The organism is Belliella kenyensis, assembly GCF_022549675.1.
Classification (GTDB): domain Bacteria; phylum Bacteroidota; class Bacteroidia; order Cytophagales; family Cyclobacteriaceae; genus Belliella; species Belliella kenyensis.
The window spans coordinates 1-115,343 of the sequence record NZ_JAKZGR010000012.1 but is presented as its reverse complement, the minus strand read 5'-3'; the positions used below and the strand labels follow the sequence as shown (position 1 = coordinate 115,343).

The 115,343-nt window shown below is 37.7% G+C and carries 99 protein-coding genes and 1 pseudogene; 69 read left to right on the top strand and 31 right to left on the bottom strand.

Annotation, left to right across the window (positions count from 1 at the left end; genetic code table 11):
- Nucleotides 1-27: 27 nt before the first annotated feature.
- Nucleotides 28-1,089 carry a Fic family protein gene (locus MM214_RS13530; RefSeq protein WP_241296166.1) on the bottom strand — a complete coding sequence of 354 codons (1,062 nt, stop codon included), beginning with the start codon at nucleotides 1,087-1,089 and terminating at the stop codon, nucleotides 28-30.
- 176 nt (nucleotides 1,090-1,265) lie between these two features.
- Between MM214_RS13530 and MM214_RS13525 the strand changes: the two genes are divergently transcribed.
- Entirely contained in the window at nucleotides 1,266-1,388 is a 123-nt protein-coding gene (locus MM214_RS13525; RefSeq protein ID WP_290295108.1) for a helix-turn-helix domain-containing protein, read from the top strand.
- Between the two features lie 133 nt (nucleotides 1,389-1,521).
- On the opposite strand, the gene MM214_RS13520 is transcribed toward MM214_RS13525, so the two are convergent.
- Nucleotides 1,522-1,824 (bottom strand): DUF3784 domain-containing protein, encoded by a 303-nt coding sequence (locus MM214_RS13520; protein ID WP_241296165.1) that lies wholly within the window; start codon nucleotides 1,822-1,824, stop codon nucleotides 1,522-1,524.
- A gap of 113 nt (nucleotides 1,825-1,937) precedes the next feature.
- On the opposite strand from MM214_RS13520, the gene MM214_RS13515 reads away from it, so the two are divergent.
- From MM214_RS13515 to MM214_RS13495, 5 genes are all read left to right on the top strand, one after another.
- Nucleotides 1,938-2,099 (top strand): hypothetical protein, encoded by a 162-nt coding sequence (locus MM214_RS13515; RefSeq protein ID WP_241296164.1) that lies wholly within the window; start codon nucleotides 1,938-1,940, stop codon nucleotides 2,097-2,099.
- 480 nt (nucleotides 2,100-2,579) lie between these two features.
- The gene (locus MM214_RS13510; RefSeq protein ID WP_241296163.1) at nucleotides 2,580-3,404 is read left to right on the top strand and encodes an alpha/beta hydrolase; all 825 of its coding nucleotides are present in this window, start codon (nucleotides 2,580-2,582) and stop codon (nucleotides 3,402-3,404) included.
- Nucleotides 3,405-3,550: 146 nt separating this feature from the next.
- Complete coding sequence (locus tag MM214_RS13505) at nucleotides 3,551-4,807, top strand: AAA family ATPase (protein WP_241296162.1); 1,257 nt, start codon at nucleotides 3,551-3,553, stop codon at nucleotides 4,805-4,807.
- Nucleotides 4,800-5,354: an RloB family protein gene (locus MM214_RS13500; RefSeq protein WP_241296161.1), complete on the top strand. Its 555-nt coding sequence runs from the start codon at nucleotides 4,800-4,802 to the stop codon at nucleotides 5,352-5,354. Before MM214_RS13505 ends, MM214_RS13500 begins: the two co-directional genes overlap by 8 nt.
- 230 nt (nucleotides 5,355-5,584) lie before the next feature.
- Entirely contained in the window at nucleotides 5,585-6,673 is a 1,089-nt protein-coding gene (locus MM214_RS13495) for an AAA family ATPase (protein ID WP_241296160.1), read from the top strand.
- A gap of 41 nt (nucleotides 6,674-6,714) precedes the next feature.
- Here MM214_RS13495 and MM214_RS13490 read toward each other — a convergent pair whose 3' ends face one another.
- The gene (locus MM214_RS13490; protein ID WP_241296159.1) at nucleotides 6,715-7,614 is read right to left on the bottom strand and encodes a helix-turn-helix transcriptional regulator; all 900 of its coding nucleotides are present in this window, start codon (nucleotides 7,612-7,614) and stop codon (nucleotides 6,715-6,717) included.
- Between the two features lie 90 nt (nucleotides 7,615-7,704).
- Here MM214_RS13490 and MM214_RS13485 point away from each other — a divergent pair, with 90 nt between their 5' ends.
- The 17 genes from MM214_RS13485 to MM214_RS13405 all read left to right on the top strand — a co-directional run bounded on the left by MM214_RS13485 (nucleotide 7,705) and on the right by MM214_RS13405 (nucleotide 29,758).
- On the top strand, nucleotides 7,705-8,340 hold the full coding sequence (locus tag MM214_RS13485) for a hypothetical protein (protein ID WP_241296158.1): 636 nt from the start codon (nucleotides 7,705-7,707) through the stop codon (nucleotides 8,338-8,340).
- A 36-nt stretch (nucleotides 8,341-8,376) separates the two neighbouring features.
- Nucleotides 8,377-9,402: a restriction endonuclease gene (locus MM214_RS13480; RefSeq protein ID WP_241296157.1), complete on the top strand. Its 1,026-nt coding sequence runs from the start codon at nucleotides 8,377-8,379 to the stop codon at nucleotides 9,400-9,402.
- Nucleotides 9,403-9,680: 278 nt separating this feature from the next.
- Complete coding sequence (locus MM214_RS13475) at nucleotides 9,681-10,886, top strand: PDDEXK-like family protein (protein WP_241296156.1); 1,206 nt, start codon at nucleotides 9,681-9,683, stop codon at nucleotides 10,884-10,886.
- A gap of 312 nt (nucleotides 10,887-11,198) precedes the next feature.
- A complete protein-coding gene (locus MM214_RS13470; RefSeq protein WP_241296155.1) occupies nucleotides 11,199-12,293 on the top strand; it encodes a hypothetical protein in 1,095 nt (364 codons plus the stop codon).
- A 126-nt stretch (nucleotides 12,294-12,419) separates the two neighbouring features.
- Complete coding sequence (locus MM214_RS13465) at nucleotides 12,420-13,331, top strand: metallophosphoesterase (RefSeq protein ID WP_241296154.1); 912 nt, start codon at nucleotides 12,420-12,422, stop codon at nucleotides 13,329-13,331.
- 29 nt (nucleotides 13,332-13,360) lie between these two features.
- Nucleotides 13,361-14,191, top strand: a complete 831-nt coding sequence (locus MM214_RS13460; RefSeq protein WP_241296153.1) for a GIY-YIG nuclease family protein — start codon at nucleotides 13,361-13,363, stop codon at nucleotides 14,189-14,191.
- An 18-nt stretch (nucleotides 14,192-14,209) separates the two neighbouring features.
- Nucleotides 14,210-15,301, top strand: coding sequence for an ADP-ribosylglycohydrolase family protein (locus MM214_RS13455; RefSeq protein WP_241296152.1), 1,092 nt, complete (start codon nucleotides 14,210-14,212; stop codon nucleotides 15,299-15,301).
- 253 nt (nucleotides 15,302-15,554) lie between these two features.
- Nucleotides 15,555-16,190, top strand: coding sequence for an RNA polymerase sigma factor (locus MM214_RS13450; protein ID WP_241296151.1), 636 nt, complete (start codon nucleotides 15,555-15,557; stop codon nucleotides 16,188-16,190).
- A 203-nt stretch (nucleotides 16,191-16,393) separates the two neighbouring features.
- Entirely contained in the window at nucleotides 16,394-17,494 is a 1,101-nt protein-coding gene (locus MM214_RS13445) for a FecR family protein (protein WP_241296150.1), read from the top strand.
- Nucleotides 17,495-17,593: 99 nt separating this feature from the next.
- Nucleotides 17,594-20,995, top strand: coding sequence for a TonB-dependent receptor (locus MM214_RS13440; RefSeq protein WP_241296149.1), 3,402 nt, complete (start codon nucleotides 17,594-17,596; stop codon nucleotides 20,993-20,995).
- A gap of 12 nt (nucleotides 20,996-21,007) precedes the next feature.
- The gene (locus MM214_RS13435) at nucleotides 21,008-22,414 is read left to right on the top strand and encodes a RagB/SusD family nutrient uptake outer membrane protein (RefSeq protein WP_241296148.1); all 1,407 of its coding nucleotides are present in this window, start codon (nucleotides 21,008-21,010) and stop codon (nucleotides 22,412-22,414) included.
- A 19-nt stretch (nucleotides 22,415-22,433) separates the two neighbouring features.
- A complete protein-coding gene (locus MM214_RS13430) occupies nucleotides 22,434-22,901 on the top strand; it encodes a DUF4843 domain-containing protein (protein ID WP_241296147.1) in 468 nt (155 codons plus the stop codon).
- Nucleotides 22,902-23,056: 155 nt separating this feature from the next.
- Nucleotides 23,057-24,121: a serine hydrolase domain-containing protein gene (locus MM214_RS13425; protein ID WP_241296146.1), complete on the top strand. Its 1,065-nt coding sequence runs from the start codon at nucleotides 23,057-23,059 to the stop codon at nucleotides 24,119-24,121.
- A gap of 4 nt (nucleotides 24,122-24,125) precedes the next feature.
- On the top strand, nucleotides 24,126-25,673 hold the full coding sequence (locus MM214_RS13420) for a glutamate racemase (RefSeq protein WP_241296145.1): 1,548 nt from the start codon (nucleotides 24,126-24,128) through the stop codon (nucleotides 25,671-25,673).
- Nucleotides 25,670-27,235: an N-acyl-D-amino-acid deacylase family protein gene (locus MM214_RS13415; protein WP_241296144.1), complete on the top strand. Its 1,566-nt coding sequence runs from the start codon at nucleotides 25,670-25,672 to the stop codon at nucleotides 27,233-27,235. Before MM214_RS13420 ends, MM214_RS13415 begins: the two co-directional genes overlap by 4 nt.
- 93 nt (nucleotides 27,236-27,328) lie before the next feature.
- Nucleotides 27,329-29,050 (top strand): gamma-glutamyltransferase, encoded by a 1,722-nt coding sequence (gene ggt / locus MM214_RS13410; protein WP_241296143.1) that lies wholly within the window; start codon nucleotides 27,329-27,331, stop codon nucleotides 29,048-29,050.
- Nucleotides 29,051-29,287: 237 nt separating this feature from the next.
- Complete coding sequence (locus MM214_RS13405; RefSeq protein ID WP_241296142.1) at nucleotides 29,288-29,758, top strand: hypothetical protein; 471 nt, start codon at nucleotides 29,288-29,290, stop codon at nucleotides 29,756-29,758.
- Between the two features lie 140 nt (nucleotides 29,759-29,898).
- On the opposite strand, the gene MM214_RS13400 is transcribed toward MM214_RS13405, so the two are convergent.
- The 4 genes from MM214_RS13400 to MM214_RS13385 are packed head-to-tail and all read right to left on the bottom strand — an operon-like array spanning nucleotide 29,899 to nucleotide 33,906.
- Nucleotides 29,899-30,837, bottom strand: coding sequence for a rhomboid family protein (locus tag MM214_RS13400; RefSeq protein WP_241296141.1), 939 nt, complete (start codon nucleotides 30,835-30,837; stop codon nucleotides 29,899-29,901).
- A 12-nt stretch (nucleotides 30,838-30,849) separates the two neighbouring features.
- Nucleotides 30,850-31,641, bottom strand: a complete 792-nt coding sequence (locus MM214_RS13395; RefSeq protein WP_241296140.1) for a rhomboid family intramembrane serine protease — start codon at nucleotides 31,639-31,641, stop codon at nucleotides 30,850-30,852.
- A 1-nt stretch (nucleotide 31,642) separates the two neighbouring features.
- Nucleotides 31,643-33,535 carry a DNA mismatch repair endonuclease MutL gene (gene mutL / locus MM214_RS13390; protein WP_241296139.1) on the bottom strand — a complete coding sequence of 631 codons (1,893 nt, stop codon included), beginning with the start codon at nucleotides 33,533-33,535 and terminating at the stop codon, nucleotides 31,643-31,645.
- A complete protein-coding gene (locus tag MM214_RS13385) occupies nucleotides 33,532-33,906 on the bottom strand; it encodes a hypothetical protein (RefSeq protein ID WP_317208485.1) in 375 nt (124 codons plus the stop codon). Before MM214_RS13385 ends, mutL begins: the two co-directional genes overlap by 4 nt.
- Before the next feature lie 191 nt (nucleotides 33,907-34,097).
- Between MM214_RS13385 and MM214_RS13380 the strand changes: the two genes are divergently transcribed.
- The 4 genes from MM214_RS13380 (at nucleotide 34,098) to MM214_RS13365 (ending at nucleotide 40,013) form a co-directional block, all read left to right on the top strand.
- Complete coding sequence (locus tag MM214_RS13380; RefSeq protein ID WP_241296137.1) at nucleotides 34,098-37,160, top strand: glycoside hydrolase family 3 N-terminal domain-containing protein; 3,063 nt, start codon at nucleotides 34,098-34,100, stop codon at nucleotides 37,158-37,160.
- Nucleotides 37,161-37,232: 72 nt separating this feature from the next.
- A complete protein-coding gene (gene bshA, locus MM214_RS13375) occupies nucleotides 37,233-38,378 on the top strand; it encodes an N-acetyl-alpha-D-glucosaminyl L-malate synthase BshA (RefSeq protein WP_241296136.1) in 1,146 nt (381 codons plus the stop codon).
- A 133-nt stretch (nucleotides 38,379-38,511) separates the two neighbouring features.
- Nucleotides 38,512-39,153, top strand: coding sequence for a sterol desaturase family protein (locus MM214_RS13370; RefSeq protein WP_241296135.1), 642 nt, complete (start codon nucleotides 38,512-38,514; stop codon nucleotides 39,151-39,153).
- Nucleotides 39,154-39,197: 44 nt separating this feature from the next.
- A complete protein-coding gene (locus MM214_RS13365) occupies nucleotides 39,198-40,013 on the top strand; it encodes an NAD(P)-binding domain-containing protein (protein ID WP_241296134.1) in 816 nt (271 codons plus the stop codon).
- A 93-nt stretch (nucleotides 40,014-40,106) separates the two neighbouring features.
- Here MM214_RS13365 and MM214_RS13360 read toward each other — a convergent pair whose 3' ends face one another.
- Nucleotides 40,107-41,267: a PQQ-dependent sugar dehydrogenase gene (locus tag MM214_RS13360; RefSeq protein WP_262916638.1), complete on the bottom strand. Its 1,161-nt coding sequence runs from the start codon at nucleotides 41,265-41,267 to the stop codon at nucleotides 40,107-40,109.
- 626 nt (nucleotides 41,268-41,893) lie between these two features.
- On the opposite strand from MM214_RS13360, the gene MM214_RS13355 reads away from it, so the two are divergent.
- Nucleotides 41,894-43,018 carry a sugar phosphate isomerase/epimerase family protein gene (locus MM214_RS13355; protein WP_241296133.1) on the top strand — a complete coding sequence of 375 codons (1,125 nt, stop codon included), beginning with the start codon at nucleotides 41,894-41,896 and terminating at the stop codon, nucleotides 43,016-43,018.
- Between the two features lie 283 nt (nucleotides 43,019-43,301).
- Here the strand turns inward: MM214_RS13355 and MM214_RS13350 are convergent, their stop codons facing one another.
- Nucleotides 43,302-45,416: a M56 family metallopeptidase gene (locus MM214_RS13350; RefSeq protein ID WP_241296132.1), complete on the bottom strand. Its 2,115-nt coding sequence runs from the start codon at nucleotides 45,414-45,416 to the stop codon at nucleotides 43,302-43,304.
- Nucleotides 45,413-45,790, bottom strand: a complete 378-nt coding sequence (locus tag MM214_RS13345; RefSeq protein ID WP_241296131.1) for a BlaI/MecI/CopY family transcriptional regulator — start codon at nucleotides 45,788-45,790, stop codon at nucleotides 45,413-45,415. The genes MM214_RS13350 and MM214_RS13345 overlap by 4 nt, the downstream gene beginning before the upstream one ends.
- A gap of 308 nt (nucleotides 45,791-46,098) precedes the next feature.
- Here MM214_RS13345 and MM214_RS13340 point away from each other — a divergent pair, with 308 nt between their 5' ends.
- From MM214_RS13340 to MM214_RS13330, 3 genes are read left to right on the top strand one after another with little or no spacing between them, the layout of a single operon-like run.
- Nucleotides 46,099-47,202, top strand: coding sequence for an alkene reductase (locus tag MM214_RS13340; protein ID WP_241296130.1), 1,104 nt, complete (start codon nucleotides 46,099-46,101; stop codon nucleotides 47,200-47,202).
- Between the two features lie 34 nt (nucleotides 47,203-47,236).
- Complete coding sequence (locus MM214_RS13335) at nucleotides 47,237-48,001, top strand: NRDE family protein (protein ID WP_241296129.1); 765 nt, start codon at nucleotides 47,237-47,239, stop codon at nucleotides 47,999-48,001.
- A 60-nt stretch (nucleotides 48,002-48,061) separates the two neighbouring features.
- On the top strand, nucleotides 48,062-49,042 hold the full coding sequence (locus tag MM214_RS13330) for a YpdA family putative bacillithiol disulfide reductase (protein ID WP_241296128.1): 981 nt from the start codon (nucleotides 48,062-48,064) through the stop codon (nucleotides 49,040-49,042).
- Here the strand turns inward: MM214_RS13330 and MM214_RS13325 are convergent.
- The 3 genes from MM214_RS13325 to MM214_RS13315 all read right to left on the bottom strand — a co-directional run bounded on the left by MM214_RS13325 (nucleotide 49,039) and on the right by MM214_RS13315 (nucleotide 53,358).
- Nucleotides 49,039-50,325: an APC family permease gene (locus MM214_RS13325; RefSeq protein WP_241296127.1), complete on the bottom strand. Its 1,287-nt coding sequence runs from the start codon at nucleotides 50,323-50,325 to the stop codon at nucleotides 49,039-49,041. The genes MM214_RS13330 and MM214_RS13325 overlap by 4 nt on opposite strands.
- 299 nt (nucleotides 50,326-50,624) lie before the next feature.
- Nucleotides 50,625-51,683: an NAD(P)H-dependent glycerol-3-phosphate dehydrogenase gene (locus MM214_RS13320; RefSeq protein ID WP_241296126.1), complete on the bottom strand. Its 1,059-nt coding sequence runs from the start codon at nucleotides 51,681-51,683 to the stop codon at nucleotides 50,625-50,627.
- Nucleotides 51,661-53,358 carry a 1-acyl-sn-glycerol-3-phosphate acyltransferase gene (locus MM214_RS13315; protein WP_241296125.1) on the bottom strand — a complete coding sequence of 566 codons (1,698 nt, stop codon included), beginning with the start codon at nucleotides 53,356-53,358 and terminating at the stop codon, nucleotides 51,661-51,663. Before MM214_RS13315 ends, MM214_RS13320 begins: the two co-directional genes overlap by 23 nt.
- 388 nt (nucleotides 53,359-53,746) lie before the next feature.
- Between MM214_RS13315 and MM214_RS13310 the strand changes: the two genes are divergently transcribed.
- From MM214_RS13310 to MM214_RS13280, 7 genes are all read left to right on the top strand, one after another.
- Nucleotides 53,747-54,721 (top strand): polyprenyl synthetase family protein, encoded by a 975-nt coding sequence (locus tag MM214_RS13310; protein WP_241296124.1) that lies wholly within the window; start codon nucleotides 53,747-53,749, stop codon nucleotides 54,719-54,721.
- Nucleotides 54,722-54,848: 127 nt separating this feature from the next.
- Nucleotides 54,849-55,448 carry a hypothetical protein gene (locus tag MM214_RS13305; RefSeq protein ID WP_241296123.1) on the top strand — a complete coding sequence of 200 codons (600 nt, stop codon included), beginning with the start codon at nucleotides 54,849-54,851 and terminating at the stop codon, nucleotides 55,446-55,448.
- Nucleotide 55,449: 1 nt separating this feature from the next.
- Nucleotides 55,450-55,743, top strand: coding sequence for a winged helix-turn-helix domain-containing protein (locus MM214_RS13300; RefSeq protein ID WP_241296122.1), 294 nt, complete (start codon nucleotides 55,450-55,452; stop codon nucleotides 55,741-55,743).
- Nucleotides 55,744-55,786: 43 nt separating this feature from the next.
- Nucleotides 55,787-56,110, top strand: a complete 324-nt coding sequence (locus MM214_RS13295) for a hypothetical protein (protein WP_241296121.1) — start codon at nucleotides 55,787-55,789, stop codon at nucleotides 56,108-56,110.
- 152 nt (nucleotides 56,111-56,262) lie between these two features.
- Entirely contained in the window at nucleotides 56,263-56,841 is a 579-nt protein-coding gene (locus MM214_RS13290; protein ID WP_241296120.1) for a DoxX family protein, read from the top strand.
- Between the two features lie 184 nt (nucleotides 56,842-57,025).
- Nucleotides 57,026-57,226 (top strand): hypothetical protein, encoded by a 201-nt coding sequence (locus MM214_RS13285; RefSeq protein ID WP_241296119.1) that lies wholly within the window; start codon nucleotides 57,026-57,028, stop codon nucleotides 57,224-57,226.
- Nucleotides 57,227-57,228: 2 nt separating this feature from the next.
- Nucleotides 57,229-58,137 carry an SDH family Clp fold serine proteinase gene (locus MM214_RS13280; protein ID WP_241296118.1) on the top strand — a complete coding sequence of 303 codons (909 nt, stop codon included), beginning with the start codon at nucleotides 57,229-57,231 and terminating at the stop codon, nucleotides 58,135-58,137.
- Nucleotides 58,138-58,554: 417 nt separating this feature from the next.
- Here the strand turns inward: MM214_RS13280 and MM214_RS13275 are convergent, their stop codons facing one another.
- The 3 genes from MM214_RS13275 to aroQ are packed head-to-tail and all read right to left on the bottom strand — an operon-like array spanning nucleotide 58,555 to nucleotide 60,634.
- Nucleotides 58,555-59,142 carry a MarC family protein gene (locus tag MM214_RS13275; RefSeq protein WP_241296117.1) on the bottom strand — a complete coding sequence of 196 codons (588 nt, stop codon included), beginning with the start codon at nucleotides 59,140-59,142 and terminating at the stop codon, nucleotides 58,555-58,557.
- Between the two features lie 5 nt (nucleotides 59,143-59,147).
- A complete protein-coding gene (locus MM214_RS13270) occupies nucleotides 59,148-60,203 on the bottom strand; it encodes an aminotransferase class V-fold PLP-dependent enzyme (protein ID WP_241296223.1) in 1,056 nt (351 codons plus the stop codon).
- 11 nt (nucleotides 60,204-60,214) lie between these two features.
- A complete protein-coding gene (gene aroQ / locus MM214_RS13265) occupies nucleotides 60,215-60,634 on the bottom strand; it encodes a type II 3-dehydroquinate dehydratase (protein ID WP_241296222.1) in 420 nt (139 codons plus the stop codon).
- A gap of 502 nt (nucleotides 60,635-61,136) precedes the next feature.
- Between aroQ and xerD the strand changes: the two genes are divergently transcribed.
- A complete protein-coding gene (xerD, locus tag MM214_RS13260) occupies nucleotides 61,137-62,039 on the top strand; it encodes a site-specific tyrosine recombinase XerD (protein WP_241296221.1) in 903 nt (300 codons plus the stop codon).
- A gap of 9 nt (nucleotides 62,040-62,048) precedes the next feature.
- Here the strand turns inward: xerD and MM214_RS13255 are convergent, their stop codons facing one another.
- Entirely contained in the window at nucleotides 62,049-62,729 is a 681-nt protein-coding gene (locus tag MM214_RS13255; protein ID WP_241296116.1) for a hypothetical protein, read from the bottom strand.
- Nucleotides 62,730-62,944: 215 nt separating this feature from the next.
- Between MM214_RS13255 and MM214_RS13250 the strand changes: the two genes are divergently transcribed.
- From MM214_RS13250 to MM214_RS13200, 11 genes are all read left to right on the top strand, one after another.
- Nucleotides 62,945-63,988: a quinone-dependent dihydroorotate dehydrogenase gene (locus MM214_RS13250; RefSeq protein ID WP_241296115.1), complete on the top strand. Its 1,044-nt coding sequence runs from the start codon at nucleotides 62,945-62,947 to the stop codon at nucleotides 63,986-63,988.
- A 62-nt stretch (nucleotides 63,989-64,050) separates the two neighbouring features.
- Complete coding sequence (locus MM214_RS13245) at nucleotides 64,051-66,585, top strand: FtsK/SpoIIIE family DNA translocase (protein ID WP_241296114.1); 2,535 nt, start codon at nucleotides 64,051-64,053, stop codon at nucleotides 66,583-66,585.
- Nucleotides 66,586-66,621: 36 nt separating this feature from the next.
- Entirely contained in the window at nucleotides 66,622-67,278 is a 657-nt protein-coding gene (locus tag MM214_RS13240) for a LolA family protein (RefSeq protein WP_241296113.1), read from the top strand.
- Nucleotides 67,279-67,372: 94 nt separating this feature from the next.
- A complete protein-coding gene (gene pyrF, locus MM214_RS13235) occupies nucleotides 67,373-68,191 on the top strand; it encodes an orotidine-5'-phosphate decarboxylase (RefSeq protein ID WP_241296112.1) in 819 nt (272 codons plus the stop codon).
- Between the two features lie 182 nt (nucleotides 68,192-68,373).
- Nucleotides 68,374-69,669 (top strand): DUF2851 family protein, encoded by a 1,296-nt coding sequence (locus MM214_RS13230; protein WP_241296111.1) that lies wholly within the window; start codon nucleotides 68,374-68,376, stop codon nucleotides 69,667-69,669.
- A gap of 55 nt (nucleotides 69,670-69,724) precedes the next feature.
- Nucleotides 69,725-70,363 carry an acetyltransferase gene (locus MM214_RS13225; protein ID WP_241296110.1) on the top strand — a complete coding sequence of 213 codons (639 nt, stop codon included), beginning with the start codon at nucleotides 69,725-69,727 and terminating at the stop codon, nucleotides 70,361-70,363.
- Nucleotides 70,364-70,425: 62 nt separating this feature from the next.
- Nucleotides 70,426-71,394: an oxygen-dependent tRNA uridine(34) hydroxylase TrhO gene (gene trhO, locus MM214_RS13220; RefSeq protein ID WP_241296109.1), complete on the top strand. Its 969-nt coding sequence runs from the start codon at nucleotides 70,426-70,428 to the stop codon at nucleotides 71,392-71,394.
- Nucleotides 71,395-71,401: 7 nt separating this feature from the next.
- Complete coding sequence (locus tag MM214_RS13215; protein WP_241296108.1) at nucleotides 71,402-72,271, top strand: nucleoside phosphorylase; 870 nt, start codon at nucleotides 71,402-71,404, stop codon at nucleotides 72,269-72,271.
- Nucleotides 72,272-72,623: 352 nt separating this feature from the next.
- Complete coding sequence (locus tag MM214_RS13210) at nucleotides 72,624-75,056, top strand: TonB-dependent receptor domain-containing protein (RefSeq protein ID WP_241296107.1); 2,433 nt, start codon at nucleotides 72,624-72,626, stop codon at nucleotides 75,054-75,056.
- A 52-nt stretch (nucleotides 75,057-75,108) separates the two neighbouring features.
- Nucleotides 75,109-75,582, top strand: a complete 474-nt coding sequence (gene rnhA / locus MM214_RS13205; RefSeq protein WP_241296106.1) for a ribonuclease HI — start codon at nucleotides 75,109-75,111, stop codon at nucleotides 75,580-75,582.
- Nucleotides 75,583-75,590: 8 nt separating this feature from the next.
- Entirely contained in the window at nucleotides 75,591-76,304 is a 714-nt protein-coding gene (locus MM214_RS13200) for a tRNA1(Val) (adenine(37)-N6)-methyltransferase (protein ID WP_241296105.1), read from the top strand.
- On the opposite strand, the gene MM214_RS13195 is transcribed toward MM214_RS13200, so the two are convergent.
- Nucleotides 76,294-77,628: a saccharopine dehydrogenase C-terminal domain-containing protein gene (locus tag MM214_RS13195; RefSeq protein WP_241296104.1), complete on the bottom strand. Its 1,335-nt coding sequence runs from the start codon at nucleotides 77,626-77,628 to the stop codon at nucleotides 76,294-76,296. The two genes, MM214_RS13200 and MM214_RS13195, sit on opposite strands and share 11 nt — an antisense overlap.
- A gap of 142 nt (nucleotides 77,629-77,770) precedes the next feature.
- Here MM214_RS13195 and MM214_RS13190 point away from each other — a divergent pair, with 142 nt between their 5' ends.
- The gene (locus MM214_RS13190; RefSeq protein WP_241296103.1) at nucleotides 77,771-78,253 is read left to right on the top strand and encodes a cytidine deaminase; all 483 of its coding nucleotides are present in this window, start codon (nucleotides 77,771-77,773) and stop codon (nucleotides 78,251-78,253) included.
- 382 nt (nucleotides 78,254-78,635) lie between these two features.
- Nucleotides 78,636-79,073: a UPF0158 family protein gene (locus tag MM214_RS13185; RefSeq protein WP_241296102.1), complete on the top strand. Its 438-nt coding sequence runs from the start codon at nucleotides 78,636-78,638 to the stop codon at nucleotides 79,071-79,073.
- Nucleotides 79,074-79,198: 125 nt separating this feature from the next.
- Here MM214_RS13185 and lipA read toward each other — a convergent pair whose 3' ends face one another.
- Nucleotides 79,199-80,077 carry a lipoyl synthase gene (lipA, locus tag MM214_RS13180; RefSeq protein ID WP_241296101.1) on the bottom strand — a complete coding sequence of 293 codons (879 nt, stop codon included), beginning with the start codon at nucleotides 80,075-80,077 and terminating at the stop codon, nucleotides 79,199-79,201.
- A gap of 70 nt (nucleotides 80,078-80,147) precedes the next feature.
- Nucleotides 80,148-80,879 carry a hypothetical protein gene (locus MM214_RS13175; RefSeq protein WP_241296100.1) on the bottom strand — a complete coding sequence of 244 codons (732 nt, stop codon included), beginning with the start codon at nucleotides 80,877-80,879 and terminating at the stop codon, nucleotides 80,148-80,150.
- A 67-nt stretch (nucleotides 80,880-80,946) separates the two neighbouring features.
- On the opposite strand from MM214_RS13175, the gene MM214_RS13170 reads away from it, so the two are divergent.
- The 5 genes from MM214_RS13170 to sdaAA all read left to right on the top strand — a co-directional run bounded on the left by MM214_RS13170 (nucleotide 80,947) and on the right by sdaAA (nucleotide 85,392).
- Entirely contained in the window at nucleotides 80,947-81,351 is a 405-nt protein-coding gene (locus MM214_RS13170; RefSeq protein ID WP_241296099.1) for an OsmC family protein, read from the top strand.
- 84 nt (nucleotides 81,352-81,435) lie between these two features.
- Nucleotides 81,436-81,984 carry an RNA polymerase sigma factor gene (locus MM214_RS13165; protein ID WP_241296098.1) on the top strand — a complete coding sequence of 183 codons (549 nt, stop codon included), beginning with the start codon at nucleotides 81,436-81,438 and terminating at the stop codon, nucleotides 81,982-81,984.
- Nucleotides 81,965-83,368 carry an outer membrane beta-barrel protein gene (locus tag MM214_RS13160; RefSeq protein ID WP_241296097.1) on the top strand — a complete coding sequence of 468 codons (1,404 nt, stop codon included), beginning with the start codon at nucleotides 81,965-81,967 and terminating at the stop codon, nucleotides 83,366-83,368. Before MM214_RS13165 ends, MM214_RS13160 begins: the two co-directional genes overlap by 20 nt.
- Before the next feature lie 8 nt (nucleotides 83,369-83,376).
- On the top strand, nucleotides 83,377-84,327 hold the full coding sequence (locus MM214_RS13155; protein WP_241296096.1) for an FKBP-type peptidyl-prolyl cis-trans isomerase: 951 nt from the start codon (nucleotides 83,377-83,379) through the stop codon (nucleotides 84,325-84,327).
- Between the two features lie 156 nt (nucleotides 84,328-84,483).
- The gene (gene sdaAA / locus MM214_RS13150; RefSeq protein WP_241296095.1) at nucleotides 84,484-85,392 is read left to right on the top strand and encodes an L-serine ammonia-lyase, iron-sulfur-dependent, subunit alpha; all 909 of its coding nucleotides are present in this window, start codon (nucleotides 84,484-84,486) and stop codon (nucleotides 85,390-85,392) included.
- Here sdaAA and MM214_RS13145 read toward each other — a convergent pair.
- The 4 genes from MM214_RS13145 to MM214_RS13130 form a co-directional block, all read right to left on the bottom strand.
- Nucleotides 85,381-85,839, bottom strand: a complete 459-nt coding sequence (locus MM214_RS13145; protein ID WP_241296094.1) for a hypothetical protein — start codon at nucleotides 85,837-85,839, stop codon at nucleotides 85,381-85,383. The genes sdaAA and MM214_RS13145 overlap by 12 nt on opposite strands.
- The gene (locus tag MM214_RS13140) at nucleotides 85,836-86,756 is read right to left on the bottom strand and encodes a calcium/sodium antiporter (protein ID WP_241296093.1); all 921 of its coding nucleotides are present in this window, start codon (nucleotides 86,754-86,756) and stop codon (nucleotides 85,836-85,838) included. Before MM214_RS13140 ends, MM214_RS13145 begins: the two co-directional genes overlap by 4 nt.
- Nucleotides 86,757-86,759: 3 nt before the next feature.
- Entirely contained in the window at nucleotides 86,760-87,407 is a 648-nt protein-coding gene (gene upp, locus MM214_RS13135) for a uracil phosphoribosyltransferase (protein WP_241296092.1), read from the bottom strand.
- Between the two features lie 68 nt (nucleotides 87,408-87,475).
- On the bottom strand, nucleotides 87,476-88,774 hold the full coding sequence (locus MM214_RS13130; protein ID WP_241296091.1) for an OmpA family protein: 1,299 nt from the start codon (nucleotides 88,772-88,774) through the stop codon (nucleotides 87,476-87,478).
- A 167-nt stretch (nucleotides 88,775-88,941) separates the two neighbouring features.
- On the opposite strand from MM214_RS13130, the gene MM214_RS13125 reads away from it, so the two are divergent.
- From MM214_RS13125 to MM214_RS13085, 9 genes are all read left to right on the top strand, one after another.
- Nucleotides 88,942-89,850: a M20/M25/M40 family metallo-hydrolase gene (locus MM214_RS13125; protein ID WP_241296090.1), complete on the top strand. Its 909-nt coding sequence runs from the start codon at nucleotides 88,942-88,944 to the stop codon at nucleotides 89,848-89,850.
- An 88-nt stretch (nucleotides 89,851-89,938) separates the two neighbouring features.
- Nucleotides 89,939-90,466, top strand: coding sequence for a hypoxanthine phosphoribosyltransferase (gene hpt / locus MM214_RS13120; RefSeq protein WP_241296089.1), 528 nt, complete (start codon nucleotides 89,939-89,941; stop codon nucleotides 90,464-90,466).
- 67 nt (nucleotides 90,467-90,533) lie between these two features.
- On the top strand, nucleotides 90,534-91,106 hold the full coding sequence (locus MM214_RS13115; RefSeq protein WP_241296088.1) for an adenylate kinase: 573 nt from the start codon (nucleotides 90,534-90,536) through the stop codon (nucleotides 91,104-91,106).
- 124 nt (nucleotides 91,107-91,230) lie between these two features.
- Nucleotides 91,231-92,223: a GTPase ObgE gene (obgE, locus tag MM214_RS13110; RefSeq protein WP_241296087.1), complete on the top strand. Its 993-nt coding sequence runs from the start codon at nucleotides 91,231-91,233 to the stop codon at nucleotides 92,221-92,223.
- A 106-nt stretch (nucleotides 92,224-92,329) separates the two neighbouring features.
- Nucleotides 92,330-92,881 carry a nucleotide exchange factor GrpE gene (locus MM214_RS13105; protein ID WP_241296086.1) on the top strand — a complete coding sequence of 184 codons (552 nt, stop codon included), beginning with the start codon at nucleotides 92,330-92,332 and terminating at the stop codon, nucleotides 92,879-92,881.
- Nucleotides 92,882-92,886: 5 nt separating this feature from the next.
- Entirely contained in the window at nucleotides 92,887-93,996 is a 1,110-nt protein-coding gene (gene dnaJ / locus MM214_RS13100) for a molecular chaperone DnaJ (RefSeq protein WP_241296085.1), read from the top strand.
- Nucleotides 93,997-94,157: 161 nt separating this feature from the next.
- Nucleotides 94,158-95,045, top strand: coding sequence for a hypothetical protein (locus MM214_RS13095; RefSeq protein WP_241296084.1), 888 nt, complete (start codon nucleotides 94,158-94,160; stop codon nucleotides 95,043-95,045).
- Between the two features lie 31 nt (nucleotides 95,046-95,076).
- Nucleotides 95,077-95,976, top strand: a complete 900-nt coding sequence (locus tag MM214_RS13090) for an ABC transporter ATP-binding protein (protein WP_241296083.1) — start codon at nucleotides 95,077-95,079, stop codon at nucleotides 95,974-95,976.
- Entirely contained in the window at nucleotides 95,969-97,276 is a 1,308-nt protein-coding gene (locus tag MM214_RS13085) for an ABC transporter permease (RefSeq protein WP_241296082.1), read from the top strand. The genes MM214_RS13090 and MM214_RS13085 overlap by 8 nt, the downstream gene beginning before the upstream one ends.
- Nucleotides 97,277-97,375: 99 nt before the next feature.
- Here MM214_RS13085 and MM214_RS13080 read toward each other — a convergent pair whose 3' ends face one another.
- Nucleotides 97,376-97,846: a Dps family protein gene (locus MM214_RS13080; RefSeq protein WP_241296081.1), complete on the bottom strand. Its 471-nt coding sequence runs from the start codon at nucleotides 97,844-97,846 to the stop codon at nucleotides 97,376-97,378.
- A gap of 147 nt (nucleotides 97,847-97,993) precedes the next feature.
- On the opposite strand from MM214_RS13080, the gene MM214_RS13075 reads away from it, so the two are divergent.
- Nucleotides 97,994-99,226 carry a sensor histidine kinase gene (locus tag MM214_RS13075; protein WP_241296080.1) on the top strand — a complete coding sequence of 411 codons (1,233 nt, stop codon included), beginning with the start codon at nucleotides 97,994-97,996 and terminating at the stop codon, nucleotides 99,224-99,226.
- A gap of 290 nt (nucleotides 99,227-99,516) precedes the next feature.
- Here MM214_RS13075 and MM214_RS13070 read toward each other — a convergent pair whose 3' ends face one another.
- The 6 genes from MM214_RS13070 to MM214_RS13045 form a co-directional block, all read right to left on the bottom strand.
- Complete coding sequence (locus tag MM214_RS13070; protein WP_241296079.1) at nucleotides 99,517-102,159, bottom strand: DUF5686 and carboxypeptidase regulatory-like domain-containing protein; 2,643 nt, start codon at nucleotides 102,157-102,159, stop codon at nucleotides 99,517-99,519.
- A 755-nt stretch (nucleotides 102,160-102,914) separates the two neighbouring features.
- A complete protein-coding gene (locus MM214_RS13065; RefSeq protein WP_241296078.1) occupies nucleotides 102,915-104,816 on the bottom strand; it encodes a SusD/RagB family nutrient-binding outer membrane lipoprotein in 1,902 nt (633 codons plus the stop codon).
- Nucleotides 104,817-104,835: 19 nt separating this feature from the next.
- A complete protein-coding gene (locus MM214_RS13060) occupies nucleotides 104,836-107,958 on the bottom strand; it encodes a SusC/RagA family TonB-linked outer membrane protein (RefSeq protein ID WP_241296077.1) in 3,123 nt (1,040 codons plus the stop codon).
- Between the two features lie 511 nt (nucleotides 107,959-108,469).
- Nucleotides 108,470-109,279: a response regulator transcription factor gene (locus MM214_RS13055; protein WP_241296076.1), complete on the bottom strand. Its 810-nt coding sequence runs from the start codon at nucleotides 109,277-109,279 to the stop codon at nucleotides 108,470-108,472.
- Complete coding sequence (locus tag MM214_RS13050) at nucleotides 109,263-111,137, bottom strand: tetratricopeptide repeat-containing sensor histidine kinase (protein ID WP_241296075.1); 1,875 nt, start codon at nucleotides 111,135-111,137, stop codon at nucleotides 109,263-109,265. Before MM214_RS13050 ends, MM214_RS13055 begins: the two co-directional genes overlap by 17 nt.
- Nucleotides 111,138-111,660: 523 nt before the next feature.
- On the bottom strand, nucleotides 111,661-112,329 hold the full coding sequence (locus MM214_RS13045) for a LuxR C-terminal-related transcriptional regulator (RefSeq protein ID WP_241296074.1): 669 nt from the start codon (nucleotides 112,327-112,329) through the stop codon (nucleotides 111,661-111,663).
- 541 nt (nucleotides 112,330-112,870) lie between these two features.
- Between MM214_RS13045 and MM214_RS13040 the strand changes: the two genes are divergently transcribed.
- Both MM214_RS13040 and MM214_RS13035 read left to right on the top strand, forming a co-directional pair.
- Nucleotides 112,871-114,445 (top strand): T9SS type B sorting domain-containing protein, encoded by a 1,575-nt coding sequence (locus MM214_RS13040; RefSeq protein ID WP_241296073.1) that lies wholly within the window; start codon nucleotides 112,871-112,873, stop codon nucleotides 114,443-114,445.
- Between the two features lie 82 nt (nucleotides 114,446-114,527).
- Nucleotides 114,528-115,343 (top strand): annotated as a pseudogene (locus MM214_RS13035) (hypothetical protein); the annotation flags it as partial.

Genomic DNA, 115,343 nt, shown 5'->3' with positions numbered 1-115,343 from the left:
TGCCTAAACCATTATGTCTATATTCATTTAGGGCGTCAATGCCTTGGTCAGATATGGGTTAATGTAATAATTGGGTTTGCTTACTTTTTTGATCAAGACACCATCTTTGGCTAATTGATTGAGATATCCCGCAGCGGTAGGACGGCTAATGCGAAGGGTCTCTTGTAAATATTCTATTTTGGTGTAAGGATGATGGAAAAGGTGGTTTAGCAAATCCTGACTGTAAAATTTATAATTTTCTCGGAGGACATTTTTCAATAGCATCATAGCTCTTTTTATTTCTTCCACTTTGTGCATGGTGCTTAGGGCAGTTTGCTCCACCCCTTGAATCATGTATAAAAGCCAATCCTCCCATTCCCCTGTTTTTCTTACTTCTTGCAAGTGCATGTAGTATTCGCTCTTATTTTGTATAATAAAATGGCTCAGGTACAGTATGGGCAAGTCAAGTAAACCTTGGAGAACCAAGTAGAGGATATTGATGATTCTTCCTGTGCGGCCATTGCCATCATAAAATGGATGTATGCTTTCGAACTGAAAGTGAATAACTGCCATTTTGATAATTGGGTCTACTTCACACATCTCAGGATCGTTGATGAACAGCTCCAAGTTCTGCATTAACGTTACAATCTCATCATATTCCTGCGGTGGTGTGTAAACCACTTCTCCCGTCTGCTGATTTTTGAGTGCTGTTCCTGGTAGTTTTCGAAAACCTGCATTGTTCCCTTCCAATACAGTTTGTATTTCTATGATGTGATTGGATGTAAGAATGCCATGTTTGGTGACAATGTCAAAACCCCTTTTGAGAGCAGATATATAGTTTTTCACTTCTTTGGCTTGTGGAGACACATCGTAATCAGGTCCAAGTGAAGATCGGTAGAGTTCATCATGTGTAGTAACTATATTTTCCACCTCAGAACTATCTTTAGCCTCTTGTATGGATAATGAATTGATCAATATATCCTGCCTAGGAATACTTCGAGCTACGCCCTTGAGCTCTGCCAGTGCACGATGTGCCTGGTTGAGGGCTTTGAGTACTTGTTTGGTTTCAAGTTCTTTGCTGTAAGGAAGTGATGTAGGTTGCCAGGTCATGGGTATTGTAAAGATTTTTTATTTTTCTTTATCTTGTGAAACACTAATGTAAAGAAAATTGAAATTCTTTTACATTGTATTGGTTAAATATTAAGATTTTCTCTATTATTTTATTTTAGCACGCCCTTTAGTATATGAATCGTATGATATTTTGATCCGATTAAAAGAATCAATCGATTGCCGAAGTAGCATACCGAAGTGGCTTTCAAAACTTGTCGTATTTCAATAGGGTTTTTAAAAGGATACAAGGAGAATCTCCTAAGGAGTATAGGATGAGGAGATTGGAAAGTATTAGATGATGATGTGATATAGGCTATTGATGATAAAATATATAGAAGCTAAAATAGGGCTTCCGTTTTTTTTAAGCTTTTCAGAAGGTACTTATGGGTAACTGAGAAAAAATGATTTTAGATTATTTGCTGACAAAGTGTATTACCTACGATTTGCTATTAAATTACCAGCAATGATTAATACTATAACACCAAGCAAAGTTACGGATAGAAGAACCGAAGAGGTCAAGCTGGGTATTTCAAGCCAGATGGATGCTGGATAAGAAAAGATGCATAAAATACCCATCAGAATGAATGTGACAGATGCAAAATGCGGTAATCCATTTTGAGTAGCATACTCTTGATCTTTTTGAGGCATGCTGTTATACCCAGCAAGAATATTAGGATATACTCTAGCCACAAAACCAATAATTAAGTAAAGAACTCCTGAAAACAATACCCCCATAATATTTCTATTTTATTTGTCAAATCAACTTTAAATTCAGCTTTTATTTATTTGATCCTATGAAATCCGAATGACTGATTATTTAGGTTAAATATTGTTATAATTCAGGATAAATGCAAAAAAACAAGGAAGGTTTGCCAGAATATAATAGTGATCAAAAATTTTCTTTTTCTAAGATTAGGCTTGCTGAAAAAGTCAAAGGTATGCCAGTCCTACCTATCAGTAGACAAGTTCAAAGTGGACGAATGAAAGATGTATGCTTATACTTCGAATGAGCCCAATGAAGATGAAGGTATTCCTGAGACTAGCCTAAAAATTTCGAGCTTTGAAATATTCAGGAGCATGCAAATCAAGCTAGATCATTGAATAGGCTTGCTCCTGCTGAAAAAGATAATACTCATAAATGGGGTATTCATCAAAATTCAAGATTTTATTCTCCAGTTGGCGTTTTTCAGTATTCACTATGATATTTGTTTTTATTAAATAATGAAATTACTCATTAGTACAATTTATTTCATTCTTGATCAATATTACCCTTTAGTCAGTGTTTTTTTATCAAATTTAAATGGGTAGTTTTAGAGTGGGGAGAGATAAGATTCCATAATCTTTTGCTCAATGAATTCGATTTTGAATTAATGTTGCGAAATTATAGCGTTCACACGATGTAATTGAAGAACTAAATGTAAACTAGAACCCTTACATCAGTCAGCATATTGATTGATGTTGGTAGTATTTACTCAAATTAATCATCCTTTATGAAAAGATCAATCTGTGCCTTATTATTCACATTCGTCTTTTTTTGCATTGATTCAATTTACGCAATTAATCCAGTAAGGGAGTATATAAGAACACCAGCTACAGAGAATTGGAATTACCAGCAACTCGATATTCAAACATCAGATGGTTTTTGTCTAAAATCATGGATTTATAAGGCAAATCCAGAAACTGACAAGAACACTGTGATGATTTTGGCTTATCCAGATGCTGGCAATATGTCTTACTTTGTATATCATTCTATAATTCTGGCAAATGCTGGCTATACAGTAGTCACATTTGATTACAGAGGATTTGGGGAAAGTCAAGATTTCGAGATCCGAAAGGAATTACTTTATTATAGCGAGTTTGCTTTAGACCTAGAAGCCGTTGTAGGCACTGTCTCAAAGAGATTTACAGATAAAAAGCTTGGGATCTTGGGGATGTCGATGGGAACGATAGTATCAGTAATGGCCTTTCCCCATATAAAGAATCAAGTCGATTTTATAATTGGAGATGGTTTCGTTACCGATCCAGAGGAGATAGTGGACTATTACAAAGCTCAAGGTAAAGAAATTTTGCTTCCTAAAGGTAACCAGACTTTTCGATCAGCCTTAAAATCTATTGATTGTCCCATTTTGATTTTGGCAGCAAAGGATGATGCAATTACTACCTATTCGTCAGCTATGAAGATGAAGGAGAAGCTTGGTGAAAACTGTCAAGTCGTTTTATATGAAGGAGGTCACCTAACTGGATTTCAGGTGGATTATGAAAGCAAGGGTTTTGGTGGGTGGTTTTTGGTTCAGGTAGAAGAGTTTTTGGGCTAAATTCGAGAGAATTTTATTCTTCATTCGTTTGTGAAGAAATTGTGTCAATTTATTTAAATCATAATTAACCTAAAACCGAAACAAATAACCGTTTGTATCATTTTAAAGTTTATATTTGTAAGATATTTACATGATAAGCTAATAAAATGGTTTTAGAAATCCGATTGAGTAATTTTTTCTCCATCAAAGATGAAGTTTGTCTAGATTTCAGAGCAGCGAACATTAAATCTGCCAATGCTAGAGCGTTAGTGGATAATGTGTTTCGCCAAGATAAAACTGATGTTCTCAAAACGATGGTTTTGTATGGAGCCAATGCCTCTGGAAAAAGCAATGTCATCAAGGCCATTCGATTTTGCAATACCTTGGTATTTCGATCACATACGCATAATGAAAATACCATCTTCAATTTCAAACCATTCAAATTTGATGGGTATGCCAATAAGCCAAGCAAATACTTTATAAGGTTCTTATCCAAGGGAATTGAGTATGAGTATGCTTTCAGTCTTACCAATACGCAGATCATTGAGGAAAGCTTACATTTTTATCCAAAAGGAAGGATCAAAGAAGTTTTTACCCGAGATGAAAGAAGAGGTAAAGAAAAAAGTGATATTTATACTTTTGGTGATGTAATCAAGAGGCCAATGGATGTGGCTGAAAACACCTCCAATAAAACCCTATATATCAGTAGAGCAAGCCAAATGGATAGAGAGATTCCTAAAGAGATCTTCAATTACTTCCACAATACATTTATTCTACAATACCTAGGCTTTGGTATGTCGGCTATTGAAAGATTGAGTAAGGAAAATAAAGAGCTTTTGATCGATGCTTTGAAAATTGCCGATAGTGATATTGTAGACGTGAAGATTAGATCTCTGAAACAACCTGGTAAAAATTTCAATGCTAATCTGGATACGCTTACGGTTACTGTAGAAGAGGTGGTACAGGAGCGTCTTCAAATCACCACATTTCACAAAAGGGATCCGCATAAAGGGTTTGACTTCTTGACTGAGGAATCCCAAGGTACAATAAAGTTGTTTTTTATCATGCTTACGATCATGGATATAGTGAAAAACAATAAGATACTTTTGATAGATGAAATTGAAGAGAGTCTTCATCCTAAGATCATTGAGTATATTTTCAATTTCTTTAGGGCGAGTAAAAGCGCTCAATTGCTTTGTACTACGCACAATACAAAGTTCCTAGACTTGAAGAAAATGCGTAAAGATCAGATATACTTCGTCAATAAAAAGGAGGATGCTTCAACAGAAGTATATTCATTGTATGATTACAGTGATTTTAGAGATACAATGGACTTGGAGAAAGCATACCTTCAAGGAAGGTTTGATGCTGTACCTATCGTTAGTGACTCATTGGAAACGTTAAAGGGGATTTTTAATGAGTAAACGGAACAAACCAAGAGGTAAAAAGATCAACCCCACTTATTGGGTGTTTTGCGAGGGTAAAACTGAGGAGGCTTACATTTCCTTTCTTAAATCAAAATATCGATTACCGATTGAAATTGTTTCTAAAGTTGCTGGATCAAGTGTAAGTTCCAATTTCATAAAGAAAACTAAACAAGGCAAGCCAACTGATCCTAAGGATAAGGATTTTTTATTCTATGATGGTGATATTTCAGAGATTATTGATCAATTAAAGAAAATTGACAGTGCCAAAATGATCATCTCTAATCCTTCAATTGAGCTTTGGTTTTTATATCATTACAAAAATCAGAAGGCTTTTATCACAGTGGATGATTGTATGAGAGATCTCAGTAATCGAAATAAAAACCGGTACAAAAAAGGACTTATTGATAAAAAGCTGACCGAAAAATTAGACTCAGAATGCAAGAGAGCTTGCGAAAGAGCCAAAGAGTCCATACTTTTTGATAATCCTTCATCGAATGTATTCTCATTCATTGAAGAGTTAGAGAATGCCAAGAAGGGGAAGTAGCTGCCTTATGTCCAAGTGCTTTTTGACTCAAAAAAAATAAATTATCTATTCCGTTTTATTGTAAACCTAAAAGGGGGTTGTCTTGATTCGCACAAATCGGACGTTTTTTTACCAAATCAATTTTTTATCTACGCCATGTTTTGGCAGAGGTGGTATTGATCTTTGGAGAATTGATCAAGCGGACGCTTTAATTGCGTTTATCAAATTTTAAATCATCAATTTTCCTCAATATGAATAGCCAAAATTCAAGAATCTCGCCACCAAATTTGTCACTCAATTCCTCTAGAACCAGTATTTCAGATGTTTACAATGATTATAGCACCAAAAATCCCTTATATTTTTTGGCACATTTTGGATATCTACCACACTTATTAGTACTCAATAGTATCAATTGCAGTAAGGCTAATGATTGGATTTTAAAAAACAGTCAAAAAAGTATTCAAGAGCATTACTTGATTAGAAGCATAAAGAATCAAGATAGAAAAGCAAACATTGAGTTAGGGGTCTATTTTTTGGAACAGGATATCATGATATGTCTTGAGGATTCTGGACGCATTTGTAGAATTTTCTATAAATACTCAGATGAAAGGCTTGTTGAAAATTATCGTAAGCAAATGCTACGCTATAAGATGAAAAATGTAGAAAAGTCCAAAATTTCAATTCTTATGCATGATGGTTGTGACTTTTACCTTCAGAAAAGGCCAATCAATAAGCCAAAATTGGATATCAAGGATAATTACAATTCAGATTTTGAGGCTGTTCATCAGCGCATTATAGATCGATTGAATAAGAGGGATGATAAAGGAGTCTTGTTGCTTCATGGGCAGCCTGGCACAGGAAAGACTACTTACTTGCGATACTTGATCAACTCAGTCAGGAAGAATGTGATATTTTTCCCTCAAAATATGACCCAGCAAATAGATGGGCCTCATTTTATGCAATTCCTAATTGCTAACCCTAATACGATTCTTGTCATAGAAGATGCTGAAAACATCATTACCAATCGATCACTGACTAGAGAATCTGGCGTGTCCTCCTTATTGAATATTTCTGATGGTTTATTATCTGATTTTTTGAATATTCAATTGATCTGTTCTTTCAACACTGATATTTCCAATATTGATGAAGCCTTGGTTCGAAAGGGAAGGCTAATTGCAAACTATGAATTCAAAGCACTTGAAATAGAAAGGGCTAAATCTCTTTCAAGAAAAATTGGTGTTTATACATCCATAGATAGACCTATGACCCTTGCAGAAATTTATCACCAAAAGGATAAGGGTTATACAAAGGCTTCTATAGGATTGAAAATTGGGTTTTAGGGCAAGTAATCAACGGGGAAATTAATTAAAGAACATCCCCTTCACTTAATCTGTCCTCCCACCATATTCCCCGCCTTCCCTCTCACTATCTCCTTCAAGCTCTCAGGCGCATCCACCCTGACTTCGTCTCCATGGGAAAGGATCTCGGAGATCAGTTCATACTCGATTTTCACTTGTAGTCGGATGGTAAGGATATTGCCGTCATCAACCAAGATCTCTTGACTTGCGTGCCAAGGGAGGGATTTGATGTAGCGTCCTTTTAATTCGCTGAAAGTTAAGATCACTTCTTCTACAGGGTTTCCTGGTGTATTGATAATGCCAAATAGATCACGAAAATAGACCTCAAAATCAATTTGTTGGTTGACCTTGAATCTTTCATTTGTTAGATTTAATTCATGAACCCGATCAAGCGCAAATACTTTGAACTGATCATTTTCATCAAAAGTGAGCAAATACCAACGCTGTTTGAATTCTTTCAGTGCTAATGGTTTTAGAGTCCTTTCTTCTGTTTCCGATTTCCAATATTTGCCATAAGTAATTTGAATTCTCTTGCCTTGTTCTATTGCTTTGATGATGGTTGAAAAGTGCTCTGTGCCTTTGGCAACTTTTTGCTCCATAAAAACATAACTAGGTACTTTTCCTCTTTTTCCAAAGAGTTGGAGGGTATCAAAAACTTCTAAGAGCTGTATGTTTTGTTCGCTGCTTCCTTCGGTATCGATGGCATATTGGCCGGATTTGAAATCATACTTGATGGCGATGCCAAAAAATTCATTGATTTCTGCCAAATCACGGTTGAATGTACGCTTAGAAATGATCAAATCCCTGTCAAGATCTTCTTCTTTTCTTGCCAAGTGATTTTCTAGCGTTTGCCAATCAAAGGCTCTTTTTCTAGCTAACTTGATGATTTCAGCCTGCCTAATTAATGAATCTAACTTGCTCATGATCTAAAGATAGGCATAAGCTAAGTCAAAATATGTCTGTTTTATTTTTTAATTAAGTCATCTTTTGGCTGAGGGTAATGTGAATTTTACATGATGAAAAGAAGAGACTTTGTAAAATCCCTACCAATATTGGCTGTTGCTCCTGCTATTTTAAGTCATGTTCAAATTGAAAAAGTCCATGTAATTGCAATTGGTACAGCCGCATCAAGACTAATCGCACAAAATAGCGATGTGCTAAAAATTGATAGCATTACTTTGATCACGGACACAATGCCACAAGGAGCAAAGAATCATTGCCATTGGATCCAATATACCCCTCTAGCTTCGGCTTATGAAGTTTTTGATGGTCGTAGATTTTTGAAAAGGGAAATACCAAAGCAGCTAGAGCTATCAGATCAGGTCAAGCAACGGCTAGATAACTTGAAGGGTAGAATTATTCTTGTTGCTGCACTGGGGAGGTTTACAGGAACCTTCATGTACTCACCAATAAGAAATTATTTAGATTCCAAAGGTTTGAAATCAGAAGGTTTATGCTCACTACCCTTTGCATTTGAAGGAAGCTTTTGGCGTGAAGCATCTGTACAAGTCGCAAATAGCCCACAGGGTGATCAGAGTATCTTGGACTTTGAGCAATTAAGAAGTCGAATAGGTAATCTTTCCATTCGCTCAGCTTTTAGAAAAGCGGATGATTGGGTTTTGGAAGAGTTGAGAAGGAAATTGGGCTGATCTGAAGAATATTATTAAAGATAAAATAGATAGAAAATGAACTATTGGTTACACAGAATTTCACACCATGCTGAATTATCCTATCCGCTACTGGAAACTGGATATCTATCAATCGGTTTTTCTGATATGATAAATAATGAAATCATCGACAAAGTATTGTCAAATGATTGGGACTATTTTAATGAGCTATTTCAAATGACTTGGCGTTCAATTCCCAAAACAAGGTTTAACCTCTGGAATTTTTTAAAAATGGCAAAAGGAGACTTGGTGATTGTTCCAAGCTGGGGAACCTTCTTTGTCTGTCAGATCAAGGAAGAAAGGCCAGTGAAAATTGGAGATGCTTATTTTGATGGTTTAAAAACATGGCAAGGGAAGCCAGTTACAAGACATGAAGACAGACTCATTTCAGAGTCAGGGAATATATTTGATCTTGGTTTTGCTTGGCGAGTGAATGTACTACATGAACATATCCCAAGAGACAAGTTTGCAGACTCAAAACTGACTTCAAGGATGAAAATTAGGCAAACAAATGCCAATATTACTGACATCAAGGATAGTATTGAATGTAGCATTGATAATTATAAAAATAATAAGCCCATTCATCTTCATTCAAAACTAATAGAGAAGACGGCAAACATCGTACTTGATACAATACGGGTTGAGCTAAATCCAGATAAGTTTGAAAAATTAGTAAAAATTTACTTTTTAGCGATTGGGGCAAATGAAGTTTCTATTCCTCCAAAAAATGAAAGGGATAAAGTTGGTGATGCTGATATAGTGGCTGTATTTGAACATATTAAGCTTATTATTTATACTCAGGTAAAATTTCAAAATGGAGAACTCAATGAATGGGGCACAAGTCAGGTGCTAGACTATAAAACAAATATGGAAAGCATTGATGATGGATATAATAAAGTCGCTTGGGTAGTCACTTCAGGAGAAAGTTTTAGTGTAGAAGCGAAGAGATTGGCCACTGAAAATGGGGTACAGCTGATCAATGGCTTAGAATTTTCTAAAATGTTGCTTAATGCAGGTATCAAATTGCTAGATTCTGATCTGTAATATACTTGAATGATTTGGATATCAAATCAATTGTTTCTAATTACAAGAAGCTTGCAGTTTTTCTCTTTTAAAATTGATGAATCTAATAGGTTAGGGATTCTGAATAAAGAAAAGCTTAAGGAAAACAGGTAGTAGCATTCATTGCGATATTACTATTCTTCCTATTTTAAAAAAAAGCGAATGATTGGATGAAATTTGAGAATGGAATATGTAATCACAAGACTTTCTACTAAAGATTTGTATTTTGAACCAGAATAGAAAATAAAGAACACAATTAGATGAAGAATATTGAACCAATAAAGAACCTGTTAAATAACGTGGAACAGGTTGTCAAATATTATGATAAAACTTTTGAAACCACTGGACAAGCTTTTAGCATTTTCCATGCTTGTGATATAGTCCGTAATGAAGTAGTCCTTCATACTAGATTTATTGGCTACCTGCTGAACCCTAAAGCTGGGCATATGCAAAAAGATAAGTTTTTAAAGTTGTTTTTTGATACTTTGGAGATCAAAGAATCAACAGAAGGATTTCAAGTTGAAATTGAAAAACCCATAGGAAGAGTTAATCAAGAAACAATTGAAGGTGGAAGAATTGATATTTTTATTTCTAACCCTTCGAAGAAGTTGGCTTTTGCAATTGAAGTGAAGATCTGGGCTGAAGAGCAAGAAAATCAATTGGGGCGATATTTTGATTACATTCAAAAAACCACGAATAATGCTAATGATAATTCAGTACTTTTTCTCACTTTATTTGGAGAAGAAAGTAAGTGTGAAAAAATGATTGATAAATATAAAAAAGTATCGTTTGCCGATAATATTGTCAATTGGATTGAGAGCTGCAAATTAGCTTGTATCGATCAACCTATCATCAGGGAGACATTAACCCAATATTCCAACGCAATCAAATCCTTAACCCACCAAAACATAGACAATCATATGAATGACGAAATCATAAATTTAATTACCAAGGATGAAAATAGTTTTAAAGCTTTTGAGGCACTTCAAAATATTTCTTCAAATGTTTATTCTAAATTCATAAATTCTTTAGTTAGTAATTTGAGGGAAAATGAAAATTTGAAAGGCTTATTTGAAATAGAAGTTCCATCAAAAATTGAAATTAAAGAGGATTTCTCAATACTCTTTAAAAGAGATGACAAAACAACTCCTAAAATTTATTTATACTGGTTGAATAAGGGAATTGTTGGAATTGGAATGCATGGAGGGGGTGATGATGTAGAGAAACCTATTAGAGAAGAAATGAATAGTATTTTAAAACAGAGGGGTTTTAATAATAAATGTCTTAATCAAGGGAATTCATATAGGAATTGGTATTGCCTCGCTGAAGTGGCTGAATTAAATGGTCACCCTAGACTGCCATCTGAATCTTGGAAGCTATTTAATGATGATGATCTTGCGGAAAAGATTGGAGAATGGGTAACCTTTATCTATGAAGCTTACCAAGAACTTACTCTTCATAAATAATTTGCACTCTATATAATAACCTTAAATGCTTGTTTTTAAATCATATCTAAAAGCTGAGAGAATCATCTAAAGACTGTTAGCTAGCCTTGTTGCCTAAAGCAACATTTCCAAAGCTTTGAAGTCGGTCAAAATTTGATGTTTTTTATCTAATATGGTCTATTTCTCTCAATCTAAGACATCTTTTGGCTGAGGGTCGGGCGATATTTGATTTATGGAAAGAAAGCATTTTTAACATCACGGCTAATCCTGACCGCTGTATGTTTTCCAATGCTTTAATTTTATTAAATCTGATCGTAAACTGATTTTATTGCTATGGATGAATATGACAATTATATAGGTTATCACCCTATCAGTGACCTGATGGGGTTACATTTTATCTTGAAGGGTTTTTTGGGAGGGCAAAGTGGGAAGCAACAACAAAACAGCGTGTTGTTAAATGATGTAAATCACCTGTTTAGAATCTATCAAGAGACCAAGGAATGGTTTGATCAGGCTAAAGTAGATAAAGAGGAATTTTTGGCAAAACTCAGTCTTCAACTGCATGATGCTTGGAAAAGGATCTCACCTCAAACAGATTTTTTGAATATATATGCTGGGGAAACTCCTTTATCTAACTCAGAACATATCAAGACTTTGTTCATTTTGGATACCCTTAAACAAAATCCAGATGAAACAGGAAAGTCAAAGGTCTTTGACCTTAGGAGAGACTGGGAAAAGATAGAAAATCAATTGCAGGATGATGAATTTTGGTCGTTTATCTGTGACAATGATTACTATGACAATCTTGATACAAGGATAGATCTGATTATTGATTTGGCTAATCAAGTGACTATTGTAGAAACAGAAGAACAAAAGGGAGTATCCTTTAATGGATATAATGACTTGTTTCAAAGAAATGAACGTTTAGATTGGAAAGCGATCAAACATACTTTTAACAAAATAAAAGAATGGTACACTGACAAAGAGCTTTATCATTACATTGGATTCTTAATTGTAACTAAATATGAAAAACTAGCAAGTATATTACAATTGAGTAAGTTTAAGAATAAAGAAGATTTTAAAAAACTCCTTTTGAAAGTAATTCAGCATCATCTTTCAAAAACTAAAGATGTTGACGGTAAAAAAATACAGTATCATAGGGTTGAAAATCTTAACTATGAAAAAGATACAACAGCCAGTAAAAATATTTTACTGTTGTTACATGTTGAAGATTATTTGAAAAGGGATTCTAATGAAAAGTTTCCGTTTAGCCTTTACCTCAAAGAAAAAAGAAGTGTAGCACATATCAATCCTCGAAGCATAGAAACTACAACCAGACAGATTTATGATTTAAAAGGTATGGACATGCATAAGGAGTATATCAAGAGCCAGTTGGAAAAATATTTCTATAAAGTGGGAGAGCAATAAAAAGCGAAAAGGAATCAGTTTTTGAAAAAAAATCTTAAACGGATTAACAGATGGTCAGATAGAATTTAACCCCTTTCGAAAATAATTGAAATATAGGTTTCATTATGAATGAAAAACCCCAAAACGATGATAGATTTTATTGGCGACATACACGGACATGCAGACAAGCTTGAAGCTTTACTTTTGAAACTAGACTATTCAAAGAGAAATGGAATTTATTCGCACTCTGAAAGAAAGGCTTTGTTTGTGGGTGATTATATAGATCGTGGACCACAGATTAGGGAAACACTTGAAATCGTCAAGCGCATGGTAGAAAGTGAAATGGCTATCGCCTTAATGGGGAATCATGAATACAATGCTATCTGTTTTCATTTAAAAGCGATGGATGGAGGGCATTTAAGAGCGCACTCTATAAAGAACATTATTCAGCATCAAGCTACTTTAAGCCAGTTCCAAAATAGACAATCGGAATATGAAATGTATTTGGAATGGTTTAAGACTCTTCCTCTTTTTTACGAGACTGAAGAATTCCGAGCTGTTCATGCATGCTGGGATAAGACAAGCATCGAATATTTGAAAGAAAATTTGGTCGAGGGTAAGTTGACTGATGAGTTGATATATCAATCAGTCCAAACAGGGACTGCGCTTCATGATGCCATTGAGCAAATACTGAAGGGTAAAGAAATAAAATTGCCTAAGGGGCTTTCCTTTAAAGATAAAGATGGAAACGAGCGCAATGAAATAAGAATAAAATGGTGGGAAGATCCTAAGCAAATGACTTATAGAGAGATCAGTGTTGAGCCTATAGATAATTTGCCTAATCAGCTAGTTGAAATTCCAGAAATTGACTCATCGGATTATTATCAATCTAATGACAAGAAAGTGTTTTTTGGTCACTACTGGCTGAAAGGAGAACCTTCTTTTTACAAAAACAATATTTGTTGCTTAGACTACAGTGTAGCAAAAGGAGGGAAGCTTGTGGCATATCGCCTCAATAATGAAGAATCACTTGAAAAGCGAAATTTAATTCACATATAAGTTAGTTGGCAATCTGAATAAATAATAGAATGGAAAATTATTACGTATACGTTTACATTGATCCTAGAAACTACGAAGAGTTTTACTATGGGAAGGGTAAAGGAAATCGAAAGGAATCACACTTGAAATCTGATGATGACTCAGATAAAACAAAGATTATCGCAGAAATTAGAAAAGCTGGACTTGAGCCAATTATCAAAGTAATCGCAAAGGGGTTGACTGAAAAGGAAGCATTATTAGTTGAAAAAACCCTTATTTGGAAATTAGGAAAGTCTTTGGTCAACAAATCAATGGTAAATTTTGCTGAAAAGTTTAGACCTCACAATAAGCTGCATATTAATCTTTCAGGATTTGATTTTGAAAATGGTCTTTATTATGTAAATGTAGGTGAAGGAGCGCATAGATGTTGGCATGATTGCATGCAATTTGGGTTTCTATCAGCTGGGCAACATCCAAAATGGAGCGGTCCGATTAGAACTCTGGAAGTTGGAGATGTAGTTGTAGCCTATTTGAAGAATAGTGGATATGTTGGAGTTGGTAAAGTTTCGGAAAAGGCTGTAAGAGTAAATGATTTTTATATAAACCAGAAATCGTTGAGAGACTATTCCTTGCAAGAAAATGGGATTTTTGAAAACTCTGACAATGAGAATTCTGAATTTTTAGTTAGAGTGGATTGGATTACAGCTAAAGAAAAGGAGCAGGCAGTTTGGAAGAAAAATAACAAATTATTTACCTCTCAATTGATCAAAGCCTCACTTGATAATCAACCTCATACATTGAAATTTATTGAAGAAGGTTTTGGGGTCAATTTAGGAGAGCTTTTGAGTTCAATAGATAATAAAGATAGATCAAAAGTATAATGCCAAATTCATAGAACCATGACCAACCTCAATAAAAAAGACAAATACCTCGGATGCATATTAGGAGGAGCTATTGGTGATGCTTTGGGTGCGCCAATAGAATTTTTGAATTATGAATCTATCATCAGCAAGTATGGGGCTTCAGGAGTGCAGGATTATGTAGAGCATCCTGATGTAAAAGGTGAGTTTACCGATGATACTCAGATGTTGCTTTTTACAGCGGAGGGATTGTTGAGGGCTCGTCACAGGGCAGCGTTAAAGGGTTTTGGCGGTGCTCAAACTCACATCACCCACCAATCTTACCTCAGGTGGCTTCACACTCAAGGTGAGGGCGTGGATGAGTCTAGCAAAACACTTGGATTTATGGAAGGTTGGCTAGTTCAGAGAAAGGAACTCTACAAAAGAAGAGACCCTGGGGCTACTTGTATCCATGCTTTGAAATCAAAAATTATGGGCTCCCTAGAAGTTCCGATCAATGATAGCAAAGGATGTGGGACAGTAATGAGAGTTGCTCCCGTGGGCTTGATTTTTAACCACAACAGGAAAACAGCTTTTGAAGAAGGGGTCAAAATATCGGCCATAACCCATGGGCATCCTTCTGGTTATTTGAGTGGAGGGCTATTGGCTTCTATCATTGCTGACTTGTCACAAGGCTTGGATTTGAAAACATCAATTTCAAATGCCCTTAGGATTCTCAAAAAGCGGAAAGGTCACGAGGAAGTTTATGATAAAGTCAGCCAAGCTAGAGCGCTTCATAAGCAATACAAAAATAAAAATATCGATCAAGATGTGATAAGTACAATTGGTGAAGGTTGGGTGGCAGAGGAGGCGCTTGCGATAGCTTTACTTTGTGCCTTACACTATCCAAACGACTTCAAAAGTGCTGTCCTCACAGCGATCAATCACGGAGGAGATTCAGATAGCACTGGAGCTATCACGGGGAATATCGTAGGGCTTATGGTTGGTCAGGAGCAAATACCACAAGACTGGCAAGATAAGTTGATGCACAAAGATATTGTAGAAGAAATTGGGATTGACCTCAGCATTGGTTGTAAAAGTAACTATAGCTATGATGATGAAGAGTGGCATGGGAAGTATCCAGGGTATTGAAAAATCCATATTTCATTTTTTAGGCGTGGTATTTTGAGTTTAGTGCTATTTTTTAATGTGTGTACATGAGAATTTGAATAGTTTATCACATTTTCTAATCAAAATAAACCCATATTCACAAGTTTTGCCGCTCAAAACATACCAATATTTACATTATCAGCACTTTTCGAGCGTATTAATTTGAAGTGAAAAATGTTACTCATATATTTAAAGATAAATTAACATGGATTTACATCAAGCTTAGTATAAAAATTTGGAAAAGGATTACCACATAGAGTCAATTGTTTGGAATAGATTTTTGAAGGGAGATCAAAATGCTTTTAAAAAAATATACCTTGACCATGTTGATAGCTTGGTAATGTATGGTTTGCTTTTTTGCAAGGACAAATTCAAAGTAGAAGATGCCATTCATGATGTGTTTGTCGAGTTGCATGCCAGAAGAGCTAATTTATCTGAAAATATCAATATCAAATTTTATCTTTTTGCATGTCTCAGAAGACAGTTGAAATCAATCCTTAATAGTAATGCAATCTTAGATTTCAAGGATACAAATTGCAAGAGCTTTGAAATCGAGGATCTTCAATTTGACCCGATGATCCATAATGAAGAACAGAAGATCATGGTTTTCAAGCTTGCGGAAGCTATCAACCAATTGAGCCGAAAGAAAAAGGAAATTATCTACCTTCATTATATACAAGACCTGTCCTATGCTGACATCAGTATTTTGCTAGGAATTTCTCTTACTTCATGTCGTACCCTAATGTACAGAGCTATCAAAGATATCAGGTCCAACTTTGAATCTGATACGGTTGTTACAGAGAATATAGATTTCAGGTTACTGAAAAGTGGAATACAGCTGAGCCTTTTCATAGCTGCTCTTATGAATTAAGCTTCTTTTACATTTGAGATAGAGCACCTGCTATGCTATCATGATTTTTCAAAGGCGTTTTTCAAGAATTTATAACGTGCAGTATTTCAGGTTTTTATAATATATTTTTGAATTACATGAGATTTTTTGTCTATGCAAGGGTATAAATTCCCTCTATAATAAGTGAAGCCTCACTATATCGCTTCCAAGGATATCTCAGCAAGATGACAGAAAATAAGGATCAGGAAAACAGCAAAAATTTCAAAGACCAATATGGCAAATTTTTGCCCAAGGCTTTTAAGGTTTCGACAGGAGGTTCGATATCTCCAGAAAGGAAGGAGCAACTTTTTGAAAGAATCGTTGATTCTGCAAATCAGCAAAGTGCTAAGGCAAGCAAGTTTTCAGCACATTGGTTAAAATATGCAGCAGTATTGGTGGGCATTCTAGTAGTTGCAGGTAGCGCATACTTTGGTTTGTATCGGTACTCAGGCACCCATGATTATTCTGGAATGCTAAGCCAATTGAATTTTGAAGACTATGATCAAGCCCAGCTGATCATCAATGACCAAGAGACCATACTGCTTGAAGGCGAAGCTTCCGTCATTGATTATCAAAATGATGCCATTGTGGTCAATAAAAATACTACCGCATCTTCCAAACTGGGAGAGTACAACACCTTGATTATTCCTTATGGGAAAAGATCGCAAGTTTCACTTCCAGATGGAAGCAAGGTTTACCTAAATTCAGGTTCAAAGATGGTCTATCCTACAGCATTTGCTAGCAATCGACATATTTACTTGGAAGGAGAAGCGTATTTTGAAGTATTTAGAGATGAAGCCAACCCATTTACAGTACAGACTAAGGACCTCAGCTACCGAGTGCTTGGGACATCCTTCAATGTGAATGCTTATGACAATAATGACTATTCCATGGCAGTATTGGTCACTGGAAGTATAGAAGTAAAGTCAGAGAGAGAGTCATTGTTCAAAGCAGAGAAAAGGGTATTGAAGCCCAATCAGCAATTGAATTGGAGCAAAAATGCAAAGACTTTTGAGGTCAATGAAGTAAATGTAGAGCCATTTGTGAGTTGGAAAGATGGTTATTTGATTTTTGAAGAGGAATCCATAAGAAACATCAGTAAGAGACTTGAGAAACTCTACAATGTAGAGATAGCCATAGGGAGTAAAATATTAGAAAGAGAAACATTCACTGGAAGATTAGATTTGAAAACAGACATTGAGCAAGTCTTAGGGACTATAGCTTCTACGTCAGGCGTATCTATATCGAAAAAAGGAAGGAGGTACGAGTTCACCAGAGGAATCTAAAAGTAAAAAAAATCGGAAAGTGCTGCAACACCTTCCGACCAATGTACTACCCCTGCAAGGGTAGCTTTAATTAATGTAACACATCAATATTACAAAGTTATGAAAAAAATGCTTTCAACAGGTATTCCCATACCCACTGGGAAATACTATCTCAAATTGATTTTGTGTATGAAACTGATTGCTGGATTATTGCTCTTTGGAATGATGAATGTATCCGCTCACACATTCTCACAAACCAAGCTGGTAAGTTTAGAGCTAGACCAAGCTAGTCTCAAGGAGTTTTTTGACAATGTGCAGAATCAAACAGAATACCTATTTTTTTACCAAGATAAGTTAATCAAGTCAAATCAAGGGAATAGCATTACACTGCGCGTCAAAGACAAACCTTTAGATCAAGTGCTTGCGGATGTATTAGGGTCGAGAAATTTGACCTATGAAATTTCTGGAAGGCAAATAGCAGTAATTCCCACAAAGAAGCCCGCTACTAATACAATTTCCCCTGTCAGTAAAATCGAAATACAAGATAGAAGAGTCAATGGAACTGTCACTGATGAGAGTGGAGAGCCACTTCCAGGTGTTTCCATTTTGATCAGAGGTACTTCCAAAGGGACTACCACAGATTTAGATGGGAAATTCAGTATCGAAGTGTCAGATAATGCCACTTTGATTTTCCAATTCTTAGGCTTTAGAAGAGAAGAGGTAGCCGTAGGCAATAGATCCGAAATAACCATTTCTTTAAGAGCAGAAGTATCAAACTTAAATGAGTTTGTAGTGACTGGTTATGGCGTGCAGGAAAAGCGAGCTGTGACTGGCTCCATGTCATCTGTAAGTGGATCTGATATTGAAAATTTGCCAGTTGGTTCATTTGATAAAGCACTGCAAGGTAGAGCTGCGGGTGTTTTGGTTCAATCATCTTCTGGTGTTCCTGGTGGTCAGGTGAATATCAATATCAGGGGGCAAGGCTCAATTACTGCTGGAAATCAACCATTATACATCGTAGATGGTGTACAGCTGAACAGCCAAAGCGTAAGTACTAACAGGACTGAGAACAATCCACTGGCTTTTCTAAATCCAAATGATATTGAGTCCATGGAGATATTGAAAGATGCTGCCGCTGCGTCAATCTATGGTGCTCAAGCTGCAAATGGCGTAGTTCTTATCACCACCAAAAAAGGAAAATCTGGCAAAACCAGGTTCAATTTAAATTATTACAAGGGTATCACCGAACCAATGCCGAAGATGCAGATGATGAACTCTCAGCAATTCATCGATGCTAGAATTGAGGCCATGTCAAACAGATTCCCGACAAGAACTCCAGAGACTATCAGAACAGGTGTACTAAATGACCTCCGACTACCCACTAATCTCACAGATGATCAAATTGCAGCTTTACCAACTTATGATTGGCAAGACATAGGCTTTAGAACTGGAGTGGTAGACAACCTAGACCTGACAGCCTCTGGAGGTAATGATAACACGACCTTTATCATGTCTGGATCATACAATAACCATATCGGTAATGTGGTAGCCATAGACTTCCAAAGAGCTACAGCAAGACTAGGAGTCACCCACAAAGCCAATGAGAGGTTGACCTTTGAAATGAATACTAACTTGAGCTCTATCGTACAAAACGGTAATGATGGTGTAGGTACTACGGGACTTTTTGCAGCACCTCAGTTCGCTTCACCGATGATAGTGCCTACCGAGCCATTCAGGCTAGAGGATGGTTCATGGAATGCGCCATTGGGAGGATTGCCTGGTACCATGAGGTACAACCCTGTACAGACCGCCGAATACAATACGGCTAGGTCAAGACAAAGATCTGTTATTGGAAATTTTACAGCTAGGTACAAAATCACCGATGAGTTAGAATTCAAATCCTTCTATGGATTGGATTACAGAATCATTTCATCAGAGTTTTACATTGACCCAAGGACAGAGGGTGGTTTCGGAAGACAGGGGTTTCTACAAATCGAAACCATGCAGAATACAAACTTTATCACCAACCAAACATTAAACTTTAATAAAAAGCTAAATGATAAAAGTAGACTAACAGCCTTAGTAGGGGCAGAATATAGAAGTGACCAAAGGGAAAGAGAAGGAAGTACTGCTGAAGGATTTCCTACCCATCAGTTTCGAAGAATGTCATCTGCTTCTACGCCACTAACAGTGTTTGGTACTTGGACAGGTTTCAAGAGATTTGGAGTATTTGGACAAACTAACTTCGAATATGATAGAAAATTCTTTGCAAGTGCCATCTTAAGATATGATGGATCTAGCAGGTTTGGAGCGGATAATAAGTTCGGTCTATTTCCAGCACTTTCTGTAGGTTGGGATTTCTCTCAGGAGAGTTTTCTTGTTGAATCTAAGAATGTGGATCAGCTGAAGCTAAGATTTGGATATGGACAGACAGGAAATGATCAAATTGGTAATTTTGACTCTAGGGGACTGTATGGTGGTGCAGGTAACTATGCGGGTAACCCTGGTATTCAACCTGGAGGGATTGCCAATGTGGACCTAGGTTGGGAAAGAAACATTACATACAATCTTGGTTTAGACTACTCTTTCTTTGAGAGCAGACTTTATGGTGCCATTGAAGTGTTTCATAGAACGAGCAAAGACCTACTACTCGGTCAGCCATTACCATGGATCTCTGGATATGGAAATATTACCTCCAACATCGGTGAAGTTGTCAACAAAGGTATAGAGATAGAAGTAGCAGCTGATATCATAAGAAACAAAGATTTCTTATGGAGAAGTAGCTTTAACATTACCTTCTTGGACAATGAAGTGACCAGATTGTTTGATGACTTGGAGGTGCTTCCCGGGAACCAATCTGTGCGAGTAGGATACCCTCTAAGAACCAATTTCGAAGCAGCTTATGCTGGGGTCAATTCTGCCACAGGTAGACCAATGTGGTATGATGCCAATGGAGACATTACTTACAATCCCTTGAACCCTGGTGATTATCAGATTTTTGGTAGTGAATTGTCTAACTACTTTGGAGGATGGTCCAATTCATTCACATACAAAAACCTATCCCTTGATGTATTCTTCACTTACGATATGGGAAGAGAGTATTACAACAATGCCAATGTAGGGTGGTACAGAAATGGGTTTGGGATCAGAAATGCTTTGGAGCGTGTATACTTAGAAAGATGGACAGAGCCAGGTCAAATCACACCACATCCAAGGCCATTTGAAGGTGGTGCCGAAACCAATGGAGCTTCTTACATCAGAACATCAAGCAGATTTTTGGAAGATGCCTCATTTATCAGGCTGAAACAAGTTACTCTTGGATATGATTTCAGTCCGCGCCTTGTAAACAAGCTTAAGTTAACCAATGCAAGAATTTATGCCCAGGCAGTGAATCTATTGACTTGGACTGCATGGACTGGCTATGATCCAGAGTTTTACTTAGATGGAAGTGATTTTACTAGCAATCAAGGTATTGTCCCTCAGACTAGAAATTACACAATAGGAATACAGATTGGATTTTAAAAAATGGACATCATGAAAACATTAAATACATACCTGGTTTTGTTTCTATTGATTGCTTTCACAGCTTGTGAAAGTTTTGTAGAAACCAACCCCCAACAAAGTATAGATGCGGACGAAGCTTTGACTAGTCCAGAGGCAGTAAGAGCAGCCACCAATTCGGTCTTCTCAAGGCTTAGGGCTATCAGCCAATATGGAAGAGATATGATCGCCATACCTGAAGTCTTGACTGACAATTCTATTCAGGCTGGAACAGGCATTAGACTTACAGGTGAAGCCAATAACCAACCAGGTGCTCATATCAACAATTGGCAAAACTCTTACTACGCTATAAACGAGGCTAATTTAGTACTTAGAGCACTGGATGAAAATGATTTTTCGGTTGATTTTAAAAATGAAATAGAGGGTCAAATCCGATTTTTGCTAGGCTTATATTATCACAATTTGGCGCGAGTATACGCTTACGATCCTACGGCTATTATTCCTGAAAATAACCGTGGTGGGATACCTTTGCTAAAGACTGGAATAAGAAATGTAAATGAAATAGTCTTGGCTGGAAGAGCCCCTATCAATGAGGTATATGAATACATATATGAAAACCTAGAAAGGGCATATACTTTATTAGAAGGTATAAATACCCAAACCCCCCATTATGCCTCACACGGGGCGGCAGCTGCTTTGCTCTCTCGTGTAGCCTTGTACAATGGAGACTATCAGAAAGTAATCATTGAAGCTGACAAAGCACTTGCATCTGGTATTGGGACATTTGTCTCACAGGAGAATTACTTCTCTTCTTGGAGACAGGAAGTTCATCCAGAATCTATTTTCGAGGTGGTATTTATGACCAATGAGAACCTTGGTCAAAATGAGTCTCTTAGAGCCACATTCACCACGAGGTTCAATGATCAGACGACCACGGCTACTTCTCAAGGACTGGCGGTATTCAGTCCAGAATTGTTGGCCCTATATGAAGATGTTGATGTGAGAAGATCGATTATTTATAGAGGACTCGGAATGAACAGTGGCGTATTTGAGACTACCAAATTCTTTAGTAGGGGAGGGATCAATAATTTGGACAATGTACCTGTGATACGTGTCTCTGAACTTTACCTGAATAAAGCTGAGGCTCATGCAAGACTGGGTCAAAACCTACAAGCCAATGAAAACTTGAACATCATTCGCGAAAGAGCTGGTTTGCAAGCGATGGATCTTGAAGGAGAAAGTTTGATAGAGGAAATTTTGAAACAAAGAAGACTGGAGCTTTCTTTTGAAGGGCATAGATCATTTGATTTGAAAAGACTGGGTCTTGATATTGTCAAAGAGTTTGGTACTATTCCATTTGAAGATTTCAGAACCTTGGCTCGAATTCCAATTAGAGAAGTCGATATCAATTCAAATTTAGAACAAAATCCAGGCTATTAATCTCCTAACAGAAACTAAAATGAAAAACTTAAAATATATCATTTTCCTAATTTTATGTAGCCTTACTACTACAGCTTGCTTCGAGGTGTATGAGGACAGGTACTACTTTACGGACAAACTGGTGGAATTTCAAAATGCCGTGGTCACAAATAATGCTACGGGAAGAAATTACCCCTTGATCAATCAGCGCTCCGTTGGTACAGTGCGATATCAAGTTAACTTGATCGGTGGGCACTTGGCTCAAGATCAAGTGATCAATTATCGTATTTTAGAGGAAGAAAGTAATGCTCAAAGCGGGGTGCATTACAATATCGCCAATGTGGGCTCATTCACTATTCCTGCCAATTCAAGTTTTGGATTTATCGAAGTGGAGAGGTTGGCATTCCAAAGGCCTGGAACCACAAATTTCATCCTTGTACTGGAACTCACTGGAAATGAAAATGTAGCTCCAAGCAATAATTACATGAGAATCGGTATATCTCTTTAATATCCACTCAAGGCTGTCTTCTTCCATGTCCATGGACATGGAATTCCTCTTGCTTACCTTAAAGCATAGCTCGAATTGGTTCTTCCTTTTTCGAGAATTGGTGAAGCAAGATCTAAAAGGTGAGGACAGCCTTGATTTTAATCTTAAGAAATTTTATGAAACCTGCATCTTTACTTATCCTTCTAGTCTTAATTATCTCTACCCATTTTCAGATATATGCTCAAGAAAAAGAAATGTCCAAAAGCCTAAAAAGCTTGACCAGTATGGGTTGGACAAATCATGATAAGCATTCGATTGATAGCATGGCCAATACCATGAAAAGAATCAATAGCTTGATTATCGTCAAGAATGACACCATGGTTTATGAGAGTTACTTCAATGGCTTTGACCCAAATACAGACTACAGCAATATCAAATCCGGATCTAAGAGTATACTAAACATCCTCGTAGGGATTGCTGTGCAGGAAGGATTTATCCAATCCATAGATCAAACAGTTTTTGATTTTCTCCCTGAATACTTCAAGGAAGGAATGGATCCACGAAAAAAACAAATCTCCATTCGGCACTTGATGACTATGCAATCTGGTCTTGAACCTACTAGCTTGGACAAATATTCCGCCTGGGTTGCAAGTGAAGATTGGATAGCGTATGCACTTGAGCTACCTCTTTTAGCAGAGCCTGGATCTTTGTACGGATACAGTACTGGTGATACTCACCTTTTGGGAGTAGTTTTGGCAAAAGCTGTGGGGAGATCTGCTTTGGAATTTGCACAAGAACACCTTTTCTCGCCTATGGATATCCATGTAGATCAATGGACTGCGGATCCGATGGGGTATCATGAAGGGGGTAATAATATCTTCATCAAACCTGCTGACTATGCCAAAATAGGTTTAATGATCAAGCATGGTGGTAAGTACCTTGACAAACAAATCATCAATAAAGAGTGGATTGATGATAGCATCGCATTCAAGGTAGAGCCTCATGGTATCTCTAGGCCATTTCCTATAGATGGTTATGGTTATTTATGGTGGCTGATTGACGCCTCTGGATTCAAGACTTATTGTGGTATCGGCTTTGGTGGTCAGTATATGATGACCATTCCTGAACTTGACATGATCATCGTGCTGACTTCGCAATATAGAGGTAGTGCACCTTCGCAACATTTTACAGATATTGCTACATTGATCAATGATTTTATACTTGCACCTTTCATAAAATAGACAAATGATGAAGAAAAGTATTTCCCATTTAAGACACTTTATCCCTATCATCGTATTACTTTCTTTTGGATGTAGTGAAAATAGTGCAAACAAGAGGCAGGATTCAAGTGAGTTCACTGCAATAGAGCATGCGATTCTTTCTGATAAGGAAAATTTCTATTTTATAGACACAGAAGCATATCAGATCAATGAGGATCTCCCTATTGGATTTTTTGACTCTGGTACTGGAGGACTTACTATCCTAAATTCAGTGATGGAATCTGACAAGTTTGACAATCAATCCCACGAATTATCTGCTGATGGAATCCTAGATTTTGCAAGTGAAAAGTTCATCTATCTAGCTGATCAAGCAAATATGCCTTATGGTAATTATTACGCTGCAAACAATTCCGAATTGTTGATCGAGCACATTATCAAGGATGCTCAATTTCTTTTGTCAAAGAAATTTTATATAGATCAAAAAACCCAAAAGGTCGAGCATTCCAAAGAACCAGTCAAAGCCATGGTGATCGCTTGCAACACAGCCACGGCTTATGGTAAGGAATCTTTGGAAGACTTTATGAAGAAGGCCAATATACCTCTTAAAGTGATCGGTGTGATAGATGCTGGCGCCAAAGGTGCATTAGAAAAGTTTGAAAAAAGGGAAGATGGGTCTATTGCAGTTTTTGCTACAGTAGGCACCATCGCTTCAAAAGGGTATGAAAATACAATCAATAAATATAAAGCAGAATTGGGTTTTCAGGGAGATATACAAATATTCAATCAAGGAGGGCACGGACTTGCTGAAGCAGTAGACCAAGAAGCTGACTATATTTCTTCAAAATCTCAAAATCCACGTCACAACTACAGAGGACCAAGTCTTGATCATCCTGATTTTCCTATTCACAAGACACTCCTCGATGTATACAATTTTGATTTTGATCATGGAAAAATGCTTTGTAATAACTCAAATCTTGATGATTGTGACATCATGCAGATCAACAGTACAGAGAATTATGTGAGGTATCATCTTGTCAGCATGATGGAAAAGATAAGGTCCAGTCAAAACCCACAGCCACTCAAAGTAATTTTGCTGGGTTGCACACATTACCCTTATTTAAAAAGTGAAATGAGAAAGGTAATAGCTGAACTTTATGATTTTAAAGATGCAAAGGGCTACAGATACAGAGACTTGATGAACGAAGATATTCAGATAGTGGATCCAGCAGACAATGTTGCTATAGAACTTTATCAGTTTCTTGCTGAAAATGACTTGTTAAGTGAAAAAGGAGATTTTTCTAAAAGCGAATATTATATCAGTGTCCCCAATTTGAGCAATTCAAATGTGGAAGTAGAGAATAACTTGAATTTCACCTATGAATACAAGTACGGTAGAACTCCAAGTGACATTCAAGAATATGTAAAAGTGGTTCCATTTTCTAAACAAAATATTGCAGAAGATACCTATCATAGACTTGAAGCCTCTGTACCTACGGTATTTCAGTCAATTAGAAGTTTCCACCAAAAGAATGAGAAACTAAAAGGTATTTCACCATCTAGCCTTTTGCCATGAAAATGATCATTCAATCCTCTTTGCTGATTTTATTGATTTGTAGCTTTTGCCATGTGGCATCAGGTCAGGAGTCAGTCTATTATATCTATGGCGCGGAAGTGTATGATGGAAGACAAACCTCCCCTAGAAAATTGAATGTTTTAGTTTCTGGAGATCGTATACTCAAGCTTGATACCTCACAGATTTCTCTAGAAGGGTATAAGGATTTGGTAAAAATCAATGCAGAAGGCTTAATCTTGGCTCCTGGCTTCATTGATCCCCATACACATTTGGAATCAGATCTTTCTCATGTCGAAAGGAAAAGTAACCTCTCCGCACTTTATCAAGGAGTGACTACAGTAATTGCTGGAAATGATGGAGGAAGCCCTTTTCCCATAGAACGCAGTTTTCGACAATGGTCAGAGAATGGTATTGGTACAAATGTAGCATTGTTTGTCGGGCATGGAACTGTAAGAAGGTTGGTTTTAGGCCCTAAAGATATACAACCTACCGAAGATGAATTGCAACGTATGAAGGACATGGTCTCTCAGGCGATGGAAGAAGGTGCCATTGGTTTGAGTACTGGACTTTTCTATGCACCAGGGAGTTATGCCAAAACAGATGAGGTCGTAGCACTAGCAGCAGTAGCAGCATCTTATGGCGGAGTGTATGATACCCATATCAGGGATGAGAGTTCCTATTCTATAGGATTGATCGAATCGATAAAAGAAACCTTAGAAATTGGCAGAAGAACCGGTATTCCCCTTCATTTTTCACATATCAAAGCCTTAGGTGCTGATGTGTGGGGCCTGAGTGATGAAGTGATTCAAATGATAGAAGATGCAAAATCTGATGGGCTTGAAATTACAGCCAATCAATACCCTTATATAGCTTCACGCACGAGTATGGTTGCAGCATTGATACCAAGATGGGCTGAGGATGGTGGGTATGATGCTTTGCTGGAAAGGCTCAATGATGATGAACTTCACAAGAAGATTTTGGTCGAAGTGAAAGAGAATATACGTAGAAGGGGCGGTTCTTTATCACTTATTGTAAGTGCCGAAGATCTTACCGCTTACCATGACCTGTCTCTGGAAGTTCTCAGCGAGAAGCTCCATCTTCCTGCCGAGGAGGTTGTGGTCAAGATATTGAAAGAAGCTGGTGGTGTTCGGGTCGTTTCGTTCAACATGAAGGAGGATGATTTGACGCATTTTATGAGGCAGGAGTGGGTTTTCACCGGCTCTGATGGTGTCGTGGGACATCCAAGGAAGTTTGGTTCATATGCACGTAAAATCCAAAAGTATGTACTCGAAGAGCAGGTGATTTCCTTGGGGGAAATGATAAAGAAAAGTACTTTTGATATCGCTTTTCATCTTGGACTACCGGAAAGAGGAGAAATCAAAGAAGGAAATTACGCTGACTTGATTCTTTTCGATCCCAATCAAGTGAAGGAAAATGCCACTTTCCAAAATCCATCCGCATTCAGCGAAGGTATGAAATATGTTTTCGTCAATGGACAGATTGCAATAGACAAAGGGGAGTATACCGGAGTGCTTGCTGGAGTACCTGTCAAAAGACAATGATATTTTAGACAGCCTGATGTTTTTTCAGCAGTTTTATAAATAATTTACTTTACCTCTAATCAATTTTAAGACATAATCCTAATTTGAAATTTTATGAAAAGATCCAATAAAAGCAATTACATGTTTCTGTGGTCGTTTCTACTCTTTTTTGCACTATCATGTGACAGCAAAGAGGAAATCACATTTACAGATGGCAAGACAGCAATCACATCAAAGGCCATGGTCGTCTCAGCACATCCAGAGGCATCTAAAGTGGGAGCGAAGGTTTTAGCAGATGGTGGCAATGCCATAGATGCTATGGTAGCTACTCACTTTGCATTGGCGGTAGTATATCCTTCAGCTGGTAATATCGGTGGAGGCGGATTTATGGTTTACAGGGATAAAGATGGGAACGTCAGCACTTTAGATTTTAGAGAAAAGGCTTCCTCTTTGGCTTCAGAGACCATGTACCAAGATGATTTAGGAAATGTAGATGTCAATGCAAGCCTGTATGGTGTAACTTCTGCTGGTGTACCGGGATCTGTAGCAGGGATGTATGAAGCTCATCAGAAATATGGCACCATGGACATTGCACTACTCTTACAGCCAGCCATAGATCTAGCCAAACATGGTTTTAAAATTACCGCTCAGCAAGCAAGCAACTATAATAATCTCAAAAGGGAATTTATGGAAAATAATAGATTTCCCAATAAAGTCGCTTTGATCAAAGAGGAAGAATGGAAAGAAGGAGATGTTTTGGTTCAAAGTGAACTTGCTGAGACCTTGACAAGGATACAAACAGACGGTGTCAAGGGGTTTTATGAAGGAGTCACTGCTGATCTGATAATAGAAGAAATGAATGCTGGGGCTGGCATCATGACGCATGAAGATCTTAAAAGTTACAAGGCTCAGTGGAGAGAGCCAATCGTTGGGGACTACAAGGGGTACAAAGTGATTGGAATGGGTCCTCCAAGTAGCGGAGGTGTTGCATTGATGCAATTGCTTGGTATAGCTTCTCATTTTGATCTCAAAGCTTCTGGGCATCAGACAGCACAGACTATACATCTGATGACCGAAATGGAAAGAAGGGTATATGCAGATAGGGCAGCACATTTGGGAGATCCTGATTTTTGGGATGTTCCAGTGGAGGAACTTTTGGATGCACCATATTTGTCGGCCAGAGCAGAACAGATTAATCCTTCTATTGCGAGCAAAAGTGAAGAAGTTAAAGCTCTTGAAATTCAAATTGTAGAAAGTGAGGAGACGACACATTATAGCATAATTGACCAGTTCGGAAATGCTGTATCACTCACCACAACAATCAATTCTGCTTATGGATCGAAGACTTTTGTAAGCGGAGCTGGTTTTCTTTTGAACAATGAAATGGATGATTTCAGTGTGAAACCAGGCCATCCCAATAAATACGGGCTTCTTGGTGGGGCCGCCAATGCCATTGCACCCAATAAGAGAATGCTAAGTGCCATGACACCTACCATCATAGAGAAGGACGGCGAGCTAAAAATGGTCGTCGGAACCCCAGGTGGCTCAACAATCATCACAAGTGTGTTTCAAGTGATCTTGAATGTGCTTGAGCATGATATGTCTATGACCGATGCTGTCGCTCAAAGGAGGTTTCACCATCAGTGGTATCCTGAAGAGATTCAGCTAGAGAAAAATGCCATCTCAGAAGATGTGAGAAATCAATTGGCAAAAATGGGACATAGGTTCATTGATAGGGGGAACATTGGTAGAGTAGATGCTATCTTGATTCAAAGGGATGGTAAACTAGAAGGCGCCGGAGATCCTCGAGGAGATGATTATGCTGTAGGCTTTTGATCGGTTAGTGAATTAAATATACCGGCCTCTGTCCATTCTTTTCAACCCTCAAGACTATTTAAGACTTGAGGGTTTTATTTTAGAATGGAGATTTTTTTTACCATCTGGTTTGGATTTAGACCTGTTATCAAGCATACAATTCCCCATTTCCTTATTGATTTGAGATAATAGTATTACTTTTGATGGATAAGAATCAGATAATTTGGATCAAGAGTTTAACGCTAATTAAAAATTGTAATGAAAAGAGGACTTTTTATCATTGTTTTTTTCATGATGTTCGGGAATTTGTTTTCACAGGAGCAAGGAGAAGTAAGGTTGATGGCAGGAGGGGATTACAGGCTGACAATCAAAGAGGTTGGGACTTTTGTTGGAGGGGAGTATTTCTTTGCAGACAGATTGGCCATAGCTCCTACTTTTACGGTGTGGTTTCCTCAAGTAGGTAATTCATTAAATCTCAACATGGATTTGAAATATTACCTTTCCGAGGGAGTTTCTCAAGTCTATCTTTTGGCAGGTTATAGCAATTATTGGATCAATCTTCAACCAGGTAATCCTGGAGTAAATCAACAAAGGTCTGGAGCTAATTTTGGAGCAGGAGCTTTTATAAAGGCAACCGAGCAGTTCGGATTTGTTACTGAATTCAAAATGCAAAGTCAAAACTCCCGATGGCCAGTCCTCAGGGTAGGGGCTGTATTCAGACTGCCTTAAAATTCTTGCAGAATAAGACCTGCGATAAGTGTAAAAGCCAAATCAAAGATCAGTTAATTTTTGATCCTATCGAGCAGAATTGTGAGTATGATTTGATAAAGGAAAATGATATCAAATTGAAATTCAATTTCATCATCAACTTATTTTTTACTGAATTCAAAAAGCTTTCTTTTTTCTTCTTTGCTCAAGGCCTCATATCCTCTTTCTGCGATTTTGTCAAGGATATCATCTATTTCTTCCTGTGTGGCATCTGTGGTTGATGAATAAGAAGGGGTAGTGCTACTTTTAGAACTTGTGGAATAGTTACTGTTTTGAGTTTCTTTGGTGTACTTCTTTTTATAAGTCACCTTGATTTTTCTTTTTGGAGAAAAAAGCGATTCAAAAAACTGCCCAATTGCTTGTACTGGCTTTCCCCAATCGTTTCCTTTTCTTAGTTGATACACATACCAAAATCCCATAGCTGCACCACCAAGGTGGGCCAATTCTCCACCTGCATTGTTTCCCGCTGAGTTGGCAAATGCTATGAACACATAGAAGATAGCAATATACTTGATTTTGACAGGGCCAATAATTGGTAATCTAAATTCAGAATTCGGCGATAATGTAGCAGCTGCTACCACGATAGCATACACGCCAGCGCTAGCACCAAGCATCTTTGCAGCAGGTAGAACTTCTGCAAACATTGGGGATACATTGTACATCAAAACATATAAAAGTGCACCAGATATACCGCCCAAAATATAGATATTTGCCAATTTTCTGCTACCTAAATATTCCATCAATAACAATCCAAACCAATACAGGAATAGCATATTGAAAAGAATGTGAAATATACCCTCATGCAAGAACATGTAACTCAAAATAGTCCATGGTTGCTGTATAAACTGCCCAAGGTCAGCAGGCATCATCAGGTAGGAGAGCAGTGTTCTGTAGACATTCTCTGCCCCCGAGAAGCTAAGAACAATCCTTAAAACCAGAACAGCAACAAATACAAGCAAGTTGATAGCAATCAGCTTGTAAAGGCTATTGTTGTTATAGCGAAATGCATTTTTTAAATTGTCCCAAAATCCTCCGTACATAGCCTGGTTCTTTTAATAAAAGTTCTTCCGATTTCTTTTCCAATAATAAACTAAAATACCACCAACTATCAATCCACTTAAATGTGCAAAGTGAGCGACATTATCAGCTGGATTGTTGTTAAAGATATTATAAACTGTATAAAGTCCATAGAAAAGGACTAAGTATTTCGCTTTCACGGGCATTGGAGGGAATAGCAATAGTAGCTCTGTATTGGGGAAAAACATCGCAAACGCAATCAATATCCCAAATAAGGCTCCTGAAGCTCCCACCATTGGGATGTTGATTTGAATGTCCCTGATTCCATTGTAATTTTCTTTGGCTCTTTGAATGAGGCTTTTGCTCTCTGGATTTTTGCTATATTCATCAATGAAATCATACACACCAGATTTGAAAAGATGCCTATTGTCTTTGACGAAGTCATTGAAAGTATCAGGACTAGGATTAGCGTAGAAAGCTTCTATCTCTTGGTCAAGTTGATGGATTTTGTAAGCATTATAGCCAGAGTATAATAGTCCACTGCCCACTCCACATACCATCCAGAGTGTCAATAATTTCTTAGGTCCCAAAAACTGCTCTAATAGCGGGCCGAATATAAATAGGCCAAACATGTTACTGAAAAGGTGCCAAAAATTGGCATGCATAAACATGTAAGTGACAAACTGGGTCGGAAGGAATGAAGCACTTTCTACATAGTATAGCGCAAAAATTTTCTCCAAACCAGGCATGAAATAACTGGCAATGACAAATACGCCAATATTTATCAGCAAAAGGTTTTTGACGACTGGTGTAAGATTCCTGAACATTTTATCTAGCGAAAAAAGCGTGTATTTTATTTAAATCAAGTTTTACGAATGTTTTGTTCCCCGAAAGCCCATAATTTGGATTTTGACATGCAAATAATTGACCTACCAAGGTCTCCATTTCAGAAGGGTCTAATTTAGAACCTTTTTTCAAAGCGGATCTCTTTGCTAGAGATCTAGCTAGGTTCTCTCTATTATCAAGTGATAACTCCGACTTGAAATGCTTAAATTGCTCAAGTAATCCTTCAAACAAGGCTTTTTCATTTTGAGCTTGCACATTGGCTGGGACTCCTTGGATGAGAATGGTTTCTTTTCCAAATACTTCTATTACGAATCCCAAGCTGAGGAGTTCTTCTTTGATATCCATTACAAGCATAAAATCGGCGGGACTCAACTGAATATGTTGGGGAAACAGACATTGCTGAGATGCTCCTGCAGAATTGTTCAGCTGCTTGATGTAGCGCTCATATAGAATTCTTTCGTGTGTAGCTTGTTGATCCAAGATCAAGACCCCGGATGACATTTGAGCAATTATGTAACTTTGTTCTACTTGAAATGTTGCTCCAGTGTTTTCCTGCTGCTCTTGAAATGCCTCAACACCAATTATTTGGTCATTGGCTTTAGAAGAGAACGTTAAGATGTCCGAGTTTTCTCCATCCTCATTTCTCTTATTCATTTGATCAAAAGGTGACCCTGTAGGGTTTTCGTGCCCTTCAAATAGTCTTTCCCATCCTGATGTGGATTGCCTTTTGAAGGTAGGGCTTTGAAATGACTTATAGGCATTTTCTCTGGAAAGATCATCTGGCTTGTAGCTGTTTTCACGATCAACATCATCTTTGCGCGTTTGATCATTTTTCCAATTCTCATTGAAATTGACATCCATGCTGAAGTCTATGGTAGGGACCACCAGATGTGCACCCAAGGCTTGTTTTACAGCGGCTCTGATGACAGCATAGACAGTCCTTTCATCATCGAATTTGATCTCAGTTTTTGTAGGATGTACATTGATATCGATGTGAGTGGGGTCGATTTCTAAGAATAGCACATAGAAAGGATGCAAGTCAGAAGGCATGAGCCCCTCATATGCATTTGCTACGGCATGATGCAGATAGTTACTCCTAATGTATCTTTTGTTTACAAAAAAATACTGCTCCCCTCTGGTTTTTCTAGCAGTATCTGGCTTACCAATATAGCCTTGTATATTGAGATGTGGAGTGTTTTCTTGGCAGCTCACCAGATTGCTTTGATAGCTTTTGCCAAATATCCCAACGATTCTTTGACTTAGCTTGCCAGAGGTCAAATTGAACAGTTCCATGTCATTTTGATAGAAAGAAAAAGCTATGCTTGGATAGGCTAAGGCCACCCTTTGGAATTCTTCCACCAAATGCTTCATTTCTACTGCATTGGATTTCAAGAAATTCCTTCGTGCCGGTACATTGAAAAACAAGTTTTTGACAGCAATAGATGTTCCTTCTGGGCAAGAAGTAGGTTCTTGTTTTTTGAACTCTGAGCCTTCTATTTGGATGAGGGTGCCGAGTTCTTCACCTTGTTGTCTGGTTTTCATTTCGACCTGAGCCACAGCAGCTATGGAAGCCATGGCCTCTCCTCGAAAGCCAAATGTTCTGATAGAGAACAAGTCTTCTGATGTACGGATTTTAGAAGTAGCATGCCGTTCAAAACACATCCTTGCATCTGTCAATGACATTCCTTTTCCGTTATCAATCACTTGCATAAGTGTTTTGCCAGCATCTTTGACTATCACCTGTATGTGGGTGGCCTCAGCGTCTACTGCATTTTCCAGCATTTCCTTTAGAGCAGAGGCAGGTCTTTGGACCACTTCTCCAGCGGCGATTTGATTGGCAATGGCGTCTGGTAGAAGCTGTATGATATCATTCATCTCCTGCTTCGCCCTTTCAATTTTAAAAATAAAGCCAACAATACACCACCACCTGCGACATATAGGATTCCATAAAGAACCAATGCACCATAATAAATATATCCTATCATGCTACCGATGAGTAAGATCAAAATGATCATTCGAAGCATTCCAGCTGAAGTGAGTACTGAAGATGTACGTCCCTTGATCGCTCCACCTTGAGCAAATGCTCCGCGGATAGACGATCCATAATTTTGTCTGAAGGAATCCGTGATTTCTTCTTCAGATTGTATTTTACCTTCTGCTTGTAGCTCCCGTTTGATACGCTCTGTTCTTTGCTCTATTTCTTCTCGAATAGGGTCATAGTACCGTGGCTTGATATCAAAGCTCATGGGTTTTGCTGTTTTAAAGATCGAAGGAAATTTCATACGCTGTTTGTAATCTTTTCGTTAATTTACATTGGAAACTTAAGTTGAGAACTTTTATTAAAAAAAGATTTCCCCTAAAGTTTGCAATTGAGTAATACCTCGTATATTCTTACAAAGTTATTTTAAATATTAAGCAATAAAAATTAAACACAGGCATGCGGGTAAAAGTTTGGAGCGTATTTTTAGGATTATTGTTAATCTTCACTACTGACAGTGCAGTCAGCTGGGATTTGCCTATCAAGGATGGCCCTGAGGTAGTAGAATCACTTGAGGTAGCTGAGGTGGAGCAGCCTAAAGTAATTGTCAAAAAAGTGAAAAAAGATCCTCTGATCGCTAAAGACGCAAGAAGACAAAGGATTTGGGTAGACTCTGTTTTCAACACCATGAACTTTGAGCAGAGGCTTGGGCAATTGTTTATGGTTGCAGCATATTCCAATAAAGGGGAACAACACAAGCAAGAAATTGCCAAGCTGATCAGTGAGCAACAACTTGGAGGAGTGATTTTTTTCCAAGGAGGGCCTGTAAGACAAGCTCACCTTACCAATTATTACCAGCAAATTTCCAAAGTACCATTGTTTGTAGCCATGGATGCAGAATGGGGTGTGAGCATGAGGCTTGATTCTGTGATCAATTTCCCCAAAGCCATGACCCTTGGAGCATTGCCAGATGAGCATCTGGTGTATGATATGGGGCGAGAAATTGCCCAGCAATTCAAAGAGCTAGGCATGCACATCAATTTTGCTCCTGTAGTAGATGTAAATTCGAATCCAAATAATCCAGTTATAGGCTATAGAGCATTCGGTGAAGAGAAAAAGCTGGTGACAGCTAAATCCAAAGCATACATGAAAGGGCTTCAAGACCACGGTGTGCTAGCCAATGCGAAGCATTTCCCAGGACACGGAGATACTGAGTCTGATTCTCATTATACCTTGCCTGTGATCAAGCACAGCACCAAGAGAATTGAAGACATAGATCTGTATCCTTATCGTGAATTGATCGATGATGATCTTATGTCAGTGATGGTAGCTCACCTTCATGTGCCAAGTTTAGATGCCGAAAAAAACAAAGCCACCACATTGTCAAAATATGTTGTAACTGATTTGCTTCAAGACCAGATGAATTTCAGTGGTTTGATCTTTACTGATGCCTTGAATATGAACGGAGTGTCGAAGTTTTATAAGCCAGGGGAAGTGGATCTTTTGGCCTTGTTGGCAGGAAATGACATCTTACTTTACTCCCAAGATGTACCCAAAGCAAAGCAAATGATCCTGCAAGCTGTAGCTGAAGGAAAAATCAATCAAGAAGAAATTGATCAGCGTATCAAAAAAGTGCTCAAAGCCAAGTATTGGGCAGGACTGAATGAAATCAAACCTATAGAGACCAGAGGTCTAGTGGACAGGCTGAATACAAAGACATCCACTCAATTGGTAGAGAGACTTTATGCTGATGCTATCAGTGTGGTGTCCAACAAGAACGATTTCCTGCCTCTCCGACACCTTAATATGCTAAATATAGCCTCAGTAACTATAGGAGATAAAGGTACGATCTTCAAAAGAAGGCTGGAGAAGTATGCAAAAGTAGCTCACTTTGACTTGGACAAAGGTGCCCATGCTAGTCAGCAAGCGCAGCTTAGCGAAAAACTCAAGGATTACAATACTGTAGTAGTCGGTTTAATGGGTATCACCAACAGCCCTTCGAGAAATTTTGGGATAGTACAGTCGGACATCGATTTTATCAAATCGCTAAGCAAAGAAAAATCAGTGATCGTAGTGCTTTTTGGGAACGCATACGCCGCCAAATTCTTACAAGGATTACCTCACAACATTCTTGTATTTGAAAACAACGACTTCACGCAAGGCGCGGCTGCTGAAGTGATCTTTGGGGGAAGGGATGCCAAAGGAATATTGCCGGTGACTGTCGCAGAAAGTATCGCTATAGGAAGTGGCGGGTTTTTGCCAAGTCTTGGTAGGTTCTCTTATACTTATCCAGAAAGTCAAGGCCTAGATAGTGAGACTTTGGCTGAAATTGATAAAGTGATGGAGGCTGGTATGAGAAAAAAAGCTATGCCTGGTGGTGTAGTATTGGTAGCCAAAAATGGCGAAGTAGTCTTCGAAAAGGCCTATGGCTATCTCGATTACCAAAAGACTCAGGCCACATCCACTTCGACGGTCTATGACCTTGCATCAATCACCAAAGTCCTTGCTACTACCCAAGCGGTAATGTTTCTAGCAGATAGAAACATCCTAGATATGAATGAGACCTTAGGACATTACCTTCCAGAGCTGAAGCAAACCAACAAGGGTAACTTATCGCTCAAAGATGTTATGGCTCATGAAGCTGGGTTGCCAGCATTTATTCCCTATTATGCCAAAACTGTAGAAGGAGGAAGCTGGAAAAGCTCTTTCTATAATCATTTGCCTTCAGAAACTTTCTCTATACCAATAGCTGATGCCATGTATGCCTCACCAAGCTTGAGAGATAGTATTTGGAATTGGACGATCAAGTCAGAGCTTAGAAAACCTACCCCTAATTCACGCAAGTATAGTTATGTGTATTCCGATCTTACCATGTACTTGATGCAGGCAGTGGTAGAGAGGGTTGTCAATCAACCATTGGATCAATTTGTAGAGCAAATATTCTATGAGCCTCTTGGGTTACATACTTTGACTTTCAATCCAGTACGTAAAATGCCCATTGACCTCATTGCTCCTACTGAAGATGATATCACTTTCCGAAAGAGACTGATTAGAGGATACGTCCATGATCCTGGTGCAGCAATGTATGGAGGGGTTGCTGGACATGCAGGGCTTTTTGGTACGGCAAATGATGTCGCTGTGATGATGCAGTTGATGTTGAATGGTGGTAGGTATGGCGATGCTGTGTTACTAGATGAGAAGACGATCAAGGAGTTTACCAAAAGACAGTCTACACAGAGCCGAAGAGGATGGGGCTGGGACAAGCCAGAGCCTGAAAAAGGAAAAGGAGGTAGTGCTGGAGCATTGGCTCCTAAGAGTACCTTTGGACACACAGGGTTTACGGGCACATGTGTATGGGCTGATCCTGAAAATGATCTTATTTATGTGTTTTTATCCAACAGGGTAAATCCTGATGCGGGTAATAATATTTTGCTCAAAGAAGGAATAAGGACTGAAATTCACGATATTATCTACAGATCCATGAATAGGCAACATGTTCCGGTTTTTCAGAAGTCAGAATAATAATATATAAAATGAACAAATAGCATATGTGATGATGTTACAAGGCTATCGATTTCAGTTTGAACCAAAGATATGAAAATAGGTATAGTCTGTTACCCAACATTTGGAGGTAGCGGTGTAGTAGCCACAGAGCTTGGCAAAGCATTAGCAAAGGAAGGTCATCAGGTCCATTTCATAACGTATAGGCAACCTACCCGCTTGGATTTTTTTAGCGCAAATCTATTTTATCATGAGGTGGATATAAAGAGTTATCCATTGTTTGAGCACGCTCCTTATGAACTCGCTTTGGCAAGTAAAATGGTGAATGTAGTCAAGTATGAACAGCTGGATTTGCTCCATGTGCACTATGCCATTCCTCATGCCTCTGCCGCATACATGGCCAAGCAAATACTCAAAACCCAACAAATTCACATTCCTGTAGTTACAACCTTGCATGGTACAGACATTACCTTGGTGGGAAAAGACCCTAGCTATGAACCTGTGGTTACTTTTAGTATCAATCAGTCAGATGGTGTGACTGCTGTTTCGGAGGATTTGAGGAAAGCTACATTTGACCATTTTGATATCAAAAGAGAAATTCGCGTGATTCCAAACTTTATTGATTTGGAGAGGTTTAAAAAGCAGAAAAAGGAGCATTTCAAATTGGCGATTTGTCCTAATGGAGAAAAACTTATCGTTCATACCTCAAATTTCCGAAAGGTAAAGAGGGTAGAAGATGTCATTAGGGTCTTTGATGCTGTTAGAAAACAAATTCCAGCAAAGTTGCTTTTAGTAGGGGATGGTCCAGAGCGAGACAAGATGGAGAGACTTTGTAGAGAGCTCGGCACCTGTGATGATATCAGGTTCTTGGGTAAGTTAGAAGCTGTAGAAGAAGTGCTGTCGGTTGCTGACTTATTTATGATGCCCTCTGAGAAGGAAAGCTTTGGACTTGCAGCACTTGAAGCCATGGCCTGTGAGGTTCCCATATTGACTTCTGATGCAGGAGGAATTCCTGAATTGAATATCGATGGTGAGACTGGATATGTATGCAAAGTAGGAGATGTAGCAGACATGACAAAGAAAGCACTAGAAATCCTGAAGGATGAAAATTTGGGGGGATTCAAAGAAAGAGCCCTGAGAAGAGCTAAAGAGTTTGATGTGGAAAATATTCTTCCGATGTATGTCGCTTTTTATAAGGAAACTATTGAGGGGACAAAAGTCGAATTGAGTAATTTTTGATAGTTTATTTCTCAACTATTTGGACATTTACTCGTAATATTAACCATTCAAGTTACTTTTGCACCGAATTTGTAAAGAAAATTATATAGATACAGTTCTGTACCTTGGAATTAAAGAATAAAACAAAAAAGAGATGAGCGCCACATTGAAAAAAATCGGAAGATTGGATAGGCCTGACAATAATGGGACTGCCACGATGTTTAAGAATCCTATTTTGGAGAAAATATCAAGGACTCACATCAGTATTCCAATCATGATGTTTCTAGTGATCAGTACAGTATCATTTTATTATGCAGTTACGACCACTAGCATCAGTTTAGCAGTAGGTATTCCAATTATGTTGATCGGTTTATTAGCTTTCACACTCGTGGAGTATCTGATGCACAAGTACTTTTTTCACATGGAGCCTGATACACCTGCCAAAGACAAGCTTCAATACACTGTGCATGGTGTACATCATGACTATCCAAAAGACAAAGATAGACTTGCGATGCCTCCTTTCGTAAGTGCATTTTATGCATTGATCTTTTACATTGTTTTCACCTTTATCATGGGAAGTTATGCATTATATTTCTTGCCAGGATTCTTGTTTGGGTATGCGAGCTATTTAGGTGTTCATTACATCGTTCACGCATATCAGCCTCCCAAAAACTTTCTGAAAGTTCTATGGGTGAATCATGCGGTCCATCACTATAAAGATCCTGATGCTGCATTTGGAGTTAGTTCACCTTTATGGGATTACATTTTCGGAACAATGCCAAAAAAAGACAAATAATACAAAGCCCTCGAAAGAGGGTTTTTTCATTACAAATAATAGCTATGAAAATTTCAATCATTGGATTCGGTTGGTTAGGGAAGCCACTTGCACACCATTTGATCTCTAAAGGACACCAAGTGATGGGAAGTGCTACTTCCGAAGAAAAGGTAAACCTGCTTCAGCGAGAGGGCTTAGATACGGTCCTGCTGAAACTGTGCCCGCATCCAGAAGGGCTTGGTTTTCAAAAACTATTTGATGCAGACGTATTACTCATCAATGTGCCTCCTAGGACAAGATCTGCTGCACCGTCTTTTCATCCCGAACAGGTGAAGTTTATCAAAGCTATGATAGAACGAGGGACTGTCAGAAAGGTAATCTACGTATCAGCCACCTCTGTATATCCTGATCTCAACCAAGTAGCCCGTGAGGAAGATCCATTGACCAAGTCAAGCACTGGAAATCAGGCTTTGTTTGATGCGGAATCTTTGCTTCAAAATGATGCGACTTATGCACTTACTATTGTAAGATTTGGTGGATTGCTTGGTGTAGACCGAATTCCAGGAAGGTATTTTTCAGGAAAGGACAATGTAGTAGGTGATACTCCTGTGAATTACATCCATAGGGATGATGCAGTGAGCATGCTGACATGGATCATCACCAAAGAACTTTGGGGCGAGGTTTTCAATGGAGTCGCTCCTTTACACCCTATGCGAAGTCAAGTTTATGAGAAAAATGCCAAAGACTTGGGTTTTGCACCTCCTCAATCCTATGCAGAACCTGGACAAAATGCTTGGAAAGAAATTTCAGCGAATAAAATTACAAAGACAGGCTTTGAGTTTTCGATTCCAGATCCGCTGGATTTTTGGTATGAAGGGTAATGGTTGAATCGAGTAGGTGTTAAAAAGTTAGGTCGATTTCATATACCAATCAAGTATATGGAATCGACCTATTGAATTATGGGTAATGGAAATTTAATCCTGTGGAATGATCTTCACCATAAGGCCAGTAGCCTCAGTGATGGCATAGATAAAACCGTTCGGGCTTTGAGAAACTTGTCTCACCCTTCCGATCTCATTCAATAACTTCTCTTCTCCTACGTAGGTAGTTCCATCAAGCTCTACCCTAGAGATATGTTGTCCAGCAAGTGCTGCTACAAGTAGATTGCCTTTCCAATTTGGGTACTTGTCAGAAGTGACCAAGGTCATTCCGCAAGTTGCTATGGAAGGTACCCAGTATGATACAGGTGATTCCATACCTTCTTTCTCAGTGTCTTCTGTAATGATTGTTCCATCATAGTCAATACCGTAAGTTACTTCTGGCCATCCGTAGTTTTTGCCTTTCTCAATCAAATTTAACTCGTCACCACCTTTTGGACCATGCTCTACAGACCAAAGTCTGTTATTGTCAGCATCATAAATCATACCCTGTGGGTTTCTGTTACCATAAGTCCAGATAGAGGCTACTGCACCATCTACATCTACAAAGGGGTTGTCAGATGGGATACGACCATCATCATGGATTCTGTGAATCTTACCATGAGAGTTATTTAGCTCTTGTGCATTTTCGGGACGGCTTCCTTTATCACCATTAGCATAGTACAGGTAATTATCTTTGTCAAAAACTATTCTAGTTCCAAAGTGTCTTCCGCCTTGCCATTCTGGCATATTTACAATCAATTCCTCAAGGTCAACAAGTGCGTTACCGTCAAGCTTCGCTCGAGAAATGGTCAATACACCTCCATTGTTCATATCCTTTGCATATGCAAGGTAGATCCAACCATTGCTTTCATAGTCTGGATGGATAGCGATATCCAATAGACCTGCTTGATTTACTGCATGAACTTCGGGTACACCTGTCAGTTTTTCACCAGTAAAAGCATCATCCTTGAAAATCAAAATTTCCCCTTTTCTTTCGGTTACAAGCATCCTGCCGTCAGGTAACCATGTCATGCCCCATGGGTTTTCAAAGTCACTGTATAGCGTATCTAGGGTGAAATTTAGTTTTTCTGATTCTATCGTGCCCGCTGGTTTTTCTTGGGCGTTATCGCTTGCTTGAGGCTCTGAGCATGAAGCCAAACCTGCTGCCAAGAACATGCCCAAAACAAAAGATAATTTTTTGTGTGATCTTATCATGTTTAAGTTGGTTTTTTTACAAGTTTAATCATTTTTCAAATGATTTGTTTTGTGTTTTCCATAAAAGGTGTCCTAGAGGTGTGGTTTTAAATAGATTGGAAAGCTGTAAGTCTATATTTTGCAACTCATTCTCCAAGGGAATTTTATACATTCATCTTAATTTATTGATATGGATATATGGAACTGTGCCAATAACATTACAAAATTCCGATTTATCTAACTTCCGATATAAATTGATATTTGGATACTTATGGATATTGATCATTAACAACCTGTTGAGCCAATGAATTGAAGTTACTGGCAAAAAAGCGAATAATCTTATTTATTGATTTTGCTTTTGATTTGGCAAGATATTTTAGTGCTGGTTTTATACAGTTTTACTAAATATCGATTCATTTTTTATCTTTTTCTATTTAGCTAGATCTTTCAAAATCAGTGTCCAAGTGAGTCCGCTCATATTGATTGTTATCAGTGTATTAGATTTCGTAAATTTGTATACTTGTTTATATTTTTCCGTTAAATTCTTAGCTTATTAGCCTGTAATAAATAAAATTGGGCGAAGTAAATTATAAAGTCTCAGAGATTTAATTTCTGGGTTTTATTCAACTAGGAAACAATAGAAATAAATGAACAATCAAATATGGATTATGACTTCAGCTTTTGATCAGCTGGATTTGGAGGAAGTTATTGCCAAAGCTCAACTCATAGGTGTGCAGGGACTGGACTTATGTGTGTTTAGAAAAGATGGCACAAGAGATGACTTTGTAGCCACACACCTCGACTATGATAATTTTGACCGAGGCACTGCTTCGAGATTGATTGATCAGTTTAATACTGCTCAACTTCGACTTTCAATAGGTGCATTTGACAACCTTATTGGAGGTGATGAAAGTCAAAGGCTGCACAATCAAAATCATTTGCTTAAGTTGATCAGATTGGCGTATTTACTTGGAGGAGATGAAAATGATGTAACTGTGGGGACGTTCGTGGGGTACAATCATGAGCTAGGTATTCAAGAGCATGGATTTGAAAAGAATTTAGAGGAATATCAGAGGATTTTTACACCGATCATCAAGTACGCCGAGGATCTGGGAGTTACTGTGCTGTATGAAAATTGTCCCATGGAGGGATGGAGATCATCAGGCTACAGTACGACTTTCAATAACCTGACAGGTGTATTGGCTGCAAGAAAAATCATGTACGAACTGATTCCTAGCAAAGCTCATGGTGAGATCTATGATCCTTCTCATGATATTTGGCAGCAAACAGACCCTGTAGAGGTGATCCGTCACACGGACATGAGTCGCTTGAAGAGGATTCATGTCAAGTCTACAAGAAATATCTCGGACCCATATTGGGGCAATATGTATCCCATGCAAAAAGTGAAAGAGGAATGGGCCGAAAGTGCAGGAATTCCATACAGTAAAAATGATTGGGACAGGCATCATTATGAAGCCACTTTGCCGGGATTCGGGCTAGGGGATTCTATGGATTGGCGAAGTTTTGTAGATGTTTTGAAAAGTAGAGGTTTCAATGGACCTTTTGAAATAGAAAATGAAGCCAAGCTTTCTAAGCAAACAGGAAATCTGGGAGCTATCATTCAAGGCTGTAAAGCAACTGTGCAAAATCTTGCCCCACTGCTTTGGACCTTGGGAGAAGATGGGTATCAGTTTCCTGTATCGGCAATGAAGCCATTGATCCAGGTGAATAGAAAAGAAATTTCTGTGGTTACCATGAAAGACTTATCCTGAAAATTTATTGCTTTCTGCAGTAAGTAAAACATAGTAAAAATGCTTAGTAGAGAAAGCAATTTTACCCTAGTGCTAACACTTTTTAAGCCAATTGTTCCCCTATACATTGAAACAACTGGCATTAGAGCAGTGATTTCAAATTGGCCTAGTGTAAAATGAGACCTGTCAGGTTTTTATCAGTTTGACGGCTAAGTATCTAAAGTTAGCCTAAGTGCTAGTCAACTGAAACCTGACAGGTCTTCTCAAAAATGAGGTGGTTAGGAAATAGTGGGTCTTGAGGATGTTATTTGTCTGGGGAGTTTTTCTTTTCTTTGAACTCCTTCTGCAATTCTTTCATTTTAGTAGCATATTCTATTTGCCATTCTGCCATTTTTTTCTGGAACTCCTCAATTTTTGGCTGATTTTCTTTTTGCCATTCTGCTATTTTAAGCTGAAACTCTTCCATCCATGGCCTTGATTCTTCATCGAATTTTTTGAAATTGGATTGAAGTTCATCGTTGAGTGGCATTAATTTTTCGTTTAGTCCTTCCATTTTTTCGCTAAAGGATTTCATGATGGGTTCCAGCTTATTTTGCCATTCTTCCATTTGTTTGCTGTTTTCTTCCATCCATGGGCCAATGGCCTCAGCACTTCGTCTAGAGAATTCCAACATCACTGAGTCATTTTTAACCCATTGCTGGCTTGTAGAAGAAGCAATTTTCTCGCTGATTTCTGTTATTTTCTGTATAGCTACGTTTCTCTCGTCCTCTGTTTTGGCATTGGATAGCTGGCTAGTGGCTTCTTTGAGTTCTTTTTTATAAGATTTAGTCGTATCTATGTTATAAATGCCGCGGGCAGTGGGTACACCTGTAGTCCTAGGGAATTCAGACCCCTTAGCGGCTTTGGTTGATAATGAAGCTAGTACTCTAGCATAATTTTGTCCAAAGGCTTGTTGCGTTAAAGTAGCACCTCGGACTGAGGTAGTACTTTCGGTATTTGATGATACATTCACTGTTGGATTTCCAGCTAAAGCACTTACTCTAGGTTCGAAAGTGTTTTTATTTAGGTTGACACTTGTTTCTTGAACTCTCACCATACTTGTCGTTGTATCGATTTTAGCATCGAAGCTGACTATTGGTAAACCTATTTTTTGATCTAGATTTTTTATCGGCATATCACTGAAATCAACACCTTCAAATTCTAATGGGGTAATTTTTAATGTATGTGCCATTACTTCTGTTTTGGAACTGAGGTCTAGCTCCGGGTTGGTTTCAAACTGCTGCCAGAAGTTGTCCATTAAAATGATTTCTGATTTGATTTCGGTTAGGAAATGATCCAAATCATTTACAGGGGTCTTGATAGCTTGTGCTCCAAGTAAAAGGGAGGTGCTTAAAATTAGTGAAATGGTCATGGTTAGGCTGCTTAAAGTGGAGGTCGGTTTATTAGGGGTGTTGAATCCCATTATTCTTTTGATTCTATCTAATGTTGGCGTTTTTCTTGAAGTTGCAGCCATAGACAATTGAGGGTTTGCAGCCATACTATAGTTGGTACAAGTGACAAGAGCTTCCGCTAATGCTCTAGGAGCAACACCTAGCTGTATCGCAATATCATCGCATGCATTCTCTCGTTCGGTGCGGATGAGGCCATTGATCCACCAAAAGACAGGATGAAAGAAAAAGAATATTTCCATCGTTGATTGAAGGAGATTGATCAAGTAGTCCTGGCGTTTGATATGGGCCAATTCGTGTGCGATGATAGCTTCTACTTGCGCATTGTTCAGCTGAAAAAGCAAGCCTGTTGGGATCAAAATAATAGGCTTTAAAATCCCATAAGTAAGCGGTATGCTGATGAATTTGCTTTCAAGTATTTGAATTGATCTATCTATTTTCAATTTTTTTACATACTCGTCGACCTTATTTTCCCATTTGTGAGCAATGGGCTTCGAAGGTCTTGATCGGAGTGTTTTTAAGTCAGCCATTGCGCTAGCAAACTTGATCATAAATAGAACCACTCCTATCATCCAAATATTGACTAAAATGGGAATGTTCCTCTCAATGTGCTCTAACAGACTAACCAACCAATATCTTGACGAAGGCTCCTCGTTCACATAGCTTATTAGTTCTGCTTTCAAATCTGAAGTGTCTGCTGAGATATATTGTGTGGTATTTACCATTGAATGCTCAAAGGATTGTGAGTCCAGGTCAAGATAGTAGCCAAAAGTGAAAAAGCTTATTACAAGCATCAGCAACAAGGATGATATTCCGAGATTATATTTGTAAGCTGATGATTTTTGGGAGCTATACCTTAGCAAGAACCATAATACAAGTCCAATGCCTGCAACTTGCCAAATAGCATGAATAAGCATCCACCCAATCGCATACAAATAGGCTGGAGGAAGAAGTTCATTGATCCAATTCATGATTTCTTATTTTCTAATTGATCCAAAAATGCTCGAATTTCTGTCAACTCCTCTTTAGATGGAGTACCTTGCCCTAAGGCTTGCATTACAAGATTTTTTGAAGATCCCCCGAAAGTAGTAGAGACGAAATTCCGCAATAGGTGACGCTGCGTGTCTTGTTCATCTATCCCCGCACTGTAAATGTGTGTTCTACTTTCTTCATTTCGAACAAGTAAGCCTTTAGTGTGCATGATTTGCATTTGCTTTAGGGTAGTAGTATAGCCTGTATCCTTACTTTCAGCTAACTGCTCGTGAACTTCCCTGACACTGGCCTCACCTTTTTGCCAGATAATTTGAAGGATTTCCAATTCAGATTCTGTGGGTTTGATTTTCATATTCCAATATTACGATGACTTTCGTACAAAGGTATACGAAGAAAATCGTATTACAAATATTCATACGATTTTTTTCGTACTAAAAAGTGGCCTATGTTAGTTTGGAAATAAAAAGTAGGTTTCAATGAGTTAGAGACATTCTTTTATTCAGAAAAAAAACTTCGCCCTAAGCTAGTATACAAGAAGGATGATGATAATAATATCTAATTGAATCAAATATAGTTTTCAAAAATCCAGCTGTGGAACAATACTTGCACGCTTATAGTTGTATATACATTGAATTTTTAACCAACAAAAAATTAATCACCATGAGCAAGCAACCACTATTGCAAAAATTGAAAATTGGAGAAATTGAACTTAATAATAGGGTAGTGATGGCGCCAATGACACGGAGTAGAGCGGCCAATCCAGATAAGGTGCCTTTTGATATACATGTAGAATATTATAGGCAAAGAGCTTCGGCTGGATTGATTATAGCTGAAGGGTCGCAAATCTCTACCAAAGCTGTAGGCTACATCAATACGCCAGGGATTTATTCTAAAGTACAAGTGGAAGGCTGGAAAGCTGTCACCAAAGCGGTGCATGAAGAAGGGGGAAAGATTTTTCTTCAGCTTTGGCATGTTGGAAGAATGTCACACCCTGATTTTCACAATGGAGAATTGCCTCATGCACCTTCTGCTATCAACCCATACTCAAAGTCATTTACACCTAGTGGATTCAAAGAGACTGTAACCCCAAAAGAAATGAGTCTTGATGAAATCAAGCAAACCATTCTTGACTACAAGAATGCGGCAAAAAATGCCATGGAAGCAGGCTTTGATGGAGTAGAAATACATTCTTCAAATGGATACTTACTTCATCAGTTTTTTAGTAGGACATCCAATATCAGGATGGACGAATATGGAGGGAGCAAGGAAAATAGGGCGAAAATACTCTTTGAAGTGATAGACGCAATCAAAGAAGTAATGCCAGAGGAGAAAATTGGACTGAGATTGAATCCATCTTTACACAATATATTTGGAATGACATTAGATGAGGAGACTATACCTACATTTGACTACATCATAGAGAAGTTGAATGATTATAATCTGGCATATCTTCACCTTTCAGAGCCTTTCAATGATGTCTCTGATGTTCCACATGCAGTAGAAAAAATTGCCCACAGGTACAGACCAATGTACAAAGGGGTATTGATCATCAATGCCAATTTTGATCAAGAAAAAGGAAATCAATACATACTTGAAGGACTAGCAGATGCGGTGGCATATGGAAAGCTATTTATTTCCAACCCAGATTTGGTAGAGAGGTTTGAGCAGGATGCACCGCTTGCGGAATGGGACGATGCTACCTTTTACACTCCTGGAGAAAAAGGTTATACGGACTATCCAAAACTCAAAAAAGCCAAGGCGTAAAAGTTAAGTAAAACTTTTGTACTACTTTCGCCTTATGTGCTTGATCACCTTCAACTGGAAAAACCATCCAAAGTACAAACTCATCCTTGTGGCAAATAGGGATGAGTTTTTTCAAAGACCTTCAGCCCCACTCCAAAAGTGGGAAAGTGGCTTCTATGCAGGAAAAGACCTCAAAGCTGGAGGTACTTGGATGGGTGTTCACCCTCATGGTAGATTTGCAGCTTTGACAAACTACAGAGATCTAAAGAATCCAAAAGAGAACCCAAAAACCAGAGGGGACTTGGTCAAAGATTTTCTAGAGGGAGATACTTCACCCTCAGATTTCTTGAAACAGGTAGACTTAGATAAAGATAATTATGAAGGCTTCAATATTTTGTTAGGGGATGGCCAATCTATGTTTTATTTCTCAAACTATAAAGAAGGAATTGAAGAAATTGAGCCTGGTTTGTACGGCCTCAGCAATGCCCTATTGGATACGCCTTGGACCAAATTGACCCTTGCAAAGTCTAAATTACAACAAGCCATAGATGAAAATGCGCTTGATCCAGAGGAACTCATGCAAGTAGTGCATTCTAAAAAAATGGATCCTGATGAGCTTTTGCCTAATACTGGTGCTACTTTATACCAAGAAAGGCACCTTTCCGCTCAATTCATTAAAATTGATGATTACTATGGTACGGTGAATACGACGGTGTTGTTATGGGGAAATGACGATAAAATAGAAATCATTGAACGTACCTTTGATCAGATTAAGAATATTGCTTCTGATCAAAAGATATCATTTTTGGTTAGTCAATAATCAATGAACAGATTTGTGTGAAAAGCTGTTTAAATACCTTGTCACGAAATTTTACAAAAAATGGAAGTATTGGATGTTTTGATAATCGGCGGAGGCCCTATAGGGATTGCTTGTGGGATAGCCTGTGAAGAGGCTGGCCTTCGATATGTTATTGTAGAAAAGGGTGTGTTGACCAATTCGCTTTATCACTACCCTTTGAACATGACTTTTTTCTCTACCTCTGACAAATTGGAAATGGGTGGAGTCCCTTTCATGTCTGTGTCGCATAAGCCTACACGTACAGAAGCCTTGGAATATTATAGGCGAGTAGTGGAAAAATGGAAGCTGAAAATTAATCTGTATGAAAAAGTTGAGAAAATGCATCACCAAGGTCAGGCTTTTGAAATCAAGACTTCCAAGTGTATCTATCAAGCAAAAAACATCATCTTAGCGACAGGCTTCTATGATCTTCCAAATTTGATGAATGTCCCTGGAGAAGATCTTCCAAAGGTTAAGCATTATTATAAAGAACCTTGGCCGTACATTGGTCAAAAGGTACTCGTCGTGGGTGGTGCAAACTCAGCCGTAGATGTAGCGCTTGAGACTTGGCGCAAAGGTGCAGAAGTGACCATGCTTCTCAAAGGAGAGGGGATTGACCCAAATGTGAAGTATTGGGTCAAACCAGATATAGAAAATAGGATCAAGGAAGGTAGTATCAAAGCTTTTACAAGCTCCTTGGTAAAAGAAATTAGGGAAAATGAGGTGGTAATTGAGACTCCAGAAGGAGATGTTACCATCGAGAACGATTTTGTTTTGGCCATGACTGGCTATGTTCCCAATTTTTCCTTGCTTGATCAGCTTGGTGTGACCTTGAGTATAGACGAAAAACGACAGCCTTGCTATGATCAGACCAACCAAGAATCAAATATTCCTGGGGTGTACTTGGCTGGAGTTGTTTGCGGTGGATTGAATACCAGAGAGTTTTTTATTGAGAATTCGATTGTCCATGCCGAGCATATTGTGTCACATATTTTGGGGAAAAGAGAAGTAGATACACTTTAGTTTTCGGTCTTGGTAAAAGCATGAATGGCATAAATTACGACGCCTGCACCTGTCCAATAAACAGTATCAAGGATCTCATCGATATGTGTGCCTGACAGTAGCCAAACTGTGGCAAGTATTCCCAATATAGCGATATGGTTACCATAAGGCACTTTGAAAAAATTTTTGCTTGTTGGTTCAGAACTTCGTAATTTGATAAGGCTCGCACATACCATTGCGTACAGTAGTAGTCTAGCTATGACCGATATGGCAAGAGAGTTCATAAAGCCCCAGAAGGTAGCTACAATAGCTACAAGGCTTGCAAATACAAGAATAGATACCCATGGAGTAGCAAATCTTGGGTGGATTTTTTTGAAAATTTCAGGAAGCTGATTTTCCTCACTTAGAGCAAAGGGTAGTCTTGACCCACTGAGTATTTGTACATTGAGTGTGCCAATGATAGAAATAACTGCACCGATAGTGATAAACATACCACCCCACCACCCCATAAATTCACTTGCAGCTTCGGCTATAGGGTAGCTTGAATTGGCCAAATCAGGTAATGTCCCTATAGAGACGATTTGAATCAAGATGTAAAAGCCAGTTATCACCAATGATGCTGTGATCAAGCCAAAAGGTAAGTTTTTTTTAGGGTTTACAATTTCTCCACTATTCACAAGACTAGCTTCAAACCCTCCAAATGCAAAAATCAGTAATAATGATGAAGCTGAAAATTCTGATAAGCTCGGCAGGTCATTTTGCTGAAAATTATTAATATCTAAAAAAAATAAGCCAACAACGATAAATACAGCTAAGGGGAATAGTTTGGCGATGGTCAAAAAATTGCTTACACGAGCAGTGTTTTTTACCCCAATCCAGTTGAAATAAGTAATGAAAGTAGTGATCAAAAAAATTAAGAAGATTCGGATATATTCATTTTGAAAGATCTCTGAAAAAAATGCCAGGTATACGATAAGTAAGTTGATCAATGTAGCATAGCTAAACAGCCGAGTGAGCATGAGTAGCCAACCAATGATGAATGCAGGGATAGGGCCGAAGGCTTGATGCGTATAAAGATAGGGGCCTCCAGTCCGATCAAATCTGGAACTGACCTCAGCAAACACAAGAATAAGCATCATCATCACCAAGGCACACACACCAAAAGCAGCGATGGAATACACACCCGAGATATTATAAACTTTCGCAGGAAGCGCAAATATGCCAGCTCCTATGACCGAATTGATGATCAAGAATACTAAGTCCCATTTTTGGATACCTCTTTTAAGCGAACTTGGGCTTTTCAACTGAATTTAACCTTTAGATTAAATACCAAATAGCTTATAAATCTGAAAATTTCCTAATAGATGTACATAATCTATCTGATATTACCACCAAGATGCCATTGAGCAAATCATTTGAGATACCTTCAAGATTTAGCTATTGATAGATATTTGATCCGCCCAGGTGGACAAGTTATTAAGGGATAACTTTTTCCGTTTTTCTGGAATTGATCTGGAAGCTAATTTTAATTGGCATAAAACACCTCCTCTAGGTATAGGTGCATATTCACATCAGGTATCAGCAATAGTCTGCTATAAATATTCTATAGGAAATCTACATCAACGCTGAATGGATATTTCATCAGGTATTGTACTGCTTCTTCAATTTTTAGATCTCCAAATAGTACCTTGTAAAGATTTTCAGTGATAGGTGCTCGTGTTCCAGTACTTTCCATGAAATTCTTCATCAACCTAACTGTGTTGATCCCTTCAGCTACTTCTTCCATAGTGGTCTGTATTTCAGCGAGCGTTTCTCCTTTAGCTAGGCGGTAGCCGACAGTATAATTTCTGGAAAGCGTGGAGTTGCAAGTAGTCACCAAATCCCCAATTCCCGCAAGGCCAATGAATGACTTAAGACTTCCTCCTAACGCATTGCCCATATAAATCAGCTCCACCATGCCTCTGGAAATTAAAAGACCTTTGGCGTTCTCTCCCAAACCAAGTCCAGCAAGTGCTCCAGATGCGATTGCGATAATGTTTTTCAATACACCACTAAGCTCCACTCCAATGATGTCAGAATTCCCGTAGACTTGAAATTTTTCAGACCTAAGTAAATTCTGACCTTGAAGGATGACTTCATTGAATTTACTGGAGACCACAGTAGCGGCAGGCAATCCTCCAGCCAGCTCTTTGGCAAGGTTTGGGCCAGCCAAGCAGCCAACTCGCACGACGACTGTTTCTTTTAAAATCACCTCTGACATCGTCAGGATGTTCTCTCTGCGTATCACCTTCATGTCCTCTTGTGACTTTCCTTCGGGAAGGTTAAGACAAAGACCTTTGGTACCATGAATGATCATGTGGTAGGGGTAAAGGAACGGGGAAAACAGCCTGGTTACATCAATAAATGCACTAGAAGGGACCATGAAAAAAATCACATCACAAGCTTTACACAGAAATTCAGGGTCTTGCGTAGCTTGAATATTAGGATTGATGGCTACCCCATCTATACTGTGGTTTGAATTGATCTCGTCGACTAGCTCAGCCCTTCGGGCATAAGCTATGACATGATTTTTTTCTGACAAAAGACTTGCTATTGCAGTACCAAAGCTGCCTAGTCCCACTACTCCTATAGATTTGGATTTAAAAGAGTTTTTCGAGATCATAGCCGTCTAGTCTGTTATGATAATAATAAAGTAAGTTCAAATCTTCAGTGATAATATTTCCGTTTTTGTCTTTTAAAAGTGGTCTTTTAGCATGATACATCCCTACATTTTCTAAACCATGCGTGATGATCTGATCTATTTCTCTTCTCAAATGTGGAGCAATATGAACTTTGCCTTTATCTCTGAGCTCAAATATTCTTTCTAACACCCGCTTACATTCTGCTTTGAAAGAAGCATATGGGATAGATAGATCTTCTTCCGGTAATCTCAAGAGGTTGAATAGATCCATTTTTTTATTTTCTCTCTTGATCATTTGGAATGCAGTAAATGCTACAAGATGAGAACTGAAGACTCTATTGATAATATGGAATTCCTGAACTATTCTATTTCCCAACCTATTGGTGTACTCTTCCTCTCTCTGAGTATCTACAGTAATGTTACCATCAGAAATGAAATAATCTCTCGTGTCGATGATCCTTCCATTTTTATCCATGCTGTTTCCATTTTGATCTACATAGTGACCCAATACGTCCATGGGTTTGCCTACAGAGACAGAGATATCTGATCCTTTGGTGAAGAATTTCAGGAGGAACTTGGAGATTTTCAGCGACGTCGAAAATTCATCTGACTCTTGATAGTAGCGTTCTTGTCCAGTGATGCTCAAATGCTCTTTGATAAGGCTTGGTGCTTCTAAGACAAAATGATAGTTGATAGTAACTGGAACTATAAATATCTTGCCAGAAACGTCATTGATGCCTTTTTGGTAGTTTGCTCTTTGTGCCTCAACGGCAGTGCTTAGTAGTCCGAGTTTCAACTTAGATTCAATTTTTCCACTTCGAGACCGAGTGCCTCCTGGGAAAAACAAGCTATGAACTCCAAATTGAATAGCCTCTGAGCTATAAGTTTTTAAAGTTTCTATGTAGACTAGATTTTTTTTCCTTCTATCTACCTTATAAGCTCCGAGAGCATTCATAAAGTAGGCAAATATTTCTATGTTGAAAAGATTAAGTCCTGCTCCATAAATAAATGGAGGTAAGCCCAATACAGATATAATCCAGCCGATTAGTATGGAGTCAAGGTTGGAAAAGTGGGTAGGAACCATGATTATGGTACCCTTTGAAGCAAGATCTCTTAGATGTTTGGTCTCTCCTATGATCTGAATTTTATCCTGAAGGGTGTATTGGTTACTGAAAAGCCTCTTGAACCCTTTCACTCTTGCAGCATTGAGCAATCTCGCAAAACCTGTCGTGACAATGGATCGCGTAACTTTGTAGTGTGTATGCTTGAATGTACTAGCGATTTCCTCTGCGTATCTTAGAGTGATCTGATCAAGAATGTCTATATATTTCTTCTTTCTTTGGACCTTAGTCAGTGAATTGTCTGCACTCAGTTGTACCAAGGACGATTTTACACCATTCCAAAAGTCATAATCATCTTCTGGATCCACAGCCCAAGGGTTTTGCTTGATACGCAGCTTTTCTCGGTAATGAGTAGTTTCTAATTCTTCTTTGAGAACCTCAACTTTCCCTCCAGTGAATTCAAGAATTCTATTTTTGGCAGCCTCAGCTACTTTCTTCACGAACTCTTTTCTGCTTTTACTCAATTTCATGACAGGCCATTCATCCTTTTGAGGAAGAATTGGCTCATATTTTTTTTTGATATAGTCGTCAGTCAAGGTAGTCGGTTATTTAGATAAAAATCAAAGATACAAAATTACTCAAATCTGGGCAGTGAACAAGTATACGTACTTCCTTCCATTTGCCTCAGAGGATGCAATCTTCACGAAAACTTCAAAATCAATGACGTACTATTTGAATTGCCATTAATTCTAATTTTTCTTTTAATCCATAAATGGATATTTTAAAGATATGAATTATTTGAAGCTGTTCATGAAGAAAATCTAGAAAATTGAAATCAATTTCTGAGAGATAAGGTTAGATTTTGGATGTCCGTTTATCAAAAATATGATCAAAGTAGTACTATTCTATACCTTACGAGTAATATTTGAAGTGACGGTTTTGTCTAAGATAGAATAGATCGTATTATTGCATCATCTTATATACATGAAGCCTGACCTAAAGCAAATACAAGCGCCAATTGCCACCGAAATGGTGGAATTCGAGAAGAAGTTTCGAGACTTTATGAAAAGTAAGGTCAAGCTACTCGACCACATTACCAATTACATTGTCAAGCGCAAAGGAAAACAAATGCGTCCTATGTTTGTTTTTCTGACTGCTGGTGTGTGTGGGCAGATCTCAGAGTCTTCTTACAGAGGTGCTGCCTTGATTGAATTACTGCATACCGCTACATTGGTACATGATGATGTGGTAGATGATGCCAACTACCGAAGGGGGTTTTTTTCAGTTAATGCTTTGTGGAAAAATAAAATCGCAGTACTCGTAGGTGATTATTTACTTTCGAGAGGTTTGTTATTGAGTGTAGACAATGGAGATTTTGACTTACTTCGAATTGTCTCACATGCCGTCAGAGAAATGTCCGAGGGAGAACTTTTACAGATAGCCAAAGCTAGAAAGCTAGACATCACAGAAGAAGTATATTATCAAATCATTCGTCAGAAAACAGCCAGTTTGATTGCTTCGTGTTGTGAAGTGGGAGCAGCTACTTCGGGTGCAAGTCAAGATCATGTAGAAAAAATGCGTGTTTTTGGTGAGAAAATTGGAATGGCTTTTCAAATCAAAGATGATCTTTTTGACTACGGTGAGGATGAGATCGGCAAGCCACTTGGTATTGATATCAAAGAAAAGAAGATGACTTTGCCTTTGATTTATGCCTTGAATAATGCCTCTTGGTTAGATAAGAAAAAGATCATTTATTTGATTAGAAATAGAAATGAAGATAAAAAAGCAGTCAATCAAGTGATAGATTTTGTGAAGCAATCAGGAGGTCTTGAATATGCCACCAAGGTTATGACTTCTTATTTTGAGGATGCGCTTCAGATACTTAATGATTTTCCTGAATCTGAATATAAGAAGTCCTTGGAAGGGCTTGTGAGATATACCATTGAGCGGAAAAAGTAAAATGGCTTCTTTTTCTACACCATAATCTAAAAATGAATCCCATTTGTTAAGAATTGTCAATTGAGAAAAATGTTTTTTGAATATCAATAATTTTAATTTTACTTTGTATTTCAAAGTACTTTAATATATGGAAAATCCTGAAAGAGCATTGTCTGAAATTAGGTTAATGATGGAGCGAAGTAGCCGGTTTTTGTCTTTGAGCGGTGTCTCAGGGATTTTGGCTGGTATATATGCCTTGATCGGGGTAGGGATTTTTTACTTTTGGCTATCTCCTTTTTCCTCAAATCAGCAGCCTATCTCTCAAGGATTGATATGGAAGAGTTTAATATTAGCCATGGTTGTTTTGATCTTGGCAGTGGCTACTGCCGGTTGGATGAGTCAGAAAAAAAGCCGAAAGGAATCCCTGAAGTTTTGGGCTCCTGCAAGTAGAAGGTTCATGCAAGCCCTATTCTTACCAGTAATCAGTGGTGGTCTATTTGCTCTGGCATTGTTACATGTGGGTCAGTATAATTTGATACCTTCAGCTACTTTGATTTTTTATGGATTAGGTTTGATTAGCGCTGGGCATTTCACGATGAATGAAATCAAACATTTGGGTATTTATCAGTTGATCTGCGGACTATTTGCTGCATTTTTCCCTGAATTTGGACTTGTATTTTGGGCTTTGGGATTTGGAGTGCTTCATATTGTTTATGGAGGAATGATGTATTACAGATACGAGCGTTGATGTGAAGGGGACTTACGACAAAGCATTCGAAAACATAATCAGACTACAAGTAATGTCGATTCTGATGGCTAATGAGCAGTCTGATTTCAATGGTTTCAAAGAAATGATGGAAGTAAGTGATGGCAACCTTTCTACTCACTTGCGGACTTTGGAAAGGCTGGAATATATTATGGTAGAAAAATCTTTTGTGGGCAGGAAGCCTAAAACGAATTATTGGGCAACTGTAAAGGGAAGGCAAGCTTTTCTGGAACATTTGAATTATCTGGAATATTTGATCAAAGAACATAAAGGGTAAAAAAATTAAAAATTTACTTTGTAATTCAAAGTACTTTAACATCATGAAAACACAAGAAAATGCCATCAAGCTCTCTACAAATACATTATTGAAAGCTACTTCTATCGGAGCCATTATTCCTATATTGTATCTATGTTTCATTATTTTGACAAAAGAAGAAACGTTTGAAATGTGGATGCTTTATCCGCTCATAATTATTCCTATTGGTGGTGGTTTGGGTGCGATCTTTTTTTATAATATGACTTTCATATGGTTTAGAGAAGGAGTAAAGAGAATGTTTGCTTTCCTGCTATCTGCAATTGTTTATGGGGTGATGTTGTGGGGTTTTGCAGTATTAGCATTTGCGATTACCGGGCATTGGAATTGAGTTGACTCAAACTAAGTGATATGACAAGTGTATTCATTAAGCTTGAAAGCATTCACCAAGCTATAAGATCAAATTTTTGGCATCGGTGTTTCTATTTGTTCTGTAGGCTAAGCTTAGCAGTCGGTTTCCTAATAGCTGGTATGGTCAAAATCATGGGTGAGCGATTTGCAAGTGGGCTTTCTGATATTCATCCAATGGGGTCCTATCTGGATGCTTTGTTTCATACTGGTTATTATTACACCTTTATTGGTATAGCTCAAGTGCTTGCAGCTGTAATGTTGCTAATTCCAAGGACAGTTTTGGCAGGTGCGCTTCTATATATGAGTATTATTTTCAATATCTGGATATTGTCTCTAGCTGTGCGGTTTGAAGGGTCCTTGGTTTCTTCCACGCTTATGGTATTGGCAACTTTATATTTGATTTGCTACCATTTTGATCAATTCAAATGGATTTTTTCCAAGTCAAATGATCTGGATTTGAAGCTGTCAAAAATGGATAAGAAGTTTCCCTTGAGATTTTTCTTTGGGAGTTTAGTAGTTATAGTATTGGTAGTATATATTTTCACTAATCTATTTGAAATCATGCCGAGAAACTCCTTGACTGATTGTAAATCTCAATTTGCAGGTACAGAAAATGAAACTGCTGGTTATCTATTTTGTGAATGTGTACATCTTGAGGGTAATGCCCTGTCTCGATGTTTGGAGCAATATGAAGAAGGGGAAGTAAACTAAGAGTGGTACTTCAGAGTTAAATCTCGTATAAGTTATCAAAGCAGATTAGTGAAAGTTTTATTTAAAAATCATTTAGTTAGTAGTTTTAAATTATACGGGTTTCTGGAATTCTGGAGTTGGTAGCTATTACCACTTCGAGAGTTATAAATGAAATGAATATGTAAAAAAAATGTATATTTGAAATATGAAGATCAAAGAAAATAAATCTGTAAGTCAAAATTTTGAAGATGATTACAAAATGATCGTCGAATCTTCAAAAAATTCTGTTGTCGTCGAATCTGAATGGACAAAAGATGGTGATTTTTTTCAAAAATTAACAATGTATGACGATAACTATGTACCAATCCCAACTTTAGGAGAAACAACTTTAATTAAAGATTTTTAAGTATGCCAAATTGGAATGAAGTTATAGTAGAAATTCAACAAGCTCGACAAAATAACCCTAATGTTAATCCATTAGATACAGTCAGGCGAAAGTACTTAAAGAAAGTATCTGAAATAACTGGTAGAAATACGATTGCCTATTATTCAGGTTGGCTTCAAAAACCAAAAGCTCCTGGAACGGCAGTAGGAGATAAGGATAAGTCAGGCTTTATGTTAGGTATTAATAAACTTGATAGATCTCAAGGGTTAGATTTAATTCTACATACACCAGGAGGAGATATTGCGGCAACGGAGTCGCTAGTTGATTATCTTTATTCTATGTATGATAAGGATATTAGGGTGATAGTTCCTCAAATATCAATGTCTGCTGGAACAATGATAGCTTTTGCTTCCAAAGAAATTGTAATGGGTAAACATTCAAATTTAGGACCTATTGATCCTCAAATGGGAGGTTTGGCTTGCCAAGCTGTTTTGAATGAGTTTGAACAAGCTAAAGAAGATATTAGACAAAATCCTCATTCAGCATCATTATGGCAAGTTATTATTGGGAAATATCATCCTACTTTTTTGGGTGCCTGTAAACAGGCTATCGAATGGTCTGAAAAAATGGTTTCTGATTGGCTTGAAAATAACATGTGTGACGGAGATATGAAGAGGGTTAAAAATATTGTAGATACTTTTTCAAATCATAGTATACAAAAATCTCATGCTAGGCATATATCTAAAAAGGAGTGTAAAGAAGTTGGGTTGGAAATTTCAGATTTAGAAAATGATCAGGATCTTCAAGATGCAGTTTTGACAACTCACCATGCATTTATGCATACATTTTCAAATACCCATTGTGTGAAAATAATAGAAAATCATGAGGGAATTGCCTATATCGAGCAAGCGACTCCTCCACAAATCAAATAGTGAATCATGATTAACCTATTCAAGCAAATATTGATTAAGGTGTATAATCAGTTTTTTCTAAAGTTTCATTTTTGCATTTAAACTTTGAAAATTAGTTATCAGTTTAATTTAGAATTGATATTAATATCCAATTTTAGTTTTTAACTACATCATTATTAACCATTTTCTGTTTTGCTTATCGAGGAGGTATAAGGTTTTGAGAATTTGGTTTTAACCCATACCTGTTCGATTCTAACTGGTTAATCTCAATTTGTGCCGAAATCACAATTATAAAATAGACACAAAGTAAACTCTGTGTTTACTCTGTGTCTACTTTAGGTAAGAAATTAAGAGCCAATTAGTGATTGATTTTCCATAAGTTTCGAACTAAAATTATTTGCTGGTTTTTATTAGTCTTAGATTAGTATTTCAGCAAACCTAAACCAATCCCCCAGTAGACATTGCACTTTTGAAAATCTTGATGGCGATAGAAAGCAAGATGATTCCAAAGATCCTTCTTAACACATCAAGCCCAGTTTTACCAAGTTTTCTTTCTAGCCAAGAGGTGCTTTTGAGCACTATATACACGATGATCAAGTTGATAATGATACCTATGCCTATGTTGATCTGCTCAAATTCGGCCTTCAGAGTAAGAATGGTCGTCAAAGTACCAGCGCCCGCGATAAGAGGGAAAGCTATTGGCACGATGGAAGCACCACCACTGGCGTCTGGGTCAGGCTTGAAAAGCTCTATTCCCAGGATCATTTCCGCACCTAAAGCAAAGATGATCAATGCACCAGCGATTGCAAAGTCTTCAACACCAATTCCAAATAGATTCAAAATCGACTTTCCCAGAAATAAAAAAAGAATCATCAATACGCCAGCAGCCAGCGTGGCCTTTTCTGATTCAATATGACCCACTTTTTGACGTAGATTGATCACGATCGGGATAGATCCCAATATATCAATCACCGAAAACAAGATGAGTGTAACTGATAATACTTCTTTGAAGTCGAAGGTGCCCATTTGGTTTAGTATTGTTTTAGAAATTCAATAAGTTTTTCAAATTCTTCATCTGTGATGGCAGGAAAGTTAGCAATTCTGAAGCTAGATGCTTTCAAGGGACCATATCCACCACCGAGCTGCATGTTTGCTTTTGTAGCACTTTGTTTTATTTCAGTGACAAATGACTCTGAGCCTGAGATTGCGAGTACTGTAGAACTTCTTGCGGCTTCGTTATTGATAAGAAGTTGAAGTTTTGAGGTCATTGCCACTGTATATTCCAGTTTTTGCATGCGCTTTCTGATTACACTATCCACATGTTGGATCTCAGGTAGGTCTTTCAATACCCTGTTGAGCAGATAGATACCTAAGACGTTTGGTGTGTAATGTGTTTGATATATTTCTGCATTCTCCAGCATGAAGTTAAGGCTATTGTATCTCCCGTGTTCTCCTTTTGACTTGGTTTTGGCTATGGCCTTCGGCGATAGGATCAATATCCCCAATCCTGCTGGAAGACCAAAGCACTTTTGCACCGATGCATACCATATATCCGCTACCGAAAAATCCAAGTAAATTCCGCCCATGGAGGATGTTGTATCTACGGCGATCATTTTTTCTGGAAATTTTTCGCCAATAGATCTGATGGTATCTATGCTAACTTGAGTAGCATTCGAGGTTTCGTTTTGGGTAACACCTATAATGTCGAATTCTTGCCCTACTTGAAGTGACGCTAAATCCACCGTCTCATTGGCATCGATCTTTAACTGTCCAGTAGTTGCATTGATATGTTTAGCATATTCATACCATTTCTTACCAAAAGAACCAGAGTATATGTGAAAGCTTGCCTGCTCCACAATGGATTGAGTAATGATTTCCCAATTTTCTGTGGACGAAGAAGTGAACAATAACTTGTAATCTTCTGGCATGTGTAGCTTCTCTTTCATCAATGTTTCTGTCTCTTTATAAAGATTCATAAAGACAGCGCTTCGATGGCTAGCGCTCATGATTCCGCTTTGAAATGCATCATTAAGGTATCCTTCAAGGTTATCATAGACCTTCGAAGGCCCTGGAGAAAATGTAGTGATCATAGGTTTGATTAGGTTGTGATGAAGTATTGTATGCCAAGTTCGTATCCTTTAAGTCCCAATCCGGAAATCATGCCTATACAGGATTTGGAGATAATACTTTTATGGCGAAACTCTTCTCTTTTGTAAATATTGGAGATATGGACTTCTAGAGTGGGTGTGGTCACACCTGCAATAGCATCTGAGATGGCTACAGAAGTATGCGTATATCCGCCAGCATTTAGTAGGATTGCATCATAGGAGAATCCTACTTCATGGATTTTGTCAATGATTTCACCTTCGATATTGCTTTGGAAATAAAAGAGCTCGATGGATGGATACTTTGCCTTTAGTGTTTCGAAATATTCTTCAAAAGATTGGTTTCCGTAGATCTCAGGTTCCCGTTTCCCCAATAGATTGAGGTTGGGGCCGTTTATGACGATGATTTTCAAAATGGTATAATGGTTAGTGGTACGCAATGCGCTACAAAGTTATTCTTAATGCTTTTAAATACATAAGGTTTAGGCGCTAAAAATCTTAGGGTTGCTTTTTTGTGTTTAACTAATGCTTCAGGGGGCTAAATCAAATTTTTCAACTTAAGGACAATCAAGCGTGTCAAATGACAAAGAGAAAATCTCTTTGAGCTTATTTTGTCGATTTCATTTACTAAGCTAACTTTTGATATCTTATAAAACCATAAATCAGCTATTATGATCAGAATAGTCGCTTAATGAATCCGGTCATTTTAAGTATTATATATATTTATGTGTTGGACTTACAGCTTTACTTTTATCAAATTGAAAAAAATGAGATTCGTTTTCTTTATTGATTGGGAATGGAATACTTATAATTTTGTATATGAGAAATTGAGGGCAAATTTTGTCTTATTTTGAAGCATGTGATGTATCATTCTATTTTCCCTTAGCCGAAACTTACACTAATCCATTGTACCATATGTCCACTTGGACTTCATACCAAAAGCAATTCCAACACTACTTGAAGCTAGAAAGGTCTTTGAGCAAAAATTCAATCATTGCTTATCAGCAAGATATTTCTAAGCTTAGGGCATACATGGAGCAGCGATTCCCCGCTATCTCGCCACTAGAAGTTAAGCTTGAGCACTTGAGAAGTTTTGTCAATGATTTGGCTAGTTTAGAGATTTCTGCTTATTCACAATCAAGGATAATTTCAGGGATCAAGGCTTTTTATCGTTTTTTGATGTATGAGGATCTGATCACTGAAGACCCTGCTCAACTACTCGAGACACCCAAGCTTGGCAGGAAGTTACCAGACACATTGAGTTATGAAGAGATCAATGTCATACTAGAAAGCATTGAGCTCGGACAACCTGAAGGCCATAGGAATAGAGCTATGCTAGAGATGCTCTATAGTTCAGGCTTGAGGGTGTCGGAGTTGGTTGATTTGAAAATCGGAAATGTGTATTTTGACATAGGTTTTCTAAGGGTGATTGGAAAAGGTAACAAAGAAAGACTTGTACCCATTGGCTCGGATGCGATTAAATATTTGAAAATATATTTGAATGAGATTAGAAAAAATCAATCCATTGCCAAAGGCCATGAGGAAGTTGTCTTTTTGAATAGAAGAGGTAAGAAACTTACAAGGGTGATGATTTTTTTGATCATCAAAAAACAGGTAGAAATTGCAGGGATTGTCAAAAATGTGAGTCCACACACCTTCAGGCATAGTTTTGCTACACATTTGATAGAAGGGGGTGCGGACTTGAGGGCCGTACAAGAAATGCTAGGACATGAAAGTATCACTACGACAGAGATTTACACCCATTTGGATAGAGACTATTTAAGACAGGTTCTCAATGAATTTCATCCAAGAAAATGAATTGGATCTCTAAAAGTTGAATTTGATAGCTAGACTGGGCTGTATCATTTCAAAGGGTACTCGTCTAGTTGTAAGAGTAACTTGTCCTTGATCATTGTATGAAGCATCTTGTTTAGTGAGGAGATTCATTTCCCCAGAGTTGACATAACTTACACGAAGTTCTAGAAAAGTCTCTTTACTTTCGTTCAATGGGATCATTACACCACCTCCTAATTGATACAGTAAGGCCCAATCGTAAACCTCAGTGCCAGATGATAAGGGGTCACTGAGTCTATTTTCTCGTACTCTTGACCTTGTGTAGGTATGAATTCCTCCCAACTGTGCCTCAACAAATGGCCTGATTCCAAGACTAGTTTCTGGCATGATTCTCATCAATCCAGTAAGCGTTGCTACATTATTATTTCGCCTGATTCGAAATCGCTGCTCGGTTCCGTTGATGACTGTATTGCTTCTAGTCATATTGGTACCATACCTGCCATAGCCAAATTCCCCGCCAAGATATATAGGGGTGGTTGATAATTTGAACAGCCCTTGCGCACCGATAGCAGGTACAAAAAGTCCGTTTGTATCATTTTGAAGAGTTCCTGTGGCAAAGCCACCATTGAGATGGACTCCGATTAAATGCTGCTGTGCTTGTATCGAAGTACCACAAAGGAAAAGTAGACAAAATAAAAAGATAGAATTCTTCATGAGTATAGAAGTTTGTTTGTTGATTTGTACGAAGACAATTAAGCTAGGTTTTTCAAATAGAAGGAACCTGCGCAGGTGCTATGATGTGAACAGCAAAGCTATATATTGAATATATTTGTTTGACTAAGAATAGGGTATCTTTCATTATCACATTTTTTCTTCGCAAAAACTCATATTTGCTGTAATTTAGCGCACTGAAATCAAAACCCCACGCCGTGTATAAAGCTATTATAAAACCTATCCTTTTTAAGAGGAATCCAGAGTCTGCACACTATTTTACTTTTGCGTGGATCAAAAGACTATTCAACCTTCCCATTATCAAACCAATCGTGAAAAGTCAATTTGGTCTAGAAGACAGGTCACTGGAGCGTGTGGTTTTTGGATTGAAATTCAAAAATCCGATAGGCTTGGCAGCAGGTTTTGATAAGGATGCCAAAGTGATAGATGAGATGTCACTTTTGGGCTTTGGATTTATTGAAATAGGTACCTTGACACCAAAGCCTCAAGAAGGAAATCCTAAACCAAGGATGTTCAGGCTGCCGCATGATCAAGCAATCATCAATAGAATGGGCTTTAATAATGGTGGAGTAGAAGAGGCTGTACAAAGGTTGCGAAATAGAAAATCAGATGTAATCGTAGGGGGAAATATTGGCAAGAATAAAATAACACCAAATGAGCAAGCCGTAGACGATTACTTGATTTGTCTTGAGGCATTGCACCCATATGTAGATTATTTTGTGGTGAATGTCAGCTCTCCCAATACACCAAACCTAAGGGATTTGCAAGAGAAAGAACCTTTGAAAAAATTACTTTCTGCTGTAAAATCTGCCAATGATAAAAAAGACAATCCAAAACCTATTTTGCTGAAAATTGCCCCGGACCTTACTGAAGGTCAGCTAGATGATATCATTGAGATAGTGAAGGAGACGGGTATAGATGGAGTGATTGCTACAAATACCACCATAGACAGGAGTCGATTGGTCACAGACATGGATCAAGTGGAAGCTATGGGAGCTGGAGGACTAAGCGGTAAAGTGCTTGCGACAAGGAGTACAGAAGTGATTAGATATTTGCATGAGCGATCTGGAGCTTCTTTTCCCATTATAGGAGTGGGAGGGATATTTACAGCACAAGATGCTATTGACAAATTGGAGGCTGGAGCAAGCTTGGTTCAGGTTTATACAGGAATGATCTACGAAGGGCCAGGTATAGTAAAGTCTATCAAAAAGGGGCTTTTGTCACATTTTCAAAATCAATAAGCTAGAAATCTGTATATTTCGAGTTCATTGTTAGCGTAATTTCATTTAGGAAAAATTCAAATATGGCTTCACAAGCACCAAAAACTAATACTTTTAGAAAGAAAGACGAGACGAGAGCAAAAGCTGGTGAGAAGAAGCAGAGAAAATTCTCAATTGCTTTTCTCAAGAATAAGAAAATACCAATTACGGTTGGGATAGTATTGATCATCCTAGCTATAGTGATGTTTTTTGCTTTTGTAAGTTATATATTCACTGGAAAAGCAGATCAAAGTGCGCTGTCAGCACTTGACCAAGGGCTCAGAGAAAGTGCAAATGAAACTAGAAATTGGCAAGGTTACTTTGGGGCATATGTTGCGGAGCTTTTTATAAGAAGATGGTTCGGAATAGCAGCGTTTTTGTTACCTCCATTCTTATTTCTTTTAGGAGTAAAGCTAGCTTTTAAAATTTCTCTTTTTTCCCTTTCTAGGTACAGTACTTTTGCCTTATTCTTTACTTTCTGGCTTGGATTATTTACAGGATACATTGTTCAACTTATTGATGGGTATTCCGCATTCAATAATTTGAGCGGAGGGTTTGGCTACGAGTTAGGCAGGCTATCTAACGATTTTCTTGGTTGGGGGAGTTTTGTACTAATTGCAGGTGCATTGTTGATTTTTGTGATCTTCTTCTTCAATATAGATCATCTCAGCTGGTCTCCGAGAACTTCAGCTTCGGAGACTGACCAAGAATCAGAACTGGAAAGCAATGATCATTCAGAAAGTAAGCTGGATAGCTTCGATTTGGAAGAGGCAGATGAAAATGAAAATGAGGAAGACATCAATGACTTATTCAAAAAAATGGTGGAGAACTCTTCAGCAATGTTGGAAAAGGAACTGCCTGAGGATAATGCAGATTCTGAAGAGGATGGGAGTTCTTGGACGATTAATGCTACAGAAAATGAAACTAAAAAACCTATCGCACAGCCTGAATTCAACATAGAAGGAATGGATGATTTGCCAGAAGAGGAAGAAGTGATAGAGGAAGTTGATAGGAAATTTTCTGTTCATCAAGTGGATGATGAAGAGAAGACAGCTGATCAGGTGGCTAACTTGGATCCATATGACCCTACCTTAGACTTGCCAAGATATCAATATCCTACGATTGAATTGCTAAATGAATATGACGTCAAAAAAGTCACAGTCACTAGGCAGGAACTAGAAGAGAACAAAAACAAAATCGTAGAGACCCTTGTCAATTTTAAGATTGGTATTCAAGAAATCAAAGCAACCATTGGTCCCACGGTGACTTTATACGAAATAGTGCCAGATCCAGGAGTGAAGATTTCAAAAATCAAAAATCTTGAAGATGATATCGCCCTTAGTCTGGCTGCACTAGGGATTAGAATCATCGCCCCAATCCCAGGCAAAGGTACCATTGGTATAGAAGTACCAAATAAAAACAGAGAATTGGTGCCAGCACGAGCAGTTTTGGGTACAGAGAAGTTCATGCATAGCGATAAAGATTTACCCGTTGCTTTAGGAAAAACTATTTCTAATGAAGTCTTTGTCATGGATCTTGCCAAAATGCCTCACTTGCTCATGGCAGGTGCTACAGGTCAAGGTAAATCCGTTGGTTTGAACATGATCCTTGCCTCTTTGGTATACAAGAAACATCCTTCTCAGTTGAAATTTGTACTTGTTGATCCCAAAAAAGTGGAGTTGACACTCTTTAATAAAATTGAGAGACATTTTCTTGCTAAACTTCCAGGAGCAGAGGAGGCTATCATTACAGATACCAAAAAAGTAATATATACATTGAACTCACTTTGTACAGAGATGGACAATAGATACGACTTGCTGAAAGATGCAGGGTGTAGAAATCTCAAAGAGTACAATGCGAAGTTTGTAGCTCGTAAATTAAATCCAGAGAAAGGCCATAGATTCATGCCTTATATCGTGTTGGTGATAGATGAATTGGCGGATTTGATGATGACTGCTGGTAAGGAGATTGAGGCACCAATAGCTAGATTGGCACAGCTTGCTAGGGCGATAGGCATTCACTTGGTAGTAGCCACACAGAGACCTTCGGTGAATGTTATTACGGGTATTATCAAAGCGAATTTCCCAGCAAGATTATCCTTTAGAGTGACTTCCAAGATAGATAGTAGAACAATCTTAGATGCTGGTGGAGCAGATCAATTGATCGGTATGGGTGATATGCTGCTTTCATCTGGCTCAGAGATGACCAGGTTGCAATGTGCATTTTTGGATACACCAGAAGTAGATGCAATTTGTGATTGGATAGGTGAGCAGGGTGGGTATCCAGATGCCTATCTTTTGCCAGAGTTTGTAGGTGAGGAGGGTGATGGCAGCTCACTAGATGTTGATTTGGCAGATAGAGACCCATTGTTCGATGATGCAGCTAGATTGATTGTAATGCATCAGCAGGGAAGTACATCTTTGATTCAGAGAAAATTAAAATTAGGCTACAACCGAGCAGGTAGGATAGTAGATCAATTGGAGGCTGCGGGAATAGTAGGTCCTTTCGAGGGGAGTAAAGCAAGAGAAGTATTGATCCAAGATGAAGCAAGTTTGGAACGGTTGTTGAGTAGTCTTTAAAGCTTAATTAAAGCATTATTCAAAGCAAATTAAAGTATGATTAAGAGATTAACTTTAGCCGCATTACTCCTAGTATCTTTAGTGGGAGTATCACATGCTCAGAAGGATTCAAACGCAAAGGCTGTTCTAGATGCAGTTAGTAAAAAGTATCAATCACTTCAAGGTATGAAAGCTACATTTGAGTACTCTTATGCCATGTCTGGCGAAGCTGCTCAAAGTCAGTCGGGAGAGATAGCCATAAAAGGAGATAAATATCATCTTGTTCTTCCAGAGCAAGGCCAAGAAATATTCAATAACGGGAAGACAGTTTGGACCTTTATCAATTCTGGTGGTTACAAAGAAGTCACAATCAATAACTCCAATGAAATGGAAGATGAGCTTAAGCCTTCATCTGTTTATACTATTTATCAAAAAGGCTACAACTACAAACTCTTGGGAGAAAGAAACGTCAATGGTGTGCTTGTACAAGAGATTGAGCTGAAAGCTGAAAAAGCGGGAGCACCCTTCAAAAAGGTGAATTTGTGGGTGGATAAAAATAAAAAAGACCTTGTGGGATGGGAGATTACTGATGATCAAGGAGGAAAGCTCAAATACCAGTTTAAATCTGTTGACACAAGTATTAAGCTTTCTGATGATTACTTTGTCTTCAATCCTCAAAAATATGGAAAGGTTGAAATCATCGATCTACGCTAGCAATATGTCCAAATAGATTAATTTAAAGTCATCTATAGGGAATTGCGTATGTTTTTTAATCAAATTGTCTATTTTTGCCCAAACCCTAGCAAGCATGGACAAATTAACCTTATTCAAGCAAATTCAAGAGAAAAAGTCATTTTTATGTATAGGTCTTGATACTGATCTTCATAAAATCCCAAAACATTTGCTCGAGTATGAGGATCCAATTTTTGAATTTAACAAACAAATCATCGATGCAACAAAGGATTTGGCTGTAGCTTATAAGCCAAATACAGCGTTTTATGAAGCTTTGGGCGCAAAAGGTTGGCAAAGTTTGGCACGTACTTTAGATTATATTCCGAACGATATTTTTACAATAGCCGATGCTAAAAGGGGGGATATAGGAAACACTTCACGCTTGTATGCTCAAGCCTTTTTTGATCGGATGAATTTTGATTCAATTACGGTAGCACCATATATGGGTGTAGATAGTGTAAGTCCATTCTTGTCTTTTGAGGGCAAGTGGGTCATTTTGCTGGCATTGACTTCTAATGAGGGTAGCCAAGATTTCCAAATGATCCAATCAGGGGATGGTAAGCCTTTATTCCAGCACGTTCTTGAGAAAAGTCAAGAATGGGGAAGTGCAAATAACTTGATGTATGTAGTTGGTGCGACAAGAGGGGAGTTTATTGCGGAAGTTAGGAAAATAGTTCCAGACCATTTCTTCCTAGTTCCTGGAGTAGGTGCACAAGGAGGGAGTTTGGAAGAAGTGGCTAAATACGGCATGAATGCACATTGTGGACTTCTGGTAAACTCATCCCGAGGGATAATCTACGCAAGCGATGGAGAGGACTTCGCCCAAGTCGCTAGAGACGAAGCCAGGAAGCTTCAAGCTGAGATGGAAGAGCTTCTTCAAAAATTTTGCAAATAATTTCTACGTTTGATCTTTTTTTACTAAATTTTTGCTAGAAATATTTCTGGTGAAAGGGCAAGTAATGTGCTCATAAAATTATGCCGTGCATCTAATGAGTTCTTATCAATGATCTGATTGACAGCAAGATAACGGTTAATGCAGGATTATTTTTGATTTTTGTATCATTTAATTTTTCTACAATGAAGTTTCAAGAGGATTTTCTACAGACAGTCTGGAAGTACCAGTATTTTGATAAGCAAGGTTTGGATACTTCCAATGGAGATTCGATTCAAATCAAGAAAATCGGCTTTCATAATTTTTATGAAGGACCTGATTTTTTGGAAGCACATGTGCAGATTGGCAAGCTTGAATACTTTGGGCATGTGGAGGTACATTTGAAAGCTTCTGATTGGAAACATCATGAGCATGATTCTGACCCTAGGTACAACAGTGTGATCCTCCACGTGGTCTGGGAGGAGGATAAACCGATTTTTAGAAAAGACGGGACTCCAGTTCCTACGCTGGTTCTGAAAGGTAGAATACTACTTGATGTTTTGAGAAATTATGAGCGCTTGATATCAGGAAATGAAGCACTACTCTGCTCAGAAAGCATTCATGATGTGGCAGACATCATAAAATTTTCAGCATTGGAAAAGGCACTTGTGGAGCGATTGGACAAAAAGTCCTCTGAAGTATTGGAGATTTTGGACAAAACTAAGGGCGATTGGGAAGAGGCGTGTTTTCAATGGATGATGCGTGCTTTTGGATTCAAAACTAACGCCAATGCAATGGAACATTTATCAGCAATGCTGACCATTAAAATGTTGAAGAAGCATGGTGGGTCATCATTGATTATCCAAGCCATATTGCTCGGACAAGCAGGATTGATTCCTGATGAGGTTCAGGATGAATATGGTAAAATCTTGAAGGGAGAATTTGATTTTCATAGTAAGAAATACAGCTTGCCTACTCCTATGCATTTTTCACAATGGAAATTTATGGGTGTAAGACCTGGGAATTTTCCAACCTATAGGCTAGTTCAATTAGGGGAGATTATTAGCAAAAGTCCCAATTTACTCTCAACAATACTGAATGATTCTGCAAATTTCAAGACCTTACAAGATATCTTTGACATCACCATTCCTGATTATTGGAGATATCATTATCACTTTGACAAGAAGTCTGGAAAAAAGATAAGTGGAAAAATTAGTGTAAACTCATTCAACCTATTGATAATTAATTTTGTCGTTCCTATATGGTTTGCTTATGGCAAGTATTTACAAGAATCTCATTGGCAGGAGCGCTGCTTTGACTTGCTACAATCAATAGTCGCAGAAGAGAATTTCATAGTCAGGAAATTTTCTTCTAGCGGATGGAACGCTCAAAATTCCTTTGATTCACAAGGGATGATAGGACTTTTTCGAGCCAATTGCCAGCAAAAAAAGTGTTTGGAATGCAAGGTTGGTCAAAATTTGCTAAAACCAAGCAAGAAATGAATTTTGCTTTGGAGTTCAATATGACGTACTTTTGCAATCCAAAAGAGATAAATTCATGGAAAAACCAGTAATTATATTTGGAGCAAAAGGTATAGCTCATCCCGCATTAGAGATTTTTAACAGCAATAGTGTGGTGGTGTATGGTTTTCTTGATGAAGAAGAAGCACTATATGGGCAAGAGATTAATGTAGTGCCAATACTTGGACATCCGGAGGATGATGGTTTCTTGAAGCTAATTGGGAAAAAATGTGAGGCATTTGTGGCCGTGGATGACAATAAATACAGGCAGTTTTTAGTGAAAATGCTGAATGAAAGGCGGAAGGTGCAGCCCATCAATGCTATTCATCAATCTTCCTACATATCTACTGATTCAGTCATAGGGCATGGTAATTTTATCAATGCGAAAGTACTCATAGGTACAGGAGCCTCCATAGGCAGCCATTGTATTTTTCATACGGGAGCGATTATAGATCATGGAGCCAAAGTAGGTGATTTTGTTCAAGTTGGTGCTGGATCTATTGTCAATTCAAACGTGACTATTGAAGAGGGAGCGTTTATCGGTTCAGGTGTAGTGATAGTTTCTGGTATTACGATTGGAAAAAATGCACGAGTCGGAGCAGGATCAGTGGTGATTTCTGACGTGAAAGCTAACGAAACGGTCTTCGGAAATCCTGCATCACCCATAAAAAAGTAAAATTTAAATCAAGTTTATTAATAGATCAACCCAAACACCTTGTCGGAAACAAGGCTTAAGTTATGGAAAACAAAACACACAGCATTTTGCTCTATTATTGCTATGCCCCTATCGAGGATACGGAGGCATATAGAGAAGAGCATCACCTCTTTTGTATCGAAAATAATATAAGAGGTAGGATCATCATTTCTTCCGAGGGTCTCAATGGGACTGTTTCGGGTCTGAGAGAAGACTGCGAGCGTTATATGGAATATATTCATGCAGATCCTAGATTTGCAAAGACAGAGTTCAAAGTCGAGCCTTATGACAAACATGCTTTTGCGAAAATTCATGTAAGAGTCAAGCCAGAAATCGTACACAGTAGCTTGAAGCACATAGACCCGAATGTCAGGACTGGCAAGCACTTAGAGCCGGAGGAATTCAAAAAGTTGAAAGATCAAGAGGATGTGGTTATTCTGGATGTGAGGTCCAATTATGAACATGAATTGGGCAGGTTCAAAAATGCTATAACCTTAGATATAGATAATTTCAGGGATTTTCCAGAAAAAGTAAAAGAGCTAGAGCACCTAAAAAACAAGAAGGTGCTGACGTACTGTACCGGAGGTATAAAATGCGAAAAAGCATCCGCTTTTCTTTTAGAACAAGGCTTTGAAGATGTTTATCAGCTACATGGAGGGATTATCAAGTACGGTCTAGAGGCTGGAGGAGAAGACTTCGAAGGAAAATGTTATGTGTTTGATAACAGAATAGCTGTGGATGTGAACAAGGTAAATCCAAAGGTAATCTCAACCTGTCACGTATGTGGAACTGTCTCAGCGCGTATGGTCAACTGTGCCAACCCGACTTGTAATGCACACGTAGCAATCTGCGAAAACTGTGGATGGGAAATGGAAGGCGCATGTTCTACTACTTGCAAAGAACATCCTGAAAAACGACCTTATGATGGCACAGGATACTATCAAAAGGTAAGTAATGGCTACAATCCGTACAAGGGACTGCAAAGAAAATCCAATAAAGAAAAAGTAAATTAATCACCCTATGGGAAATCGCATACCTGAATCTGAGTTGATCATCAATCCAGATGGGAGTATTTATCATTTGAATTTATTGCCTGAGCAGTTAGCTTCGACAGTGATCGCTGTGGGTGATCCTGAGCGGGTGTCCAAGGTTTCCCAATATTTTGATGAAATCACTCATGAAGTTTCGAAGCGGGAATTTGTAACGCATACGGGTACCTACAAAGGAGTGCCTATCACTGCGATGAGTACTGGAATGGGTACGGATAACATTGAAATATTTATGACCGAACTCGATGCTTTGGTAAACGTTGATTTTCAGACTAGACTTCCGAAAACTGACCATACAACTTTAGACATCATAAGAATTGGAACTTCTGGGAGTATGAGGTCTGATATTCCTGCGGGCTCTATGCTAGCTTCTACCTATGCAGTAGGATTAGATACATTGATGACATATTATCAGACAGAATATAGTGATTTGGAAATAGAAGTCTCTGATTCGGTGAAGCAGGTACTTGGAGTAGCTTTTACTCCCTATTGTGTCGCAGGTTCAAGTTTGTTGATTGATCTTTTAGGCCATGATTTGATAAAAGGGAATACAGCTACTTGTCCAGGTTTTTTTGGACCTCAGGGACGAGAAGTTCGTATCAAACCTGCGATTCCTGATATTATTGAAAAGCTCGCCTCCATTTCCATTGGAGATTTCAAGCTTACTAACTTTGAAATGGAAACAGCTGGATACTATGCTATGGGTAGACTTCTTGGTCATGAAGTACTGAGCTTAAATGCAATAGTTGCGAATAGGATCACACATGAGTTTGCCGAGGATCCTCATGGAATCGTCGATCAATTGATAAAAACCACATTAGAAAAATTAGCGAATCGATGATTCGCTTTTTTTATTCCTATTTTTAAACTGCTCTTTTTGAATAAATTACTTTTCCGCTCACAGCAAGAGTTTTCAGTACACATGAGTTAAGAACCTTTGATGTAACTTGAAAAGATCAACGAACAAAATCAAAGTTGAAGTGTTATTAAAGTGTGAGTTTTTGACTTATTTCGCCTAAAAATTGAATAAAACCTTTACGATCAAATCTTGATCTTTGGTGAGTTTTCAGAAAATAATGTCGGTATTCAAATAAAATCAGTCTGATGGGTGTGTATGATATCCCTATTTGTTTGAATGAGAGTATAAAGTTCTAAAAATCGCTATTTATAAAAAAAACAAAAAAATACTAGAAATGACTCGTTTTATACAGTTTCTCATTTTATCTGCGGCTTTTTTTTCATTTGTATCTGCCACCGCGCAGGATTTTGAGGTTAAAGGTAGGGTCATAGAAGCAGAATCCTCAAATCCACTAGAGTTTGCAAATATTGCTTTGTTAAGCCCAGGAGATTCTTCCTTGATCACTGGAGGTATGAGTGAATTGGATGGGACTTTTTCCTTCATGTCATCAGCAGGAGAATTTATTTTAAGGGTTGGTTTTATTGGGTATGAAAGTAGATTCAGGACGATTACTTTGGGTCAAAAGGAGGTTTTGAATGTAGGAAACGTAAGACTAAGAAAAGATGCACAAAACTTGGATGAAGTAGTGGTAGAAGGCGTGACTTCAATGTTTGAAAGTGACATAGATAAGCGAAGATACAATGTAGAGAATAGTATCTTGGCAGAAGGTGCTATGGCTTCTGATCTTTTGAGCACCTTGCCATCTATTCAGATGGATGATGAGGGCGGTATATCCATGCGTGGGAGTGGTAATATTTTAATTTACATCAATGGAAGGCCTTCTAATTTATCTGGAGATGATGCAGAAAGTGTATTAGCGCAATTTCCTGCAAATAGTATTAAGTCAGTAGAACTGATTACCAATCCATCTTCCAGATATGATGCAGCAGGTGTGGGGGGGATCATAAATATAATTTTGAAGAAAAATGAAAGAACTGGGCTCAATGGACAAGTAAATGCGGGGATCGGAACAAGAGGTAAATACAATGCTGGACTGAATCTGAATTATGGAACAGAAAAAGCAAACTACTATGCGTCTTATAATTGGCAAGACAATCGACGCTTTAGAGAGAGTGAGTCTTTTCGTCAAAGTAACCTGACTTCTGCCTCACCAATTCTTGATCAAGATGCTTATCAAGTCAATAGAGATATAAATCACCTTATCAGAGCTGGAATTGATTGGAGTTTGTCTGAAAACAATGTTTTTGGAATTTATGCCCAGGGTAGTTTTAGAGACAGGACAAGTGATGAAGTTTTAAATCAAAGAAATTTGACCTTGGCAAGAAATCTGGATAGTTTATTTGTAAGAGATATACAGGAAGTAAGATCAAGCCAAAATTTCGAAGCGGGATTGACTTATTCGGTAGATATCGATACACTGGGTCAAAAGTTTTTTACGACTGCGTCTTACTCAAGAGATGAAAGAGTTCAGGATAAGGTCTTTGATCAGCTTTTTTTCAATGAATTCAATCAAGAAGTTCCAAGCAATAGGATATTGCAATTGAATGATAGGCCACAGACTAGTGACCTATACTTGTTGCAATTGGACTATGAAAAACCATTTGCTAATGGTGGGAAGATAGAAGGTGGTCTCAAAGGAACATTTAGAGCATGGAATCGTTCACAATTTTTCTCAGAAGGAAATGAGAGTAATGGATTTCAGCCTGAATTGAATGATTTTTTCAGTGACTCATTCAATTTCAAAGAGGATGTATACGCTTCTTACCTAAGTTATAGGAATAAATTAGGGAAAATTGGCTATCAAGGAGGTCTTAGGGCTGAGTATACTGAGACGATTTCTAGACTTGAAAGCGCAGCTGATCCATATATCAATAATTATTTCAATATTTTCCCAAGCGCATACCTAAGTTATGAAATGGGGCAGGAGGAAGAGTTTACAGCCAACTTCAGTAGAAGAATAAATAGGCCAGGCATGTGGTCGCTAGCTCCGATCTATGGAGTAAGTGATTTGTATAACCTCAGTATTGGCAATCCTGAACTTCAGCCAGAATTCACAAATTCTTATGAATTGGGTTATATGAAAGGTTGGGAAAGATATTTGCTTAATGCTACTGTATACCATAGATTCTCCACAGATATTCACACGAGAATCATCAGGCTAAATGAAGACAACGTAGCCATTCAGACTAGAGAAAATGCCAATAGCAGAATCAATACAGGTTTGGAGCTTGTGAATCAGTTTCAATTGACTTCATGGTTTGATGCTACGGTGTCTGGAAATTTCTTTTATTCGGAAATTAGAGGGGATAATATTGAGGCTGGGTTTAATAATTCCAATTATTCTTGGACGATCAACTCTTTGTTTAATATGGTAATTCCGAGGATTGCTACCCTTCAAATTCAAGGAGACTACAGAGGCCCAATTGTTTTGCCCCAAGGCGAAATAGAGCCTTTATGGGGTGTAAATGTAGGTGTCAGAAGAGATTTGTTGGATAAAAAGGCTACTGTTAGTCTCAATATTAGTGATATTTTCAACACTAGAATATTTAGAATAAGTACTGAGGATGAGCGGTTTGTCCAAGACCGATGGTTCAATCGAGAAACTAGAATTGGCACTTTGTCATTCACTTATAGGTTTGGAGGATTCAAAGATAAGTCTAGGAATAGAGAGCGTAGCAGAGATGATTTTGATGATGATGATTTTTAATTTCTTTATGGATTAAAGCTTATTTTTTAATATCTCTCCCTTTCTTTGTATCATGATTACGATTTACACAGACGGAGCCGCCAAAGGTAATCCTGGTCCAGGAGGTTATGGGACAGTTTTATTGTATAAAGATTTGAAAAAAGAGCTTTCAGAGGGCTATAGATTGACTACAAATAACAGGATGGAGTTATTGGCAGTGATTCGAGGACTTGAAGCTTTAAAGATTGAGGGAATTCCAGTAACTATATATTCCGACAGTAAGTATGTAGTGGATGCTGTAGAAAAAGGTTGGATTTGGTCATGGCAGAAGAAAGGCTTCAAGGATAAGAAAAATATAGATCTTTGGAAGCAATACATACCATTACACATGAGGTACAAGCCTAAGTTTATCTGGGTCAAAGGGCATGCTGGAAATCCACTCAATGAGCGTTGTGATCAATTGGCCGTAGCGGCCGCAGAGCAAAAGAACTTAAGGATAGATCAAGCATACGAGAATGAAAAGAATAGCAGCACTGGCCTTTTTTGAATAGTGAGATGAAGGATTCAAGCTTTAGATTCAAGCAGTTTATAGTAAAGCAAGATCAGTCGGGTATGAAAATAAGTACTGATGCTGTACTTTTGGGGGCTTTGGTAGGAGGCTGTTCGTTCAAAAAAGTCTTGGATATTGGAACAGGCACTGGAGTGATCGCTTTGATGCTCGCACAAAGACTTCCTGATGCTCAGATAGATGCTATAGAAATAGACCCAAAAGCATACTCTCAAGCTAAAGGGAACTTTACTGAATCACCATTTTCTGATAGATTGAAGATCTCTCAAGGAGCCATTCAAGAGTATTATCATCGTCGAAATTCAGCGTATGACCTTATTGTCAGTAATCCTCCCTACTATCCTGATCATCTCAAGTCTCCAAATCAACAAAAGAATCAAGCCATGCATACCGACAGCTTATCCTTTGATGATTTGGTTGGGTCAGTCGATCGATTGTTACAGGATGACGGAGAATTTTGGTTAATTCTACCGTCCAGGCAGATGAATGAATTTACCCAGCTTGCAATAAAATGTAACCTTTATCCTAAAAGCAGTATCTCAATTCATGATAAATCAGAAAGGCCTCCTATTCGTTACATACAATGCTTTGCTCGTAAAGTTCAATCAGTCATTGAAGATCAGGTTATTATCAAGCAATCAGATGGAATGTATACCACGCAGTATAGCGAGCTTTTGAAGGAGTTTCTGATCATTTTTTGAAGCTGATAGCCTCAGAGAATATGATGTTTTCCTTGGCTAAAAGGTCTAGTATCGGATTATAAATTTCTGGGATTACTGGTAGTCGTAATCCTTTAGCCTTGATTTTACCTTCCAAAAATAAATCCACAGCCATAGCTAATGGTAGACCCACTGTTTTTGCCATAGCGGTATGAGTTTGGTTTTCACCTTTGCACACCAAGCTGGATACTATCGATTTTATTCCTTGTTTTGTTTTTATCTCAAAGAGATGTTGCATTACGATCATGTCTTTATCATTTTCCGATAAGTACCATTTTTCTTCTAAAATTTTCTGAAGGATAGCTGCAGGACTTCCTTTTTTTTGAGGTAATTCTTCATCAGAAAAAAGACCAAGCCATTCAATCTTTTCTAGAGTTTGAGTATTGACCCAAGGAAGTAAATCCAGAAGTTTTGATTCAACTTGCTCTTCAGAATGGTAGGGCAAGAAGGTATTGATGAACATTCTCTTGCTGAAGCTGTCTGGTAGATTCATTTCGAAACTATCATCAGTCATTCCAAGCTGCACAAATACATCCCAACTTTGGCAAAATCCAGCCCTCCGAAGTGTTCCTCTAAGCATCGTTGGGATATCCTTAAGGCCATAGATTTCTCTGTAGCTTAAGGAGTCTCTATTAGGGTATCCCTCAAAATCCCCCACTTCATCAAAGTGAATGTTTTCAATTCTGCGAAATAGCATGTGATAGGGGACATATTTGTACAGCCCATTTCTTATAAATCTAGATACACCTTGGCCAGCAAGCACCACATTCCTTGGATTCCAGGTGAACTTGTATTTCCATGGGTTGTCTTCACTTTCTGGAGCTAATACACCTCCAGTGTAGGACTTGAAAGATAGGATTTCATTGCCTAAATCATGTTCTTCATGAATAATTTTCATAGCAGACATGTGGTCAAGTCCTGGGTCTAAACCGCATTCATTCAAAAAAAGTAGATTTTCACACTTAATGTCATTTGCCATTTTCCTTAACTCATTTGATTCATAAGATGCTGTGAAAAAGTGTTTCCGAAGTGATAGGCAATCTTGTGCGATGATGGGGTGTAAAAATGCTGGCAACATAGAGATCACAATATCGGCTTTTTGAATAATTGATTTTCTTGAATGCTCATTTTCTAAATCTATGGCTACAGCAGAAATAAATGGATTTTGCTTACTTTTTTGTTGGGTTATATCCAAAGTCTGATCAGCAAGGATGATTTTTCTCTGTTTTTTTTCAGCAGAATTTGCCAAATATTCGATCAAAAAGGTAGAAGATTTTCCAGTTCCTATGATGAGTATGGTTTCCATGGGTCAAAAGTTTGGTGAAATATTACAATACCCTAAGTTGTGAAAAATGATTGATGGTTGAAAATGAAGGACAAAAAATCAATAAAAATTAACATTTTAGACAATTTTTTCGTTTATTCAATCCCTTTTTAAATGAAATAATATGAAAAAAAGAATTGAGATAAATGTCGCTTTGGAAGTTTTTTCAAAAGATGAGTGGACAGAAATGGATGCAAAATTACTTTCGGAAGCAGAGAAGATTTTAGAAAATGCACATGCTCCTTATTCGAATTTTTTGGTTGGTGCAGCATTATTACTTGAAAATGGACAGATATTCTCTGCAAATAATCAAGAAAATGTCTCTTTTCCTGTAGGAGTATGCGCTGAAAGAGCTGTGCTTAGCTATGCTATGGCAAACAATCCTGACATTGCTCCAGTAAAATTGGCTATAGTTGCCAAAAGAAGAGAAGGGATGGAGCTCGCTACAGTGACACCTTGTGGACTTTGCAGACAGACTATCAACGAGTATGAGTATAAATTTGGCAGATCTATAGAGATTTTGATGCTTGGTCCTGATGATGAGATGTTCAGGGCTTCAGGGATTGATCAGTTGTTACCTTTTAGGTTTAGTGATTTGAATGATTGATGTGATATGGGCCACCTGTATATGCGTACCTGCAAGCGTATCAATAACCAAATCAAATGAAGTGTTTTGACGATTTCGATATAGATTTTAGTACTTGTTCATAGGAATTCCGAAGTAATCTAGTGATTGAATGTACTACTTCTTCTGCTTTAAAAACTGATTATTAAAAAAAATAAATACATTTATCTCGACGAAATTAAACAAGTTTAGGGTTAGGTTGTTTTACACATTATTGTGTTTAGAGCCTTCAAATCAATTTTTTTACTGGATAAGTTAATGTAAGAATAAATTGATTTGAAAAAATTTATAATTGGGATTGTGAAATAGTTTGATTTTAAATATCAGTTACTTAATTTTCTCAAAATTTTATTGCCAACCTAAGATGTTAACCCTCACAGGACAAGAAATTGAAAAAATTGCAGGTCTACTGCAAAAGGGCATGATTTGCTTTTATCAGCTAAACAATAAAAAAATTCATCATTTGCCCGATGATGAGGATTACTTTAACTATGATCTGACTCCTGAAGAAGAGGACGTATTAGATGAAATAGATGATGATCCAGACAATTTTGCAGAATTCACCAAGCTAGAAGCCAATCAAGAGCATCAAGTTATGGAGAGGTTTGTTGAGAAAATAGTCAAAGAAAAAGGCTTTCAAGATGAACTGTTTAATGCATTGAGTAAGCCAAAAGCTGCAACTGGATTTAAATTTCTCATTGAAGATTCTAAGTATAAAGAGAAGTGGTCAGAGTATAAGCTAGAAAAATATAAGGATTGGGTATTGGAGCAAATCGATTCTTTTAATTATTCAGATGAATAGTATGCTCAAGTCTCTGAAACACTTGAAATAGCACAAAAATAAAACCCTACATTCTTCAAATGCAGGGTTTTACTTTTCTAGGCACCTTTAAGATGTAAAAGAGGCTCGTTTAAAGCTTGTAATGATCAAACATTAACATGTCTCTCAGCATGATACGAAGATCTTACCAGTGGGCCTGACTCTACATACTTCAATCCTCTCTTCAGCCCTTCTTCTCTATAAAGTGCAAATGTGTCTGGATGTATAAATTCTGCTACTTCAATGTGCATTTTGGTAGGTTGTAGGTATTGCCCAAGTGTCAAGATATCGCAGCCATGAGCGGCTAAATCATCCATAGCTTTAAAAACTTCATCTTGTTTTTCACCTAAGCCAAGCATAATGCCAGTCTTGGTTCTCTTTCCATATTCTTTTGTGAGCTTGATTTGCTCTAGAGATCTGGTATATTTAGCTTGAGGTCGTACTCTTCTATATAGGCTTTCTACAGTTTCCATATTGTGAGATACTACTTCTTGACCTCCTTCTATCATTCTGTACAAAGCATCCCAATTAGATTTTACGTCTGGGATGAGGGTTTCTATGGTTGTTTCAGGGGATAGTTTTTTGGTTTCCACTACAGTTTGATACCAAATCTCAGCTCCCCTATCTTTCAGTTCGTCTCTATTTACAGATGTGATGACGGCGTGTTTTACTCCCATGAGCTGTATAGCCTCAGCTACACGTCTTGGCTCATCCATATCATACTCTGGTGGTCTTCCTGTGGCTACAGCGCAGAATGAACACGATCGAGTACACACATTTCCCAAAATCATGAAAGTAGCTGTGCCTGCCCCCCAGCATTCACCCATATTTGGACAATTTCCACTCTCACATATTGTATGAAGCTTATGCTGATCTACAAGTTTTCTGACTTTTGCATATTCTTTTCCCACCGGAAGCTTTACCCTAAGCCAGTCAGGTTTTTTTCTTCTGGTTGCCTCTTCGGAAATTACTGGTAATTCGATCATCTCTTTGTCTTAATTAGATAGATAGCACAAAATTAAACTTTAATGCCATATAAACCCAATTGTGGATTTATTACTTCCTGAACCCATAAAACAAAGTGAAATAGGCTGATTGGTATATTTGCCTATTTTCAGCAGTTGGTATGAGTACTATTTCTTTGTTAAAACCCTCAATTTGGTAACCAAGTTCCAATCCTACGGCGCTAGATTTAAAAGTGCCAAATTCGAAGAAAAGAGCCGCTTTTGCATTTGCACCTATGGCTATCTCAGACTCACTTATGCCTTCAAATATTCTTCCCGGACCTAAAATATTTCTAAAGTTGGTGTGTTTATTAGGGTCATATTGTTCTCTAACTGTCTCGAACCTATTAATGAAATCCTCTATATAGTATGGTGCAATTACACCTATGGAGGGACCGACTGCTGCAAGGGCAGAGATTTGAACTCCTTGTTGCGGTGCTTTTTTGAAAAATACTACTTCTCTTCCATAGTATGGCCGGATACTGTATAAGTAATTAGATTTACCAATGATAAAAGAGTTCCCAGTGACAGGTGTGAATCGAACTTCTTTTGGGTTCTTTACATTCGCCAAATCAAGTCCGAAGAATTGGAACTTATCTTCTTCAATTTTGTACCCAGCTTTAAAAGAAAAACCACCTATAAGGCCTCCATTGGTGTTTTTATTAATTCCAAAAAACAACTCTCGATCATATTCGTAGTTGCCTGTATCTTCCCTCTGGGCAAAAGTGACCATGCTGAGCAATGTCAAAAACCCTGATAATAAATATTTCGTCGCTTTTATCATAGTTAATCAGGAATATAACGCTAATTTTAACCCTAAGTTACTAAACCGATTTTAAAAGTAAGTGTTTATGCCAACTATAAAAAGTACATACCTTGGAAATCTCAGAACAGAGATGGAGCATGTCCAATCTGGAACAAAAATAATCAGTGATGCTCCTGTTGATAACAATGGCAAAGGAGAGGCTTTTTCTCCTACTGACCTTGTAGCCGCAGCACTTGGTAGCTGTATGGTCACTATCATGGGTATAGTTGCAGAGCGTGATGAGATTTCTTTAGATGGCTTGAGCTGGGAGATCACCAAAATCATGAGCTCTGACCCAAGAAAAATTGCAGAAATAATTGTCAAATTTGTCTGGGTCAATCCTGTCACGGATCATAAGAAAATTCAAAAATTAAAAAATGCAGCCCTTACTTGCCCAGTAGCATTAAGCTTGGACCCTGCAATCAAGCAAACTATAGAATTTGGATTTTGATTGTAATTATTTTTTAGAACCTTGTAGCATTTTTATCTGGCATTGCGTCTAGTATTATAGACAGTGTAAAATTAACCCGTTTCATTGGAACAACATCTTATTCAAAAAGCAAAAAAAGGTGATAAAAAAGCCATAGAAATGCTTTACAAGCATTTCTATGGCTATGCTATGAGCATTGCACTTCGATATTCCAATTCTAGAGATGAATCTTGTGAAATTGTGAATGATAGCTTTATGAAGATGTTTGATAAAATCAATCAATATCAAGATAGCAATTCATTCAAGGGTTGGTTTAGAAGGATTATTGTAAATACTTCAATTGATTACTATAGGAAAACTGTGAAGCATTATGCTGTCATGGATATTGAAAAAGTAGAAATGGAAAGCCTCAACCCCGAAGCTATAGACCACCTATCGAAAGAGGATATTCTAAAGCTTCTAAGAGAACTTCCCGAAATGCTGAGAATCGTCTTCAATATGTATGAAATTGAAGGGTATGCTCACAACGAAATAGGAGAGAAATTGGGAATTCCTGCCAGCACATCCAGGACACACCTGGCTCGCGCTAAGCAATGCTTAAGAGACAAAATCAATGCTGTAAACCAAATTAATAATGAAGGAGCAGTTCGATAAAAAATTAGTAAATAAAATCAAGGACTCCTTTGAAGACCATCATGAGCCTTTTGACCCACAACAGTGGGAGAAATTCTCAGGTGCATATTTCGGAGAAACTCCACCTTCCCTGCTTAAGGTATGGTTGCCTTGGGCTTCTGGTATAGCTGCGGCCATAGTCGTAGCACTATTCCTATACATTCAGCTTGATGATCAAAGCTCCCCCGTGCATTCATTCAAAGCAATGGATGAGTATCCTATATCTGAGCAATCCAATCATCATGATGAATACCAATTGCCTAAAGTAGAGGATGAGCTAGCTTTAAATAGATCGCTTAATCCAAAAGTGGATAAGGATGAGCCATCGATGAAAAATACATTTGAGAAGGATTCGGAGTTTGGGGAGGTTGTGAAGAAAAAAAGCACACCAGTACCAAATTTGGACAATACAGAAAGTGGGATTGTAAAGATTGAAAATGAAGATCTGACACCTCCCAATGTTCCAATCAGACAAACTACCTCTGAAGAGTTTGAAAAATTAGTTACTGAGATTTTACCTAAAACTGAGATCCTTTCAGAAGATATTAAAGTGAGTTCTGAGCAGCCAGATTTTCTCAAGCATTCGTTTATAGCTCAAGAGGAAAAGGATGCGCAGCATTCGATAGAAGCCTGGTTGAAAGAAGGTTTGGAGGAAAAAATGTCTAAAGAAAAAGTCAATGAGACAGCAAGCAACCCCATGAGACTTGGTCTCATGCTTGCTCCTCAATCAATCTCGAATGCCAATCAGAGCTTAAATCTGGGTGCGGGAGTACTTTCAGAATTTTCATTCTCGAAGAGACTCAAGATTGATGTTGGGCTTGCTTACGCAAGACAAAATATAACCCCTGTGGTAAATAATAATGTAATTGCGGCGAGCGGCCCTATAGCGCAGCAAGCAGATAATAGTAGGATGCTTAGTTTCAGTAGTAACTTTGTCAATGCTTCATATGAGTTAAGCTTTGGTCAATTAGAGCTTCCAATAAACCTCAAGTATAAAGTACTAGAGAACAATAAAACTGGAATTTACCTGATCACTGGGGTATCAAACATGGTTTATTTAAATCAAAGAAATGTGGGTACATTCACATCTGCGAATTTCATGACCGCTGGACTTATGTCAAACTCTCAAGTCTCAACACAAACATTTGTTGAGACATCTACCCCATCAGATAATGCTGAGAATAGTGAGGGGAATATTGGTCAGATGGTTAATTTTTCGCTTGGTTATGAATATAATCTAAAAAATGGCACATACTTATCTTTGGAGCCATTTTATAAAATGTCTGTGGGTGGACAGACTTTCGTGAATCAGCAATTTGCCATAGGTGGATTGAACTTAAGGATGAATTTTCAATTTAAAAAATAACATAAAGTATGAGATTTCTACAATTGCCTATATTACTGATATGGATGGCGATGATTGTTGCATGTATGCCTGACACAGAGTCAGACTACGAGAGGATAGTAGAGCGAGACAATCGCTTGCTCCAAAATTACTTAGAGCGAAATAGTGTAAATGCAATTGAAAGTCCGCTTGGATTTTATTACCAAAAGACGCAAACAAGCGATATTGGTAATCAAATCGTCAACAACGATATAGTGGGTGTATATTATGAAATTAAAACAACAGATGGACAGTTGATTGAAACATACATGGATGAATCAAAGTTGCCCCGATTGTTCAAGCATACAGATGGAGGGTTGATACCCAGAGTTATCAATTTTGCAGCTGGAATTGCAAAAGAAGGAGAAGTGCTTAAGTTATATTCACCATCTTATTTGGCATATTCTGAGTATAGCTTTGAGCAGTTGATCACGGTGGGTGCCAATCTAGTAATCACAGTAAAGTATGCAAAGGTATATCCAGAAAGTGCTGTAAAAACACTCGAAAGAGGAATCATTGAGAGCTATATTGCAGAAAATAACCTGGAAGGATTTGAAAGGCTTAGTGATGGAGTATTTATCAAGGTATTGGGAGAAGGTGAGGGAGAAAAAGTTTCAAAAGCCAATGATAATGTGTCTTTTGAATTTGAGTTGAAGCAGTTGGGAGAAAGTACAGTCATATCCAAATCAAATGAGAACTCACCATTTACTTCAAGAATTGGTGCTCAAGGAAATCTTAAATTTTTAGATGTTGCCTTAAAAGATGTAAAAGTAGGTCAAGAGGTGGAGGTATTTGTACCTTCTCATGAAGGCTTTGGGGGCAGCACTCAGATTTTTCCCTTTGCCATAAGAAGGGATTTGTTTTCCAGAAATGCTATCTCAGTAGCTGCAAGGCCATTTGAACCAATATACTTTAAGGCTAAAATCAAGGAAATCAAATAAAGCTCTGATATATTATTAATTTCCACAATCTCTTATTAAAAAGTCAGTAGTGATATAAAGCACTACTGACTTTTTTGTTTTTATAGATAACCACCTGTTCGATTGTATTTGTGGTCTTCTTTATTCAAATTTGAGAAATTATAAACCCAAATTGTTATGAGTTTTCTTTTTGATAGTTTTAAAGGTTGGAAAAAATATTGTGAAGAGCAGCAAGAAAGCCTCTTCCAATCTGTCATTGCTTATGAAGTCACACAGAAGGGAAAGGATGAGGCCGCAATTTGGCAAGGATTACAACAGGCATATGATGTCATGAAGGAGGCAGTATCTACAGGCCTTACAGAAGACATGACCTCAAGATCAGGAATGATAAAAAATGGGGCGAAAAAAGTTTTTAATCATCCCGTAAGTGTTCTTTCTCCTGATTTTCAGAAATTGATAGCAAGGGCATTGGCAGCCAAGGAAGTAAATTCATGCATGGGAAGAGTTGTGGCAGCACCTACAGCAGGAGCTTCAGGGATTCTGCCGGGGACACTTTATACACTCCAAGAAATCCACGGTTTAGATGATAGAAAGATCCTAGAAGGACTTTTGGTTGGAGCAGGTATTGCATTGATTATAGAGGAGAAAGCTTCGCTAGCAGGAGCTGTAGGAGGTTGTCAAGCTGAAACAGGTTCAGCAGCAGCAATGGCAGCTGGAGCGATGGTTTATTGTTTAGATGGTGAGATAGATCAGGTTTTTAATGCTGTAGCCATTACCATACAATGTATGCTAGGCTTAGTATGTGATCCTGTAGCTGGACTAGTGGAAGTTCCTTGTGTGGTAAGAAATGCGAGTGCAGCAGCTATTGCAAATAGCTCCGCTCAGATAGCTTTGGCAAACGTGAGCGCAGTTATACCTGTAGATGAGTGTGTAGAAGCTATGGGTGAAATAGGTTCTAGTATGGAAAGCAAATACAAAGAAACAGCAATGGGAGGTTTAGCAGCCACTCTCACAGGTCAAGAGATATCCAAGAAGGTACTTATTCAAGATATTGAAATTCTACCTGATGAAAATCTACCTGATTAGATCCCCAATGTATGGGATGTTTAGAATTTGTTGAATAGATGCTCCTAGTATTATTGCCCAAAACATTCCACTCACAAACATGTATAGGAATACTTTTTTCTTCTCGACTCGAAATGCAATCATGACTATTGTACCACCTATTGGTGTAAGTAGCATTGGTGTGATTGCTGCTATTCCAATTGGGCCGAATTTTTGCCAGACCTTCACGATTCGCCGAGAATTCTTACTAAACCTTTTCTTTTTTTTTCTGAGATTAAAAGTCCAATTCCTTTTGATCCATTCTCCCAGATAGGTAAATAAAAATACTGTAGTCATCAGCCCTGAGACACTTACGAGCACTATCTCCCACAATCCATATCCTGCGGCTGTCCCGAGTATAGGACCTGCAACGAACTTGAAAAGACAACTTAAGTATATCAGGAAAAACTTAATCAAATAGGTTGTCATAGTATGGTGATCAAATAAATTAAGTAAGCAATAAGAAGTATTCCTCCTTCAATTCTAGCGATTTTCAGTTTGGATTTTAATATAGGAAAAAGTAATAAGGTTAGGCCAATCATCCAAATATAGTCTGACTTTAGAAATTGTTCTGATACAGGAATGGGTTGAACTATGGCTGTGATTCCAATGATTCCAAAGATGTTCATCATATTACTGCCCAGAATATTCCCTATGGCGATGTCTGTTTTTTTGTTGATGGCAGCGATGACAGACGTGGTGAGCTCTGGTAAGCTCGTTCCTATAGCAATCACTGTCACTCCTATCACTCGCTCACTTACTCCGAATACCCTAGAAATCTCGACTGCTGAGTCTACAAACATGTCTGATCCAAAATATAAGCCGATGATTCCTAAGATAAGAAAACCTACAGATAAAATACCGCTTTTGGGCTTTTGATCAGATATCTCTTCATTCTGGTCAGCTCCCTTGAGTTTTTGGTAGATATATAGGTTGACTGCTACCAAGAGAACTGTCAGTATGATGCCTTCAGTTCGAGAGATTTCTAAGTTCAAGGAAAGTAGATAGAATAATGCAGTTGCAACAAGCGCAATTATATAATCTAACTTCAAAACTGATTTTGGTAAAATGATAGGATATAAGATGGCACTGATTCCCAAAACCAGACTAATATTTGCGATATTTGAACCAACCACATTTCCAATGGCAATGTCACTGGTGCCTTTTATAGCCGCATTAATACTCACTAACAGTTCTGGTGCAGATGTTCCAAAGGCGACTACTGTCAACCCTATCAAGCCTGGACTAAGTCCAAATTTTAATGCCACTGATGAAGCACCATCCACCAAAAATTTCCCGCCTAAGAGCAGAATGAACAAGCCTATTATAAGAATGAAATAAACCATATATTACATTTTAGAACCAAAGGCCAAATCACCCGCATCTCCTAGACCAGGTACTATGTAAGATTTTTCGTTCAACTTCGTGTCAAGAGCACATGTCCAAAGTTTCAAATTCCCATCGAGCTGTTCATTAATATAGGCCACGCCTTCAGGAGCTGCTATTACTGAAGCTACATGTATGGTCTTTGGTGTACCATTGCAAAGCAACGCCTTCACGGTTTTTACGAAAGATTTCCCAGTGGCAAGCATGGGGTCAATAATGATAATATCCTTACCAGTGATATCTGGCGCCGCTTGATAAGATAATTCAATGGATACTTCCTTATCATTATTTTCTTCTGTTCGGAAGGCTCCAATGAACCCAGAGTCTGAATGATCAAAAATATTTAGAAATCCTTGATAAAACGGATTGGCAGCTCTTAATACGCAGATCAAAACTGGTTGAGTTTTGATGATATTTATACCAGTTTTCTCAAGTGGTGTTGTTATCTCTTTAGTTTCGAAGTGAAGACTTTTTGATAATTCATATGCCAAAATTTCTCCGAGTCTTTCTAAATTCTTTCGAAATCTAAGTCGATCAGTTTGAATTTCAGTGTCTCTTATTTCCGCTAAGAAAGTATTGGCTATCGTATTTTGATGATTTAATATAAACATAACGTGAAAGATAAGGCATAAAAAAAACCCGACCATAAAGATCGGGTTTTAGATTGAATTATTATATCTTATTTTACTTCGAAGCTTGTTCTTCTAGCCAACTGACGTGCATCAGCAGATTTTTTATCTACGCTAGTGTCTTCACCGTAACCTTTGTAAGTGATTCTAGAAGCATCTATACCAGCTGCTACTAATTGATCATATACAGCTTTAGCTCTTCTTTCAGATAGCTTCAAGTTGTAGTCTTCTGGACCTAACTCATCAGCATAACCTTTAACTTCAAGTTTTACGCTTGGGTTTTTCTTCAAGAAGTTTGCTACATAGCTTACAGATGATGCAGAGTAACCAAGTGGCTTAGCGCTGTCAAATGCAAAGTATACGTTAACATAACCTTCGTTGATTGCTTTTTTGAAGTAATCTACTTCTTTAACTTCCTCTACAGGACATCCGTCATTAGATGCTGGTCCTGGAGCGAAAGGACATTTGTCCAAGTGATCAGGAATACCATCACCGTCAGAATCCAAAGTTCTACCATGAGAATCAACTCTAGCTCCAGCTGGAGTGTTAGGCTCTTTGTCTAGGTAATCAGGTACACCGTCACCATCAGAGTCTTTCAACATGTCTTTGATCTCACCGATTTGGTTCGCCAATTCTTCTTTTGTAGCATACTTATCCGCAGCTACATACCAGTCTGCGTGAGTAGATTTGCTACCTAAGTAGAAGCTAAGACCTAATGTACCAGTCCACCACTGTGCTCCGGCTCCAAAGTAACCATTGTTAGTGGAAGGATTAGGCATTGTAGCTGGAGTGATGTTAGCTGATCCATCAAAAGTAGTAGTTTGTCTACCATTTAGAATAGTTGTAATGTCAGCATTCAATGCAATTCTCTCTGATAATTTAACTTGACCAGTGAAACCTGCGATGAAGTTGTAAACATTGTCATTGAATCCAGCATTCAAGTTTTCTTGAGGATTAACTTGACCTAGACCAGCACCGAAGTGACCCAATAGGTTGACTCTCCTTGTGAAAGACTCAAATCCCATGATTCTACCCAAGTTAGCAACTCCTTGAAGGTTAGCTCTCCAATAGTTTGTAGAGAAAGAACCGCTTGGTGAATTGCTAGCTTCACTGAATGAACCGAAACCAAAATCTAGTTTCGTACCGAATTTCTCATTGAACATATATCTAACACCTAAGTCAGCATGTCCAATGTTTAAAGTAGGAGTCCAGTAACCTGAAGCTATAGAAGTCATTGGTTTGTTAAAACCTCCGTTTACTTCAATTGACCACTTGTTAAAGTCATCCTGTGCGTTCGCACCTAGGGTGAGCGCACTTGCCATTAATGTAGATAGTAGTAATTTTTTCATGATAAAAAATTTTTTTCCAAAATTTTGAGTGTTTAATTGATTTGATTGCAAATTTATAAACTTTTACACAAATGTATATTTAATTTTTAAATCTTTATACATTATCGCAATTCTTTTGAATTATTAGACTTAAATTCGTTAACGTTTCTTCACAAATAATGCCATAAATGAAATTTCTAGAAGATATTTTAGCGATTAATAGTGTTTCCGGTGATGAATTGAGCGTGTCTCAGTTTATACTTAATATCATCTCTGAACGTAAGTCTAACTGGAAGGTTACACCAAATGTTTTTTTTGGTGAAAATTTTCATAATTGCATTCTTTTGAAGTTTGGTAATCCAAGAACTGCTGTTTTTGCACATATGGACACCATTGGCTTTATGACTAGATATGAAAATCAATTAATAACCGTAGGGGGTCCAGAACTTATTGATGGTACATTTCTCGTCGGTAATGATAGTTTGGGGCCTGTTAGATGCAAACTTATAGTGGATGATGATCATATATATCATGATTTTCCTAGAGCGATTGATAGAGGAACTTACCTGTCATTTGAGCAAAATATTAGAATAGATAATCAATTTATTCAAGGTGCTTATCTCGATAATAGACTTGGTCTTTATAATGCCATAGAAATATGTCAAACTCTTGAGGATGGCTGGGTTGTTTTCACCACTTATGAAGAGCATGGTGGAGGAAGTATGCCGTTCCTTTTGGATTTTATTATGAAAGAAGGGCCTGTGAAGCAAGCTCTGATTTCTGACATCACATGGGTGACATCAGGGGTGGTGCATAATGGAGGCGTCGCAATTTCAATAAGGGATAAATTTATTCCGCGTCGTACTTTTATAAATAAAGTAATAGCGCTAGCAAAGAAGAGTGGGATAGATTATCAGCTAGAAGTAGAAGATGCAGGAGGTAGTGATGGTAGGGAAATTCAATTTTCAAGACACCTTATTGACTGGTGTTTCGTAGGAGCACCCGAGGATAATGTACACTCCCCAAATGAGAAAGTTGCTCTACATGATTTAGAGTGTATGATAGAAATGTACCAGTATTTAATGGCTCATCTTTAATGTATTGATAATATTATGCTGACATTAGTTGCAATTTATTTATATTTGCAAGCCCTTCTTGTTGAGGGCTTTTTTATTTAATGTAAATATGATCAAAATTAAAGACAAAGAATTTGTTCCCTTTATTACGGAATCCGAGCTATTGGATAGGATAAACGTGCTTGGGAAACAGATTTCAGAGAAATTCAAGGATGATCAACCAATCTTGCTGGGCGTCTTGAACGGGGCATTTATGTTTCTTTCAGATTTGTCCAAATCTATAGATATTCCTGTAGAAGTTTCATTTGTGAAAATGTCTTCCTACTCAGGGACCAGCTCTACGGGAGAAGTTAAAGACCTCATTGGTTTAGGAGTAGATATTAAAGACAGGAAGGTAATTGTGGTAGAAGATATAGTAGATACTGGACTTAGTATGTCATATTTATTAGAATTGCTATCAAAGAAGCAACCGGCAGACGTGTCGGTAGTGACTTTACTCTACAAACCTGAGGCTTTGAAACATGCAATTAAGTTGGATTTCGTTGGTTTTGAAATACCAAACAAATTCGTAGTAGGGTATGGACTCGATTATGATGGGTTAGGAAGAAATCTACCTGAGATATATCAATTAAAATAAACATTACCTTAATTCTATAATAGGTAATAGATAACCATATTTAAAGAAATACCAAAAAGGATTCGTTATGCTTAACATCGTATTATTTGGCCCTCCGGGAGCAGGAAAAGGAACCCAAAGTGAGAAGCTAATAGAGAAATATAACCTGACCCATCTTTCCACTGGTGACTTGTTCAGAAAGCACCTAGGAGAAGGTACATCTCTAGGCAAACTTGCCAAGCAATATATGAATGAGGGCAAATTAGTGCCGGATGAAGTAGTGATAGGCATGGTAGAGGAGAAAATTAAAGAAACTTCAAACAGTGAAGGGTTTATATTTGATGGTTTTCCAAGGACTGTTGCTCAAGCGGAAGCTTTGGATGAGATGCTAAGTGCATTGGGTATGGAGATATCTGGCATGATAGCACTAGATGTACCAGAAGAAATTCTCAAAGAGAGAATAAGAGAGAGGGGAAAGACGTCCGGAAGAGTAGATGATCAAGATGAGGGAAAAATAGCTACACGAATCAAAGTGTACTTAGATGAAACACTGCCTGTAGCTTCATATTATGAAAATCAAGGTAAATTAACGAAAATCCATGGTGTAGGCACCATTGAGGATATCTTTGGAGATATTTCAAATGTTATAGATCAATATTGATAAAAACAAGATCTCTCTGACATAGGTGATTAATTTATCTCAAGAGTAAAATAATTGCTACCTTTGTAGCGGATATAGGCTAAGCTTTGAAGCTTAGCCTTTTTTATTAAAAAAATACGATATAGTGGCAGATTCTAATTTCATTGATTATGTTAAGTTTTGTTCTAGGTCAGGAGCAGGTGGTTCTGGATCAGTACATTTCCGAAGAGAAAAGCATGTGCCAAAAGGAGGTCCAGATGGAGGCGATGGAGGACGTGGGGGGCATATTATCTTGAGAGGAAATGCGCAGCATTGGACATTGTTACATCTAAAATATAAAAAGCATGTCATAGCGGATGCAGGTGGAAACGGCGAAGGCGGCAGGAGAAAAGGAAAAGATGGCGATGATATAATCTTAGATGTTCCTCTTGGTACAGTAGCAAAGGATGCGGAGACTATGGAAGTGAGGTTTGAAATCACTGAAGATGGTCAGGAAGTCATTCTCACAAGAGGTGGTCGAGGAGGTCTTGGCAATGATCATTTCAAGACAGCCACTAATCAAGCTCCCCATTATGCACAGCCTGGAGAAGAGGGAATTGATGAGTGGATAGTTTTAGAATTGAAGCTCCTTGCTGATGTTGGGTTAGTCGGTTTTCCCAATGCAGGAAAGTCAACACTTCTCGCAAGTATATCAGCTGCAAAGCCTGAAATAGGAGATTACCCTTTTACTACATTGGTGCCAAACCTTGGGGTAATTCCCTATAGAGATGATAAATCATTTGTCATGGCTGATATCCCTGGGATCATAGAAGGTGCTGCAGAAGGGAGAGGTTTAGGGATTAGATTTTTAAGGCATATTGAAAGGAATTCTATTTTGCTTTTTATGATCCCTGCCGATGCAGATAGTATCCAAGAACAATATCAAATTCTCTTGGGGGAATTGGGGAAATATAATCCTGAACTTCTTGATAAAAAGAGGCTACTGGCTATCACGAAAGCGGACATGCTTGATGAGCAACTTATTGAAGAAATGAAGAAAGATGTGCCGACTGGGATTCCTTCTATATTTATATCATCTGTCAGTCAGTTCAATCTAGACAAGCTTAAAGACATGCTTTGGATGGCAATCAATGACTAATTCGTGTCAGATTGTCAGCTTTATGTGTGTGGCAAGCAAATTGATCCTGAGAGCTTGCAAATGAATCTTTGTCATGGAATCATCAGAAAAAAAATTAAATCAAATCATGGATAAGGAAAATATTGCTTCTGAAACAGAAGAACTTAAAAATAGTGAAGAGGGACAGCAAGAGACAAATAGTACGAAGGAAGATCAAAAGGATACCACCGAAGTAGAGAAGCTTTCAGCTGAGGTTCAAGAATTGAAAGATAAATATCTTCGCCTATATTCTGAATTCGAAAATTTCAGAAGAAGAACGGCCAAAGAAAAGCTTGACTTGATCAAAACTGCTTCCGAAGAGATGATGTCGGCAATTATTCCAGTTGTGGATGATTTTGAGAGGGCCTTCAAAGCAAATGAAACTGAAGAAGATGCGAGCAAAGTTCGAGAAGGCAATCAGCTTGTGTTCAATAAATTTCAGAAGGTGCTTGAGTCTAAGGGATTGAAACCTATGGAAGGGTTGATCGGTGAGCCATTTGACGCTGAGACTCAGGAGGCAATCACACAGATACCTGCTCCAAATGAGGAGATGAAAGGCAAGGTAATAGATGTAGTAGAAAAGGGATACACACTTGGTGAAAAGGTCGTAAGATACGCCAAGGTGGTCATAGGAGCATAAGTATTATGGCAAAAAGAGACTATTATGAAATCCTTGGTGTAGCTAAAAACGCTACCCAAGAAGAGATCAAAAAGGCTTACAGAAAGTTAGCCATACAATATCACCCAGACAAAAATCCAGATAATCCAGAGGCAGAGGATAAATTCAAAGAGGCAGCTGAGGCGTACGAAGTATTGAGTAATGCGGAGAAACGTCAGCGTTATGATCAATTTGGTCACCAAGGTCTTGGCGGTGGAGGAGGATACGGCGGTGGCGGTATGAATATGGATGATATATTTTCCCAGTTTGGAGATATCTTCGGTGGCGGAGGTGGATTTGAGTCATTCTTTGGTGGAGGAGCTAGAGGTAGAAGAACCAAAAAAGGAACTAACCTCAGAGTGAAGCTGAAGCTCAATTTGAAAGAAGTGGCCAACGGCGTAGAGAAGAAGATCAAAGTAAAGCGTCAAGTTCTAGCTGAAGGTGTGACTTTCACCACTTGTTCTACTTGTCAGGGAACAGGACAGATCAAAAAAGTAGTCAATACAATGCTGGGTCAAATGGTGTCTGCGAGCACTTGTCCTGCTTGTGGAGGGAACGGTCAAATCGTAGATAAAAAGCCAGCCGAAGCTGATGCAAGAGGTCTAGTCATCAAAGAAGAGGTAATCCCAATCAATATCCCTGGCGGTGTAGCAGATGGGATGCAGCTAAGTATGTCAGGCAAAGGAAATGAGACTGCTGGTGGTGTGCCTGGAGATTTGCTGATTGTGATCGAAGAGATTGCAGACGATATTCTTCAAAGAGATGGTAACAATGTAGTATATGATCTATATGTGAGTTTCATTGATGCAGTACTGGGTGCTCAAGTAGAGGTGCCTACCATCGATGGAAAAGTAAAAATAAAGATCGATCCGGGAACACAAAGCGGAAAAATGCTCCGTCTGAAAGGCAAGGGAATCAAAGATCTAAATGGCTATGGAAAAGGAGATCAATTGATTCATGTAAATGTTTGGACACCGAAGCAACTTAGCAAGGAGGAAAAGCAAATTTTGGAGGGCTTGAGAGATGCCGAAAACTTCAAGCCTGATCCAGGGAATTCTGAGAAAAGCTTTTTCGATAAGATGAAAGAGTTTTTCTAATACCTAGATTTAAGAATTTTGAGTCAAATAATCGTGCTTTACCAAGTGTTTGATATATATCGAACAATGTATGCCAAAAATAATTTTAAAAAGCTGGAAATATTTCCAGCTTTTTTGTTTGTTTGAAAAACCTTTTCATGCTTCTGCCGTAATTTATCCGTATGTTGAGAGGATTGTGTTTATTATTTTGCTTTCTTACCAATGGAGAAAACTCTCTTTTTGCACAGATAAGCAAGGATTTCAGTATTGATGCACGTAGTGGCTATAGTATAGTACATTTGGATTATAATGTGTACAAGGGTATCACGCATGTGAAAAGAGTGCAAAGCGATAAGCCGGTCCAAATCAAATCAAAGCTATCAAAAGTAAATGTGCTTCCTTCTTTCTCACATGAAATCAAGGATGATATTCTCACTGCACATTTGCATCACCGAAATGTCGAGTCAGAGACCTTTGGGAAAAGCTTATCCTACAAACTTTTTTCTAGTGATAGTGAAGATTTTGATCATCAATGGGATGTTGGTTTGAGCTCCAGTTACTTGTATGATTTAGATCTGTATTTTGGAATCGGTAAGGCAAACCTAGATTTTTCCCATATTCCCATTTCAAACTGTAAGATCAAATCTGCAAGTGCCGATATAAAACTCGATTACTCTAAAAAAGTAGCTAATTCGGTTACTATGGATACCATGTTTGTTTCTCTGAACATGGGCAATCTCGATGCTTACAATATCAATTATGCGAATGCGGAGTTGATGCTGTTCGAAATCAACTATGGCACCTTAAATCTTTCTTTTTCCGAAGGGGTTATCCATGATCTCAAAGTTTCAGCGATTGTGGGTGCTGGCAAAGTAAACCTTACCTTGCCAGATCAAAATCAGCCTTATAGATTGAAAATCAAATCAACCCCCATGTGTAGGCTTACTTTGCCAAGTTATCTAAAGGACATAGGGGATAAGACATATGTGAGCAAAGCATACAAAAAGGATGCTCCAGATTTAGTTGATTTGGTTATAGACATATCTGTTGGTTCTTTGGTAGTCAAATAATAGATTTTTAAGAAAAGAAAGACCTATCACATTGAGCATCCTCTCCATACATCAGCTATACAAGTATTTTGGCGAGCATATAGCACTAGAAGATATCAATTTGGAAGTTCCTCGAGGGATGATTTTAGGCATTCTTGGGCCCAATGGTGCCGGGAAAACAACACTTATTCGAATTATCAATCAGATATTAAAACAAGATAGGGGGGAAGTTAAGTTTCAGAACGAACGCTTGCACAGATCTCATATTTTCAATATCGGATACTTGCCAGAGGAACGAGGGCTATATAAGAAAATGACAGTTCAGGACCAGCTCATTTATTTTGCCCGCATCAAGGGAGTTCCCTACAAAGATGCACAGCTGAAGGTGGATTTTTGGCTAGAAAAGCTATCTGTAGGAGCATGGAGGGACAAGAAAATAGAAGAGCTTTCAAAAGGTATGGCTCAAAAAATACAATTTATAGCTACGGTCATTCATGAGCCAAAATTACTGATTCTCGATGAGCCATTTTCAGGTTTTGATCCAGTGAATGCTGCGCTGATTAGAGATGAGATTTTAGAACTTAAAGAGCGTGGGGTTACCATTATGCTATCTACCCATAGAATGGATTCTGTTGAGCAACTCTGCGATCATGTAGCCTTGATCAACAAGTCGAAACTGTTGCTACACGGAGCTATAGAGGAAGTGAAAGAAAGGTTTGATGATAAAATTTTTGAAGTAAAATTGCAAGCTTCCTCATTTGATTTTCCAATAAGCTGGCAAGTCGTCGAGAAATCTGATCTGCTTACCCTTAGGATTTCTCAAAGTGACTACCATTCCAATGACATCTTGAGTCAGGTGATGAGATTTGGAGAGGTCAGATCGTTTGGCTTTTTAAGACCATCTATGGAAGAGATATTTATCAAACAAGTCAAAGCAAGCGATCATGGGTAAAGTCTTCTTGGTAATACAGCGAGAGTATTTGGCAAAGGTAAAAAAGAAATCTTTTTTACTGGCAACCTTGCTGACACCGCTGATCTTTCCGACTATCATGGGGGTGTTTTTGTGGATGGCATTGGAGGATAAGTCTGGTAGTCAAGTCAAGATCATAGAAGTGGTTGATGAAAATGACTTTTTCTATGTGCAGAATAATGATGCCTATGTTTTTTCGATTTCTAAAATTTCAAAAGAGGAGGGCAAGGAAAAAGTGCAGCTAGGGGAAAGATATGGTTTCCTTTACATCCCTAAAATGGACCTTGGGAATCCTTCTGGTATACAATATTATGGTGGGACTAACCCAAGTATGACACTGATTACAAGTTTGGAAGCTAGTATTAAGAAGAGAATTGAGGATTACAAACTGATGCAGCAAGGCATAGACCCTTCTATCCTAGCTTCTATTAAGACTTCAGTCAGTATTCAGACGCTAACTGTGCAGGGTATGGGTCAAGAGGCTGCTACTGACGCTACGTTGAATTATGGCTTAGGTTTTCTGACAGGGATTCTGATATACATTTTTATTTTTGTGTACGGGAATCAAGTCATGCAAGGTGTCATAGAAGAAAAATCAAGTAGGATAATCGAGATATTGGTGTCTTCACTTAGACCTTTTCAATTGATGTTAGGGAAGATCATCGGGATAGGTGCTGTTGGATTGACACAATTCCTCATATGGATCTTTTTGATCTCAGCCCTTTCTGCTGTGGTAATGGGTTATTTTGGCATGCAGATGCCTCAGCAAACAGCCATGGTGTTGATGAGTCCTGATGTAGTTGCCATGCCTAATTTGGGAGGGTTTTCTCAGGTTGCTCTAGCTTTACAAGGAGTGAATTTTATACAGCTTGTTCTTACTTTTGTATTTTATTTTTTGGGAGGATTTTTGCTTTATGGTGCGTTTTTCGCTGCTATTGGGGCTGCTGTAGATACGCCAAGTGATGCCCAACAGTTTATGTTCCCTGTGACTATTCCGCTACTTATTGCTTATATGGGACTATTTATTTTTGTATTAGATGATCCAGATAGCATCGTGTCATTTTGGCTTTCTGTTATTCCTTTGACTTCCCCTATAGCGATGATGGGGAGAATAAGTTTTGGAGTTCCCATTCATGAGCTTCTATTATCCATGGGGTCGTTGATAGTGGGATTTTTATCTACTACTTGGCTTGCAGGGAAGATATACCGTATTGGGATACTTATGCATGGCTCAAAAGTAGGCTATAAGACCTTGTGGAAATGGATACGTAGCAGCTCTTGAGATAGGATGTAGTCTACCTAGATCACCACAAACCAAAAGACCAACTCGAAGAGTTGGTCTTTTGGTTTGTGGTGATTAAAATTAAAATAATAATTGGCTTTATTTCAAATATGCGGAGAGCATCCACACAACTTTTTCTTTTCCAGTAATGTACTCACTCATGAGTGAAACGGTACCCTCGTCATTTTGTTCAGATGCAATGTCTAATACTTCCCTTTCAAGTTTCAAAAGTGTATTTAAATTATCTCTGACTATTTCTACCATTTTTTTTGCATCTCCGACTTCTTTCGCTTCTTTGATTTCTGCATTGTGGATATATTCATCAAATGACGATAGAGGCCTAATACCTAATGTAAGTATCCTTTCAGCGACTTCATCGATACCAAGGTTTGCTGCATTATAAAGTTCTTCGAACTTTGCGTGAAGCTCAAAGAAGTTTGGACCAGACACGTTCCAATGGAAATTTCTCAAATTTTGGTAGTATATCTCGTAGTTTGCTAAAAGCTCATTTAATTTTTTAGCTAAAACTTTGCTGTCTTTTATTTCTAATCCGATATCGTTTGTGCTCATTTTATTATATTTTTGGTTTTAAACAATAATTATATATCAAATTTAAAGCCACTTAGTGCTTATAGTAAATTTTGTCCGATTGATAATATCTATGACAAAATTGAGTTGTCTATTAGTACTACGCTTACATCCAAGAATTGTTACAATATGAAGTATACCCTTCAGGAGATTGCCACGCTTGATTTTTATCAAAACAAAAATCGGATCAAATGGCTAATATTTATTTGTTCTGTTGTGATTAGTTTTGGTTCTATATATTACACCAATGATCTGGTCGAGGAGCTTAAAGATCGTGAAAAAAGACAAATAGAGCTATTAGCAAGAGCTTTAGAGTATGCAGCTATCTATACCGATAATTTGACATTTATCAATCAGGAGATTATCCAGCAAAATAACTCTATCCCATTAATCATAATGGATGAATTTGGCAATCCTGGAGAATACAAGAATATTAATTTTGGTAAAAAGTCAACGGACGAAGAGCGGGTAGAAATGCTCAGAAATGAGCTGATCAAAATGAGAGATCAATACGAGCCAATTCAAATGGAGAATGGTTCATTTATTTTCTATAGAAATTCCGAATTGCTCACTTCGCTACGATATTATCCATATGTGCAGCTTGCGGTGATAATTGTGTTTGGAGTTTTGGCTTATGCTGTATTCAATCAGTCAAAAATTGCTGAGCAAAATCAAGTATGGGCAGGTCTGACTAAAGAAACAGCCCATCAGCTAGGGACGCCTATAGCATCTCTCATGGCATGGATTGATTATTTGAAGAATTCTCCAGTCTGGGATGAGAATAAGGAGGTGATTCAAGAAATGGACAAAGACGTAGTCAAGCTAAGGATGGTGACGGAGCGATTTAGTTCCATTGGAAGCAAGCCTGTAATTCAGTCAGAGAATGTTTTTAGTGTAGTAGATGAGGCGATTGCCTATTTGAGACCGAGGATATCTAGTAAAGTTGAAATTCATGTAAATGGATACGCTAGAGACATAGAAGCGATGATAAATAGGCCTCTGCTAGAATGGGTAATCGAGAACATTTGTAAAAATGCCGTAGATGCTATGAGAGGTCAAGGCCAGATTTCAATTGAGATTATAAAAGAAAGTGAGCAATTTGTTATCATAGATATCGCTGATACTGGTAAAGGAATGGAGAAGGGTTTGTACAAAAAAGTTTTCAATCCTGGTTTTTCGACTAGAAAGAGGGGGTGGGGACTAGGTCTGACATTAGCAAAACGAATCATCGAAGGATATCATCAAGGTAAGATATTTGTAAAAAACTCCGAAGTAGGTAAAGGAACTACCTTCCGAATAGTACTCAATGGTGTAAAAGAGCAAATGGCAGAAATGAAGAAAGAGGATTTTTTTAAGTTTTGAAAATAAAAAAGGCTTCTAAGAAGCCCAGATTAAAGATGTGATCACCATAAGTGATCCAATCTTTCCAATTATTAAACCTTACAGCTACTAAGGTACTATCTTAGGATGAATATTCAAAATATCAGCCCTTTTGGACTCTGAGATTGCTTGTAAAATGTAATACCCAAATCAAAACTTTAGGAAGCAAATATGCTAATACTCATGCAGGGATTATTTTTCTTTATGTTGTTATTTGGAGTTAGTTGTCAGGTTTTTTGATTTTAGTTGAGTAATTTGAAGAACTGGTTCAATTAATTGATTGTGATAAAACTAGCGATACCCAATCTCACGCCACCTCTATTAAAATTATTGTTTTCAAATCCAGCTCCCATCTCAATTCGGAATACCCTGAAGAGGTTATCCAATGAATAACCTACCTCCCAATAGTGGGGTGAATTTGCAGTTTTGAGATAATTAAAAAATAAATTTTCTCTCAAACCTGTAAACCTCAGCATGGGTAGTTGGGTTAATAGAAATTTCCTAAACTGATAATGAACGATTCCACTGACATACTCACTAGATGTGCTGTACTGATAGTAATCAAGAAATCTGTAGTTTGATGCAACGCCCATATTGGCAAAGATTGTTCGGTTCCCTCCAAAGTGAACAAAATCTTGGAAATACACCTTGTTGTTATTGATGAAGGTTCCTGCTTTTAAGTTGAAGTCAAGCTTTCCGCTCACACCAAAATTAAAGAAATGCTCGATACCTCCTTCCAGTAAATCAAAATCAGCATGATCAATGCTTCTTTGGTGCTTGATTCCTTTGGTGTAGGAGAAGTTGACTAATGGAGCGCTGTCCAAAAGCGGAATTTTTCTTCCATTGCGTATTTGGTACTTGACACCAGGCCTCCAGCTAATGCTACTTTTCCAAATGAGAGATTTGTTGTTTTCAAAGTTATCTGGCATGGTCTCAATATTCTCAGGGATGTTGTCAGTATAGTTACGCGAGTCTCTATTGTATAGGCTAAAGTCTGTATTGTTACTTAGACTCCTTCTATCTGCATAAGTGATACTTGATCTGTAAGTAAATGCGTCAGAAATCCTGTGAGCAAAGTATAAAGTGGCAAAATCTTGTTCAAATAGCTTCATGTAATTCTGTCTCAGAAAAAATGAATAGAGTGAATTTACAAGTTCATTGATGGGGTTGTCTGCATTGTATTGAAAAATGTATGAGCCACCTTTCAAACCAAGTGTGTGGCCTGGCCTACCTTTATTTACAGATCTTTTGATGTCTATCATGCTGTAAAATTGCTTACTAGAAAACCCATATCTTAGCTCAGGTTCAATGCTCCATGACCTTGTATGGTTGGTGACAGAATCTGCCATTTTCTCTGATTTTTGAACTTTGTAATAACCACTCAGAACAGCCCTGTAACCTTCCACGGTATTGAAAGAGATACTTGACGGATTGCTCTTGAAGCCTGCGGATCTACCTTTGCCAAAGTTATAGCCACCACCAGTGAGTATATCAAGGGGGTTGAATTTGCGCATTGATTTTTTTGCTAAGCTATCATTTTCGCTGACTTTTGCTGCCTCTACTACAGCTAGGCTGTCATCTCTCTGATAGCCTTTTATCTCTGCTTCCGTCAGTTTCAGTGGTCGTATGCTATCCCAATAGCTCAAATCTCTTTTTTTTGCCAAGGAATCGATTTTATAAGATCTATTAGAAATCACTGCTACATCTTCTCTTTCTTTGAGGGCTTCTTTTTCATATTCATTGATAAGTTTTCGGAAATCTTTTCTGCTTAGTTGGTCATTTTGAGCCATTTGTTCCAAAGCAGATACATTTTTATCTAAACTTCTGATTGATTTAGGGATTTCTTGGACTTTTTCATCAAGAATCTTGGTGTCTACAATTAGGTCTTGATTGATTATCACTTTGTGATCTCTTGCTGATGCTAGGTATTTGTATTCTCCAGCAAAACCAAAGAACTTCCCCCCGAAGGTATAGGTATGAGTAGTGGGCATCCATACATGAGTAGCGACCTCACTATAAAGCTGTCTGACTCCTATATCAAAGCCTAAAAGCGATGTCTTTAGGTCAAGGCTATGAATAGCCCAATGATCTTCGATGATAAAAATGTGACCTTCAAAAACTCTTTCACCTCTTGACCTAGGGGTTACTCTTATTTTGTTTATGGTATAGCCATTTTCTATAAATGATCCCTCAAATCGGAACTTGTAATATGCAAAGGCTGATGGTGCTAGAGGAGAGATTGCTTCATTTATTTTCTCTTGATAAAAACTAGTGACAATGTATGGTGCTGGTGATGTCTGGTTGTTGTCTCCATTTGTTCTGATGCTGATTACCTTTTCCTCGACCGTATTTGGTTGTCGGAAGGTAATCTCTGACACTGACTCTGTAGTATAGGCCTCGTTTAATTTCAGTCCTTCTTTTTCCAATTCTTTCTTCATAAAAAATGGGGCATTAGTAAGCTGCCCTGTCCCCTTTAGATAGACCGTCATGGTGTATTCGTCGACTTGGAGTCTATGGAATTTGGCTTTTGAAATCGCTTTGCGCATGATAGTTAGTGCAGGGTCTTCGGCTTTACTGTTGATCGTGACTTCTTGCAAGGCATAGGTTTGTTGTTCTAAAATAAAATCTAGTTTCACCCATTCTTCTTTGACCTCGATAGTCTGGACTTTAGAGGTATAGCCCATATATTGGACGACTACGTCATAGAATCCAGGTCTAAGCTTGTATTCAAACTCTCCTTGCTGATTGGTAGGGATTCCATCTCCGAGATTTCTTATGAAAATCGAAGCATAGCCCAGTGGCTCGCCTGAGTCATCTGTGACTTTACCTCGAATGCCTTGAGCTAAGGAGAAGTTGCAAAAAATCAAAGATAAAAGATAAATGAGAAGGGAGGCTTTTTTGTAAAAATCTATCATATCACTGGGATTAATTGGATACATGCTGTTATTCTAATTTAAGTATCTGATTATACGCTTTTTTGCCAGTAACGTCAATTCATTGGCTCAACAGGTTGTTAATGGTCAATATCCATAAGTATCCAATATCAATTTATATCGGAAGTTAGATAAATCGGAATTTTGTAAGGTTATTGGCAAAGTTCCGTATATCCATAGTTAAGTAACAAAATCTTCAATGAATCAAATACTGATTTGGCTTAGTGCAGCTTTTAGTTTTAATCTAAACCAATACTCATATTGACTTAAAATATATCATGCTCTTAGGACTAGAATCTACTGTTGATGATGACGGTGGTTAGTTATTTTAATGATTAAATTGATAATAGAATCAGAACGGGAAAATTGAGGAAGAGTTAGTAATAAAAAAAATTGTAGGTGTTAATTTTTTTAAATCTTCTTTGGAAACCGATAGGAGGTCTTTAAATGCGTATCATGATCACATTTTTATATTCAGATTGAAAAATATCAGTGTAAACGGTGATTTATGGGTTAGGTGATTTTGTATTTATAGAACTTCACCTAAAATCTAGATGATCTCGATTTAGCTTAGCTTTGATAATGGCAGACAGCTTCCGATTTATTCAATGAATTGATCTCAATGGATAAGTAGGCTACAACCAAATTCCGTATTTAAAAGTACTAATTTTACCACTTCATAAGGTTTTTAAAAAAGTTAAGGAGGCTGAATGCAAGCCCCCTTAACTGAATATGATTTATTTTTTTGCCCAATATAATGGTGTAAGTACAGCGTCTGGACCTTCTAGAAGGTTGGTGGCCTTTGTGTATCCATTGGGATCAGCATTTCTCAAAGAAGATGGATAAGGGAGTCTTTGAGGGAAGAATTTCCGATTTGAGGTCATGTAATTTGAGCTGTTTAGATCGGGAAGGTTTGGTAGATTGTTTTCTACTGATGGGTTTACGAAAAATGGCAACCCTAATCTTCTATGATCATTCCAAGCTTCTAATGGCAACCAAGGGAAATTAGCTATGTATTTCTGAGTAATGATTTTGGTAAGTTTATCATTTTTCACTGTGCCAGACATATACAAGTGATTTACAGGATAATTATAAGTATAGGTTTCGAGGGCTCCATTTTTACCAATTCTATGGGTCATATTCTTTGAAGCTGGAGGCTCTTGGGTATGAAGAAAGCTAGCGGAAGTTCCATTTCTGTTATATTCATTGGATGCCAAATAGCTGTCTAAATACTGTGTAGTGCCGAAGTACTCAAAAGAATGCCTAACACCCATCTCGTAAGCATCAATATCACTCATAGGAACAGACCAGCCCCTCACAGCGGCCTCTGCAATTAGAAAATATGATTCCCAACTGGCAAAGAAGATTCTTCTATTGCTACTTGATCTGAATTGTTGGCCGATAGCTGGTGATTTGCCTATTACTCCTCTCAGTCTGTTCCTTGTTCCTTTTGCACCCCAATCTCCATTAGCAAATGCATTCCAGGTATAAGTAGTATTGATTTCAATCTGATTTCCTTGAAGGTCAAGCAAAAATCCGTTTTGATTTCTTGCATCATTAGTCCATGAAGGGAAGAATGAGTAATTAGCATTATTGAAATCTCCTGGAATGTAGAAAGCTTTATAAGCTCTTGGATCAATTTTTTCTGGTAAGCCATCTAGCCAATGACCTTTAGCGGGATCATTTGTCCTTTCAGCAAATTGATCTGGAAAATACATTCCCATGTATTCTTGGGGTTTGATATGATCATGCATTTGACTACCTACCTGTGATTGTGTCGAGACGCCCCCAAGGCCAACGTATATGTTGTTTAGTGTTGCACTTAAAAACTGTCCATTCCATTCCCTAGACATCACGCCAGTAAGGGGATCCCATCCTGGTCTTTCCTCTACGGAAAAATTATGAGAAGCCTCTGAAATATATAAATTCGTAGCTACAGCTGCTTGGAATTCTGATGCCGCCTTATTTGGGTCGACTTCTGACAATCTCATTGCAAACCTCATTCTCAATGAATTTGCAAATCGAATCCATTTTTCCCATTCAAACATGTAGGCAGCATCAAGGTTCTGTAATTTCGAGGGTCTCGCTACATCTGTATTTATCAAAGACTGTGCTTGTGTCAACTCATCAAGCATAAAGTCATATACTTCTTTTGTGGAAACAAATTCAGGGTTGATACCTTGAAAGGCATTGATTGGCATGGGACCGAAGTTATCTGAAAGTTCAGAGAGTAAATACGCTCTCCAGATCCTAGCTACTTGAATCAAGTTGTCATTATAAGGTTGGGCTGATCCGTTGTTAGCTTTTTCGTTTGCGATTTGTATCGCAGTCGTGGCGGCATTAAGCCAAGATGAGGCTGTGGACCAGTAATCCACTGACCAGCCATCATTGTGAGTGCCCAAAGTAATTCCTCCACCCAGATTGTGCATTCCTGCGCCTTTCCAATATAGTACAAATGCACGCTCAGCAATATGTGGGTCTTGCTGAGCTCCTATGATGGCATTATTGATGAAATATTCAACTTGAACTTGGTCAGCACTTGCGGCCATAGGATCGTCATTGATCATATCAAAGTCATCACAGGATACAATGGTTAGTCCTATGAAGAGAGAGAATATTATTTTTGTTAGATTTTTCATAGTAGGTCTTGATTAAGGGTTAAAAACCTAATGTAGCTGTGAAGAAATAAGAGCGCGATGTTGGGAATGAAAGTAATTCAAACCCCACGGCGTTTGTTGCTGTTGCAAATACCGACTCTGGGTCTACCCCATTGGCATGGCTAACAAGCATGAGCAAATTATTTCCTGTAAAAGAAAGCCTCATGCTCCGTACAAATGAATCACCAAGTATTTTTTGAGGGACATTGTATGATAATTGCAAAAGTCTAATTCGCATATTAGTGGCATCATAAATGTTTTGTTCTGTTATACCAAGGTTTCCAACACCAGATACTGCATTCCAATAATCTTGATGTGATACAGAAACTGTATTTTGCACCAATTGCTCTCCAGAGCTTATTACACCATCTACAATGAAGTCATCTCTTCTCCCATTTACCACAGTGGCTTCCGCAAGACCAGATCTTTGTATGAATGCATTAGTTCCTGCAAAAAACTGACCTCCAAATCTTCCATCTACTTGCACAGAAAGTGCCATGTTCTTGTATTTGAATGTATTGGTAACTCCTAGCAGGTAGTTTGCTGTTTGGTTGCCTAAAAGGTGGATTCCATTGTCAGCTACAGGCAATCCTGCATCATTTAGTAATAGTTTCCCGAAATGAGGACTAGATTCATCAAGAACTCTTCTGAATCTTGTGCCATAAATTGCACCGTATAGCTGGCCAACTTCTCCAAATACTGTGACATTGTCGTAGCCTCCCAAAGGTACCTGCCTCACTTCTTCATGCAAAGAATTGATAACATTGATATTGCGTGCAAAATTTGAACTTATATCCCAATTCAGACCAGAGTTGCTTCTTAAGATAGAAGCATTAAATACTATCTCAACTCCTCTATTTTCGATATCTCCAGCATTCACTAGTCTACCTGTATAGCCCGAAAGCGGGTTCATTGGGATTGTGAGGATTTGATTCACAGCGTTGGTTTTATAGTAAGTGAAATCTACACCAAATCTATTGTCAAAGAAGCCCATGTCGAATCCAGCTTCAATAGATTTCACCAATTCACTTCGAATATTTTCATTGAACAAGGTACCCCTTCTGCTTGCTGTAGTATATCCCCTTGGATCTCTACCAATATTGTAGACGTTAAATATCTGGTAAGGAGATAGATCTGATCCTGTCTCAGCATATGATAATCTAATTTTTGCAAACTCCATCCATTTGGGTATTACGCCACCATTTTTCCCGATCATCTCACTCACCACAAGTGAAGTGCTGATAGAGGGATAGAAAAAGCTCCTGTTGCCAATACCCAAAGCAGACGACCAATCATTCCTTCCAGTGACATTTAAAAACCAATATCTGTCATAGTTGATCTCTGCAGTAGCGAATATTGAGTTTATTTGCTTTCTATTGAAACTCTCTGAAATCCCAGGTAAGCCTACAGAATTGCCGAGGAAAAATAAGTTCGGAACTTCTAGTTCACCAGCGTTTCCGTTGAGAGATGAAAAGCTGGTAGTCATGACCTGTCCAAATATAGATGCTGCACCTCCCCATTTTGAGCCTTTGATGTTTTCCTTGTTCGCATTTAGGCTGAATATGTAATTGTTTTCAAAAAAACTATCAAAGCCGATGCTATAGCTGGAATTCACTGGAGCACCAGTATAAGTTCTTCCTGTCCTTTTGGTCGTGAATATATCAGTCCCAGCCTGAAATTGGGCATTTAACCAGTCTGTAAATTTATATTGGATGGTAGCGTTCATTAAGAATCTATTCCTGACATCCTGATTTAGAATGTTATTTGACGCCCAGTAAGGGTTTACTTGGCTTGATTGCGGATTATACCATACTTGCTGGACACCTTTGCGATCCATCCCCTCTTTCAGTGAAAGCATATCCACTGTATTGGGCAGGTTAAGTACTGTTCCGTAGTAATTCCCTGAATTATTTCCACCTACAGGTCGATTATTTGCTTCAGTATTCATATACTGAACCTTGATATCGGTCATCCATCTTTCATTTTTACCAAAGTTGGAAGTTACCTTTGTCATTAAGTTTAACCTATCAAGAGTGACGCCAGGCGTTTTACTATTGTCTCTGAGATAGTTTAATGATGAATAAATGGTGGTGTTTTTGTTCAGAGATTGTTGGAAAGAGAGATTGTGAGTAGTGTTGTTTCCAGTTCTGAAAAAATTACCTAGATTGTCATAAGCTTGTAATGGCACCATATCACCTTTCCAATCTTGAACTTGCTGACCGTTGATTTGAGGTCCCCAGCTTAGACCGGAAAGTGGGTCATAAGAGCCGTTTGATCCTTGTCCAAAGGATCTTTGGATTTTCGGTTGCATGAAGATATTTTCAAAACCCACCGTTGCAGAGTATGAGATTCCAGTTCCATCTTTTGCTCTGCCAGATTTTGTAGTAATCAAAATCACCCCATTTCCAGCCCTAGATCCGTAGAGTGCTGAAGCTGCACCTCCTTTGAGTACTGACATCGACTCTATGTCCTCGGGGTTGAGATCACCTAAGCCATTTCCCATATCTGCTGAGGGATTCCAAAAATCATTGTTCGCTGCTCCTGTGAAGTTTGACATCGGTACTCCATCAACCACAATAAGAGGCTGATTGTCACCAGTAAGAGAATTGAATCCTCTTAGTATGATCTTAGAAGACGCTGCGGGACTACTACTACTTCTCATTACTTGAAGTCCGGATACTTTACCTATGAGTGCATTGGCAATATTATTCTCTCTTGAATCTACTAGATCTCCTGTTTTGATTTCTTGAAATGCATAGCCCAATGATTTTCGTTCTTTCTTGACACCCATGGCAGTGACTACAAATTCATCCAAATTCTGAGAATCAGCTTCTAGAAAAATGTCTATTTGTGATCTGTTGTTTACATCAATTACTTGAGTTTTGTATCCAATATAGCTAAACTGAAGTTTAGCATTGGAAGATACCCTGAGCGAATAGTTGCCATCTAGGTCTGTAGTTGTTCCTGTGGTACTACCTTGGACGAGTACGTTTACACCAGGTAAAGTTTCACCTGAGCTTGCATCCTTTACGATTCCTCTGATTTCTACTTGAGCCCAAGCAGGGAATATGATTATCATTATCAAAATTCCAAAAAGGAAATTTTTTGTATTAATTTTTTTCATATGATTTGGGTTATTGTTTTAGGATTCTAAAATTAAAGCTTAAATATGAACACGATATGCATCATCCTTGATAGCATTTGGCGTATTGGCATCTACTATGAATAGCCTTAATACATCGAGGACTAAAGACATTGAGTCAAGTGACGTTGATCTAATTTAATCAGTAATATTTAGCTTAAAGATTTGAAGGGTCTTTGTTTGATAGAAAGAGTTCCTTCCATTTTTGAGGTGAGTAGTTTTTTTTTACTTCATAAGCATATATATTTTTAAAGATTTGAAAAATGACCTTTAAAATGGATTTATTTACCGAAGTAAGATTTGCTAAATCAATTTAGGAACGAATATAGGATAAAAATTTATTCAAATCAGAAAACTTAACTTCATTTTTTTTTATAAAATCAAGTTTTTGTATGGCCTGCTAAGGAGGAGTTTTAAAAATTATATGTCGATTTTTGGTTTAAAAAATATTATTTTTATTCAATAAAATATTTTCAAGAATACTTTGATTATTTTAAAGTGTTTTGCCTAAAAGTTTAAACAACTCTTTTTTCTTGTTGCCATTCACAGGTATAGGGATCTGGAAGTTTTCTATTCTTGAATCTGATGTGAATTTGGGAAGTCTTACTAGGTTATCTTTGATTTGTTCTATTTTGCTGATATTAATGATGAACTTTCTGCTTAATTGAAAAAAATCTTTGGATAATATTTCCAAATGACTTTCATAGAAGTTTTTCAATCCAGGGGATGAGAAAATGATTGGTCTATCTTGTTTACAATTATATGCTTTCAAAACTTTGCCATCAGCTTCGATAAGGGTCAAATGCTCAAGTTCTATTGCTGTAATTTCACCATATGAGGTAGTTACGAAGATTGATTTTTGTGTTTTCTGATAAGTTGTCAGATCAGGATTAGGCTTTTTTATTTGTGTAGTTAACTGGATAAGCAAAAGCTCTATAATATCAGCAAGCTGTTGTCTTTGATAGGGTTTTTGAAGATAGGCATAAGGAGAGGTATACTTAGCAACATCAAACCCCCTTTCTCTCTCAAGACCAGACAGAAAAATCAATGGAACAGGCCGGATCTGATTGACAAGACTGGCTAAGGAGATGCCAGCACTTTTGTCTTGACCTAGCTCAATATCCATAAGTATCATATCTGGGGTTTCGTTATTGAATGCCGCTATAGCATCTTGCATATTTTCAACAGGTCCAATTACCACTAGATTTCCGTAAGGAAAAAGTTGAGATAAGTCAGAAATGATCAAATCTCCAATGAATGGATCATCTTCCACTATCAGGATTTTTTTAGATTGAGAAGCCATTTTTTAATTTCAAGTATAAAATAAATGTAGTTCCGTTGTCAGTATAAGAGGTCAATTCTGCTTTGATATGACGCGCCAATTTTGTGATCAGCCCGTGACCAACGCCATTTTGTCGCCAATCCTTATCTAACCCTTTTCCATTGTCTTTTATTTTCAAGTTAAGATTTCCAACTGTTCCAAATAGTGTAAGTGTGATTTCGGGGTTGTCCATACTATCTTCGAATGCATATTTTAGAGAATTAGTTACGATTTCTGCTGTGATTAGCCCAATGTTCAAAACCATAAATACAGGCAAGGTGAAATCATTAATAATTTCAACTTTGAATCGAACCTTCTTTGTGTTTGTTATTCGAAAGGTGGAGTTTAAGTGATCCATGAGTTCACTTAAATAATTCCCTAGCATTACATGATCTATATTCTCTATACTATAGGTGAATTTTTGTAATGAGGCAGCCGAGACGACCGCAGCCTCTGCTTGATAAAGACTTTCTCTTATTAACTGATCAGAAACACTGTTAGATGTCAGTCTCAATAGACCCTGAATCCTCATCAGTGTGTTGTAAGTAAAATGTTTTAGATCTAACTTTTGAGCCTGAATTATCTCATTGCTAAGCTTTAGCCTTTTATTTAGTTTGGAAACCAAGAAGATAATAAAAACTGCAAATACTAAGGCTAACAGTAAAACTAAAACAATTTGAGTGTTTTTTCGAGCCTTTAGTTTTGCCAACTCCGCTTCTTGTGCAAATGATTGGGACTCTAATTCTTTCTCTCTTAAGAGATAAGCGGTTTCTAACTTTTGAATTCCTATTTTTTCTTTTTGAAAGATATCTTCTTTGATGGATAAAAGGTGCTTTTGAGCTTCTAAAGCTTTGCCAAATTCACCCAAAGCTTCAAGTGCTTCAATTTTTGTTTTAATTAAGTCTTGAAGTATGATAGGCATGGAAAAATCATTTAAAAGTAATTCAGCTTTGTTCAGAAACGTCAATGCTTTAGTAGGTTCTGATTCCTTTAAGGCTAATTTTGCCAAGTTATTATAATTGGAAACTAGCCCTTTTTTATCTTCAATCATATGATAGATTTGATTTGAACGTTCCAAAAAGGATAGGGCTAACTCCAAACTGTCAAGCTCTAGGTAATCTAAGCCTATGTTGTTATAAATTTTCACTTTTTCCAATTCCTCTTGCCCCATACTTTCTTTCAGGGATAGCGAAAGTTTATTGTGAATTAGACTACTGTCGATCATTAGAATGCTTCTATAACTTATAGCAAGGTTGGTATGAAGAAATGAACTCATTAGCGTGTCAGAGGTTGTCTCTGAAAGCACAAGAGCTCGATGATGATTATTTATTGCTTTACTCCAATCTTCTATGTCTTGATAGAGGATTCCTAATGTATTGAGAATGTTGCAGATAGATACAGTATCTTTCAGAAAAATAGCGAGTTCCAGAGCCTCTTGATTTACCTCTACAGATTTTGTGTACATTCCTCCTCGACGTAGAGCCATGCCAAGTGATGTGAATGAATCGATAAGTTTTTCGGTATTTTGAAGTTTCTTCGCTAGTTCAGTTGCCCTTTGATAATGAAAAGAGCTTTTTTCGTACTGATGGAGCATGTAATAAGAATAACCTAGCTTGTTATGAGTCTTTCTAGCATTTTCTTCATCCTTGATCCATAATTTATTATCAACTAATTTGAGTAGAATGCGAATAGCTTCTTCATGTTTATGATCACTCTGCAATTCTGAAACGATTTGATACATCTCATTAGTCGATACAATATTGCTCTGACGGGCTTCGACAAAATCAATTTGGAAAAGTGAAAAGTACACTAATAATAATCTAAATATTATATTCTTCACAGTCGGATGATTAAAGAAATATGCTAAAAATAAAATAAACTTGGATTATATTCAAATTAATAATTATTTATATTCACTAAACAGCCAAATTTGGTTTTGAAATTATAGGTTTTTGTTCAAGTAGATTCTTTATCTCGCAGATAGGTCAATAATCTTTGGATAATAGTCGAGTAGCAAAAATTCAGAAGTTTTATGAGTATGTCACATTTTTTAATTTATAATTTTTCAAAAATTACTGTAATGCTATTAGATAAAAACTAACTAATTATTATGTTTTTTTCAATTAAAATACCTCTAATTGACTTGTAGAAGGTTAGTTGGTTGATTTAAACATAAAAAAAAAATGTTTGATGGTATGATACTTTACTAGTAATACCAATTGATTGGCAAAATCGATCCCAATTGATCAATATCGAAGAATGTCTAACATCCACTAATATCAGAGTTGAGTCAAATCGAACTTTGTGCAAGTGACTGCAATAGTTACGTAGCCACATAGCTGTTTATTAGAAAAAGCTACAAATCAAATCAGATCAAACGCATAGCCGTATTTCATCAATTCATAGGAGTTTTTCACGCCAAGTACTTCTTTTATTTTTTGTTTATGAGTATTTACGGTATTGGTTCCGATAAAAAGCTTCTCTGCAATTTCAACAGCACTTAGACCTTGGATCATCAAGGCTAGCACTTCTTTATTTCTTTTGCTAAGTTGATTGAACTTGACTTGGTTCTTTTTAATAAATCGTGCTTCTTCAATCATTCTTTCTATTTTCGAATTACACGAAGCCTGAGGATTCAAGGGGATGATGTGGAAGGATTTATAATATTTCGCTTTATCATCAATATAGAGTTTTACTAATTTTTCAAAGATCAAATCAACTTCAATTTCATTTTGATGACGCCTTTTTCTAAGGTATGTGATTTGTAGTGGTGCGTTAGAGTCTTCTAAGTTTGATTTATCAAGGATAAATGTCCCCTCATCTTCGCTATCAAAAATTAATCTTTTGAATTCATAAAGAGGTAAATGCCTTACATAACTAGGATTGATTCCATATTTTTTTTGCCCATTTCTACATATAAAAATCGGTTCATTTGTAGTAAGGTCAAAAATAATTTTTATACCTGAAATAAAATCTTGAGTTAAAGTAAATTGTTCGATCACAATGTGTTGATGGTAATTAATAGTTTCCATATTACATAAGACTTAGGTATTGATAATTCCTAAAAAAAATATTAACTCACTAAACTTAAAATTAAATCTCATGAAGATGTAGATCTATGGTATGAGTATGGAAAATTTCAGAATAAGTATGTTTAGAAATACCTTTGCATTTCTTAAAAATGATGTAAAAATTTAGTCCATACCGTCATTTACCGAAATGTGGTTGTTTTTGATGTGGTTAGCCTACTATTCTTACAGAGTTTGTATTTAAAATTTTCATAAATATTCCCTTGTTTTTTTTCATTTTTTCTAAGTGTTATGTTCCGCAAGTGTCAAGTTTTCAATATTCTACATTTTAATGGACTTGAGTATTATTGCGTAATCCGAAATTTATACAAGCGTATTTATTAATCTAATTTTGCGAGCTTAATTAAAGATGCAGACAAGTTCAGTCTATTAAATCAACTGTAAGAATTGCTATCAATTCAATTGATGGAGTCAAAAATAGAGTTTACAACAAAAAAAATGTAATTGATTGATTGTGCTTTAAGCAAATAATTCTTTTTATAATATGGGGAAGCTATTACAGGTTAGCATTTTATTTATCGTATGTTCATTGATGATTTCAGGATCTATCAATCAACTTTTTGCTCAAACGAGTAACGAAGGTATTTTGAGTATTCAGCCGAATACAGTGGTGTCATCATTGTTTAATTTTGATAATAAGAGTAATGCAACTTTAATCAATGATGGTGATTTATATCTTTTTGCCAATTTGAACAATGATGGTACAGTTACTTTTACTGAAGGCGGAGAGGGACTTACTCGATTTGTGAGTAGCAATTCTATACAGCAGATCATGGGTACAAATTTAAGTAGGTTGAACAACGTATTGTTTGATAACCCTTCTGATCAGAACGCTTTTCACCTTTTCGGAAATATCAGTGTATCTGGAGTATCAAGATTTATTCGAGGCATTGTGGTTTCTGATGGATTTGGAGGACTTATGCTTTTTGAAAGAGATGGAAGTCATGCTCAGACCTCTGATATAAGTCATGTGGATGGATATGTAGGAAGAAGAGGTGATCAAGTATTTAGCTTTCCAATCGGAGATGCTGGATTTTTTCGTTTTGCAGGAATTTCTGCCCCAGGAAGTAATTCCTCTGTATATAGAGCAAAATATTTTTTCGAAGATCCAGACAGACTTTATCCACGAGATCAAAAGCCTGTTCGAATGGAGTTGATCAACGATGCTGAATACTGGGAGCTGCATAGGGATGAGGGAAGTGAAGAAGTGAATTTGACTTTGTCGTGGAGAGACGTAACTACACCTGCTTTTATATTGGGTGATGTAAATAGGTTGGTAATTGCACATTGGAATCAATCAAATGAAGAGTGGGAAAACTTAGGTGGTGATGTTTCCTTAAATGCACAAACAGTAACAACACCCGTAGTTTTGGCAAATTATGGGGTTTTTACTTTGGCTGTGATGTCAAGTAATATGACGAATCTAGCTGTTGAAAAAACCTCTTTCGGTGTATCCATTTGGGAAGGCGATGTTTTTGAATACGAAATTCGCGTTCAAAACAATTCTGAGGTAGATGCCACAGAAGTAGTAATAGTGGACAATCTACCTTTAGGAGTGAGTTTTCAGGGCTATGAGGTAGAAACTGCATTCGGACTAATGGAATACAGTATGAACAATATAGGTCAAACACTGACCTGGAGTGTTCCGCTATTCATGGCTGGTGATGAGATGATTATTAAGCTAAGGGTGAAAGCAGATAGAGCTGGTACAATTATCAATTACGCTGAAGTCGTGTCACGTGAAGAGGATGAGGATCCAATTGATAATGAGGATACCGATGAGAACAGAATTAGAGAATTTTTTATTCCAAATGTCATTACACCGAATGGTGATAGGACTAACCAAACTTTTGAAATAAAGGGACTTGGTAGATTTGCAAGTAATGAATTAGTGATATTCAATAGGTATGGAGATCATGTTTTTGAGTCAAAGGATTATCAAAATAACTGGTCTGCAGAAGGACTACCCGCTGGTACATATTTCTATGTAATGACTGTGGTAGAAGATAATGGTCAAGAAAAGAAATTCCAAGGTTGGATTCAAGTAATTAAAGAGTAAGCAAAAAATGAAAAGCATTTATATAAACTCCTCAAAAATGTGGTTTTTACCTTTTTTTGAAACAATCATGAACAAAACGGAAATGAAAAAAATACTACTTTTATTGCTATTCGCGATTTTTATTATCGATGCTTCAGCACAGGTCGGGGTGGGCACTGCTACGCCTTCTTCATCTGCTCAATTAGATATCGTTTCTTCTGATCGTGGTATTTTGATTCCAAGAGTACGACTTTCAAACGATATTGACGATGCGACTATTGTCGCTGGAAACGTTGAAAGTTTATTGGTTTATAATACCAATGATAATGGAATCATTACGCCAGGCTATTACTATTGGTTTAGAAATAGATGGAGAAGATTAGCTTGGACTGGAGCGGGACAAGGATCAAATAATTTTGTTACTTACAACCCTACAACCAATGAATTTTACTATACCAATGAAGAGGGGGATTTGGTGTTGATTGATATGGGTGAGCTTTTTGAAGAAACAGTTACAACTTTAGTTGTTGTTGCTCCAGGTGTTTACCGTTACACTAACGAGGAGGGTACCATTACTTTAATCGATGTACCAGCTGATGTTGTGAATAACATCAATAGTGGAGGAAGTATATATGATGAAATACTGAACTTAATCGAAGAGTTTGGTGGAGGAAATGTTTACTACGATGGAACTCAACTTACATATATCAATGATGAGGGCGTAACTCAAGTTATCAATCTTCCTGAGATGATTGTGAATCAGGTAGTGAACGACATTAGAAATGAAGGGGCTATCTACGAAGAGATCATCAACTTGATCACGGAGAATGGAGGTAATGTATACTATGATGGTAGCCAGTTCACCTACATAGATGATAATGGAGTAACCCAAGTCATCAATATTGGAGATTTGTTTGAG

Coding starts and splice junctions, on each gene's coding strand:
- MM214_RS13530 (WP_241296166.1), bottom strand. CDS start 1,089: ATGACCTGGCAACCTACATCACTTCCTTACAGCAAAGAACTTGAAACC.
- MM214_RS13520 (WP_241296165.1), bottom strand. CDS start 1,824: ATGGGGGTATTGTTTTCAGGAGTTCTTTACTTAATTATTGGTTTTGTG.
- MM214_RS13515 (WP_241296164.1), top strand. CDS start 1,938: ATGCAAAAAAACAAGGAAGGTTTGCCAGAATATAATAGTGATCAAAAA.
- MM214_RS13510 (WP_241296163.1), top strand. CDS start 2,580: ATGAAAAGATCAATCTGTGCCTTATTATTCACATTCGTCTTTTTTTGC.
- MM214_RS13505 (WP_241296162.1), top strand. CDS start 3,551: ATGGTTTTAGAAATCCGATTGAGTAATTTTTTCTCCATCAAAGATGAA.
- MM214_RS13500 (WP_241296161.1), top strand. CDS start 4,800: ATGAGTAAACGGAACAAACCAAGAGGTAAAAAGATCAACCCCACTTAT.
- MM214_RS13495 (WP_241296160.1), top strand. CDS start 5,585: ATGAATAGCCAAAATTCAAGAATCTCGCCACCAAATTTGTCACTCAAT.
- MM214_RS13490 (WP_241296159.1), bottom strand. CDS start 7,614: ATGAGCAAGTTAGATTCATTAATTAGGCAGGCTGAAATCATCAAGTTA.
- MM214_RS13485 (WP_241296158.1), top strand. CDS start 7,705: ATGATGAAAAGAAGAGACTTTGTAAAATCCCTACCAATATTGGCTGTT.
- MM214_RS13480 (WP_241296157.1), top strand. CDS start 8,377: ATGAACTATTGGTTACACAGAATTTCACACCATGCTGAATTATCCTAT.
- MM214_RS13475 (WP_241296156.1), top strand. CDS start 9,681: ATGAAGAATATTGAACCAATAAAGAACCTGTTAAATAACGTGGAACAG.
- MM214_RS13470 (WP_241296155.1), top strand. CDS start 11,199: ATGGATGAATATGACAATTATATAGGTTATCACCCTATCAGTGACCTG.
- MM214_RS13465 (WP_241296154.1), top strand. CDS start 12,420: ATGATAGATTTTATTGGCGACATACACGGACATGCAGACAAGCTTGAA.
- MM214_RS13460 (WP_241296153.1), top strand. CDS start 13,361: ATGGAAAATTATTACGTATACGTTTACATTGATCCTAGAAACTACGAA.
- MM214_RS13455 (WP_241296152.1), top strand. CDS start 14,210: ATGACCAACCTCAATAAAAAAGACAAATACCTCGGATGCATATTAGGA.
- MM214_RS13445 (WP_241296150.1), top strand. CDS start 16,394: ATGACAGAAAATAAGGATCAGGAAAACAGCAAAAATTTCAAAGACCAA.
- MM214_RS13440 (WP_241296149.1), top strand. CDS start 17,594: ATGAAAAAAATGCTTTCAACAGGTATTCCCATACCCACTGGGAAATAC.
- MM214_RS13435 (WP_241296148.1), top strand. CDS start 21,008: ATGAAAACATTAAATACATACCTGGTTTTGTTTCTATTGATTGCTTTC.
- MM214_RS13430 (WP_241296147.1), top strand. CDS start 22,434: ATGAAAAACTTAAAATATATCATTTTCCTAATTTTATGTAGCCTTACT.
- MM214_RS13425 (WP_241296146.1), top strand. CDS start 23,057: ATGAAACCTGCATCTTTACTTATCCTTCTAGTCTTAATTATCTCTACC.
- MM214_RS13420 (WP_241296145.1), top strand. CDS start 24,126: ATGATGAAGAAAAGTATTTCCCATTTAAGACACTTTATCCCTATCATC.
- MM214_RS13415 (WP_241296144.1), top strand. CDS start 25,670: ATGAAAATGATCATTCAATCCTCTTTGCTGATTTTATTGATTTGTAGC.
- ggt (WP_241296143.1), top strand. CDS start 27,329: ATGAAAAGATCCAATAAAAGCAATTACATGTTTCTGTGGTCGTTTCTA.
- MM214_RS13405 (WP_241296142.1), top strand. CDS start 29,288: ATGAAAAGAGGACTTTTTATCATTGTTTTTTTCATGATGTTCGGGAAT.
- MM214_RS13400 (WP_241296141.1), bottom strand. CDS start 30,837: ATGTACGGAGGATTTTGGGACAATTTAAAAAATGCATTTCGCTATAAC.
- MM214_RS13395 (WP_241296140.1), bottom strand. CDS start 31,641: ATGTTCAGGAATCTTACACCAGTCGTCAAAAACCTTTTGCTGATAAAT.
- mutL (WP_241296139.1), bottom strand. CDS start 33,535: ATGAATGATATCATACAGCTTCTACCAGACGCCATTGCCAATCAAATC.
- MM214_RS13385 (WP_317208485.1), bottom strand. CDS start 33,906: ATGAGCTTTGATATCAAGCCACGGTACTATGACCCTATTCGAGAAGAA.
- MM214_RS13380 (WP_241296137.1), top strand. CDS start 34,098: ATGCGGGTAAAAGTTTGGAGCGTATTTTTAGGATTATTGTTAATCTTC.
- bshA (WP_241296136.1), top strand. CDS start 37,233: ATGAAAATAGGTATAGTCTGTTACCCAACATTTGGAGGTAGCGGTGTA.
- MM214_RS13370 (WP_241296135.1), top strand. CDS start 38,512: ATGAGCGCCACATTGAAAAAAATCGGAAGATTGGATAGGCCTGACAAT.
- MM214_RS13365 (WP_241296134.1), top strand. CDS start 39,198: ATGAAAATTTCAATCATTGGATTCGGTTGGTTAGGGAAGCCACTTGCA.
- MM214_RS13360 (WP_262916638.1), bottom strand. CDS start 41,267: ATGATAAGATCACACAAAAAATTATCTTTTGTTTTGGGCATGTTCTTG.
- MM214_RS13355 (WP_241296133.1), top strand. CDS start 41,894: ATGAACAATCAAATATGGATTATGACTTCAGCTTTTGATCAGCTGGAT.
- MM214_RS13350 (WP_241296132.1), bottom strand. CDS start 45,416: ATGAATTGGATCAATGAACTTCTTCCTCCAGCCTATTTGTATGCGATT.
- MM214_RS13345 (WP_241296131.1), bottom strand. CDS start 45,790: ATGAAAATCAAACCCACAGAATCTGAATTGGAAATCCTTCAAATTATC.
- MM214_RS13340 (WP_241296130.1), top strand. CDS start 46,099: ATGAGCAAGCAACCACTATTGCAAAAATTGAAAATTGGAGAAATTGAA.
- MM214_RS13335 (WP_241296129.1), top strand. CDS start 47,237: ATGTGCTTGATCACCTTCAACTGGAAAAACCATCCAAAGTACAAACTC.
- MM214_RS13330 (WP_241296128.1), top strand. CDS start 48,062: ATGGAAGTATTGGATGTTTTGATAATCGGCGGAGGCCCTATAGGGATT.
- MM214_RS13320 (WP_241296126.1), bottom strand. CDS start 51,683: ATGATCTCGAAAAACTCTTTTAAATCCAAATCTATAGGAGTAGTGGGA.
- MM214_RS13310 (WP_241296124.1), top strand. CDS start 53,747: ATGAAGCCTGACCTAAAGCAAATACAAGCGCCAATTGCCACCGAAATG.
- MM214_RS13305 (WP_241296123.1), top strand. CDS start 54,849: ATGGAAAATCCTGAAAGAGCATTGTCTGAAATTAGGTTAATGATGGAG.
- MM214_RS13295 (WP_241296121.1), top strand. CDS start 55,787: ATGAAAACACAAGAAAATGCCATCAAGCTCTCTACAAATACATTATTG.
- MM214_RS13290 (WP_241296120.1), top strand. CDS start 56,263: ATGGGTGAGCGATTTGCAAGTGGGCTTTCTGATATTCATCCAATGGGG.
- MM214_RS13285 (WP_241296119.1), top strand. CDS start 57,026: ATGAAGATCAAAGAAAATAAATCTGTAAGTCAAAATTTTGAAGATGAT.
- MM214_RS13280 (WP_241296118.1), top strand. CDS start 57,229: ATGCCAAATTGGAATGAAGTTATAGTAGAAATTCAACAAGCTCGACAA.
- MM214_RS13275 (WP_241296117.1), bottom strand. CDS start 59,142: ATGGGCACCTTCGACTTCAAAGAAGTATTATCAGTTACACTCATCTTG.
- xerD (WP_241296221.1), top strand. CDS start 61,137: ATGTCCACTTGGACTTCATACCAAAAGCAATTCCAACACTACTTGAAG.
- MM214_RS13255 (WP_241296116.1), bottom strand. CDS start 62,729: ATGAAGAATTCTATCTTTTTATTTTGTCTACTTTTCCTTTGTGGTACT.
- MM214_RS13245 (WP_241296114.1), top strand. CDS start 64,051: ATGGCTTCACAAGCACCAAAAACTAATACTTTTAGAAAGAAAGACGAG.
- MM214_RS13240 (WP_241296113.1), top strand. CDS start 66,622: ATGATTAAGAGATTAACTTTAGCCGCATTACTCCTAGTATCTTTAGTG.
- pyrF (WP_241296112.1), top strand. CDS start 67,373: ATGGACAAATTAACCTTATTCAAGCAAATTCAAGAGAAAAAGTCATTT.
- MM214_RS13230 (WP_241296111.1), top strand. CDS start 68,374: ATGAAGTTTCAAGAGGATTTTCTACAGACAGTCTGGAAGTACCAGTAT.
- MM214_RS13225 (WP_241296110.1), top strand. CDS start 69,725: ATGGAAAAACCAGTAATTATATTTGGAGCAAAAGGTATAGCTCATCCC.
- trhO (WP_241296109.1), top strand. CDS start 70,426: ATGGAAAACAAAACACACAGCATTTTGCTCTATTATTGCTATGCCCCT.
- MM214_RS13215 (WP_241296108.1), top strand. CDS start 71,402: ATGGGAAATCGCATACCTGAATCTGAGTTGATCATCAATCCAGATGGG.
- MM214_RS13210 (WP_241296107.1), top strand. CDS start 72,624: ATGACTCGTTTTATACAGTTTCTCATTTTATCTGCGGCTTTTTTTTCA.
- rnhA (WP_241296106.1), top strand. CDS start 75,109: ATGATTACGATTTACACAGACGGAGCCGCCAAAGGTAATCCTGGTCCA.
- MM214_RS13200 (WP_241296105.1), top strand. CDS start 75,591: ATGAAGGATTCAAGCTTTAGATTCAAGCAGTTTATAGTAAAGCAAGAT.
- MM214_RS13195 (WP_241296104.1), bottom strand. CDS start 77,628: ATGGAAACCATACTCATCATAGGAACTGGAAAATCTTCTACCTTTTTG.
- MM214_RS13190 (WP_241296103.1), top strand. CDS start 77,771: ATGAAAAAAAGAATTGAGATAAATGTCGCTTTGGAAGTTTTTTCAAAA.
- MM214_RS13185 (WP_241296102.1), top strand. CDS start 78,636: ATGTTAACCCTCACAGGACAAGAAATTGAAAAAATTGCAGGTCTACTG.
- lipA (WP_241296101.1), bottom strand. CDS start 80,077: ATGATCGAATTACCAGTAATTTCCGAAGAGGCAACCAGAAGAAAAAAA.
- MM214_RS13175 (WP_241296100.1), bottom strand. CDS start 80,879: ATGATAAAAGCGACGAAATATTTATTATCAGGGTTTTTGACATTGCTC.
- MM214_RS13170 (WP_241296099.1), top strand. CDS start 80,947: ATGCCAACTATAAAAAGTACATACCTTGGAAATCTCAGAACAGAGATG.
- MM214_RS13160 (WP_241296097.1), top strand. CDS start 81,965: ATGAAGGAGCAGTTCGATAAAAAATTAGTAAATAAAATCAAGGACTCC.
- MM214_RS13155 (WP_241296096.1), top strand. CDS start 83,377: ATGAGATTTCTACAATTGCCTATATTACTGATATGGATGGCGATGATT.
- sdaAA (WP_241296095.1), top strand. CDS start 84,484: ATGAGTTTTCTTTTTGATAGTTTTAAAGGTTGGAAAAAATATTGTGAA.
- MM214_RS13145 (WP_241296094.1), bottom strand. CDS start 85,839: ATGACAACCTATTTGATTAAGTTTTTCCTGATATACTTAAGTTGTCTT.
- MM214_RS13140 (WP_241296093.1), bottom strand. CDS start 86,756: ATGGTTTATTTCATTCTTATAATAGGCTTGTTCATTCTGCTCTTAGGC.
- upp (WP_241296092.1), bottom strand. CDS start 87,407: ATGTTTATATTAAATCATCAAAATACGATAGCCAATACTTTCTTAGCG.
- MM214_RS13130 (WP_241296091.1), bottom strand. CDS start 88,774: ATGAAAAAATTACTACTATCTACATTAATGGCAAGTGCGCTCACCCTA.
- MM214_RS13125 (WP_241296090.1), top strand. CDS start 88,942: ATGAAATTTCTAGAAGATATTTTAGCGATTAATAGTGTTTCCGGTGAT.
- hpt (WP_241296089.1), top strand. CDS start 89,939: ATGATCAAAATTAAAGACAAAGAATTTGTTCCCTTTATTACGGAATCC.
- MM214_RS13115 (WP_241296088.1), top strand. CDS start 90,534: ATGCTTAACATCGTATTATTTGGCCCTCCGGGAGCAGGAAAAGGAACC.
- MM214_RS13105 (WP_241296086.1), top strand. CDS start 92,330: ATGGATAAGGAAAATATTGCTTCTGAAACAGAAGAACTTAAAAATAGT.
- dnaJ (WP_241296085.1), top strand. CDS start 92,887: ATGGCAAAAAGAGACTATTATGAAATCCTTGGTGTAGCTAAAAACGCT.
- MM214_RS13095 (WP_241296084.1), top strand. CDS start 94,158: ATGTTGAGAGGATTGTGTTTATTATTTTGCTTTCTTACCAATGGAGAA.
- MM214_RS13085 (WP_241296082.1), top strand. CDS start 95,969: ATGGGTAAAGTCTTCTTGGTAATACAGCGAGAGTATTTGGCAAAGGTA.
- MM214_RS13080 (WP_241296081.1), bottom strand. CDS start 97,846: ATGAGCACAAACGATATCGGATTAGAAATAAAAGACAGCAAAGTTTTA.
- MM214_RS13075 (WP_241296080.1), top strand. CDS start 97,994: ATGAAGTATACCCTTCAGGAGATTGCCACGCTTGATTTTTATCAAAAC.
- MM214_RS13070 (WP_241296079.1), bottom strand. CDS start 102,159: ATGATAGATTTTTACAAAAAAGCCTCCCTTCTCATTTATCTTTTATCT.
- MM214_RS13065 (WP_241296078.1), bottom strand. CDS start 104,816: ATGAAAAATCTAACAAAAATAATATTCTCTCTCTTCATAGGACTAACC.
- MM214_RS13060 (WP_241296077.1), bottom strand. CDS start 107,958: ATGAAAAAAATTAATACAAAAAATTTCCTTTTTGGAATTTTGATAATG.
- MM214_RS13055 (WP_241296076.1), bottom strand. CDS start 109,279: ATGGCTTCTCAATCTAAAAAAATCCTGATAGTGGAAGATGATCCATTC.
- MM214_RS13045 (WP_241296074.1), bottom strand. CDS start 112,329: ATGGAAACTATTAATTACCATCAACACATTGTGATCGAACAATTTACT.
- MM214_RS13040 (WP_241296073.1), top strand. CDS start 112,871: ATGGGGAAGCTATTACAGGTTAGCATTTTATTTATCGTATGTTCATTG.